The sequence below is a fragment of the Mesorhizobium sp. WSM4840 genome (genome assembly GCF_055811755.1).
The window spans coordinates 75,968-190,146 of the sequence record NZ_JBVVQD010000005.1; the positions used below are offsets into that span (position 1 = coordinate 75,968).

The following is a 114,179-nucleotide window of genomic DNA, read 5'->3' on the forward strand; positions in this document are numbered from 1 at the left end:
CCGCCCCCCCCCTCCCCCCTCCCCCTCCCGCCCCTTCTGGGGCTTGTTTTCGCGGGGTTTCCCCCCCCCCCCCCCATACCCCCCCCCCCCATTACCCCCCCCCCCCCCCCCCCGCCCCCCCCCGGGGGGGGGCCCGCGGCGTATGTATATCAGCCCTTCCAATACCATCCGGCGGCATGCCAGGATGCGACGCGGGTGTTGGAATTTGGCTCGAAACCCTCCAGTCCTTCCTTGCGGCCGAACACGTTGGTGGAGGCAAACAGAGGCAGGAACGGCAGATCCTGACGGACGATTTCCTGCACACGCAGATAAATGGCGCGACGCTGTTCCCGATCGAAGGTGCGGGCGCCCTTCTCGAGCAGCGCATCGACCTCCGGGTTGGAGTATTGGCCTGTGTTCGAGCCCTTTCCGCCCTTCGCGACGATCGCCTTGGTGTGCAGGCGGTTGAAAACGTCGGGGTCGCCCGCGATGACATTGGTTACACCGGAGATGGCTGACTCGAACTGCGATTTGAGCCAGAAATCGCCCCACATGACGGCGGCCGGCAGGTTCGAGATGGTCATCTCCACCCCGATCTCGGCGAATGTCTGCTGCAGGAACTGCTGCGTCTGCTCGCGCAGGTGGTTGCCGGAGGTGGTGGAGTTGGCGAACGACAGACGCACCCCGTCCTTCACCCGTATTCCATCGGCTCCGGGTACCCAGCCGGCCTCGTCGAGGATCTGGCCCGCGCGCTCGAGGTTGAACTCCTGGGCCGGCAGGTTCGGATTGTAGTAGTAGGAACTCTGCGGCATGAACGTCTCGGTGGGGGTGTGGACCCCGTAATAAATTGCTTCGAGGATCGCTTTCCTATCGATTGCGGCGTAGAGCGCCTGGCGGACCGCCGGGTCCTTGAATTGCGGCTTCTCAAGATTGAGATAGATCGACTCGACCGATGCCCCAGGCTCCAGCTTGACCACACGATCCGATAGTTTGCTGGCTTCCGCGTAGTGGTCGGCGGTTATGAATGCCTGGTCGACAAGATCGATGTCGCCGCTCTTGAACTGGGTGTAGAGCACCGTCATGTCGGGGATGTATTTGAAGACGAGCCGCTCCAAATAGGGGCCCTCCCCGACATAATCCGCGTTCGCGACGAGTTCGATATGATCACCAGCAACGCGCTGCGCCCACTTGAATGCGCCAGTGCCGACAGGCGCCTGATTGAAGGCGGCGGCGTTGGGGTCGGCCTCTTTTTCGAGGATGTGCTTGGGAACCATGAAGGTTTCGGCGAGAAACGACAGGTAGGGGGCGAAAGCCTCTTCCATCCGCCAGGTGAGCTCGGTCGGCGTGACCACCTTGATATCGCGCACCAGCGAATGGCCGGCCGTGCGCCAGGCGCGGAATTGCGGATTGGTGATGAGCTCAAGAGTGAATTTCACATCCTCAGCCGTGAAGGGCTTGCCGTCGTGCCAGCGGACGTCGTCACGCAGGCGGATGCGCCACTTAAGACCGTCCTCTGAAATGTCGCCGTTTTTCTGGCTTGGCACTTCGACCGCAAGATTGGGCTGAAGAACGCCTTTGGGATCCATGCGGAAGAGCGCATCGAAAAGCGAGAAATGCACAGCGTCGTCGACCTCGATATGCGGCATCAAAGGGTTGAACACGGTGGGTTCCTGCGAAAGTCCGACGACGACGCGACCGGTTGGGCTCGCTGGCGGGGTCTGGGCGAAGGCGGGCTTGCCCAACAGATTGGGCGCAATGAGGCCTGCTGCCCCGCCTATCGCCATCAATCGCAGTGCATCGCGCCGCGAGTAGTTTGATTTGGTGTCTGAGCGTTCAGTCATTGGAATTCCCCTTGTTCTGGCGGTATCCGCCGTGGCTCTTACCCATTTGCTGCAACCGGACGGGTAGATCCCGGCTGCTCTCCAGGAATCGCCGCCACCAGCTCACGCGTGTAGGCTGATTGCGGGTCGAGGAAGATTTGCGAGGGCGGTCCGCGTTCCACGATCCGCCCTTTCTGCATCACCGCGATTTCGTCGCAGATCTGGCTGGCGACGCGCAGATCGTGGGTGATGAAGATCATCGAAACGCCGGTCTCCCGCTGGATCTGGTCCAGCAACTGTAGGATCTGGGCCTGGATCGACACGTCGAGCGCCGACACAGCTTCGTCGGCGATCAGCAGCTTCGGTTTGAACATCAGCGCCCGAGCGATGCCTATGCGCTGGCGCTGCCCACCGGAAAATTCATGCGGAAAGCGACCAAAGGTGCCGGCATCGAGTCCGACATGAGCCAGGAGCGCCTTCGCCTCATCACGCGCCTGGGCATAGGGCGTTCCGTGCGCGACTGGGCCAACGGTCAGGATGTGGCCGATCGTCGATCGCGGGTTGAGCGAGGCGAAGGGATCCTGGAAGATCATCTGAACCCGCGGCCGCAGCGGGCGGAATTCGGCTTCGGAAAGCTTGGCGATATCGCGGCCCTCGAACAGAATCCCGCCGCCGTCGCTGTCCAGCAGCTTGATCAAAAGCCGACCAAGCGACGATTTGCCGGAACCGCTTTCGCCCACAACGCCCAGCGTGCGCCCGGGCGCCAGATCGAACGAGACCTCGTTGACCGCGGGCACGACGCGCTGCGAGCCGAACAGGGAACTGCCGCTGCGGTAGGTCTTCACCAGGCCTTCGACCTTCAGGATCGGCGCTTTGTTGGCCGTCTCCAGAGGAACGCGGTCCTCGCCGGTCAGGCGCGGGACGGCCGCGATAAGGCGCCGGGTGTAGGGATGGCCCGGCGACTTCAGCACCTGTTGGGCGCTACCCTGTTCGACGATGTGGCCCTTCTCCATCACGACGACACTGTCTGCGATCTCGGCCACCACCCCGAAGTCGTGGGTGATGAACATGACGCTCATTCCCTTGCGGCGCTGAATGTCGCGGATCAGCTCCAGAATCTGTGCCTGTGTGGTCACGTCGAGCGCGGTCGTCGGTTCATCCGCGATCAGGATCGTGGGTTCAAGCGCCAGCGCCATGGCGATCATCACCCGCTGCCGCTGCCCGCCAGAAAGCCGGAACGGATACTGATGATACATGAGTTCGGGGTCGGGCAGCCCCACCTCGGTCAGCAACTCGACAGCGCGGCCGCGACGGGATTTCGGAGTGCCGACGCCATGCGCCGCCATGACTTCGTCGATCTGCGCGCCCACCGTCATCAGCGGGTTGAGTGCCGAGAGCGGATCCTGGAAAATCATCGAGACAACCCGGCCGCGTAAGCTGCGCAGCTTGTCGGGGGACAGGCCTATGATGTTCATCCCATCCAGCTGGATGGCGCCCGAGGAGACGCGGATCACCTTGGGCAGAAGCCCCATGATCGCATTGGCTGTGACAGACTTTCCCGATCCGGATTCGCCGATGATGCACAGGATCTGGCCGCGCTTCAGATCAAAGGAGATGTTCTCGACGGCATGGGTCCGTTCCATGCCTTGCGGCAAATTCACCGTGAGGTCGCGTATCGAAAGCGCCACATCGTGGGGGGCTACGGCCTGAATGCTTGCGATCATCGAGATCACCTCCCCTTTCAACCGAGCGGGTCCACGCTGTTGCGGACCGCATCATCGCCCTTTGAGCAGAAGCGCCTCACCGTAGCGGCCGTCGTCTGGCCATCTCGGCGCTTCGCGCCCTGAGGCTGCGAGAAACGGATTCTGCTCATCCTGGCGGCTCCCTTGATGAAATCCGGTCCGTGTACCGGACACTGTTCCCTTTTCTTGGAGAACTCTCCGAAGGCGTATGCATGCCTATCGGAAGTCCTCTGGAGCTTGCCTGCCATAAGGAAGGGTTGCTCCGTTCTTTCAGCCAGTTTGACTGTTTTGTTTCCGCATAGTCGTCGAAACTTGGCCCTCGGGCGGCAGGAACTTCTGAAAAGAACGTCCAGTTCGGCATTTCACTCTGCAGCTGTTCGGCGTCCGCGACATGATCAGGCAACCATATCCTTCATGCGGTAATAGGTACGACGGGCAGGAACCAGGGCTTCCGGCGTGCATCGGCACCGTGTGCCAGGATGCGGTCGAGCGGATCGGTGTCCGTGCGGCCCATCGCAATGTCGGCCAAGGCACTGCCGATCAGGGTCGGCAACTGTGCGTCGCGCCCTGAATAGCCATGCCTTGGATGACGCGACTGCATGAAGTGTACTCCTGCCTGCCCCGGCGACAGCGAGCTTTTCGCCGAACAATTGCCTGTCCTAGGGGCCGCTGGCCGCACGATATTCCGTCCAGGTACAAACTTCGCGGCCTGCCTCTGCAGGCGGCAGGGTTAGGATGCTTCAAATTACCGGAGTCCCCATCCATGCCCGCGCCGCTCATGCACATCGATTCCAGCCCTTCCCTGCCTTGCGAGGCGGACGTCGTCGTCATCGGCGGCGGCGTAGTAGGCGTATTCACGGCATATTATCTCGCACGCCGCGGCGTCAGCGTTGCCCTGCTGGAGAAGGGGCGCGTTGCCGCCGAACAGTCCAGCCGCAACTGGGGCTGGTGCCGGCAGCAGAACCGTGACGCGCGCGAGTTGCCGATGGCAACCAGGAGCCTCGATCTCTGGGAAAAAGTGGCGCAGGAGACTGGCGAAGACACCGGCTTTCGCCGCTGCGGCCTGCTCTATCTCTCGCAGGACGAAAACGAGTTGGCAGGCTGGGCAAAGTGGCGCGATTTCGCAAGGACGGTTGGCGTGACGACGCATGTGCTGAGCGCGGAAGAAGCCACCGAACGGGGCAAGGCGACCGGCCGCAAATGGAAAGGCGGCGTGTTCTCGCCAACTGACGGAACGGCGGATCCATCAAAGGCGGTGCCGGTTGCCGCGCGCGGCATCATGGCGGCCGGCGGCACCGTACATCAGAATTGCGCGGCGCGCGGGCTGGAGTTGAGCGCCGGCCGGGTCAGCGGCGTCGTTACAGAAGCGGGAACCATCCGGACAACGACCGTGGTCATGGCCGGAGGCGCGTGGGCTTCTTCCTTCTGCAACCAGCTTGGTATTCGTTTCCCTCAAGCTGCCGTGCGTCAGCCGTAGCGCCGGGCGCAGAAGGCCTGCCGGATGCCCTGCATACCGCGCGCGTCTCGCTGACGCGGCGCGGCAACGGTGGATACGCGCTGGCGATCAGCGGGCGGGCGCGAGTCGATCCAACGCCACAGCAGCTCAGGTTCAGCCGCGAGTTCGTGCCCATGTTCGCCCGCCGCTGGCGCAGTCTGGCCCCGGGAGCGTTCGAGGGCTGGCGTCAAGGTCATGAAAGCCTGAGGAAATGGGTACTTGACGACGTGACACCAATGGAACGGAATCGGATTCTCGACCCCAAACCTGACATGAGGCAGATTCGGCTGACATATCAAAGAGCCTGCGAATTGCTGCCCGAACTCAAGCGCACCGCGATTTCTCATGCTTGGGCGGGCTATGTCGACAGCACGCCCGATGGCATCCCGGCAGTCGGTGAAATCGATGGGATTCCGGGCTTCATCCTGGCGGCAGGATTCAGCGGCCACGGCTTCGGGATTGGCCCCGGCGCCGGGCATATGATCGCCGACATCATCACCGGCAGCGAGCCGATCGTCGATCCGCGTCCTTATAGGCCGGAGCGTCTGAAGACCGCTGCGTGGGGCAAGGTCGCTGAATTCTGAGAAGACCGATTTGCCAACGTCCAACCGGTCGCACATGAGATTGAGGCCGCGAGGCGGCCAGCACTGAAAACAATGGGGAAGTGACGATGCGCGAATATGAGATTGCCGCCATTCCGGCCGACGGGATCGGCCCAGAGGTCATTGCCGCCGGTCTCCAGGCGCTTGAGACACTTGAAGAGCGCTGCGGCGACTTCAAGCTGCGCGTCCAGCACTTCGACTGGGGCTCAGACTACTACAAGGCCCATGGTCGGATGATGCCCGAGGACGGTGTGACGCAACTGAAGCGTTTCGACGCTATCTTCTTTGGCGCGGTCGGTGCTCCCGATGTGCCCGACGACATCACGCTCTGGGGCCTCCGGCTGCCGATTTGCCAAGGCTTTGATCAATACGCGAACGTGCGGCCGACAAGGATATTGCCCGGTATTGTTTCGCCGCTGGCGGGCGTTGGCCCTGGCGATCTAGATTGGGTGATCGTGCGGGAGAATTCCGAGGGCGAGTATTCGGGCCACGGCGGCCGCGCCCATCGCGGCCTTCCCGAGGAAGTCGGAACCGAGGTCGCGATCTTCACGCGCGTCGGCGTCACCCGCATCATGCGCTATGCATTCCGGCTGGCACAGTCACGGCCGCGAAAGCTCCTGACAGTTGTTACGAAATCCAACGCGCAGCGTCACGGCATGGTAATGTGGGACGAAATCGCCGCCGAGGTGGCACGGGAATTCCCTGATGTCACGTGGGACAAGATGCTGGTTGATGCTATGACGACGCGTATGACGCTGAAACCACGGAGCCTCGATACGATCGTCGCCACCAATCTTCACGCCGACATATTGTCGGACCTTGCAGGCGCGCTCGCGGGCAGTCTCGGCGTTGCACCGACCGCCAATATTGATCCCGAGCGGCGCTATCCCTCGATGTTCGAGCCTATCCACGGCTCGGCGTTCGACATTGCCGGCAAAGGTATCGCCAACCCTGTCGCCACCTTCTGGACCGCCGCCCAGATGCTCGACCATCTGGGCGAAAGCGAAGCGGCCGACCGGCTGATGCGCGCTGTGGAATCGGTGACAAGGGAAGGCGTGGTGACGCCGGACGTTGGTGGCACCGCGACCACGCAGGAAGTAACGGACGCCGTTTGCCGGACGATCCGCGGTTTGAACGTGTGACAGGTTCCTGATGAAGCTCGACAAGATCGACATCAAAATTCTCTCCGAGCTGCAAAAGAACGGGCGCATATCCAACGTCGAGCTTGCCGAGCTGGTGTATCTGTCACCGAGCCCCTGCCTGATGCGGGTCAAGAAGCTTCAGGCGGAAGGCTTCATCACCGGTTATTCCGCCCAGATCGACGTCTCCAAGCTCGGGCAGACGTTGACGGTCTTCACCGAGATCACGCTCAGGAACCATCGGCAGAACGACTTCGCGCGGTTTCTTGCCACCGTCGAGAAGATCGATTCCGTCATCGAATGCCATCTTGTTTCAGGCGGCTACGACTACCTGGTGAAGTTTGTCACAGCGGGAATCACCGAATACCAGACGGTCATGGAGCGCCTTGTCGAAATGGACATCGGCATCGACAAATATTTCAGCTTCGTCGTGCTGAAATCCCCTATCGTGAAATCTCACCTGCCGCTCGACGCCATATTCGGCAGATGAGGAAGAGGCTGCCCCGCGCATGCGGCGGCAGTCTGGACGATCATCTTTTCATTGCTGCCCGCACGTCCTTGTCTTCGAGGGTTTGGTCCAGCGTCATCCGCGTGCGTTCGAGGATTCCATCGATATCGTCCTCCGTGCAGCACAGCGGCGGCGCATAGCCCAGGATGCCGCTGTTGAAGGCGCGGATGATGAGGCCGTTCGCCCATGCGCGGTCGAAAATACGGCGACCCGGATCGGCTGCCGCCGGCAGCGGCGTCTTGCGCTCCTTGTCAGTGACCAACTCGACCGCGGCCAGCATGCCGCGACCGCGAATATCGCCAACCAGCGGGTGGTCGGCGAGCGAGCGAAGGCCTTCCATCAAGCGCTTCCCGGCCTTCCGCCCGTTCTCGAGCAAACCCTCTTCGTAGAGACGCAGGCATTCCAGCCCCACCGCCGCGCTCACAGGATGGGCTGAATAGGTGTAGCCATGGCCGACAGGCGCTTTGCCGGCTCCGTCCGCGATCGTATTGTAGACATGGTCCGACATGAAGACTGCGCCCATCGGCACGTAGCCCGAGGTCAGTCCCTTCGCCGTGGTTATGAAATCCGGCACCACATCGTCCTCTTCACAGGCGAAGAGCGGACCGGTGCGGCCAAAGGCAGTGATGACTTCGTCGGCAACGAACAGAATGTCGTGTTCCTTGCACACGGCGTGCAGGGCCTTCAGCCAGCCTGTCGGTGGAACGAGGACACCGCCCGAACCCTGAATGGGTTCGGCGTAGAAGGCCGCAACGCGGTCCGCGCCGAGTTCCGCGATCTTGGCGCGCAGGGCCGCGACCGATGCGTCGATAATCGTCTGCGGATCGGAGCCGACCGGATTGCGATAGGCGTAGTGCGATGGAATCTTGTGCTGCCAGTCGTAAGGCACGCCGAAGCCCGCATGGAAAGCGGGGATCGCGGTCAGACCGGACCCCGCCGTCGAGGATCCGTGGTAGCCATACTCGACCGAGATGAACTGGTCCTTTTGCGGCGTACCCTTGGCATGGTAGTAGTAGCGGATGAAGCGGATCGTGCTGTCGACTGCGTCGGAACCGCCCAGCGTGAAATAGACATGGTTCAGATCGCCGGGCGCCAGTTCGGCAAGTCTGGCAGCAAGACGAATGGCAGGCTCGGACCCCAGCCGGAAATATCCTGTCGCATAGGGAAGCTCTCTTAGCTGCTTGGCGGCTGCCTCAACGACGCTTTCCTGCCCGTATCCGATGTTTACACACCATAGACCAGCGAATCCGTCCAGCAGCGTTTTCCCGCTTGCATCGGTCACCCTTGCGCCCTTGGCGGATTTGAGCACCCGCACACCGGCTTCCTCGTGGCTCCGATAGCATGAAAACGGGTGAACCAGATGCGCGCGATCGAGTTCGATCAGTGAGTTTGCCAACATTTCTTCCTCCGATTTAACCGAGTGCCTGACTGACCAACGCATATGTGCGGTGATGCGCGGGCTTGCTTTCTTTGTGCGTGGCCATGGAGCGTCGCATCGTGATCCCACCGCCGACGTGCGCGAGCCCGCGCCCGGTGAGCCATTCAGCAAGATCCGTTGAAACGTCGGTATCGACACGGACGAACTGGCCCTGATGATGGGCGAGCAGAAAGTCGATCAGGGCTTTGGCCTCGGTACCGTTTCTCGCCACCACCGGCCCAATGACCAGCCCCCGGCCGAATGGCCGGATGGCGGAAAAGGCCTGAGTATCGCCTTCATCGCGAATGACGGCGAACTTCGCGCGCTCGCGAAGCAGCTTCATCAGCGCCGAACGGTCATGGCCACTTGCCTCGCGATCCAGCACCCCGAGGCGGGCAAGATCGCCGCTCTCTGCCCCGGATACACGGGCCGGCGCGGAAACAGGCAATGCCTCGCCCTGATGCTGTACGATCTCGCCAGTCGTGACGAAGCCCAGCTTCTCATAGAGCGGCAGGCCTTCCCGTGTCGCCGCCAGGCAACAGCTGCGCTCACCCGCCTTGGCAAGCGCCTCTTCCATCATCTTTCGGCCGAGCCCGCGGCCGCGCATGGCCGCATCGACGATCACCATGTTGATGGCGGCGGCATCGTCGCCGTAGGGGGTCATCATGATGGTCGCCACCACGCGTTCTTCTTCCAGAGCGACGATCCCCCGGCTGACCGACTGGACCAGCTCCCAATCCTCGCGGCGATGCGGCCATCTAACTTGGCGAGACAACTCGACAGCACCTTCCAGGTGCCCCGGTGTCATCTCTTCAAGGATGATCTGTTGTGTGGTCATGATGAATTTCCGGCCTTCGTCTTCAGGTGCTAACGGTAGACCACCAAAGACAGCAGTTCCTCCCGACCGGCAGCCATGCGCGACGCGTTTTCACTATCCTTCGCCGCTCGCGCCGCATCTTCTGCCGAAGCATGGCCGACAGGCCGCGCTGCTCCCAAAGCTCGAAAGGACACGTGGCGCAACTCTCTGCCAAACCGGCGATGCAATACGAAACGATCTGCTTCAGGTCGCAGCGAATGCGGCCGTTAGTCTTCCAGATCTCCGACTATGGTGATCGTGGTACAGGCACGCTGTGCCGAGAAAACTAGGAGGATGGTCGCCATGTCGACGTTCAGACCGAAATATATCACCTTCGACTGCTACGGCACGCTCACCAATTTCGATATGGCCGGTGCGGCGCGGCGCGTCTACGGCGAGCGCCTCTCCCCAGAGGCAATGGCCAGCTTCGTGGAGGCTTTTAGAGGCTATCGCCTTGACGAGGTGCTGGGGCCATGGAAACCCTTCCTCGAGGTGGTGCAGAATTCCATCGAACGCAGCTGCAAGCGCATCGGTATCCAGTTCAAACCCGAAGATGCCCAACGCATCTATGACGAAGTGCCAACCTGGGGTCCGCACCCCGACGTCCCGGCTGGCCTGTCCAGAGTGGCCAAGGAAATCCCACTGGTGATCCTGTCCAACTCCATGAACAGCCTGATCATGTCGAATGTGGAAAAGCTCGGCGCGCCCTTTCACACCGTCATCACCGCCGAAGAGGTTGGCGCCTATAAGCCGCTGATGAAGGGCTTTGAATACATGCTCGACAAGCTCGGCTGCGGCCCTGAGGACATTACTCATGTGTCGTCCTCATTCCGCTACGATCTCATGACCGCCTATGATCTCGGTATCAAGAGCAAGGTCTGGGTGAATCGCGGCCACGAGCCCGCGAACCCCTTCTACGAATACACCGAGATCAAGGATATCGGAGGACTGGCCGCCGCCGTCGGACTGGAGCCCGTTCGGGAAGTTGCTTGAGGCTGGCGGGCCTCCGGCCATCGCGGCATCCGAAGTATCGAATGAGAAAGGGGCGGTTCGGCCGCCCCTTTCTCATTGCTTGTCTCGCTCTTGAGATTCGAAAAGGCCTCTAATTCAACCCGCCGACGTGAAGCGTCTTGACCTCCAGATATTCCTCAATCCCCAGCTGCGATCCTTCGCGCCCCAGCCCCGACTGCTTCACACCGCCGAACGGAGCGACCTCTGTCGAGATCAGGCCGGTGTTGAGCCCGACCATACCGAACTCCAGCGCCTCGGCCACACGCCACGATCGTTTGAGGTTTTCCGTGTAGAAATAGGCGGCAAGGCCGAAGGGTGTTCCATTGGCGATCGCGATGGCTTCCTCCTCGGTTTCAAAACGGAACAACGGCGCAACGGGCCCGAACGTCTCTTCCGACGCCAGCAGCATTTCGGTCGTGGCGTCGCCGAGCAGAATAGGCCGGGCGTATTGCTTGCCTTCCGGCACTGCTTCGCTCCGGGCAATTATCCGGGCGCCTTTCTCCAAAGCATCGGCGACATGCCGCTCGATCTTCTCGATGGCGGCCCCATTGATCATCGGCCCGATGACGACGCCCTCCTCTGTACCGGCGCCAACCTTCATCTCTGCAACTCGGCTGGCGAGCTTGGCAGCAAACGCCTCATAGATGCCGGCCTGCACGAGAATGCGGTTGGCACAGACGCAAGTTTGGCCGCCATTGCGAAATTTGGAGTTTACCGCCCCTTCGAGGGCGAGATCGAGATCTGCGTCATCGAAGACGATGAAAGGCGCGTTCCCGCCGAGCTCGAGGCTGAGCCTTTTGATGCCGTCGGCGGCGCCCTTCATCAGAAGCGCGCCGACGCGGGTTGAACCTGTGAAGGAGATCTTGCGCACCGTTTCGTTGGCCATCAGCTCTTTGCCGATCTCCGCCGGCATGCCGGTTACGATGTTGATAACGCCTGCCGGGATGCCCGCCCGCTCCGCCAGGACGCCGAGCGCGAGCGCCGAAAAGGGTGTGAACTCCGACGGCTTGATCACCACCGTGCAGCCGGCGGCAAGTGCGGGCGCCACCTTGCGCGTGATCATCGCATTCGGAAAATTCCACGGGGTGATGACGGCGCAGACGCCGACTGCTTCCTTGAGAACCAGAATGCGGCGATCGGCAGTGGGTGACGGAATGGTCGAGCCACCGATCCGGCGCGCCTCCTCCGCAAACCATTTCACGAACGACGCGCCGTAGCGGATCTCCGCGAGCGCCTCGGCAAGCGGCTTACCCTGTTCCAGAGTCAGCAGAAGCGCCAAATCCTGTTCATGCCGGCGAATGAGGTCGTGCCAGCGTTCCAGCAGTCCCCCGCGCTCGGCATGAGTCTTCTTCTTCCAACTCCTGAACGCCTCGGCCGCAGCGCCGATCGCGGCCCTGGTCTCGTCGCCCCCCATGTCGGGAACGGTGCCGAGAACATTCAGGCTGGCAGGGTTGGTGACCTCGGCGACGGCCTTTGTGTCCGCGTCCCGCCACACACCGCCAATCAACGCCTGCTGGCGGAACAGGTCGGTATCGTTAAAGGTGCCAATCTTCGTGATCGCATTCATGGTCTTTTTCCTCTGCCCTTTCAGCTCAATGCCGCAAGCACGGCTCGCGTGATTGTTTCAGTCCGGTCCTTGCCTGCGATCGTGCCTATGCCCTGCGCGGTTACGGACTCGATCGCCGACATCACTTCGGCCGCAGCATGCCGCTCGCCCAGATGCTCCAGCATCATCGCACCGGACCAGACCGCGGCGATCGGATTGGCGACGCCGAGATGCGCGATATCGGGTGCCGAACCATGGACAGGCTCGAACATGGAAGGTGCGCTGCGATCGGGATTGATATTGGCAGAGGCGGCATAACCCAGCCCGCCCTGGATGGCCGCTCCGATATCGGTGAGGATGTCGCCAAACAGGTTCGAGGCGACGATTACGTCGAGGCTGTCAGGCGCCAGCACCATGCGGGCAGCCATGGCGTCGATGTGGTAGTGCGAGACCTCCACATCGGGATAGTCCTTCGCTATCTCGCGCGTCACCTCATCCCAGAAAACCATGGAATGTTTCTGCGCGTTGGATTTGGTCACAGATGCGAGCTTCTTGCGGCGCGCCCGCGCCTGTTCGAAACCGAAACGCATGATCCGTTCGACACCCGCACGCGTGAAGATTGCTGTCTCAATCGCGACCTCATTGGCTGTGCCGGAATGAACGCGCCCGCCGGCACCGGAATATTCGCCTTCCGTATTCTCGCGTACGCACAGGATGTCGAAACCATCGGATCGGAGGGGCCCCTGAACGCCCGGCAACAGCCTGTGCGGTCGTATGTTGGCGTACTGCGTGAACCCTTTCCGGATCGGCAGGAGCAGTCCGTGAAGCGATACTGAGTCGGGCACTTCGGCGGGCCACCCCACAGCACCGAGATAGATCGCATCGAATTTCCGCAGTATCTCGATGCCGTCTGGCGGCATCATTGCGCCGGTTTCCAGGTAATAGGCGCACGACCATGGGAAGCTTGTGCCATCAAGGGCGAAACCGCCCCGTTTTGCCGCCGCCTGCAGCACCTGCCATGCCGCCCCAGTCACGTCTTTGCCGATGCCGTCGCCGGGGATGAGCGCTATTTTATAGGTCGTCATTTGATGGAGGTCCTCATCCGGCACTAGCGTTTCATCGGAACAATAATGGACCGCGCGCCGCATTTTCCGTCGAGGATGAGCCGCCCGACGGCGTTGAATCGCGTCAGGCGGAACTTGGAAAGTCGATTGTTCTGGAACCGCCGCGCGCGCTATTCGGCCGGACCTTGGGCATTGAACTCAGTCATAAACGCAGACGTAGATCTTGCGCACGGTCTCGATCGTACGCCAGACGCCGACGAAACCGGGCTTCATCACGAAACTGTCGCCGGCGCGGTAGGTCTTCGTCTCGCCCGCCTTCTCCTCGATTTCGATCACACCCGAAATGATGTGGCAGAACTCGTAGGTAGTGCCCTTGATCGAATGCGTCTCGCCGGGGGTCGCCTCCCAGACGCCGGTCAGAACCTTCTCACCTTTCGAGGCATCCTGCGCCCAGGTCTTGAAGGATGGAGTGCCAGAAATGAGCCGCTCCGGCAGCGGCAATGCCTCCTTCGGCGTGAAGGCGGGATTTGTGTCAATCGTGGTCAGCAGTGACATGTGAGGTTTCCTGGTTAGTAGCCGAGCGTTCGATCGACGAGGCCGATCAGTTCGTTGCCGGCGCGGTGGCGCCGGATGTTGTCCACGGCGGATTGCGCCGCCGTATGCGATTGTGTCACCGAGGCAATGTGCGGCGTTATCATCACCTTCGAATGCGACCACAGCGGATGGTCTTCCGGGAGCGGTTCTGGATCAGTGACATCAAGCATCGCCGCAGTTAGGTGACCGGTGTCGAGCGCGTCGATCAGCGCGGCCTGGTCGAGTTGCGGACCCCTGCCGACATGCAGCAGCTGCGCCCCGGCTGGTAGCAAGGAGAAGAGCCCGCCATTGAGAATGCCGCTCGTTTCCTGTGTCAGCGGTAGCAGACAGACGAGAATGTCCGTCTGCTTTAGAAAGTGGGGCAACTGATCGGCGCCGTGAAAACAGGCAACGCCCTCTATCCGCTTTTCGCGGCGGCTCCATCCGGCTAGCGGAAACTGGAACGGCTTCAGGCGCTCGATTGCCGCCTGCGCCAGCATGCCAAGACCAAGAAAACCGACCCGGCGTTCGGCCGCCTGCCGAGCGGCAATCGGTTGCCAGAGGCACCTTTTCTGCTGCTCGAGATAGGCGGGCATCTCCCGGTGGAGCGCCAACACGCCAAGCGCGACGTATTCCTGCATCATGCGTATGATGCCATCCTCGACCATGCGCACAAGCTTCACATGGCTTGGCACCACGTCCTGATTGAACTGGTCGACGCCCGCTCCGATGGAAAATAGCACTTCCAGATTGCGGTAGCGCGAGATCTCGTCCGGCACTGTCCAGGTGATGAGATAGCGCACATTCTCCGGCTCCATCTCCTCGCCGGAATGGAAGAATTCCAGATCCGGGAGTTCGCGCGCGAAGATCTCGCGGAACACCGCAGCACGCGCCGCATCGGAATTGAAAAGAAATGCCATGGAACCCGCCCTCTAGTTCATGCTGCAAGGCGCGCGCCGAGATCCTCGATCATGCTCTGGCAGGCAGCAAGTTCACCGATCTCGATGTATTCATTGGGACGATGCGCGCGGGAAATTTCGCCGGGGCCGCAAATGATCGCATCGATACCGGCCTGCTGATAAAGCCCGGCCTCCGTGCCGTAACTAACCGCTGTGAGCGGCTCCTGCCCCGTCAGCTCGGTCAGAACCGCCGCTAGCTCACTACCCTTCGCGGGCGCAAGGGCGGGATAGGAACTCAACTCGTGCCAAATTACCTCGAAGCCGCTGTCGCGCAGGGCAAAAAGCTCGGCCTTGACCGGCTCAAGCAGGGAGGCTGGAGAAACGCCCGGCACGGCACGTACCTCGATATCGGCAGTGCAGTGGCCAGCGATGATGTTGACCGCCTGTCCACCGGCGATGACGCCCACCTGCAAGGAAGAATATGGGGGCTCGAAATCTTGATCGAGCGGTCCGTCGGCGAGGGATTGGCCATAGGCCACGGCGTGCGTGATGACGCCGGCCATGGCGTGCACGGCATTGAGTCCGAGATCGGGGCGTGACGAATGGCCGGATCGCCCGATCACTTCGAGCCGCGCCGCCGCCTTCCCCTTGTGCGCACGCACAGGTTGCATCCGGCTCGGCTCGCCGACAATCGCGCCAAGCGGCCTCTCGCATAGCATCGGCAACGCAACCAGAAGATGCGGCACACCACGGCACCCCGCCTCTTCATCGTAGGAGAATGCGAGATGAACTGGCTGCCGCAGTTTCATCGCCGCAAGCCCCGGCAGCGCGGCCAATGCGCAGGCGAGAAAGCCCTTCATGTCGGTGGCGCCGCGGCCGTAAAGCCTGCTGCCCTCGCGACGCAGGACGAACGGATCCGAGCTCCATTCCGGCTCGCCGGCCGGCACAACATCCATATGTCCGGAGATGATGTAGCCCCGACCCTCGCGCGGGCCGACCGTGACGAACAGGTTGGACCGGTCGCCCTCGGGACCGGGCAGAACCGTCACCTCGGCTCCGGCTGCCTGACAGTAGTCGCGGATCCAATCGACGATCGCGCCGTTTGGCGTGCCCATAACAGAGGGAAATGCAATCAGGGTCGCGAGGATTTCTTCCACATTCATGGCGGTCCGCTCTGCTTGCACATTGTCACCGGGTGCGACCAGCCTATCCGTAGGCAGCAGTGTTCCCTGCCGAATCGCGTCGTGCTTTGGCTGAAGATTGCGAAAAAACGCCTCGAATCAGCGAAACCTGCTGGCTTTCCCCTGTAAAGCTGCGGCAAATGAGGCCTGTCGCAAACATGGCTAAAGGCGCCAGGATCAAGACGCATGCCTTGGGCATTCGTTGAAGGAGCGGATCGACTAACATGCAGAGATCAGTGCGCCTGAAATCCTTTGAACTGGTCGCGCGGGACATCAATGATGTCGACGTTGATCTGCTGCATGCACTATCGATTTCTGTCCGCTGGCCGCATCGCCCCAAGGACTGGAACCTACTGCGCCGCGCCGGCCACGGCATCGTCGCCGTTGACGGAATTGGGCGCGTCTTCGGAAGCGCGATGTGGTTTCCCCACGGGGACGATTTTGCCACCATTGGTCTGGTGATCACGACGCCCCGCGCACAGGCGCAGGGAGGTGGCCGATGGCTCATGGAACAGGTACTTGAGCAGTGCGGGGATCGCAATCTGGCCCTGAATGCAACCCATCCCGCCTATCCTCTGTATATTTCACTCGGCTTCACGAGCGAGGCGATCGTCTACATGCGCCAGGGCGAGGCCCCACAAAAACTCCCGCCGATGCCAGTTCTGGATGGTGAACTCAGTGAGCTGCCCAGCGACAGACTTCGCGAGATCACCGAGCTGGACGCGCGTGCGTTTGGGACAAATCGTGCGGGGCTACTTGCGTTGCTCGCAGAGGATGCCTCGATAGCCACTCTGAGCCGCGGTGGCGAGGTCGTTGGCTATTCCATGTGTCGCGAGTTCGGGCGCGGCCATGTGATTGGCCCCATTGTGGCTCGAAGCGACCAGGACGCGGTCCATCTCACCGCCGTCCATCTGAAGAAGCTGGCAGGTCGATTCGCGCGCGTCGATACGCGCGAGAGGGATGGCGTGTTTGCCGAGTTCCTTCAGCAGAGCGGCCTCGGCATTGCCGAGACCGTGACGACAATGTCCAAAGGCCGCCGGTTCCTGAACCGGGAAAGCAACGGACCTTGGGTTTACGGATTGGCCAGCCACGCCTGGAGCTGAATGCAAGCACGCTATCGCCGTCAAGCAGCAGATGTGCAGGTTCAAGGCTCTCACAACGACTCCAGCGCCCTGGACATACGTTCGAGCCCTCTGCGCAACAGCGGACGAGGGCAACCGACATTGAGGCGAATGTAGCCTTCGCCACCGGGTCCATAGACGCGCCCATCGTACAAATTGACTCCGGCTCGGTCGACGAAAAACCGCTGAACGCCTCCCACCTTCCGATCGAGCCCGCGCGCATCCAGCCACACCAGGAAGGAAGCGTCCGGCCGCATCGGTGTGATGCCCGGCAGGCGATCCTCGGCGAATTTGAGGACGAAATCGACATTACCGCCGATGTAGCGCGTCAGCTGATCCAGCCACGGCGCGCCGGTGCTGTAGGCGATCTCTAGCGCCAGCCGTCCAAAGAAGTTGGCGTTGACCATGAACGATGCCTGCATGCTGGCCAGAAGCGCCTCGCGCCGCTGCTTGTTGGCCACCGACACGGTTGCGGAGGGCACGCCGGCCAGATTGAAGGTCTTCGTTGGAGCCGTGCAGATGAATGACTTTTCCGCGGCATCCTCCGAGAGGGACGAGAAGACAATGTGCGGGCGATCCGATAATCTGATATCGCAATGGATGTCGTCAGATATGACGAGGATGCCGTAGCGCTCGCAGACATCGTTCAGCGCCGTCAATTCCCCGTGCGTCCACGCCTTTCCAGCTGGATTGTGCGGATTACACAACAGGAAGGCCTTGGCCCCGGCTGCCAGTTTCGCGAAGTTCTCCAGGTCGAGCTCGTATCGGTTATTCTGCAACCTTAGCCTGTTGACCAGCAGCTTCCTTCCGTTGCCCTGAATTACTTCGAAATAAGGCGAGTAGATGGGAGACTGCACAATCACCCCGTCCCCGGGCTTCGTGAAGGTCCGAAGCATCGCGGCCACCGACGGCATGATCGCTGGCGCCGGCAGCAGGGATTCCAGTGCCGGCGACCAGTCGTGCCGACGCGCGAACCATGATTGCACAATCTCGTAGTGACGGGGGTCGCGGCGGGTATAGCCATAGATACCATGGTCCGCGGCTTCTCGCAGGCGCGCGATGACGGTTTCAGGCGCGCGAAAATCCATGTCCGCGGTCCATAGCGAAAGCAGATCTTCGCCCTCGACCCGAGGCGAGAATTCGTCCCACTGATTGGCCCATTTGACTGACCCAAATTGGTGGCGATCATAGATCCTGTCGAAGTCGATCATTCCAACATTTCTTTCCGCAACCGTAGATTGCGATGCATCTGCACAGCCATTGCTTGATTTCCGGGTGTGGTTTTTGCCGCTCGCCGCTGCTCGAACTTTCGGAGCGCTATCTGAGGATTTTGCGCAGGAAACTGTCGAGCACGGTCTGTCGCATATTCCGCTTCCTAGCTCTCGTGGCCGCGCGCCAACGCGCGCTCCATCGACTGCGAGTAGCGGGACATTCCAAAGCAGAAGATCCAGTAGACCAGCCCGGCGAAGAGATAGCCGGTCGAGGAGATCGTCGGCCCAGCCCAGTTCGGGTCGACTCGCGCCGTTTCGACGGCCCTCAGGAAGTCCGCAATGCCGACGATCGCTACCAGCGTCGTGTCCTTGAACAGCCCGATAAAGGTAGAGACTATGCCTGGGATAACGATCGTGAGCGCCTGCGGCAGGATGATCAGACGCATCATGGTGAAATAGCTGACGCCGAGCGCCTTTGCCGCCTCATATTGCCCCTTGGGGATCGCCTGAAGGCCTGCGCGCACCACCTCGGCCATGTAGGCGGACGAGAACAGCGCTATCGCAATCAGCGGACGCAGCAACCGATCGGGCGTCAGATAGTCGGGCACGAAGAGCGGCATCATGAAATTCGCCATGAACAGCACCGTGATGAACGGCACACCCCTCACGACCTCGATGAAGGTGACACATACTGCTCTGACGAGGGGAAGCTGCGATCGCCGGCCAAGCGCGAGAAGCACGCCGAGCGGCAGCGAGAAGACGATGCCCACGATCGACATGAGCAGCGTGATGAGCAGACCTCCCCACAAGACGGTATCGATGACCGGCAGATCGAGCGACGCGACGCCCCTCAACAGCACGAAGGCGACGAACGGATAGACAATAAAGAACAGCAACCCAGCCAGGTTGCGCCGCGGCGCTTGTTTCCACATCAGCCAGACGATCAGCACGGCGCCGATTGCGAGCGTCAGGTCCACCCGCCAGCGCTCGGACACGGGATACGCCCCGTAACGGAGATAGTCGAATTTCTCGACGATGAACGGCCAACAGGCGCCGTCAGGGTTGGCGCGGCATTCTTCCTGTCCGTCGGCCCAGACTGCGTCCAAGACTGCAAAACTCACGAACTGCTGCAAAAGCCATGCCGCGAGAACCGTGAAGCAGATCGTCAGCGCGCCGGAGAACGGTGTCGGGAACAGGTTCTTTCTGATCCAGGTCGCCGGGCTCGGCCGGATTCCACAAGGCGGTGCCATCGGGGGCAGAAGCGAGCTGTTAACGAGCGGCGGATGCAGGGACTGGTCGCTCATGCATCACCTCTCGACGATCGCGAAACGTTGATTGAACGCGTTCATGGAAATCGACGTGACGAGGGAAATCGCGAGATAGACCGACAGCGTGATCGCCATCACCTGGACGGCGGCGCCGGTTTGGTTGAGCACCGTTCCCGCAAAAATCTGAACGAGGTCGGGGTAGCCGATAAACACGGCGAGTGAGGAATTCTTCGTGAGGTTCAGGTAGTGGCTAGTCAGGGGCGGTATGATGATGCGCAGTGCCTGCGGAACAATGACCAGGCGAAGCGTTTTGCCCGGCGCAAGCCCGAGCGCATGGGCGGCTTCGGTCTGGCCTTTCGGAACAGCCTGGATGCCGCTGCGGACAATTTCCGCGATAAAGGAAGCGGTGTAGACGGAGAGACCGATCAGAAGGGCGGCGAACTCCGGATAAAGCTGGTGCCCACCCCGGAAATTGAACCCTTTCAACTCCGGCACCACGAACGACACCGGCGAGCCGACCAAAAGGAACACGGTCAGAGGCAGTCCATTCAGGGCAGCGAGGCTGACCCACAGCACGGGCAGCTGTTTTCCGGTGCGGTTCTGTGCGCGCCTGGCGTAAGACCAATAAGCGACGCAGAAGATGGTAGCCGCCAGGAATGCAAGTCCCACGGTACCTGCTCCTGCGTAGAGCTGGACTTCCGGAATGATGAGACCGCGATTGTTCAGATAGACGCCGCCGGGGAGTTCGATCGACGCCCTCGGCGCAGGCAGCGCTTTCAGGACTGCATTGTACCAGAACAAAAGCTGCAGCAATAACGGGATGTTGCGTATGATCTCGACGTACGAAGCCGCGACCTTTGAAACGATCCAGTTCGGTGACAGGCGGGCAATGCCGACGACAAAGCCCAAGACTGTGGCCAACACGATTCCAAGCAAACTCACATAGAGCGTGTTGACCACACCCACCCAGAACGCTTGGCCGTAGGTGGAGAGCGTGTCGTAGGGGATCAGCGTCTGATTGATGTCGAAGCCGGCGGCCTCGTTCCAGAAGCCGAAAGACAGCGGAATCCCGCGTGCCCTCATGTTCGACGCAGTCTGGACGGCAACGCCCACGGCCAAAGCCAGCAGGCTGGCAGCCAGCAAAAGCTGATAGATGATGCCGCGGACCTTGGCGTCGTGCAGGGACAGGCTCCTGCGCGAGGGCGCGGCGAGCAGCACATCGGACATGACCCTGTTCCTGTGTTGGTGAAGAAAGACGCCGGCGCAATCGCCGGCGGCTCGTGACCGACCCAGCCTAGCGGATCGGCGGGGCGTACTGGAGACCGCCCTCACTCCAAAGAGCGTTCAGGCCGCGCTCCATCTTGAGCGGCGAGGCCTTCCCGATATTGCGATCGAACACTTCGCCATAGTTGCCGACCTGCTTGATAACGTCCACGGACCAGGTATCGCCAAGCCCGAGATCCTTTCCGAGGCTGCCCTCTGCTCCGAGCAGCCGACGAATGTTCGGGTTGTCCGACGACTTCATTTCATCGACATTCTCAGAGGTTATTCCCAACTCTTCGGCGGCTACCATGACAAGGAGCGTCCATTTGGCCACATTGAGCCAGTGATCATCGCCCTGCCGCACGGCAGGCCCAAGCGGCTCCTTGGAGATAAGTTCGGGAAGCACGACGCTGTCGTCAGCCTTCGCCATACGCTGGCGCGACGCATTCAAGGTGGACGTGTCAGCGGAGAGGACGTCGCAGCGACCTTCGTCGTAGGCCTTTACGACGGCTTCTTCATCAGCAAACCCGACGGTCGAGTATGACATCGAATGCGACCGGAAGTAATCGGCGAGATTCAACTCGGTCGTCGTGCCCTGAGTGACGCAGATGGACGCGCCATCCAGATTCTTGGCCGAACCGATGTTCTCTGCTTTGCGGACCATGAAGCCCTGGCCATCGTAGAAATACGTGCCCGCAAAAAGTATTCCGAGAGATGTGTCGCGGGATGACGTCCAGGTCGCGTTATGTGCGAGTATATCGATCTCGCCCGACTGTAGGGCGGTGAAGCGGTCCTTCGGCGTAAGCGGAATGAACCTTACCTTCTGCGCATCCCCCAGAACCGCTGCGGCAACAGCGCGGCAATAGTCGACCACGAATCCGGTCCATTTGCCCTCATTGTCCGGAAGGCTGAATCCGGCTGTCGCTGAGTTGGTTCCGCAGGTCAGAACTCCGTTCTTCTTGACATTTTCGACCGTCGCGGCGGACGCGTTGGATGCGACGAGCCCTATAGCTGCTCCGACCAGTCCTTTGAGAATTGCCTGCATCTTGGTTCCCCTTATTCTCTTGTGGAGCACCAAGGTTGCGCAAGCGTCATTATTGGTCAAATTCATTCTCGTCATGATGAATATGAGCCCCACTCATACACATGGCTACGCTCGTAAGGGTTTCAGCCGTTAATCCCTGTCTGAAGACACATCTTCTCATACCAGCGCACTTCATTGGAGCAACGCGACGTGTGTCTCCTGTTTATTTCCTCTGTTCTCTCTCAGAAACAATTTCTCTCTTCTTTATCTGCGACTCAGAGTAGATATTTGAGAGAACTTCTTTGAGCCAGATCGTCCCTGGGTCTGTGGCCATCTGCGGATGAAGGAGCAACCACGCGCTCACATTTGGGATCGGCAGGGGCGGCGAAAGGAGCGTCACTTCACTCGCTTTATCAAGGATTTGGAGGATTCCGTCACCACAATGAGCAACAAGTTCGGTGCCTCGCAAAACCCACGGAAGTGCCAGATAATTCGATATCGTCGCGACCACGTTCCGCCGCAAACCAAGCTCCTTGAGGGCGGCATCGGCAAGCCCGCTGGAAACACCATCGGCGGAAACCTGCAAGTGAGACGCTGACAGATATGTCTCCATTGACATCGCCGAACTTGCGATTTGGCTGCCGCTCCAAACTGCGCAGAAGAGACGATCCTGGCCCAGTTCGATCTTCAACAGGCTTGGGTCATCCTTGATCACTGCTCCAGTCAATGCACAGTCGATCTGTCGAAGATGAACCGAGGACGGAATATCGAGCCCGTTCGCTGGAATAATGTTCAACGTGGCACCGGGCGCCTGCCTGGAAAACTCCCTGAGAAGACGTGGTATGATTATCATCGCATGGTAGTCAGTGAGTCCGACACGAAAGTTCCGCCGAGTGGTTGCGGGATCGAAAGTTTGATGGCGATCAATCGAGGCTCGAATCGTTGCTAATCCGGCTGAGATGTCTGGCAGAAGCTCAACCGCCCGCGGGGTTGGCCTCATAACTCCTCCATCGCGCGTGAACAGCTTGTCGCCGAAAAGGTGCCGCAGCCTGGATAAGGAATGACTGATCGCAGATTGCGTTCTTCCCAATTCGCATGCCGTACGCGTAACGCTTCTTTCGCGCATCATTACGTCGAATACGCGCAGCAAATTCAGGTCGAGGTCATCGAAGCTCATGAGATTGCCATGAATGGTTTGTCATGAATCAGCACCGAAAGATGACCCGTCTCAAGGAGCCGATAAGGCCTTGGTTTTTCATCATGAGGCGAGAACGTCCACGAGTCACGCGCGCCTCGTTTTGCAGAGAATAGGGACGGCCTGCAACAGGCAGCGGAACCGACCGGCATGCAGCCGGTTGAATCGGCATGAAGGCTCGTCTTCCGACAACCAGCAATGCAAGGCTACATCATGAGCGTTCTGCAGAGTACCAAGAAAGCCGTCGAGCAGGTTACCGGTTTCGCAGCACCGGGCAGGCAAGAAGTAACCGATCTTGTAAGGCGGCGAAAAGCAAATGAGTTTTGGTTCAAGGATGATGGCCTGGTACCCAATCATCCGTTTTGGCCGCTTGTCGCCTATCGCGGCGCCGTGAGGCTGCCCGAAGAATTTGATCCCACAGCCGTCTTGGAGGAGCTTTTCGAGGTCAATGGATGGGGGGACAGCTGGCGGAATGGCATCTACGACTACGTTCACTACCATTCGCGAATACATGAGGTGCTCGGGGTTGCGGCCGGTACGGCCAAAGTCCGGTTTGGAGGCAAAAAGGGCCGAACCCTGTCCCTGAAGGCCGGCGACGTCGCGGTTCTTCCGGCCGGCACCGGGCACCAATGCCTTTCGGCATCCGACGATTTTCTAGTTGTCGGCGCCTACCCTCCATTTGGGACCTATGACGAATGCACGACTGCCCAGGAGCATGATCGCGCGCTCGCGACGACCAAGAAGGTAAGTCGTCCACGCAAGGATCCCGTCTATGGGAGCAGAGGCCCGCTTCTGCAAAGTTGGAAGAAGACCTGAAGCAGGCGCAGATCGATCGAAGACCCACAAGCACAGAACGCACGAGCTGGGGCGTCTCGCGCTCCTGGTCGCATTGTTTGGAAAACCCATCGATCAAGACGGGCACTTGGTGCTCGGCGATTACGGCCAGGTTGTTGCCGAGCGCCGCCGGCCGGTGACAGCCAGGTGCACGCCGTCGCACCAGGCGCCGCGTCGGCCCACGCCGACGCGCTGGCCACGAGCCCCGTAAGCAGAACGGGACGCACGATCGTCCGCCGCGCCTGTTCTTCGAGCGCCTCCATGTCATGCGAGGTCATGGTTCTTCAGCGGCAGCGTGCGAATGCGCTTTCCGGTGGCGGCGAAGATCGCATTGAGGACAGCCGGCGCAGCGACCGCGATAGTCGGCTCGCCGACGCCGCCCCAGAAGCCGCCGGATGGCATTATGATCGTCTCCACCTCCGGCATGTCGGCCATGCGCACGACCTCGTAGCTGTCGAAGTTCTCCTGCTCCATGCGGCCGCCATTGACGGTGCATTCGCCGTAGATGCAGGCGGAAAGGCCGTAGACGAAAGAGCCCTCGACCTGCCTCTCCACCTGTGCGGGGTTGACGACATGACCCGGATCGGTGGCCGCCACGATGCGGTGGATCCTGAGCTGCCCGTCGATGGTCGAAACCTCCGCTGCCGCCGCGACATAACTGCCGAAGCCCATGATCTGCGCCAGGCCGCGGTGAACGCCGGCCGCCGGCGGGGTGTCCCAGCCGATCCGTTCGGCAACCGCCTCCAGCACGGCGAGATGCTTCGGATGTTTGGCCATCAGCTTGCGGCGGAAGGCGAGCGGGTCGACGCCGGCCGCATGGGCGAGTTCGTCCATGAAACACTCGACGTAGAGCGCATTCTGGTTGAGGTTGACGCCGCGCCAGAAGCCTGGCGGGATCGGTGGGTTGCGCATGGCATGGTCGACAAGCAGATTGTCCACCGTATATCCCAGCGTGCCTTCCGTGCCGCTGAGGACCAGCCCCTGGAAGACGACCGGGTCCATGCCGTTCTGCATGGCTTCCGGCCGCACCGCGGCAAGGATCGACTGGCCGGAGATGCGCATGTGCAGAGCGGTCAGGTTGCCATCGGCGTCGAGCGCGCCCGTCAGCCGGCATCGGGTGGTCGGGTGATAGGCGCCGTGCAGCATATCCTCTTCGCGCGACCACATGAGCTTTACCGGCGTCCCCGGCACCTGCTTGGCAATGCTGACCGCCTGGCGCACATAGTCCTGGAAGTTGCCGCGCCGGCCGAAGCCGCCGCCGAGATGGATCTTGTGCACCTCGCATTGCTGCACCGGCAGGCCGGCGGCCTCGGCCGCTGCAGCAAGGCTCGCCTCGCCATTCTGGGTCGGCACCCATACCTCGCAGCGCTCCGGCGTGTGGAGTGCCGTCGCGTTCATCGGCTCCATGGTCGCGTGGTTCTGGTAGGGGAAAGCATAGGTCGCGGTGACCGTCTGGTCGGTGGCGGACAGGGCAGCACCGGCGTCACCTTGCCTGGCGCCGACGAAGGCGTCATTTGCGCCGAGCCCCTCTTCGAGCATCGCCGCGATCGAGGCGCTGGTGACCTGCCTGTTGGGACCTTCGTCCCAGACGATCGGCAAGGCATCGAGAGCGGTCTTCGCCCGCCACCATGTGTCGGCGACAATCGCAACGGCGGTCTCGTCGACCTGAACGACAGTGCGCACGCCCGGCATGCCCGCCACCGCCGCCGCGTCAAAGCTCTCCACCTTGCCGCCGAAATACGGGCAGGCCCGGATCGCCGCGTTGAGCATGTTCGGCAGTTTGAGATCGGCGCCGTAGACCTGGCTGCCGTTGAGCTTGTCGGCCGTGTCGAGCCGCGGCAGCGGCTTGCCGGCTATGGTCCAATCCTTCGGGTCCTTGAGCGTGACATTGGTGGGCGGCGTCATTCGCGCGGCGGCGGCAGCCAACTGGCCATAAAAGGTGGCGCGATCTGATGCTGCATGCGTGACCATGCCCATCCTTGCCGTGCATTCGCTGGCCGGCACGCCCCATTCGGCGGCCGCGGCGGCGATCAGCATCTCGCGCGCAACGGCGCCACCAATGCGCACATACTCGTGTGACTCGCGGATGCCGCGGCTGCCGCCGGTCGAGAAATTACCCCACACGCGGTCGCGCGCCAGGTTCTGGGCCGGCGACGGATATTCGGTCGTGACCTTGGACCAGTCGCAGTTCAGCTCCTCGGCGACGAGTTGCGCCAGGCCGGTCAGCGTCCCCTGCCCCATCTCGGAGCGGGCGATGCGGATGACCACCGTATCGTCGGGCCTGATCACCACCCAGGCATTGATCTCCGGCGCCGCCTTGCTGCCCTCGGCGCGTGCCGGCTTGATGAACGGCACGTTGAATCCGAGGGACAAGCCGCCGGCCGTGGCGGCCACGCCGATGATGAAGCTGCGGCGGGAGAGGGAAATTGTGGCGTTCATGACTGTTCTCCTCAACCGCGTTGCGTGGCTTCGCCGGCTTTGGCGGCCAGCTTGATCGCGGCGCGCACCCGGTTGTAGGTGCCGCAGCGGCAGATGTTGGTGATCTCGGCGTTGATGTCCTCGTCCACGGGGTTGGGGTTCTGCATGAGCAGACCCGCCGCAGCCATGATCATGCCGGCCTGGCAGTAGCCGCATTGCGGCACGTCGAGCGCCAGCCAGGCCTGCTGGACCGGATGCGAGCTGTCCGGCGAAAGCCCCTCGATAGTGGTGATTTGCTGGTCCGGCTCGACCGCGCTCACCGGCAGCACGCAGGAGCGCGTGGCGACGCCGTCTATATGGACGGTGCAGGCGCCGCAGGCGGCAACGCCGCAACCGTATTTCGTCCCGGTAAGCCCGATCTGCTCGCGGATCACCCACAGCAGCGGCGTATCCGGATCGACCTCGATGTCACGTGGCGTGCCGTTGATGATCAATCTGGCCATTGTGCAATCCTTTCGATCAAAGGCTGGCGAGGACCTCCGTCCGGATGCCGCACGGCATGGCCTGGCGGCAAAGACTGGAAGTCCGGGCTAGCGACGAGGCCAAGTTAGGCGGAAGCTGTCGCAGAACCTTGTCCCGACGACCGGCAGTTCATCGCAAGCTGTCGCAGGCGCTGCGCTCTGATACATTTCGTTACACTTCTCACGCTTTGTTGATGCCGCGCGAGATTGCCGCCGTGGCGCAGAAGGTGATCATCCGTGTAGACGCAAACTAGATATCGTCGATACTGGCCGACTATTCAGCGGCGGCTTTGGAGCATTGTATGGAAGCGGCGCAGCACATCGCGGTCGTCGACGACCACAGGGACATCCGCGACCTGGTCGGGAAATACCTCACCCAGCAAGGTTATCGCGTCAGCGTCGCCGACAGCACGGCCGCGCTCAAGCGGCTGCTCGACCGCAGCCTGCCCGATCTTATCGTCCTCGACGTCATGATGCCTGGCGAGGACGGCATTGCCGCCTGCCGGCACGTGCGCGGAACGGTCGACGTTCCGATCATCTTCCTTACCGCCATGGCCGAGGAGGTCGACCGGATCGTCGGCCTCGAGATCGGGGCCGACGACTACCTGACCAAACCGTTCAATCCGAGGGAACTGCTGGCGCGGATCAAGGCTGTGCTCAGGCGCGTCCACAGCCTGCCGCCGCAGCGCGGTCGGCTCAAGTCGAACGCGCTGCGCTTCGACCGCTGGACCCTGAATGTCGGCCGCCGCGAGCTGGTCGGGCTCGACGGCGTGGCGGTCGCGCTCAGCACGGCCGAATTCCGCCTTCTCACCGCCTTTATCGAGCATGTCGGGATCGTGCTCAGCCGGGATCAGTTGCTCGACCTCACCGCCGGGCGCTCGGCCGACGGTTTCGACCGGGCCGTCGACAACCAGGTGAGCCGGCTGCGCAAGAAGATCGAGGCGGACCCGAAGAATCCGATGCTGATCAAGACGCACTGGGGCGGCGGCTACTGCTTCACCGCCGAGGTGGCCCAGGCATGATGCTGTTGTGGAGACGCAGCCTGGCGGCCCGCTTCCTCATGCTGGTGCTGCTTGCGCTCGCCCTGTCGCAGGCGATCACCTTCCTGATCTCGTGGGACGAACGCGGACAAGCCCTGCACGCGGCGGCCAAGGGCGAGTTCGTCAGCCGCACGTCCTCCCTTGCCATTTTGCTGGACACGACGCCGCCCTCGCTTCGACCCGACATCCTCAACGTCAGCGGCACGGCCTATACGCGCTTCTGGACCTCGCACGACGGGCCGAGCAATCCCCTCGCCTGGCAACAGGAGGCGCTGACGCAGCTCGCCAAGCCGCTGCCCGGGATTGCCGCCAAATATGCCGCCTACATGAACGGGCAGGCTTCGAACGCAGTCGCTGCCGCCGACCCTTCGGTGCCGCCGCGCATGCTGGACCTGTCCGGCAGTGGCAGCCCGTTCACCCGACCTGCCAAGTTCCTTTATATGGACGGCGCCCCAAACGGCATGGGGCTTTCCGTCCGCCTCGACGACAGCACCTGGCTGAACGCGGCCTACGCCAAGGTGATTCCGAGTGCCTTCTGGACAACGCAATCGGCGATATCGCTGTCGCTCACCGCGCTCATCCTGTCCGCCATAGCGATTTTCGGGGCGCAGGCAATCGCGCGTCCGCTGCGACGGCTCGCCAATGCCGCTGAACTGTTCGGCCGCGGCGAGGCCGTGCCGCGGCTGCCGGAATCCGGGCCGGACGACATCCGCCAGACCGCCGAGGCGTTCAACCGCATGCAGGAGCGCCTGCAGCGCTTCGTCGAGGACCGCACGCGTATGCTGGCGGCGATCAGCCACGACCTGCGCACGCCGCTGACTTCGCTGCGGCTGCGCGCCGAGTTCGTCCAGGATCACGATCTCCAGGAAAAGATGCTGAAGACCATCGAGGAAATCCAGACGATGACGGAAGCAGCGCTCGCTTTTGCGCGCGAGGACGCCGCGGTGGAGGAGACGCGAACCGTCGACCTTTCGGCGCTGGTCGGCAGCCTCTGCGACGACCTCGAGGAGCTGGGCCAAAACGTCACTGTCAGCGACGGGCCCAAGGTGCTGTACCGCTGCCGGCCGGACTCGCTACGCCGGGCGATCCGCAACCTCGTCGAAAATGCCGTCCGCTATGGCGAGCAGGCCAAGGTGAGCCTGGTCAGGAGTGCCGACAGCCTGGACATTGTGGTCGAGGACGCCGGGCCCGGCATTCCGCCAGGCGAAATGGAACAGGTGTTCGCGCCCTTCTTTCGCCTGGAGCAGTCGCGCAACCGGGAGACCGGCGGCGTCGGGCTCGGCCTGTCAATTGCCCGCGCCATCGCCCGCCACCACGGCGGCGACATCGTGCTGGAAAACCGGAGCAACGGCCTTCGCGCGATCATCAGGCTGCCGCTTATCGACATGGCCAAGCAGCTTGCCCCGGCGCCTGTGCCTGAGACGAGCCCTCTGACCGGACTGCGATCCTTGCCGGCTTGACCGAAACCCATCTCGCGATCGCGCCAGGCGCTCGCATTTGCGTTAATGCATGTCGCGCAAAAGCATGCCCCCGGGCCTGACCCGGGCCTGACCCGAGGGTGTGCAGCGGTTTTGCGATTTACGACATGCATAAAACAACAACCTAAAGCGCGTCGCATGAGGCCGGTCAAACGCGACGCGCTTTAGGTGATGGCGTCTGAACGGTCGTCCTCGGCGGCGATCCGCTTCTCGACGATGGCTCGCAAAGCGTCGTTAATAGGGTCCTGCCAGCCCGGTCCGTCGCCCTGGAAGTAATCCAGGACAGCTCGATCAATCCTGATTGAAACAAGCTCTCTGACATTTGGAGCAGCTGCGGTTTCGCGAACCGGTGCGGCCGGCTTCTTGGCAGGCTTGAAGGCGGCTTCGGCGGCAGCCATTGGATTTGTCGGTCGGCGCGGAGGATTTGCCATTGATGGTCCCGACTCGAGATAACGAAAGGAAGAGACATGCAACGCAATACGCATCTGAATGCCTCGGCCCACTGCCTGGAACAGTGAATCGAATGTCGACGCGAGAGGCAATGGTCTCGCCTCCCCGGGAGCAGGAAATGCGCGCCCTTGCATTATTTGCCGGCGTGTTGGTGGCTACGCCCTCGATGGCGACGGTGCAACTGGGCCCCTGTCCATTATTGGGACACAGATTCACGGTAGCGTTTCGCCGATACCTGATCGGCAAGGTTCGACCTCTCTCTGTCTTTCCGCCGCACAGCCTGAACCGGAAGTTCTAACCCAAAGGCGACCTTCGCCAGCCCATTTTGCTGCCCGATAGCCGACATTCGCGGCACAGCGCTGATGACCCGAAGCCGCCTTCCATCAATGCGGATTTTTCAAAATCTCCCGTTCGGGTTGGCCGAGGCCTCAGGCAGGATTTGAAGTGTCGCGGCCAAATGGGCGCCATTCAGACATTCCGGTACCATCATTGTTCACGGGGCCTAGTATCCTACAGCGTCTGCGAACTCTGCCACAGCCAGATTGCGAGCGAGCCTGAACGCCCGCGGACCTGTGCTTGCACAGGTCCTCTTAGAGCACCAGATTTGAACAACTCGCAGTCGCGGCCGGCGACTTGCACCATTTTGTCGCTCACTGCGACTTCGGCATTTTGCTCGGCCGCGATCTCCATCAAGCGACTGGCGACGTTAACCGTATCACCAGTAGTCGCGATGTGCTGACGGCCTTTGCCACCGAGTCTCGACGCAACGATTGTTCCGTAATGCGCTCCGATCTTGAAGCCGAGCCTCGATGCAGTTGATGCGGGCAACGAGACGAGCCAGTTGTTGGTACGGCTGGAGAGCGCTGCGCAGCAGCGGGCAGCATTGAAGGCATCATCTGTCGCTGCTTCCGGTAGACCGAACAAGATCATGGCTCCGTCACCCATGAAATTCGTGACAACGCCACCACAGCTTGTCACCTCTTCGTCCACCAACGCATGGAACGTGTTCAAAAGTTCGCGTGTGGCGTTCGGCCCCAATGTTTCGCTCAGTCCGGTGAAACCGGACAGGTCAATGAATATGATGGCGGCGTCCCTCCGGACAGGTTCCAGGAGAAAGTCGCCATGCTTCGCGAGCCACCCCGCAAGGCCCGGGGCCTGAACTCGTTGAAGCAATTCGCTCTGCGTGGCGAAATACTGGGCCTGGTTCCTGCCCAACCAAAGCTGCGCGGCCCCGAACAAAATAGCTGGCGGAATGGCGGCGGCCATCGGCAACGCCGCGCTCAGCCAGATATGGTGTGAGAATGCGGTCATATTGAGCACGAACCAGATCACAACCACGCCGACGATCGCCGCAAGGCCGATGGCGTTGCGACGCCATGCCAACAGCCCCACAAGAACCACTGGCAGCACCACTGCAAAGCCGGCATCTGCAAGGCGAACGTACTGATCTCGCACTATGCCGTCGCCGGTCATCAGATGGGCAATGGCCGTCGACATGACCTCGACGCCTGGGAGCACGGGATCAAACGGTGTCGGGAAAACATCGCCGGTGCCGGTTGCAGTGGCACCGATCACAACAATTCGATCCCGAATAATGCCGCCATCGACTTGGCCCCCCAGAACCGTCGTGGCGCTGATCGTGCGGATCGTGCCGCGGGGGCCATAGAATGTCAGAGGGAGTATGTGACCAATGTCCGTCCGAATCCGCTGTCCACCCAGAGATAGATAGTCGGGCGCAATTCCCGGATCCTCTCCCACCGCCATGGCGGCAACGCGCAGGGAGAAAGACGCTTCCGTCCGATCTCCGGCCCGAAACAGCAACGGGACGAACCGAGGCGTTCCCGTCCAGTCGGTAACCACGTTCACGACGCCGACAGCGGCGATATCCGAGAACGCTTCCAGGGGCCACAGAAACCGCTTGGCATTCGGCACTCGGGCGAGAGGGCCATCGCCCTCGACTGCAATCGATTGTTTACCTCCCGAGTAGACCGCTGCAGCAGCGATTACGCTTGAAGTCCCACGAAGCGAACGCGCGAGCGCCTCATCATCATCTTTTTTCCCGGGATCGACCAGCAGCAGGTCGACCGCAATGGCTTTCGGCCCAAAGTGAGCTATCGTATCGACAATCCGGGCAAGCGTGGCGCGGCTGAGGGGATAGCGGCCGTCGTTTCGGACTGTTTCGTCGTCTATTGCGACAATGGTAATCAGCTCCGGCGGCTTTGCCGTTCCCCGAACAAGCGTTCGAAGATCCGTCATCGTTGCTTCGACGCGATCGAGGGACCACATGTTGCCGCGCCAGTGCGCAAAGCCAAGGCCGGCCCCCCAAAGACCCGCCAGAACGAGCGCAATCAGCGTCTGAAGCGCTCGCCCGCTCATTTAGCTTACTGACCGAAACGGGCCATCAAAGCCGAAACACGTGCGGTGGGCCAGCGCTTGACCGTCAGTGTGCCTGTTCCGGCTTCCACATCGACGCCTTCGCCCGGCCCGAGGACTACGCCAGCATTGGACGCCGGCCTTTGCACGGCGACGCGACCTTTGACGACGAAAACAGACGTCTTGCCACGGGCAACGTCGACTGCCCATTTTGTGCCTCGCACCGCGGCGATCGCCTGCGGGGTGACGACAGCGAAGCCACCCCGGACCCTGCCGGCTGGAGCATCGAGCAACAGCGCCTTGCGCCGTAATGTGACCGCATCGGCACTACCATTTCGATCACGGTCCACCAGTGCAAAACGAGCGCCATCTTCCGCAATGATGGTAAGGCCTTCCCGGCATCTCAGAATTTGTCGGGACGTACCTGCTACCAGTCGGAACGTACAGCCGGCGTTATTCGACTGCGCTGAAGCGGTATCCACCCAGAAGACACAGGCAAGCATGCATGCAATCAGGCTCCGGAGATATCGGCCACTTGCGCTCATGAACGTCTCCTTGCTTTTGCGAAAATCTGCGGCAAGAAAATCTTTGCATTGTCTTCTGCGGTCAGCTTGGCAGTATACTCATGCGTACGAACCGGCATTTGCAGCCGCGTTGCCCCTAAAGATAGCACGGTGCCGACCAGCGATCTTAACACGATAGCTTGCTCCAACACCAAATAAGGCGACATCAAGCCGTTTGAAGCGGCCGCGATGCGAATGTCGCGAACGTCACGCGGCGACGCTGCTGTTCGGCTCATCTGCCAGAACGAGCAGGTCGCGCCACTACCGGTCATTCGCAGCGCGCCTATTAGCTGACCTTCAGCCACTGGCCGGAGACGACCCGTACAAGACGGCAGTAGGTCAGTAGTGCGTGCCTCGAAGCGGACATTCCATATCGGCATATTACCTGATGATGCTCCTTCCTCATCCGCCGCATCGCCCGCCAGTCGCGAGTAACGGGACGGACTCTTGAAAGAGGTCGATACGGGTGAAAGATCACCTCACTTGGTTTGAGGCGGCTCATCATAGCAGATGTTGTAGAGGATTCGGCAACGCAGCTTCGTCATGTCCGGATAGTCATAGACACAGATCATCGACTTGAAAAACAGGTCGGTTTCCCTGAATCCGTGCATCGCCTCTTCGTGCTGCATTGCTTGGTCGACGTTCGACTGAGGTATCATGGAGGCGAAAAGCTCGGCTTCCGGAAAGTCTTCAATCCTCTCGAACTTCTTGATCGAGTCGAGTTCGTTCATGACATGGAACATCTCGAAGGGCTTGTTCCCTTTGAAGATAACGTCGATCAAGCGTTCCGCCACCTCGTCGTAGGCGTCTTCTCCGCGACGTCGCAGATCGGCAATCATCTTCTCTCTGGTTCCGTCGAACCTGCGCCGGGCGATGTTTCTGCAGAGCTTGAGTTCATTTGCGATGGTCACGGAGAACTCGTCGCCTTGGCTCTTGTCCAGATAAGAGGCTTGCTCAAGGTCGTCGATCGCCTTGTCGAAACGGAGCTGCCACCTGTAAAGCTTGGCTCGATTGATAAGTGGAGAAGGGTTCGGGTTTACCTCAAACGATCGCGTGTAGAGATCAAGGCGCATCAGCCGGGCACACCATGCCGGGAATGGCCAACATGGACATGTCGGGCATGGATGAAGCGCACAAGGCCAACATGGCGGCAATGATGAAGATGCATCCTGCCATGATGCAAGGCATGATGGCCAAAGACCCTGATGTCGCCTTCGCTTGCGGGATGATTGCGCATCACCAGGGCGCGATCGACGTGGCCGAAGTCGAGCTGAAATACGGCGACAACGACGAAGCCCAAGAAGATGGCTCAGACGATCATCGCCGCCCAGACCAAGGAAATCGGCGAGTTCAAGCAGTGGCTTGAGACGAACGCGAAGTGATCGTTAGGAGGCGCCGTAGCGCGCTCCTAGGATCGAAGAAAGGACACCCCCATGCATCACCTTAGCCCCGAAATGAAAAGCTGCATCGACGAATGCCTGCGCTGCTATTCCGTGTGCCTTTCGACCGCGATGGGCCACTGCCTGGAACTGGGCGGTCAACACACCGAAAAACAACACTTCACGTTGATGATGGCGTGCGCCGAGATCTGCTGGACATCGGCGCATTTCATGCTCATCGGTTCCGAGCACCACAAGCATACCTGCGGCGAATGCGCGGAGATCTGCAACGAATGCGCGGATGACTGCGAGCGTCTCGGTGACATGCAGGAATGCGTAGAGGCCTGCCGTCGCTGTGCAGAGAGCTGCCGGAAAATGGCGGCGTAGATCTCATCAGAGGGCGCCCGGTTCAGACCGCGCGCCCTCGCTACTGCGAATGTCATCTGAAGAACACGAACTTGACCAAGGCGGCGATTGCCAGCGCGACAAGGACGAGGAGGATGAAGCCTGCCAGGCCCATTCCCTACATTCCGCCCGACATCATCTGATCCATCATTTTTCGCCCTTATTCCGCGGCCAATTTCACCCGAAAGTCTGCTCTTGGCTCCTCGACCGCACTCCGGATCGGCAACCGCCAGCCCTTGACGATGCCGTAGACGGCGGGAATCACGACGAGCGTCAGGATCGTCGAAGAAATCATGCCGCCGATCATGGGGACGGCTATCCGTTGCATAACCTCCGATCCGGTTCCCGTGCTCCACAGGATTGGCAGGAGGCCCGCCATGATGGCGACGACGGTCATCATTTTCGGCCGCACGCGCTCGACGGCGCCGAACATGATCGCCTCGTTCAGGTCCATCTTGGTCAAACTCCGCTTCCCGGCCACACATCTGGCCTTCGCCTCGCTCCACGCGTTGTCCAGATAGATCAGCATAATGACCCCGGTTTCGGCGGCCACGCCGGCCAGCGCAATGAAGCCCACCGCGACCGCGACCGACATGTTGAAGCCCAGCCACCACATCATCCAAATGCCGCCGACGATTGCGAATGGCAGCGACAGCATGACGATCAGCGTCTCGGTCAGCGCCCGGAAGTTGAGGTAGAGCAGCAGGAAGATCAGCGCGAGCGTTAGTGGCACGACGATCTTCAGCCGTGCATGGGCACGTTCGAGATATTCGAACTGCCCGCTCCAGGCGACCAAATAACCTGGCGGCAGTTTTACTTCTGCGGCGACGGCCTGTTGCGCCTCGCCGACGTAGCCGCCGAGATCACGGCCGGCGATGTCGACGAAGATGTAGACTGCAAGTTGTCCGTTCTCGGTGCGGATCGAGGTCGCGCCGCGCGTGAGTTCGACCTTGGCAACTTCCCCGAGGGGCACGAAGCCGCCGCCAGGCAGCGCGATCTGCACGTCGCGGGCGATTGCGCCGGGATCGCTTCTCAGCGCGCGCGGATAGCGGATGGCGACACCATAGCGTTCGCAGCCCTCGACCGTGGACGTGATGACCTTTGCGCCGAGCGCCATGGAGATCACATCCTGCACGTCGCCGACCGACAGCCCATAGCGGCCGAGGGCGGTCCGGTCGGGAACGATATCGAGATAGTAACCTCCGATCACCCGCTCGGCGTAGGCGCTGGACGTGCCGGGCACGGCCCTCAGTACCGCCTCGATCTGGCGCGCGACATTTTCCATTTGAGCGAGATCGGTGCCGTAGACCTTGACCCCAACGGGCGTGCGTATGCCCGTCGACAGCATGTCGATGCGGGCGCGGATCGGCATGGTCCAGGCATTTGAAACACCTGGAAACTGCAGCGCGGCGTCCATCTCGGTTTTCAGACCTTCCGATGTGACTCCGGGCCGCCATTCTGATTTCGGTTTCAGGTTGATTATCGTTTCGAACATCTCGGTCGGCGCGGGGTCGGTCGCGGTCTGTGCCCGGCCCGCCTTGCCGAAGACAGACTCTACCTCAGGGAATGACTTGATGATCCGATCCTGCATCTGCATCAGTTCGGCGGCTTTCGTGACGGACAGGCCCGGCAGTGTCGTCGGCATGTACATTAACGTTCCTTCGTCGAGACTCGGCATGAACTCGCTGCCGAGCTGGCGCGCCGGCCAGACGGTCACAGCAAGGGCGGCAATCGCGAGCAGGATCGTGAACGTCTTTGCCCTCAGTACGCCGGCGATGATCGGCCGGTAGAGCCCGATAAGCAGCCTGTTGAGCGGATTTCTGTGCTCTGGCACGATCCGGCCGCGCACGAGCATCACCATCAGGGCCGGCACCAGCGTCACCGAGAGCAGCGCGGCCGCCGCCATGGCGAACGTCTTGGTGAAGGCGAGCGGACCGAACAGACGGCCTTCCTGGCTTTCCAGCGTGAAGATCGGCAGAAACGAGACGGTGATGATGAGCAGGCTGAAGAACAGCGCTGGCCCTACCTCGCCTGCAGCCTTGATCAACACCTCGATGCGGGGCTTGCCCGGAGGCGCGCGTTCCAGGTGCTTGTGGGCGTTCTCGATCATGACGATCGCCGCGTCGATCATCGCGCCGATGGCGATCGCGATGCCGCCCAGGCTCATGATGTTGGAGCCGAGACCAAGCAGCTTCATAGCGGCAAAGGCCATCAGGATGCCGACGGGCAGCATGATGATGGCGACCAATGCACTTCTCACATGAAGCAGAAAGACGATGGTGACGAGGGCGACCACAATGCTCTCCTCCACCAGCGTCGACTTCAAAGTCTCGATCGCGGCGTCGATGAGTTCCGACCGATCGTAGACCGGCATTATCTCGGCCCCGCCTGGAAGGCTCTTTTCGATCTCGGCCAGGCTCTCCTTGGCGTTCTCGATGACGGTCAGCGCATTCGCGCCGACCCGCTGCAGCACGATGCCGCTCGCAACCTCGCCCTCCCCATTCAGTTCGGCGATGCCGCGGCGTTCGTCAGGCACGATCTCGACCTTGGCGACGTCACCCAATCGCAGCGGTACGCCGCTGACCGACTTCAACACGATGCTTTCGAGGTCGGACACACTCTTCAGGTAGCCACGTCCACGCACCATGAACTCGAACTCGGAGATCTCGACCGTGCGGCCGCCCGTGTCCATATTGCTGGTGCGGACCGCTTCGCCGATCTCCGAAAGCGTCACACCCTGGGCCCGCATTCGCGCCGGATCGACCACGATCGAGTATTGCTTGACGAAGCCGCCGACGCTCGCGACCTCGGACACGCCTTCCGCCTTCGAGACTGCGAAGCGCACGACCCAGTCCCTGTAGGGAGCGGAGTTCCGCGAGCGACAATTCCTTGGCAACGACGGCGTATTGGTAAACCCAGCCGACGCCCGTCGCGTCCGGTCCGAGCGCCGGGGAGACGCCATCGGGCAGACGGCTGGCGGCCGCGTTCAGATATTCGAGCACTCGGCTCCGCGCCCAATAGGGATCGGTGCCGTCTTCGAAGATCACGTAGACGAAGGACACACCGAAGAAGGAGAAGCCCCTGACCACCTTGGATCTTGGAACGGTGAGCATTGAGGTTGTCAGCGGATAGGTGACTTGATCTTCGACCACCTGCGGGGCTTGGCCCGGATGATCGGTGAAGATGATTACCTGGACGTCGGAGAGATCCGGTATGGCGTCGAGCGGCAAGGTCCGGACCGCATAAATCCCTGCGGCAGCTGCGAGCGCCGTGGCAAAGAAGACAAGAACAAGATTGCGCGCCGACCAGGCGATGAGATTCGCGATCACGGCTGCGCCTCCGCAGGCGTCAGAGCGCTGAGGGCTGCTTTCAAATTGCTTTCGGCATCGATCAGGAAGTTCGCCGAGACGACGATGCGTTCGCCCTCGACGATGCCCTCCATGATTTCGGTCATGCGTTCGCCGCGCAGGCCGATCTTCACGTCGCGCGGCTCAAAGCGGCCTTCACCCTTGTCGACGATCACGATCTGGCGCGCGCCCGTGTCGATGACGGCACCGTCAGGGACCGTCACGACCGGCTCGGTCGCGCCGGTGGCGACCTCGACCTCGGCATACATGTTCGCCATTAGCAGCCGATCGGGATTGGGCAGCTCGATGCGCAGCCGCGCGGTGCGCGTCTGGCCCTGGATTTCGGGATAGATCAGGCTAACCGTGCCCTCGAACGCCTTGCCCGGCAGGCTGCGAATGCGCACAGCTGCCTTGTCCCCGACCCGAACCGAGCTCAACTCGTATTCCGGCACGTCCGCCACTACCCAAACGACGGAGACATCGGCGATCCGGAACAGCGTTTCTCCTGCGTTGGCCATCATCCCGTCGACGGCCATCCGTTCGAGGACGACGCCGCTTCGGGGGGCCGTCAGCGTGACCGATATCGGCACTTTCTTCGTCTTCTCGATTTCCTCGATCGCCTCGACCGGGACGGCGAGATTTTCGAGGCGTTGGAAACTTCCGGTGGCGGCTTTGCGTCCGCCACCGCTTTTCAGGTCAGCAGCGTAGAGCGCCCCGGCTGCGGCGATTTCTTTGGCATAAAAGCGCACGAGCGGCTGACCCTGCTCGACTACATCTCCTGTGGTGATGGCCGCCACCTCCTCGAGGAACGCCTCGGTGCGGATCGACACGACGCTGACGCGGCGTTCGTCCAGCGTGACTGTGCCGGGAACACGGACCGGGCGCACAATCGCGCCTTTGGTGGCAAGCGCTGTCTTCACGCCTGTGCGTTGCAGCTTCCCTGCCGACACCTTGACGGTCGACCCGTCATCCGCCTCGCCGTCGAAGACAGGGATGTAGTCCATCCCCATGGAGTCTTTCTTGGGTGTCTGCGAGGTGTCTGGCAGTCCCATAGGATTTCGGTAGTAAAGGATCTTCCGCTCGCTCGGCGCCACCGCTTCGCCGCCTGCTTTCATCTTGGGTCGAACCTCGAAGCTAACGTCTTCGCTCGCCAGGACCGCGACGAAATCCCGGCCATCTTCGGTGCGGTTTGGCGTCGACGAATAGGCGGGATCTCCGTCGGGATGGCGGTAGTAGATGACGGGACCAGAGGGAGTCGGATCGGCAGTCGCCGGCTTCGGTCCCGCGTCGAGCGGGCGCCCGATGGTCGTCTCAATCATTTGCACGACGTCCGAGACGGACAGATCTTGTTGTCCGGCCGAGTATCCGCCGGCGCCCGCCCCGGCCGCCAATACGGCGAGGGTCAGGAATGAGCCGAGCTTATTCATTGACGGCCTTGAATTCCAGGCGGCGCTCGACCGTTTCGCTCTCGCCCTGGACCTTCGCAGCGATCGAGAAGCGCCAGCCTCCCGCCATGATGAGGTTGGTCTTGAAGCGATAAATGCCGGACTCCTCGGATGGCAGCACCTCGACGGGCGCCGCCATCGCCTCCATTCCATCCGGAGCCATGTCCATTCTGGTGGCGAATACGACAGCGTTGTTCACCGGAGCGCCTGTCCTCTTGTCGAGGAGCCTGACGGCGACGACTGCACCGTTCCCTTCCTTGATCTCGTTCTCGACGAGTTGGAATTCGTAGTCCTCGGGCGCGGCCTTGGCCGCTTGGGAAGCCGCGATGACGGATGCGAACGCAAGCGTCGCAGCGCGTGGGGAAAAATTCGATTTCATGTTTTCAAGATTCCGAATGTCATTGAGCTGTTGCGCACGGCATTGGCATGGCAGACACCATGCGACTCCGCCCGCGCAGCATTCGGCCGCACGGATTCCGGCGCTGGAAGCGCCTGTGACAGTCAGGCTTTGGGTGGTCTGGGCGGGGGTTTCCCGATAAGCGACGAAAGGACCGCTTCCCTGCCGTCGAGGAACTCCTCTCCGCTCGGGGCTTGGACGAGGAACGTCGGCGTTTCGGGAACCGGAACGCTGCCGAGGCCCGACACGCACAGGACCGCGAGCGGGCAATCCTTGCCGCAGTCCGGCACCATTGGCTTGCCGTCCGGGCAGCAGGGCATGTCGCCCTGCATGATGGATAAAGTCGACCCGGCAACAGCAGCGCTCGAAGACGAAGCTCCCAAAGGTGCAAAGGCCAGCCCAAACACGGCCAGCAACAAGAGCACCCTTCCGAAACCGAACGAATTCGTCATCGTTTACACTTTGGCATAGGCAGCCACCGCGCGATAGTGTCTCGGGTGTTTATGACCTTCTTGTGAAATCGCGCAAAAGCCATCGCCGCCAACGCTTCCACTCATGCTTTGATCACTTCGAGCCGATGCAAAGAAGAAGCGATTTCGTTCTTCACGATGCCTAATCGCCGCGGCAAAGACTTCATACGACCGCCTCAAGCGCTGCGCACGTCGAGGAATATCCGGCCTTTCTGGATGCCTCCGCCCACTCCGAAACGGAGATTCGATTCGAATATCGACGCGAGAGATGATAGTCTGGTTTTGGATCCTCGGGAGGAGGAGATGCGCGCCATTCCATTTTTTGCCGGCGTGTTGGTGGCTACGCCCTCGATGGCGGCGGAGCAACTGATCTTTTACACTGCCAATTTTCCAGATGCCACCTCGGTCCAGCTTAGCATCCTGAACAATAGCGTCTCGCGAGATGGGGACTATGACTTCGACGTCGCTATTGGCTTAGTCGAAACAGACGCGAACGGCGCCATCAGGTACGAAGATACCGGCAAGCATCGTGCACGCGTTCGCTGCAATTATCCGGCGTATGTGAGCGTGGGCGCGCGAAGATATCCTATAGAGATGCCTCTAAGCCGTTCCGCACCTGACGATTGGAAAGAGAATCTCTGGATAACATTCTGCGCGGCCCCCTCGTCATGATATCCGTGACGTGAGGTCACCGGATCATCCGATCTCCAACCAATCATAGCGGCTTATGCCCTTGATGCTGCCGATTAGGTTCTGACCTGACCGTCGCCGCAACAGGCCGCACACCTCGCGGCGCATCGTTCGGCCGTGAAGCGTTCCGGTCGGGATCCTGTGGTTGGTAACTTTGTATCTTTGACGCCTGCATCGGCAGCAGATGGACGTCGACGGTTTCAGATCGGCCCGGGACGGTTGCAGCCCTCAGCGTTTGCCACTCAGGCGTCCTCAAATGCCGCGGCAGTTTGCAGGCGAGTTCGTCCGAGATGACGATGCGGGCATCCGTCAGCTTACACATGGCCTGAAGCCGTGCGGCCAGATTCACTGAATCGCCAATTACTGTGTACTCACTATGCAGTTCTCCGGGTATGACGCCTCCGATCACGTGGCCGAAGTGAACGCCAATCCCGAAAGTTAGGGGATCCCCGCCGTCGCGCATCCTTTTCTCGCTCCATAGCTCGAGAAAGTTGGACAACTCGACCGCGCATTCGAAGGCCCGGAGCGCGGCGGTCGGGAGTGGCATAGGAAACCCGAACACAGCCATGACGCCATCGCCGATGAATTTATCCACGATCCCGTCACATCCCGATACGGCTTGCGTCACCCGCCGCCTATATTCGGTGAGGAGGATGGCAATCTCCTCAAGCGGCATCGTCTCGGCGAGTCCGGTGAAGCCTCGGATATCGACGAACAGTATTGCCGCCTCCTGACGGCGAAGGCCGAGATGTGCACCCCCCGTCGCCAGGCGCTCGGCCGTCTCGGGAGCAAAGAAGCGGGCCAAGTTCGCCCGCTCGCTCGAACTTGCGACCGCTTCTTGCACCAGCCGCTGGATGTCGAGTACCAAAACGATCTGGATCGCCGCGACGACGGTGAAAGCCGCAAGGCGAACTACCGCCGCCTGAACTTCCTCCCAAGAGACGCGGAAAATGGCCTCAAAACCGTCCTCCCAAACCGGCAACAAGGCGACGGCCAAGGAACCGAGAATGACAAGGATTGCAAAGGCGGCAACCGGCCCTGCGCGCATGCGCATGCTTGCGTGTGAAAGAAGCACGAACGCGATCACGAGGCTTGGCGTTGCCAGTGCATCGACCAAAGAGGAGGTGGGGTCAAGAAGATGCTCGGCGGTCAGATAGATGACAAGGGACGCGTCTACCGCGACATAGACCCAATTCAGCCACGGGCGGAACAACCTCGTTATCACCAGGCCCACAGCTACAAAGGTAATCGCGGCGTAGGCGCTCAGCAGGGTAACGTGAATCTCGTGATTAACGATGTCCGGTTCGAGCGCGACAGAGAGCGCGAACACGAACAAGGCCACGAAACGCCAGAGCGCGGTGCGTAGTTCGTTGCGCTGTTCGACCTCCGAAATAAGGCCGCCGATCTCGGTTCGAGCGCGATTGCTAGATGTCATCGGTATTCAGCTCGACTTCTCAATAGGTGAACCCATCGGCGCGGACCGCGTCCTTGGCTTCGGGGCCACAAACATTGGCCTCCAAATGGGCAGCAGGGATCATCGACCGTCCCAACAGACGATCGTGCCGCAGTTTGATTTCGCGGGATTTATCGGAGCATGTCCCGTCTGAAGCGCTTCATCTCGCGGCCAAGCTGCGAACTGATGATACGGCCCAGCACGTTCCGAATGCTTTCCGAAAGGCGAAAAGCACTTGTCCTCGGCTCCGACAGTGCGTCACCCGACGGCCAAAATGGATCTTAGCAGCCACGGGCGGCGCGGGCCGACGTTTCCGACGGCCCGCTACCGCACCTCGCCTACTTGATTTCCGTGACCGTAATGCGCCCTTTCACACGGTCCGCGACGAACTCTATCGCTTGACCTTCCTTGACTTTGTCGAGCATCGCATCATCGGCGACCACGAAAACCATTGTCATCGCCGGCATGCCGAGGTTCGTGAGTTCTTCGTGCTTGATCGTGATCTTCTTCTGTTTCGTGTCGACCTTGGTGACCTCGCCCTTGGTATATTCGGCAGCCAGGGTCGCGGTAGCAAATGCGAGCGCGATGGTCGCGGCGGCGGTGATTTTCACAAACGATTTCATTTCAGATATCCTTCTGTTTGCTCAGAGTTGACGAGAAATCAGGGAGCGACGACCTTGATGTCGCCCTTCATGCCTGACTCGTAGTGTCCGGGAATAAGGCAAGCGAACGCGAAATCGCCAGCGTTGGCGAACGTCCAGATGATCTCGCCAGACGCGCCCGGGGCAAGTCGGATTGAGTTCGGATCGGCATGTTCCATCTCTGGGAACTTCTCCATTACCGCCTTGTGTTCCATGACCGCGGCGTACTGATCCATGACGAACTCATGATCTCCTTCGCCCTTATTCACGAACTTTAGGCGGATCGTCTCGCCCTTCTTGACTTTCAACAGGGCTGGTTCAAAAACCATTGCCCCGTCGTCCTTTTCCGTCATGGTTATGTTAACCGTCCGTTTTGCTTGTGCTTTCTTGCCGGGCGTTCCGATTTCCATTGACGCGGCCTCACCGTGGCCGCCACTGTGATTTCCCCCGGCTAAAGCCGCGCCGGGAACGACTGCCATCATCATGGCCGCGATCATCATTCGTTTCATGCTGGTCTTTCTCTGTTTGTTGGGGTTTGAGACGGTGGGCATTTCATCCCTGTTTTCCGTGGCTGCCGTGCGCTGCCGGAGCCATCGTTTTTGCGTCACCTGACTTTGCGGCGGCGGGAACGTCACCCGTCCACTCATAAGCAACGGTTCCTTCCGGATGCTGGTACCAGCCGGGATCGGCGTAATCGTTCGCGGACAGGCCCTCGCGGACCTTCACGACCGAGAACATGCCGCCCATCTCGATCGCGCCGAACTGTCCCCATCCCGTCATCATCGGGATGGTGTTGTCGGGAAGCGGCATCTCCATCTCGCCCATATCGGCCATGCCGCGGTCACCCATGGCCATGTATTCCGGCTGGACCCGGCGGATCTTGTCGGTGACTTTCGAGTTGTCGACGCCGATGAACGTGGGCACGTCGTGGCCCATGGCGTTCATTGTGTGGTGCGACTTGTGGCAATGGATCGCCCAGTCGCCCTCGTATTTGGCTTCGAACTCATATGCCCGCATGGCGCCGACGGGGATGTCGATCGACACCTCCGGCCACCGCGCCTCCGGCCGGACCCAGCCGCCATCGGTGCAGGTCGCCTCGAAGTCGTAGCCATGCATGTGGATCGGATGGTTGGTCATCGTCAGGTTGCCCACCCGAACCCTGACGCGGTCGTTCTTTGCCACCGGAAGATGACTGATCCCCGGAAAGACGCGGCTGTTCCAGCCCCAGAGATTGAAATCCGTCATCTCCATGATGCGCGGGACGTATGACCCCGGTTCGATGTCGAAGGCGTTCAGCAGGAACACGAAATCGCGGTCCACGCGCATGAATTTCGGGTCTTTGGGATGAATGACGAAGAAGCCCATCATGCCCATGGCCATCTGGACCATTTCGTCGGCGTGCGGGTGGTACATGAAGGTCCCGCTCTTCACGAGGTCGAACTCGTAGACGAAGGTTTTGCCAGACGGGATTCCAGGCTGGGTCAGTCCTGTCACGCCATCCATGCCGTTTGGCAGGATCATGCCGTGCCAATGGATGGTGGTGTGCTCGGGGAGCTTGTTGGTCACGAAGATGCGGACCCGGTCGCCCTCGACCGCCTCGATCGTCGGACCGGGGGATTGACCGTTGTAGCCCCACAGATAGGCGGTCATTCCGGGCGCCAGCTCCCGCTCGACGGGTTCGGCGACGAGGTGGAACTCCTTCACCCCGTTATTCATGCGGTGCGGCAGCGTCCAGCCGTTGAGCGTCACCACCGGCTGGTAGTCCGGCCCGCTCGTCGGAAAGATCGGCGGCTGCATGTCCGGGGATTCCATGATCGGAGCCTCCGGCAAGCCCATCGCCGAAGTCTTGGTCCATGCCGTAGCGCCGGCGAGCAGGGCTCCCGCGCCTAGTAACTGACGTCTTGAAAGCATCTATTGTTCTCCTTGGGTTCAGTGGCCTTCGGCGCCGGCCTCGGCTACGGCCGGGGCGTCGCCGCCACCGGCGCCCGATGCGCCTCCACCGTAGACGGCGGTTCCGAGATTGACGTCGGCGAGCCAGAAATTGCGCTTGGCGTTGAGGGAAAGCATGATCGAACTGATTTTCGCGCGGGTGTCTGCCAGAAGCTCGAACGTGTTGGTGATCATGCCGCTATAGGTGAGGACGGACTCTTCCTCGATTTTAGTTCGAAGAGGCACGACACTGTTGCGATAGTGCCGGGCAATGTCATAGGTCGAACGATATCCGTCATAGGCCGACCGCGCCTCGGAGCGGACGTTCACCGCTTTTTCCGCCAGCCGATTGGCAGCCTGCATGTAGGCGAGCTCAGCCTTGCGCATGCGCGCCTTGCCCGTATCGAAGATAGGGATGACGAACTCCAGCTCGAGGATGGGGGAGGTGCTCGTCTCGGTTCCGCCTTCTTCCGCCTCCTCGCGTTCCACTTCCACCCCAGTAAGAAGTTCCAGGTCGGTGACGTAGCGCGTCGCCTCGGTCAGACCGTAGGATTTCGCCAGCGCCTCCAGCTCGAGTTTCGCGATCTCAAGGTCGATGCGATTTCTTAGCGCCTCCGCCTCGATCGCGCGTTTGGCCTTGGCGCCTTTCGGTAAGGCTGGAAGCATGTTGGGGACTGAGTAATCGACGTCCGGTCCCCATAGACCCATCAGCCGGGTGAGCTCTTCCTTGGCAGTCCGGGCAGCGAGCCGCGCCTCCGCCGCCTGACCGGTGATCTCGGCATAGAAGACGTGTTCGCGGGCTTGGCCGGTCTTTGTGAAGGCGCCTGTCTCGCCAAGTTTCTGAGCGAGTTCCGAAGCAGCGTCGGCGGTGGCTTGCGCCTTGTTCAGATAGGAAACGCTTTCCCAGGCCGATACAGCGTTGACCCAGGCCCGCCGCGTATCGGCGGCCAGTCGTAGCGTTTCCTCGGCGGCGCGGAGTTGAGCCTGACGGAATCGCGCATCCGCGACCGCGACACGCCGCTTGTGGGTCGCCAGCGCAAGGATGTTGCTGATCACCGCGCCTTCAATCGTCCGCACCGGATCGACGCCGATCATGCCGACCGAGATCGTCGGATTGACGAGCATCGTTTCCTGCCACATGTCGGCCGCCGACAGGCCGATCTCCGCATAGGCGGCCTGGAGGCCCTTGTTGTTGAGCAAGGCGACCTGCACCGCGGTGTCCGGGCCGATCGTCTTCTTCTGGACGAGGCGCTTCACGCGCTCTGAAACCGTCCGCGCTTCCTCGCTGGATTGCACCCATACGGTTTTCTTGCCGGTCACGGATTCGGCACGCGCTGCGACTGTCGTGAAGCCGGCCATCGGGGCTGAGATGCCATCAAGGGCTGCGCTAGTCGTGCATCCGGCAGCGATCAGCGGAATGGTTACCACCGCAGCTATGGTCAGGGGCCGGCGCTTCATGATCCGGCTCCCGGGTTCGCGGGAGAGCGTTCTTGATTGAGGCGCCGCCAATTCTGCGGATCCACCGGCTCCCGGTTGCGATAGTCGACGACGACCGGGTGGTAGTGCACATCACGGACGCCCATTGCGGGATCGGCCGGATTGAAGGCGGGAAGGATGTCCGGCGGCGTGGTTGCCGCACATCCGGTAACTAACAGCGATGCGAGCATCGCGGAGCTTGCGATTTTCATTGTAGACCTGAAGCCATGACGTATGCGTTTGGCCGCGCGGGAACGGATTCCCGACGCTGCGCGCGAACGCCCCGAGAGGGCGCGTCAGTTCAGATGTTTGGGGGGCCTTATGAGCGCTGTGTATTCGCCGAGCGGCAAAGTGACGGCAACGACGGGCGCAAAGCAGCGGGAGACAACATGCTCCAAGTCAGGGCAATCGACCGGCACCGCATTTGCCGGCGCGCAATGGACTTCACAGCTCTTGTCGGCGGATTGCTTGGCGCCGTGATGATGCTCAGACGTACCCGCGTCGTCCGCCGTGGCGCCGTGATCGCCCATATCGTGTGCGGGTGTCTCGGCCTGGAGATCCGCCCCGGCGTGAAAGCCCGTGGCATTGGCTGTGGCGAACAGACCAGGCTGAAGAGCCGACATGACCAGGAACACGACCGCCAGCAGTGCTCGGAGCGGTATGTTTCCTAGGATCGTGAATCGACCAAGAGTCCTCATCAACCCTTCCGACAATTGTTCGGCTGATTTGTCAAGGTCGCCGCGGCCGCTTTGTTGCAGTGCAACCAAAAGTGAACGCAACTCCCTGCTGCGATGTCCACGATTTCGGTTTTACATCAGGCCCAGCACTGCTCCGGCGACGACCAGATAACGCGAAATCTTCGCGACGGCGACGATTGCGACAAAGCTCCATAGCGGCTCGCGCAAAGCCCCGGCGACCACGGTCAGCGGGTCACCGACGATCGGCATCCAGCTTAACAGGAGCGACCATCTTCCATAACGGCGATACCAGCTCATGGCGCGGTTGAGCGTCTCGGGACGCAGCGGAAACCAGGGCCTGTCCCGGAAGCGTTCGAGCCCTCGACCAAGACCCCAGTTCACCGCCGAGCCCAGGACGTTGCCTATGCTGGCGACAACAACCAGCATTGCGGGCGAGAAGGAATGTGTGGCGAGGAGCCCTGCAAGGGCGGCCTCCGACTGCGCCGGAAGGATGGTGGCTGCGGCGAAGGCAGCAAGAAACAGGCCGCCGTATACGGCAAACACATCCATCTATGTTTTCGCTTTGCGGAAAGGTTTCAGGGTTGCACATCGATCACGACCATCAGTCCGCCACCGCCCTTCTCTTCGACATTGTTGTTGGTCGTATGATGCCCGATATGGCAGTGGATCAGCCATTTTCCGGGCCGGCGTGCCTGCCAGACGACATCGTAGCGTTGCCCGGGTCCGACGTTGACCGTATCGGCAAGGAATCGTGCCGACTCAGGGATAGTCTCGCCGTCGCGGGCGACAACTTCGAATGGACCGCCATGGATGTGCATGGGGTGGATAAACCCATTATTGGTGCCGATGAAGCGCACTTTCAGGGTTTCGCCGACCTTCATCCTGATCGTGTCCGTTGACGGATAGGCGCGGCCGTTGATGGTGAAATAATTCGGCTGCCCGCCGTCCATCGGCATCGACGGAAAAGTCAGGCCCTCCCGCATCAGCCATTCCTGAAGCTGAATAACATAGTCGTGGTCGGCCGCAATCTCCTCCTGGGGATTGGCGGGATCGATGATGAGTGCGCCGTAGAGTCCGAGCGCCTGCTGGCGATCGACATGGTCATGCGAGTGATAGAAGTAGGTCCCCGATTGGCCCGCCGTGAATTCGTATCGGTAGCTGCCGCCGGGCGGGATCGGCTCCTGCGTGATCTCGGCCGGGCCGTCCATTTCGTTCGGCAGGATCAACCCGTGCCAGTGCAGGGTCGTGCTCTCCGGCAGACGGTTCGTGACGTTGATCCGCACCCGGTCGCCTTGCCGGATATGCAGCCGCGGGCCGGGCACCTGACCGTTGATCGCATAGGCGTCGACTTTCACGTCCGGCAGGATCGCCCAGCGGATGACCGAGGTTTCCAGGTCGAACACCTTTACCCCGTTCTCCATTCTGGCTTCCAGTTCCCGGTCGCCGCGAACTTCCAAGCCATGGCTGGCCGTGATCAGGCGAGGATGCACGGCGGCCATGTCCAGCATCGCTGCAGCCGGCGTGTCGCGGTCCATGATCATGCCGGGCGGCATGATGGCGCCGCCTACGTCTCGCGCGCTGAGGGTGAGGTTCACCCAGTTGGCCGGAGCGATCATGCCGAGCGCCAGCGCAAGTACGGACACGCCGCCGAAGGCCGCGAGTTGCGGCACAGTTGCATCCGGTTCCATGCCGTGACCGCCATGCGTACCACGCGACCCGCCTCCGCCATCGCCGTGGGAGGAGCTATGGCCGGATCCATGATGGCCGGCCCCGCGATTGCCGCCTGGGTTGCCATGTCTGGGGTTGGCATGTCTGGGGTTGGCATGTTCGTCGAGGCGCGCGTAAGCGTGGTGCCCCGCCATTCCGGCTTCCGCGCCGCCATATGCGTGCTCGCGCCCGCCTTCCCTCGCCTTGTCGAATTCCGGTTCGCGTTCGGTCATCAGCCCGTGCTTCAGGCCACGGGCCACCATCCATACGTTGGCAGGATATGCGGTGATGAAGCCAACGATCACGCCGAACGACATGACGCCCCAGAACAGAAGCTCGGTCGGCTCCATGGCCCGCATGTCGCTGCCCATCATCAGAAAGCTCATGACCGGCGCCATGCCCGCCATCATGAAATTCATGCTGATGAATTCCGGCATGAAGCTCTTGCGGACATTCTCCCAATAGGTGCCGCCCATCATCGATTTCATGAACAGCGACTGGAAGATGAACAGGCCGAAGGCGAACCCGGCAACATACTCCACGATGAGATCGATCCACATCGGCAGCCCGAGAGCGGCGGTGATTGCCGCCGCGAGGATGATGCCGGTGGCGTCTCCGGCGACGCAGTGGATCGTCGAGCCGACGCCTTGCTTCCAGAGCGGCTTAGTGAACGCCTCGTGTTCGCCTGGCCGCGGCTCCTTGTCGGCCAGCACGTAAATCAGCAGCCCCAGCGGTCCCATATAGAGCGTGACCAGGATGAAGCCCCATTTCATCACCACGGGTTCGGGATTGTTGCGGAACTGATCCCACGACACGTAGGCCGTGCTCAGGCCAGCAAGAACGAACCAGAATGCGAGGAAGTAGTCGACGGGCTGTACGAACACTGCAGAACTCCTGTCGGTTTTCTCTCCACTGACCTAGTCTGGCATTGCCTCTCCGGATCATCTGCGGCGGCTTCAGCTATCGCCTCGAAACCATGGGCATAAGCTTTCCAGTTGCTGGAAGGTCAAGAGTTGCCGCCCAGCCAAATCGCCGATCCTTGCTTCCAAGAAAATGACAGAGAATGAGTTCCAAGGGCTGCTCCTTGACTCTTTGCTTTTTTCCCGGCACTTTTGATCAATAGGTCAGACCAATTTACCGATCCGGGATCAGCCAGATGATTCCGGTGAGGTGGAACTGGGTAACAATGCCGATCCAGGCCGTTGAACCGCGTCGACTTTACCGACAGATCGCCGACCAGCTCAGGCAGCTGATCGACGCGGGCGAATTCGCAGTCGGCGATCGCCTGCCGACCGAGCGCGAACTGGCCGATCAGCTGGGCATCTCCCGCCCGACCGTCCGTGAAGCGCTGATCGCGCTCGAGGTCGAGGGGCGCATACGCATTCGCGTCGGTTCCGGCATCTACGTCACCGAACCGCCGCGGGCCGACGTTTTGACGGCAGAGATGGATGAAGGCCCGTTCGAGCTGTTGCGGGCACGCGAGTTCATTGAAGGGGCGATCGCCGCCGAAGCCGCCCTCCATATTCGACCGATCGATATCGAACATATGGACGACGTGCTGCGCCGCATGGAGGACATACCTCACCCGACCAAGATGACGATCGCACTCGACCGCGAGTTCCATACGATGGTGGCGGGCATTCTCGGAAACGCCGTCCTGGTGCGCTGCATCGGCGAGCTTTTCGACCAGCGCATGAACCCATATTTCGAACGCCTGTCGAGCTATTTCGAGAACAGGGATTCCTGGCGGGTCGCCGCGGAGGAGCATCGCGCGGTGCGCGACGCGATCGCGGCGCGCGACCCTGAACGGGCTAAAGCCGCCATGCAGGAACATCTGCGTCAGTCGCAATTGAGATTCTCACGCAATTTCGGTGAGAAATCCGCAGCCAAGGAGGTCGCGGAATAGAGCATCGGACCCAAAAGTGGGAACGGTTTTGGGAAAAACCGATGCTCAAACTAAAAGGTCTAGCAGCCGACCGGGAGGAGATCCGGTCGGAGCAGTCAAATCCAACCTCAGGGAGGAACACAATGCTGAGAAAATACGGAATTCTACTCGGTGCGATCGCAGCAATCGCTATGCCTTTGGCTTCGGCCTCGGCGCAGACAGCTCTGAAATGGGCCCACGTGTATGAGACGTCGGAGCCCTTCCATACCGAGTCCGTGTGGGCAGCGGAGGAGATTAAGAAGCGCACCCAGGGCCGCTACACCGTCGACGTCTATCCGGCCTCGCAGCTCGGTAAGGAAGCGGATATAAACCAGGGCCTGACGCTCGGCACGGTCGATATCATCATTTCCGGGTCGAGCTTTGCGGCGCGCGAATATCCGCCGATCGGCGTCACCTATTTCCCGTATACCTTCCGCGACGCCGACCATTTGTTGAAATACACCAAAAGCGACGTCTACAAGGCGTTGACCAAGGGCTACGAGGAAAAGTCAGGCCATCACATAACGGCCACCACCTATTATGGCACGCGGCAGACCACCTCAAACCGGCCGATCGCCAAATGTGCCGATATGCAAGGTCTGAAGATGCGCGTCCCTGACGTTCCCGCCTATCTCGCCATGCCGCGCGCGTGCGGCGCCAACACCGCGCCGATCGCCTTCGCCGAGGTCTATCTGGCCCTGCAGAACGGCACCGTCGAGGCTCAGGAGAACCCGCTGACCACCATCGAGGCGAAGAAATTCTACGAGGTGCAGAAGCACATCGTGCTCACCGGACACATCGTCGATCACCTCAACACGATCGTATCACAGTCGCGCTGGGCCTCGCTTTCCGACGAGGACAAGCAGATCTTCACCGAGGTGATGCAGGAGGCAGCCGCCCGTGCCACGGCAAAGATCGTCGCGCGCGAAAAGGAATTGGTGCAGGTGTTCAAGGATCGCGGCATCACCGTGACCGACGTCGACCGTGCCGATTTTGAAAGGAATGTTCTTGAGAAGGTCACGTTCGAGGAGTTCGGCTACAACAAGGCCGATTGGGAAGCGATCCGCGCGATTAAGTAGAGTATCGGGAAAATCAGGTGCTCAGACAAGGGGATAGAGCGGCAACCGGATTCGCCGCTTTAACCTGCCCGTCCGTCCGGTTCCATGTTGCGCCGGACGGCCTTTCCAATCCTTGACGACCTACCAGCTTCGGGAGCCCGCGCCAATGGCCGAGGAACACCATACCGAGATCACCGTCGAAGAGATCGCCCACGCTTTCGAGGAGGTGCCGATACACATTGATCTGTCGCACCACGGCATCGAGGACTGGATAACGCTCGCCGTGTTCTGGGGGATGGTCGTCTGTGTCTTCCTGCAGTTCTTCACCCGTTATGCGCTGAACAACAGCCTTGCCTGGACCGAGGAGATCGCCATCAACGCGCTCGTCGTCGTCGTCTTTCTCGGCGCCGCTATGTGCGTGCGCATCTCGCGCCACATCCATGTCGATGTGCTCTACCATTACCTGCCGGAGCGCGTCGGCCGCTGGCTCGCGCTTAGCGTCGACGTCATCCGTGTCGTCTTCTTCGCCTACGGGACCTGGCTGATGTGGCGCTATGTCTCGATCGTCGCGCACGAGCGGATGGTCACCATCAACCTGCCGCGCCGCTGGTTCTTCTACGCCGTCCTGGCGGGCTTCGCGCTGATGTTCGCGCGCTCGATCCAGGTCTTCATTGGCAACTACAGGCGTGGCTATTCGGTGCTCGAGCGCCCCGGTGCGTTCGAAACGGTGGGGGACTGAGCGATGCTGCTATTGGTCGGAGGCTTTCTGGTCCTGATGCTGATTGGCGTGCCGGTCGCCGTGTCGATGGCGGCAGCCTCGGTGCTCTACCTCGTCATCTATGGTGTCGCGCCCGACATCATCGCAGCCCAGCGCATGATTGCCGGGGTGGAGAGCTTTCCGCTGCTCGCCGTGCCCTTCTTCATCCTCGCCGGCAACCTCATGAACATCGCCGGCGTCACTGGCCGCATCTATGCCTTCGCCCTTGCGCTGGTCGGCTGGATGAAGGGCGGCCTGGCGCAGGTCAACATCATCGGATCGGTGATCTTCTCCGGCATGTCGGGCACCGCGCTCGCCGACGCCGCCGGCATCGGCACCATCGAGATCAAGGCGATGAAGGACCACGGCTATCCGATCGACGCCGCGGTCGGGGTCACCGCTGCCTCGGCGACGCTCGGGCCGATTTTCCCGCCGTCGCTGCCCTTCGTCATTTACGGCATGATGGCGAATGTCTCGATCGGCGCGCTGTTCATGGCCGGCATCCTGCCGGGCGTGGTCATGACCGTGCTGATGATGGTGACGGTCGCCATCTTCGCCTATCGGCGCGGCTGGGGTTCCGACACGCCGTTCGAGCTTCGGCGGCTCGCCGAAGCGGCGGGCGAGGTGCTGGTGGTGGCGGCCTTCCCGCTCGCCTGTTATCTGCTGGTGCAGCTTGGCCTGTCCATCAATGTCGCGGTCGGCATCGCGCTGCTGTTGCTGATTGCGGTCGACTGGTATTTCGACTTCTCCGCGGTCATGGCACTGATGACGCCGATCATCCTGATTGGCGGGATGACGATGGGCTGGTTCACGCCGACCGAGGCGGCGATGGCCGCCGTGATCTGGTCGCTTTTCCTCGGGCTGGTGCGCTACCGCACGATGACGCTGCGCACACTCGCAAAGGCGAGCTTCGACACCATCGAGACGACGGCCTCCGTACTCTTCATCGTCACCGCCGCCTCGATATTCGCCTGGCTGCTCACCGTCAGCCAGGCGGCACAGCTGTTCTCGACCTTCATCTTCGCCCTCACCGACAACATGTGGGTCTTCCTCATCCTGGTGAACGTCCTGATGCTGGTGGTCGGCTGCTTCCTCGATACGATTGCGGCGATCACCATTCTTGTGCCCATCCTGTTGCCGGTGGCCGCCGTGTACGGCATCAACCCGGTGCATTTCGGTCTGATCATGACGCTTAACCTGATGATTGGTCTCCTCCATCCGCCGCTCGGCATGGTGCTGTTCGTCCTGTCGCGGGTCGCCAAGCTGTCGGTCGAGCGTACGACCATGGCGATCCTGCCCTGGCTCGTGCCATTGATCGTCGCGCTGATCCTGATCACCTTCGTCCCCGCCATCACGCTGTGGCTTCCGACACAAATGGGACTGATCCGATGATCGATAACGCAGTCGCCGCGACGCTGTTCGGCCCCGAGGATCTGCGCGTCGTCGAGCATCCGCTCGGTCCCCTCGCGCTGGGAATGGTGCGCGTGCGTTTCGGCGCAGGCGGCATCTGCGGTTCCGACCTGCACTATTTCCGCCATGCGCGGACAGGCGATTTTGTCGTTACGTCGCCGCTCGTGCTCGGCCACGAGGTCGCCGGAGAGATCGTCGAAATCAACGCGGACGCGCCAGGACTTGCCGTCGGTGATCGCGTGGCGGTCAACCCATCGCGCTGGTGCGGACAATGCGCGCGATGCGCGGAGGGCCGCGCCAATCTCTGCGAAAACATCTATTTCATGGGCTCGGCGTCGAAAACGCCGCATATGCAAGGCGGTTTTGCCAGCCTATTCGATGCCACGCCCGCGCAATGCGTCAAAGTCCCGCCTGATGTCGCCTACCAGGCGGCGGCACTCGCCGAACCGCTCGCCGTCAGCCTGCATGCTGTGGCACGGGCCGGCGACATCGCCGGCCGCAACGTCATCCTGTTCGGCGCCGGCCCAATCGGGCTTCTGACCATGCTCGCCGCCAGGCTCAAGGGATGTGGCGAGCTCACCGTCGCCGACATAGCCGAGGCGCCGCTCGCCTTCGCCAGCGAACTTGGAGCAAACAGGACGATCGACCTGTCCGGCGGTGGCGACGAACTCAAGGCGCTCGCGGCCGACAAGGCGATCGACGTCGCGTTCGAGATTTCAGGCACCGCTGCGGGTCTCGCGGCGGCGATCGCCAGCGTCCGGCGCGGCGGCACGGTCGTTCAGGTCGGCAATCTTCCGGGTGGTCAGATCCCGGTGGCGGCCAATGCGGTGATGGCCAAGGAAATCAATCTGAACGGCACGTTTCGTTTCGGCGCGGAATTCAACCAGGCGGTCGATCTCATCGTCGGCGGGGATATAGACGTCCTGAGACTGGTGACCGCCGAACGCCCCCTCTCCTCGGCCCGCGATGCGTTTCGCCTGGCCGCCGACCGCTCGCAGAGCGTCAAGGTGGTGCTGACCGCCGACTGAGGGTTTGCCCAGCGCCTGCCACCAGCTGTTATCAACCGTTCCCAGGCTCAGCGCGCCGGCCCGGTTTCCTTCCTGTCCGCCTGCTTGCGCGCCCGCGCAAACTGCAGCCCGGCGACGCCGGTGGCCGCAGCAAGCGCCAGGCCGATCGGAATGAGGCTCGAGGGCTGGTCGGCCTTTCTGAGCACGGCCACCACGTCATATCCGACATCCAGCCCAATGCGTTTGGCGTAGGATCCGAAATCGACATTGCTGATCATCAGCGCGTCGCCCGCTTGCGTGATGGTAAGGCCGATGCCGCGCAGCCGCTCCAGCGGTTCGCCCGGCTCGCCGAGCGGCACGTTGACCGTTTTGCGTACATCTTCGCCCATAAGGTCGACACCCTCGACGACGAAATTGATGCGGCCATCGGCCGGCGTGCTCGCCACCGCCGGCAGGAACTCGCTCGCCGGCAATTCCTCGTAAGGTGGCGACACCTGATTGAGCCACCAGTCCGGCCGAAACAGCGTGAAGCAGATGACAAGCAGGGCCGCACTTTCCCAGAGACGGCTTTTCGTCACGAACCAGTTCATGGTCGCCGCCGAAAACAGCAGGATGGCGATCAACGACACCGTTGCCACCCAGATCGTCTGCGGCCAGGTGTCGACTCCGATCAACAGGATCGACGGATTGAAGATGAAGACGAAGGGCAGGATCGCCGTACGCAGCGAATAAAGCGCGCCCTGGAAGCCGGTGGCGATCGGATCTTCCTTGGAAATCGCCGCCGCCGCAAAGGCCGCCAGCCCGACGGGCGGGGTGATGTCGGCCATGATGCCGAAGTAGAAGACGAACAGGTGGACCGCGATCAGCGGGATTGGCAGTCCGGCCTGCGCCCCGAGATCGACCACGACCGGCGCCATCAGCGTCGCCACGAGGATGTAGTTTGCGGTGGTCGGAATACCCATGCCGAGCACAAGGCTGATCGCGGCGATGAGGATCAGCATCAGGATGACGTTGCCGCCGGAGATGAACTCGACGAGTTCCGTCATCATCAGGCCGAGACCGGTCAGCGTGATCGTGCCGACGACGATGCCGGCAGTGGCCGTGGCGATACCGATGCCGATCATGTTGCGGGCGCCGAGCGCCAGCCCGTCGATCAGGTCATCCCAGGCAGCCCATATTGAGGCGGCGAGGTTTTCGTTACGGAATACCGCCATCAGCGGCTTGCGGGTGGCGACGATACCGAGGATCGACAGGGTCGCCCAGAACGCCGAGAGGCCTGGCGACAATTGCTCGACCATCAGGCACCACAGAAGCACCGCGATCGGGATGAGGAAATCGAGCCCGGTCCGCGTGACGTCCCAGGCGCGCGGCAGTTCCAGGATTGGCGCGTTCGGATCGTCAAGTGCGAGGTCCGGATAGCGCGAGGAATACCAGACCGAGGCGACGTAGAGAGCGACGCCGGCGATCGCGAGCACCGGCGGCGCGGTTCCACCGAAGAGAGCCTGGATAGCAACGATGCCGTAATAAACGATACAGACGGCAAGAACGCTGCCCGACAGTCCCAGCCCCATCCGCAGCATCCGTTCCCTTGCCGGCGTCGGACGCTGCGGGATCGTCTTCAGGCCCATCTTTATCGCTTCGAGATGAACCATGTAGAGCAGCGCGATATAGGAGAAAACCGCCGGCAGCAGCGCGTGCTTGACGATCTCCGAATAGGGAATGCCGACATATTCGACCATCAGGAACGCAGCCGCGCCCATGACCGGCGGCATGATCTGGCCGTTGATCGAGGCTGAAGCCTCGATGGCGCCCGCCTTGACGCCGGAAAGGCCGGTGCGCTTCATCAGCGGGATGGTGAAGATGCCGCCTGAAACCACGTTGGAGACAGACGAGCCTGACACGACGCCGTTGAGAGCCGATGAGACCACCGCGACTTTCGCCGGGCCGCCGCGCAGATGGCCGAGCAGCGCGATGGAGATTTGCATCATCCAGTTGCCGGCGCCTGCCTTTTCCAGAAGCGTACCGAATAGGACGAAGAGAAAGACGAAGCTCGTCGACACACCAAGTGCAATCCCGAAGACGCCTTCGGTGGTCAGCCATTGATGGTTGAGAAACTTGTTGAGCGATGCGCCGCGATGCTGAATCACGTCCGGCATGTACTGGCCGGCAAAGGTGTAGAAGATGAAGACACATGCCACGACCACCATCGGAAGGCCGAGCGCGCGGCGCGTCGCCTCGAGAAGCAACAGGATGCCAACGGTGCCGGTAACGAGATCGAGCGTGGTCGGCTGGCCCGGCCGTCCGGAAAGCTGGACGTAAAAGAGAAAGAGGTAGGCGCCGGCAAACCCGCCGACCACGGCCAGCACCCAGTCGAGTAGCGGCACACGATCGCGGGGAGAGGATCTCAGCGCCGGATAGGCGAGGAACGTCAAAAACAGCGCGAAGCCGAGATGGATGGCGCGCGCTTCCGTATCATTGAGGATGCCGAAGCCGAACACGAACGGCAAAGGCGAAGCGTACCAGAGCTGGAAAAGCGACCAGGCAACTGCAACCCAGAGCAGGATTCGAGCGACTGTTCCGCTCGGACGCCGGCCACCCGTATCGGCCTCCGCGACGAGCTGTTCGAGCTCTTCGAGATCGACGCCGGCCGGTTGTTCTTTCACTTCGCTCAATGACGCCTCCTGTTGCGGATGGCCCCGGCGGGTCCGCTGAACCCGCCGGACAGTCGTCAGGTCACGAAGCCTACTTCAGCCAGCCCTTCTCCTTGAAGTATTTTTCAGCGCCCGGATGCAGCGGCGCGGAATTCCCTTCCGACACCATCTTGGCCGGGTCGAGCTTAGCGAAGGCCGGATGCAGCGACTTGAACTCGTCGAAATTCTCGAACACCGCCTTGGTCAATTGATAGACGCTCTCATCGGGAACCTTGGCCGAAGTCACCAGCGTGGCGAGCACGCCGAAAGTCCCGGTATCGTCGGGATTGTTTGCGTAAAGGCCGCCTGGGATGATCGCCTTGGCGTAGTAAGGATTCTCGGCGACGAGCTTGTCCACGACTTCTCCAGTCAACGGCACCAGCTTGGCGGCGCAGGTGGTCGTCGGATCCTGGATGTTCGCCGAGGGATGGCCGACGCCGTAGAAGAACCCGTCGATCTTGCCGTCGCAGAGCGCCGGGCCGTGCTCGTCAGCCTTCAACTCCGATGCGAGCGAAAAGTCGGCCAACGTCCAGCCCATCGCACCGAGCAGACGTTCCATGGAAGCGCGTGTCCCGGAACCGGGATTGCCGACGTTGAAACGTTTGCCCTTGAAGTCCTCGAATTTCGTCACGCCGGCATTCGGATGCGCCAGGACCGTGAACGGCTCCGGATGGATCGAGAAAACCGCGCGCAGGTCGGTATGGGCGCCACCATCCTTGAATGATTCCAGCCCCTTGTAGGCGTTGTACTGGACGTCGGACTGCGCCATGCCGAAGTCGAGTTCGCCTTCCTTGATCGTGTTCACGTTGAACGCCGATCCGCCGGTCGATTCGACCGAGCAGCGGATGCCGTGTGTCTTACGATCCTTGTTGAGCAGGCGGCAGATAGCACCGCCGGCGGCATAATAGACGCCGGTGACGCCACCGGTCCCGATGGTAACGAAATTCTGCTGCGCCATTGCGCTGGCCGAAAACAGCAGCGCGGCCGACAAGGCGGCGATCTGCGCTCCATGGCGTGCAGTCCAGGCATGTTTCATCTGGTTCTCCCTTGGTACTTTGCGTGCCGTCGCGGCCGTCCGGTGTTTTAGTGTCAAGGCACGTCGATGCATGCTACGATTGTTGCGCTTTATCAATCAAGGGAAATGGTTGTTACAATGAATACGCGGGAGATGGGTTTCGACGCGCTTCTGGTGCGCATATTGACCGAACTCCCCGAATTGAGCTCAGAGCTGCGCAAGGCGGCGCGATTCCTGGTCGATCATCCCGACGAGGTGGCGCTGGTTTCCATGCGGGTTCTGGCCGCGCGATCAGAGGTGACACCGACGACCTTCGTGCGATTGGCGCGGCGGCTGGGCTTCGGGGATTGGGCGGCGCTGCGCAAGCCGTTCGAGGACCGGCTGCGCTCAGGCAAGGCGCCTTTCGCGGCAAGGGCCGATGCGCTTGTCAAGCGCGGGTCCGAGGCGATTTTCGCGGAATCGCTAAGGACGACGGTTGCCAATCTGGCGGCGGCCGAAGCGGTCAACGGCAGCGAAGAAATAGCAAGGGCTTGCGCGATACTGGAGAAGGCACAGCGCATACGCGTCGCCGGGTTCCGAAGCTGCCGCGCGCCCGCCCACGCGCTCGTCTATCTCTGCCGGATGTTTCGGCGCGACGTCACGCTGCTCGGCGGCGACGGCGGTGCGATTGAGGCGGAACTCGCAGCGCTTGGAAAGAGGGAAGCGGTCGTCGCGATCGGCTTTTCGCCCTATTCGCGTGAACTCGGGCCGGTGATGGAGGCTGCGCAACGACACGGCGTTCCGATTGTCGCGATTGTCGACAGCGTGGCCGCTCCGATCGCGCGGCATGCCGACGTTACATTGCGATTCTCTACCGACAGCCCGTCCTTCTTCCCGTCGGTAGCCGCGGCTATGGCCATCGTTGAAGCGCTGGCTGCAACGATGCTGGCGCGCAGCGGGCCGGCCGCCGCGGCTCGTGTCAGGGAGACGGAACTGGAGTTACAGGCGTTCGGTGCCTATCTGCCGGAATGAAGAGCGCTGGCGCTATGCCACTGCAGCGTCTATCGCGTCGCCGAGCCGTTCAACAACCGCATCGATTGCTGCGGCGTCTATGATGAAGGGCGGCGCAAGCAGCACGTGATCGCCGCGGACGCCGTCGATCGTGCCTCCCGCGGGATAGACCAGCAGTCCGCGCATCATCGCCTCGCGCTTTACGCGCGCATTTAGTTTGCGGTCCGGATCGAACGGCTCTTTCGACGAACGGTCTTCGACCAGCTCAAGTCCCATGAAAAGGCCACGCCCGCGAATGTCGCCGATATGGGCATGGTTGCCGAACCGTTCGCCCAGTCGCCGCGAAAGATGTGCGCCCATCGCCCGAACATTGGCGAGCAGATCGTCGCGAGCGATCACCTCCTGGACGGCAAGCGCTGCTGCGCAGGCCATCGGATGGCATATGTAGGTGTGGCCGTGCTGGAAAAAGCCGGAGCCTTGGGCGAACGCGTCGAAGATGCGGCGCGAAAGCAACACCGCACCAATAGGCTGGTAGCCTCCGCCGAGGCCTTTGGCGATTGTCATCAGGTCGGGCGCGACACCGTCCTGCTCGCAGGCGTGCAGCGTGCCGGTGCGGCCCATGCCGCACATCACCTCGTCGAGGATGAGGAGCACACCGTAGCGGTCACAGATTTCCCGGATGCGCCCGAAATAGCCAGGAACGGCAGGCACCGCTCCTGCTGTCGCGCCGACGACAGGTTCCGCGACGAAGGCCATGACGGTGTCCGGACCGAGTTCGAGAATTTTATCCTCGAGCGCCTGGGCGGCGCGCAGCCCGTAGGTCTCCTCGCTCTCACCGGATTGCTGATAGCGGTAGGCATAGCATGGGTCGATATGATGCGTGTCGATCAGCAACGGGCGGAATTGGGCGCGGCGCCACTCATTACCCCCGGCAGCGAGAGCGCCGAGCGTGTTGCCGTGATAGCTCTGTCGGCGGGCGATGACGTTTCGCCGCTCGGGCTTGCCAGTTTCGACGAAAAACTGCCGTGCCATCTTGAGCGCCGCCTCCACCGCTTCGGAGCCGCCGGACACAAAATATGCGTGGCTAATACCTTGCGGCGCGCCAGCGACGAGCTGGTCGGCCAATGTCTCGGCCGGCTCGTTGGTGAAGAAGCTGGTGTGGGCATAGGCGAGCTTGTCGGCCTGTGCGTGGAGCGCGGCCGTAACGTCGGGATGGCCGTGACCGAGGCAGGAAACCGCCGCGCCGCCTGACGCGTCGATATAGGCGCGGCCATCGCGGTCGAAGAGTTCGATACCGTTGCCGCCAGCCGCGACGGGCAGGGTCGCATGGATCTGACGATGCAGGATGTGTGTCATGCTTTCCTCGATTGACGACGGCGCGATTTGGAGCAAACCATCATGCAACACATGTTACATAGTGCGCAATACTGAAACGATTGGACTGCACCTATGACCATCGACAGGGACGTGACCGGCCCCGGACTTATCGCACCAACTGCGATCGCCGTTGCGCCGAATGGTGGACGGCGTGGCAAGCAAGACCACCCTGCCCTGCCGATCGGCCCCCAGGAACTGGCCCGGACCGCCGCCGCCTGCCTCGAGGCGGGCGCCGCTATGATCCACACGCATGTCCGCGATCGCGACGGCGGCCATTTGCTCGACGCGCACGCTTATCGCGAGACGACGAAAGCGATACGCGATGCGGTGGGCGAGCGGCTGATCATCCAGATCACCAGCGAAGCGGTCGGCCGATACCAGCCGGCCGAGCAGATGGCGATTGTTCGCGCTACCCGCCCTGAGGCGGTTTCGCTGGCGCTGCGCGAACTGGTGCCGGACGCTGCCCATGAGACCGCTTTCGCGGAGTTCCTGTGGTGGCTGAAGAGCGAGCGGATCGCCCCTCAGATGATCCTCTACGCGCCCGAAGAGGCGTCGGCCCTAGCCGCCATGCAGCAGCGCGGGCTGGTGCCTTTCGACGACATCCCGGTGCTCTATGTGCTCGGCCGCTACACGCCGGGACAGGTTTCGCGACCGGCCGACCTGCTTCCCTTCCTTGCGCATGACCGTCCGCGCTTCGCGCACTGGATGGTCTGCGCCTTCGGTCGGGAAGAAACCGCTTGCGTTACGGCCGGTGCGCTGCTGGGCGGCCATGCCCGCGTCGGGTTCGAGAACAATTTTACTCTGGCCGACGGCACAACCGCCAAGGACAATGCCGCGCTCGTAACGGCGACCAAAGGTGCCCTGACTGCTTGCGGCCTCAGGACCGCCCAGGCCAACGACCTGCGCGGCGCTTGGTCGATCCAGCACTAGCCCTCGCCCGTACACCTTGACGCAGGTTTCCTTTTCTCATCAAGCGCGGCGGCAAGATCCCGAGATGTAAGCGATCCGTAAGCGGGCTTCCGTCAATGCCCGACCCCGAGCTTGGGCCACCTCCGCCGTTCTCGGAACGGCCGAGCAGCGGGCTCGTCGGTTCGTCACGTTTGTCAAAAATCTCTTTGCTACGCTGCAACCGAAGGCTTTGACCGACATTAAAGTTGCAGCGGGCCTGGGGAGGCATTTATGCAGACATACCTCGTCGAACAAATGGAGGGCGATGATGTGATCGCGGCGCGTATCATCAACGCGCCGAGCCCCTTCAGAGCCGCCGCCATGTCGACAGATCGACATGTTACTCTCCGAACGTGGGAAAAGGATTGGATTCGCGTAACCGACGAGAACCGGGGACATATCTTTGCATACTGCTTTGTCTCCGCCGAAGACTCAGACACCAGCGGGCCCACAAAAGCACCGAATAAACCAAGAAAAGGCCAAAAAGCTGATCAGAGAGCCGGGTAAGCGCAAACCACTGATCTTTTTGCCCCCTCGCTGCGTGATATCGCCCAGAGCCGCGAACGCGACGAATTAAGCCAATAGCGGCGGCGCTGGCGGTACGCCAGGCGCGATCGGCTGCGCCGCGATATGACAGCCAACGGAAGCAAGCGCGGCCGTTTGGCGAAGATCGCGGCTTCATCAGAATGATCGATGAAAAGATTTCGGCTGGCGGCGATGGTGCGGTCGAGCAGATCCGCCGCGCTCAGGAGAATTCAATGTTGTCTACCAAGGATAGAGCCGAAACCTGCAAGGATCAGATCCGCGCTTTCCTGGCGTCGAATTTCTACATAGCCGACGCGGATGCTCTGGAGAGCCACACGTCCCTTCTCGACCAAGGCATCGTCGACTCGGCAGGGGTACTCGAGGTTATCGGCTTCATCGAGGAGAGCTTCGGCATCACCGTCGAAGACAGCGAACTCCTGCCGGAGAACCTCGATTCCATCCAAGGAATTGCGCAATATATTCTCCGCAAGCAAAACTGATTGCCGACATCTTGCCTAAAGCGCGTCGCGTTTGACCGGGCCTCACGCGACACGCTTTAGGTTGTTGTTTTATGCATGTCGTTATCGCAAAACCGCTGCACACTTTTGCGCGACATGCATTAGCGTTGTTCTACGCCGCCGACAGCGCAACAGAGCCTGCCGCAGTCTCGGCATGCTCACGCTTGCGGCGTGGTATGTCCCATAACCACCCTGCCCTCGCCGGCTTCGTTCGTGATCGCGCGGATAGTTTCGTACGCCTTGGAACGCCCCAGCAGACTGATGACCTGCCGGTCCTGGCCGAGCCCTACCTCAAAGAGCAGGATGCCTCCGCGCCGCAAGTAACGTGGCGCGTCCTTGATCACCCGCATATGGATGCTCAGGCCGTAGGGACCGGCCGCAAACGCTTCCCGCGGCTCGAGTTCGGTCAGATGCGCGCGGTCGCCCTCGAGCCGCTTTTCCGAAATGTAAGGCGGGTTGCAGATGATCACGTCCATCGTGCCATCTAGCTTCAAGCCCGAGAAAGCGCTGAACAAATCGCCCTGAAGCACCGACACGCGATCCGCCATGACGTGATGGGCGACGTTGCGGCGCGCGACTTCGACGCATCCATCGGTGAGATCGCTCGCCCAGACAAGCGCGGTGGGGGCGTAATGCGCGATGGCGCAGGCCAGATTGCCGGCCCCGCAGCACATGTCGATAACGCGCGGCGCCGGCAGGTTCATTTGACTCAGAACATCAAGTGCGGTCGTGCCGAGCAACTCCGTCTCCGGCCGGGGAACGAGCGCACCGGGCGCGATGAGCAACTCCAGCCCCATGAAGATGGTGCGGCCTTTGCTGTAGGCTTCGGCGACACTGATCTCTTCGCTCACGACAGACCCCCTTCCTGACTTGCCGGTCCCGGTGTCCGACAATTGCGTACCAATTAAGTGTATCTCAAATTCATTAAAATTCTCGATGGGCAATCGAAAAACACTCGTCGCCATAGGCTTGAAGACATGATGCAACGGAAGGAGTGATCACAAGCCTCTCATCTGTCGCATGACTGGGAATATTGCCTCATGATTGGCGATATCAGCTTTTCCCGCCTCGCTATCCCAGCCTTGCAAAGCCAATCCCGGAATTCTCGGTCCTGCGTCACGATTTTGCTACATTTTAATCAAAAGGCACATATACGTAAGCAAATCGTGATGTTTCGGTAGCTAACGGAAGCAGCCGCTTCCCGCAAAGGCGAGAGGGTTAGCGATCATCGACAGGACCAACAAGTTCGCGCCGCAATTTCGCACGAAAGATCGCAGACCATGAAGCCAACGCAAGGGCGCTCGCTCGATCTACGTTCCGCCGTGTTCGGCTCGATGCGCGGGCTGATCGGCGGCACACCGGAACCGGGAAGTCGCATCTGGCCATCGCCATAAGGGGGTCAAAATTGGACGCCGACCGGGGGGCAGTTTTGCAAGCCGTTTGACACATGCGACGAAGTCAGCGGCTCTCGTTCACAGGGTCAAAAAAAAGAGGAGCCTTACCTGTTATTTAGGATTATATTAACAATCTGACGCATGCGGTGTTGGGGCACCGCGGCGTTGACTGGATGAATCGACGAGTGATTGGCCACGACTTTAAGGCCTATGACCGTTCCATCCGTCTAGGTTTGGTTGGGGTAGTTCAATGTATCGAATCGTTATCGCCGACGATCACGGCTTGTATCGTCGTGGCTTGCGATTGGCACTGACCGCAGGCATTCCAGGTGTGGAAATATTTGAGGCGTCGTGTTTCGATGCCGTACTCAGTCTGTTGGCGGAACAGGCGTCCGTTGATCTTGCGATGCTGGACTTGAACATGCCGGGATTGTTCAATCAGGAAGTGCTCAGCGGCATTCTGTCGGCTTATCCGGATACGCGATTTGCGATTGTTTCCGGGAACGATTCACGCTCGGAGATACTCACGGCTCTCTCGATCGGACTTCACGGCTATATCGTAAAGTCGCAAAGAGACGAGGAGGTCGTTATGGCCGTCAACGAAATCCTCTCGGGCCGCATCTACGTGCCTGCACTTCTGTCGCGCCCGGGTGCCGCGCAAGCAACTCACGTACCTACTCCATCCGAGCATATCCCACCCCGACGTACCACCAGTGGCAATCTTGGCAGGCTAACCTCGAGGCAAAAGGAGGTCCTCAAGCTGATGGCGGAAGGGTACTCGAATAAGGAAATTGCGCGCGATCTGGAAATCGCCGAAGCGACGACGAAAATTCATGCCGCTGCGGTTCTGCGTGAGCTTGGGGTACGGAATCGCACAGAGGCTGCCGTTATGCTGAAGACCTGGCTAACGAGGGATGTCAATTAGAGCGCCGCATCCTGGACGCGCAAGGGACGCTCTAAAGCTTTGAACCTGCGCGTTATGCCTTCTAATGCATGTCGCGCAAAAGTGTGCAACGGTTTTGCGATAACGACATGCATAAACAACAACCTAAAGCGCGTCGCGTGAGGCCGGTCAAATGCGATGCGCTTTAGAAACGAGCCCGATTTTTGCGTCAAAGCGTTAAGGGCCGATTTCCTTGCGCGACAGCCGCAGCGAATATCGCAGCCCGTGATCCGACATTTCCAACTTAGGCGAGTAACCGACAAGCGGCGCCCCATCCACTCCGATTATCATGGAACCGAATCCATGACGGACAACTTTTGAAGTCCGCCGCCGCCCCGATTCCAACCACTCGAACACGATGTCACTGCGTGCATCTTCAGACGCGAATGTCCAATTTACCTCGATCCGGCCTTTTGAATCGCCAAGCGCTCCATGTTTCAGGGAATTGGTCGCAAGCTCGTGAACAATCATCGCAAAGCTCTCGGCGGCGCCGCCTGACATCGCAACGGAGGGACCGCTGACTGATATGTCGCGTGTCCCCATGTACGGTTGCAACTCCTGAACAACGAGATCGTGGAGCATTCCCGACGCGCTACTGTTGCCTGAAAGGAGCAGATGCGTTGCCTCAAGCGAACGAATCCGGTCGATGAGCGTCTCCTTGTACCTGGCGACATTGTTCTCCGGAACATTGACCATTTTCACGAGCGCCGTGATCACAGGAAATAGGTTGCTGAACCTGTGGCGTTGTTCGAGCATAATGCGCTCCCGCTTCTTTGCCGCGGCGCGCAGCAGCGTGGTTTGTCGTCGCTCAGTCAGGTCGGCGGCCACGCCGAGCCGCTGTAGACGATCATCGTATTTCTCTTCCCTTCCGCGCAGGGCAACCCAGCGGATATGTCCGTCCGGTCGTCGGACGCGAATCTCGACGTCGTAGTTCGTGACTGATGCGAGCTTTCTCGATGCTACCAGCTTTGGCCAGTCCGCCGGATGGACGACGGCTGACAGTTCCTCCAAACGGCGGCTAGCGGCCGTGGGCAGGCCGAGAATGTCCCAGAACGTGCCCGAGCCGGTGACGATCCCGTCTTTAAGGTCGATCCGCCACGTGGCCAAACGTCCGGCAGACAAAGCGAGATCCAGCCATTCCTTCTGAGCCCGAAGCGCTTCGTGTACGGCTCGTCGTTCCGAGATATCGTCGACCACTACGAAGATGCTCTCTGAGAGAACCCCGGCGGGCACAGACGAAGACAGGGTTAGCCGCGCCCAGAATGCCGAACCGTTTTTTCTTAACAGACGAACCTCCGAAGCGAACGAAGCAGAGTCGTTACCCAGGCCCGCCAGCAACTGCTCCAAGGCATCACGGTCGTCCGGATGAACGAGTGTCTCGAGCCGCAATTGGGCAAGCTCCTCCTCCTCGTAGCCAGTCATCTCACTGAGGCGCCTGTTGGATTGCAGCAGCTCACCTTTCTCGTTGGTGTTTGCGAATCCCATGGCGGCGCGTTCGAAAGCCCAACGGTAGCGGCTTTCAGTTGCTTCGACGGCGGCGAGTCTGGCTTCTGCTACTTCCAGCAGCTCACGCAAGTCCTGCCGCAGCCGATGAAACGTCACGGCAATCACGCCGCCCGAAACCACAAGCAAAATGGCGCGCGCCCAATCTTCGCTGGATATCTGACCATGCAGGGTGCTTCGTGCCCATAGGCCGGCAGCCACCATCAGGATTGTCGCCGCAAGCGCAGGCCCACGGTCTTCAAGGTAGGAAATGATAATAATAGCTGGTATGAACTCCAGAAAACTCGATCCCTCCCCAATATATGCTGACGCTTTTGTTTCAAATATCAGTGTAGCAGCCAGCACCAATACGGAGGCAATGTGAGTTAGCAGTCTGACTGATGGGTTCGAATCCGACCTGCGCGACTGCGAGTTCATGGGCATAGACTACAACCTTTTGACTAGGCCGTCGAGACTAGAGCAAAAAACGTACAACCTAGTACGACTGCCGGATTGCCATACCACTATCACAGCGCGCATTTTATCTCGTGGGGGGAGCATGACTTGGTCATAACTCCTCAGAATATATCGAATTTCAAGGTAGTAGGGCCCGTTTTTTCACGAGCCCCACGCAAGAAGACTGTTCGTAAATCACGAACGATTTACTACGGGCTGACGAACCTTTGGGGAGGTTAAAAATGGCTATGATCGAGAGACACAGTGATGCGGTTGCGGGAAAACGGAACGTTACAATAGGAGCCAAGTATAACCCTGGCGCCCAGATGATGCGGCCGTCATATGCTTATCATTCGATTGGTGCATCTGACCGACCGGACGCAGGGGCCGACGAACCGCGGAGACGCAGCCTGGAATCCGTCACGGGGATGCTTGATCGCATCGGCTGTGGCTATCTCGTACTGAACCGCGAAAGAAAAGTCATCGAATGGAATGCCGCCGCTCAAACCACGCTGGAGCGCCAGGGGGAGCCGGCTGATACAGCCAGCGAGCTTTCGGTAGCCCTAAAACGGCTGATCGCGAATGTTCCGGCCCATTTCCTGCCGGGCTCCCTGTCTTGGGTGGTGATCCGCAGCAGAGGCGACAGGCCGGTGGTACTGAAAGAGAACGGCCTTATCGCTCCTGACGGAACGAGCATTGTGGCATTGCTGGACCGTGAGAACAGGTCGGGGCCAAATCCTCAGACACTGCAAAGGATGTTTGGCTTGACGAGCGCGGAAACGCACCTTGCGCTGCGCTTGGCTCAGGGCGATGCGCCGTTGGAGATAGCCCGCAGTTGGCGCCTCAGCCGCACCACGATCCGCTCCCAGCTTGCCTCGCTGTTCGCCAAGACCGAAACGAGACGTCAGGCGGAACTGGTGGCTCTTCTCGGGCGCATTTCGGTCTTGCCATAAGGGCCGGCTTGGATCCAGGCGCCCGGGCATCGGCCCTGCAGATTGCGCGTCGCGTTGCACGGTTCGGGGCACCGGCTTGCTCAGCTAAGCCTGGCTCCGACAAGCCGAGGCCAACCTCAGCAGTCGCGACGTCTATCGCCTCGGCGCGTATACGCTGTCCATCTTTTCGCCGCCCATCGGCAGCGCCATGTCGTCATCCAGCAGCCGGGTGATCCGGGCAAAGCCCGTAAAAGCCTTTCTTGCTTCCTCGGCAGACATCTGGCCCGCAAGAGCCGCAGCGCAGCAGTTCAGCGCGCATTGATACACCGGGCCGCGCCGCCCTTTCGGCCAATGGCGCAAAAACGTCATCGCTTCGTTGACACTGTCGATTTCTTCGACAGGTTTCCCCTGCCCGCACGAAATTCGCACCGGCGTAAAGAACTGCAGGCGATTCATCGTTTCCTCCCGGTCGATCGCGATGCGTTCGATCGAACCTAATTAAATTCACGGCCAGCCAATTGGTTCCCGGCAAAAACGCCCACCCTTGCTAAATAGCAACGGGTCGGCTGAGTGAATCGCCAGTCATCGCCCGACTTCCTGCCTTGGCGGGAACGTTCGGGGGGGTGATGCATTTCGACTTTAGCGATGATCTTTGAGGGAAATGCCAGACTATGAGAATAGCCCATGTGGCGCCGCTCCATGAATCCGTACCGCCTCGGCTCTATGGAGGTACGGAGCGCATTGTCTCCTATCTGACCGAAGAATTGGTCGAGCTTGGCCATGACGTAACCTTGTTCGCCAGTGGCGATACAAAAACGTCGGCAAAATTGGTGCCGTGTCGCCAGCGTGCGCTGCGTCTTGACCCACGCCCACTGAAATCCGAGACAGCCGCCCACCTTTCGATGCTTTCCGAGGTGAGGAAACGATCTCAAGAATTTGATATCATTCATTTTCACCTCAGCCATTTCCTGCATTTTTCATTTTTCGAGCACATGCCCGAGCGGACGGTGACGACGCCGCATGGCAGGCTCGACTATGTCGATCTGGCGCCGGCCTATGACCGTTTTCCGCGCTTTCCGATGATCTCCGTTTCCCGTAGCCAAAGAACGGGGCTCGCCAACGCCAACTGGCTGACGACGATCCACCACGGGCTGCCTATCGAACTCTACAAACCGGTTTTCGAGACGAGCCCAGGGGAGCCCTACCTCGCCTTCCTTGGCCGGATGTCGCGCGATAAGCGTCCGGATCGTGCCATCGAGATCGCGCTGCGCTCGGGGCTGAAACTGAAGCTTGCGGCAAAGATCGGCGACGACGACCGGGCCTATTTCCGAGAGATGATCGAGCCGCTGGTCGACGGTGACCGTGTCGACTATGTCGGCGAGATCGAGGAGGACAAGAAGGCGGAATTCCTCGGCAAGGCGGCCGGCCTCGTATTCCCGATCGACTGGCCCGAGCCGTTCGGTCTTGCCGTCATAGAAGCGATGGCCTGCGGCACGCCGGTGATCGCCTGGAATTCCGGCGCCATGCCGGAAATCGTCGATCAAGGCATAACCGGTTTTATCGTGAATTCCATGGAGGGCGCGGTCGCATCGGTGCCGGGCATACTGCGGCTCGACAGGCGGAAGGTTCGAGCTGTCTTCGAGAGGCGGTTTTCCGCCAAAAGAATGACCCGCGACTACGTTTCCGCCTACGCGCGCCTGATTGGTGCGTCGGCCGAAGCAAGAGCGGTCGTGAGCGGCATTACCTCGGGGGGCGAAACGAGAGAGATATGTAGCGAATGGCCCAACTCGACGAGCGCAAGCTTGATCCCGCCGTAGCACTTGCGTCCCTGGACGCCACCGCACCTCGAGAGCCGCATCGGCTGTTCGCCCTCAAGCAAGGCGATTGCTTCGCCGTGGCCGACGCCTACGGCGATATCCGCGGCGCCGGCGATGGTTTCTTCCGTGACGACACGCGAGTGCTTTCCGAATTCCGGCTGACCGTCGGCGGCCGGCAGACATCGCTGCTCGGTGCGTCGCTCAGCCAGGACAATGTGCTCTTCACCTCCAACCTGACCAATCTGCCGATGCAGAGCGTCCGCTGCCGGGACATTCCGCAGGGCGCGATCCATATCGAACGCGTCAGGCTGCTTTGGCAGGACCGGCTGTTTGAACGCATCACCCTTTCCAATTACAGTCAGGAACACTCCACCATCCGCGTTTCGCTGCATTTTGCAGCCGACTTCCGCGACATGTTCGAAGTGCGCGGCTCGACAAGGCTGAAGCGCGGTATGGCCCATGCTGCCGAGACCGATGCGACCTCCGTCCTGCTTCGCTACGACGGGTTGGACGGGCTGGCGCGGATGTCGGCGATATCGTTCTCGCAGGCGCCGGACCATCTGACGGCCGACCGTGCGGATTTCCTGATTGCCGTGACGAGGCGCAGCAGCAAGGCGCTGTATGTCGAGGTCGGTCCCGAGGTCGCGGAAACGCCGAACCGCGATCGCTTCCGCGCCGCCGCGGCCCGGGCTCGCTTCGGCATGCGGATTAAGCGCCGCCATGGTGCCACGGTGCACAGTTCCGGGCGCGTCTTCAACGATTGGGTCGCGCGCGCTCGCGCGGATGTGGCGCTGCTGACCACCGAGCTTACGACCGGACCCTACCCCTATGCGGGCATCCCCTGGTTTTCGACGGCATTCGGCCGCGACGGCGTGATCTCCGCGTTGCAGATGCTGTGGCTCAACCCGGGCTTGGCGCGAGGCGTGCTGGCCTTCCTTGCCCAGCACCAGGCGACAGAGACATCGCCGTTCAGCGATTCGCAGCCGGGTAAGATCATGCACGAGACCCGCAAAGGCGAAATGGCGGCGCTGCGGGAGCTCCCCTTCGGCCGCTACTATGGCGGTGTCGACACGACGCCGCTCTACATCCATCTCGCCTGCGCCTATGCGGACCGTACCGGTGACATGGCGTTCGTCGACAGCCTGTGGCCGTCGCTCTGCGCCGCGGCTGAATGGACCGAGGAGGCAAGCCGGCCGACCGGCTTCGTCACCTATCAGCGTGCTGCCGAGTCCGGCCTCACCAACCAGGGATGGAAGGACAGTATCGATTCGGTCTTCCATGCAGATGGCCGAATCCCCAAGGGACCGATCGCCCTGGTGGAGGTGCAAGGCTATGTCTTTGCCGCGTTCCGGGGGCTGGCGGCGCTCGCCCGTCGCCGCGGCGAGGGACGACAGGGCCGATCATTGGGACAGCCAAGCCGAGGCAATGCGCGCCGCTGTGGAACGCCATTTCTGGCTGGACGATCTCGGCTTCTATGCCTTGGCGATTGATGGCGCCAGCGAGCCCTGCAAGGTGCGGACGTCTAATGTCGGGCATCTTCTCTATGTCGGGCTCCCCGAGCCGACGCGGGCGCAGATGGTCGCCGACCAGCTGCTTTCGGCGTCCTTCCATTCGGGCTGGGGGCTGAGGACGGTCGCCGACGATGCTGTGTTCTTCAACCCGATGTCATACCACAACGGATCGATCTGGCCGCATGACACCGCCATGTGCGGCGCCGGTCTGGCACGCTTTGGCGAGCGTGAAAGCGTGGTCCGGCTGATGAGCAGTACCTTCGAATCGGCGGTCCATTTCAACATGCGGTTGCCCGAACTGTTCTGCGGTTTTACCCGCGCGCCGGGCGAAGCGCCGATCGCCTACCCCGTCGCCTGCTTGCCGCAGGCGTGGTCGGCCGGGTCTGCCTTCATGCTGATGCAGGCCTGCCTCGGCTTGGAGATCCACGGCTGGGAGGGCGAAATCCACGTGACCCGGCCCAGGCTGCCGATTGGTATCGACATGCTCACGCTGAGGCATCTGGGCGTTGGCGCAAGGGCGGTGGATCTGACATTTCAGCGCGTCGGCGACAGGGTCGTCGCCTTTCTCGCCGACCGACATGAGGGGTTAGTGCCGCTCATCGTGCGGACCTAGTTTGGCTTTACGCATCGAATTGACCGCCGCGCTTAAACTACCGGAACCGATGGCCCCATCCGTGCGTTGCAAAATCATGCCGGCGCACAGCGGCCTGTCACCAGTGGCCGGCTTTGAAAAAAGAAAAACGGCCACCAACCGGAGGAAAATCGTTGTTCCAATGTCAGACTATGGCATAGAGGTACTCTGGATTCTGATCCTTGCAAGCCTCGGCCTTTCCGCTGTTGCCGTGTTGTTCTCGGTATTCCAACGGCGCCACAGCCACACACCAGCGGTCGCATACGCCGCAGGCGAGGACGTGGCTTCGGAAGCGGCTCGCAAAGTGCTGCGGGAGTTTGAAAAGAACGGCCACTCGGCCGATGCCGCACTGATCACATGGTCGCCCGACACCTTGCGCAAGATCCTGGCGGACGATCTGCCGGAGACGCAGGTGATCGTGGTATCCAACCGCGAGCCCTATATCCACAACATCAAGGATGATAGCGTCGAGCTATTGGTCCCGGCCAGCGGGCTGGTTTCGGCGCTCGAGCCGATCACCCGCGCCTGTGCCGGCACCTGGATCGCCTATGGCGGCGGAACAGCGGACCGCCTCACGGTCGACAAGAACGACCGGATTGAGGTGCCGCCTGGCAATCCGTCCTACGCGCTGCGCAGGGTCTGGCTGACGGAGGAAGAATACCAGGGCTATTATCTGGGCTTCGCCAATGAAGGTCTGTGGCCGCTTTGCCATATCGCCTTCACCCGCCCGATTTTCCGTGCGTCGGATTGGGAGGCCTATGAGGCCGTCAACCGGAAGTTCGCCGATACTGTGGTTGCCGAAGCGCGCAACGAGCGGCCGATCGTGCTGGTCCAGGACTATCACTTCGCGCTCTTGCCGCGCATGATCCGAGAGCGCCTGCCCGAGGCGATCGTCATCACTTTCTGGCATATCCCATGGCCCAACTCGGAAGTGTACAGCATCTGTCCATGGCGTGAACGGATCCTGGAGGGCTTGCTCGGCAGCTCCATCATCGGCTTCCATACCCAGTTCCATGCCAACAATTTCGCCGAAAGCGTCGATCGCTTTCTGGAAAGCCGTATAGAGCGGGCCGATGCGGCGATCTCCTACGGCGGACAGACGACGCTGGTGCACGCCTATCCCATCTCCATAGAATGGCCGGCCGAACTTTTGGCGAAACTGCCTGATGTCGACGAATGCCGCGCCCGCCTGCGCGAGAGGTTCGGACTGAAAGAGGATGTCAAACTGTGCGTCGGCGTCGAGCGTCTCGACTACACGAAGGGCATTCTCGACCGTTTCCGGGCGCTGGAAGAATTGTTCACGAGACATCCCGAATGGGTCGGGAAACTGGTTCTCCTACAGATCGCAGCACCCAGCCGCGGCACACTCCCGGCTTACAGGCAACTCCACGATGAATGCCGCCGCTACGTCGAAGAGCTCAACCAGCGCTACGGCAGCGAGGATTACAGTCCTGTCCTAATGGTAGACAAACATCACCCGCAGGAACAGGTCTACGAATTCTATCGCGCCGCCGACATATGCATGGTCACCAGCCTGCATGACGGCATGAACTTGGTGGCCAAGGAATTCGTCGCGGCGCGCGACGACGAACAGGGCGTGTTGTTGCTCAGCACCTTTGCCGGCGCTTCGCGCGAACTTCTGGAGGCATTGATCGTCAATCCCTACGATACCGCCATGACGAGCGAAGCGCTGCTGCAGGCGCTGACCATGACGCCGGAGGAACAGCGCGAGCGTATGCGGCCCATGCGCGAGATGGTCCGCGACAACAACGTCTATCGATGGGCCGGCAGCATGCTTCTGGACGCGGCCCGCCTTCGCAAGCGCGGCGACCTCGACCGGGTGACGGGCAACGGCGAGCGGCCATCGAACAACAATGTGATTCCCATGTTCGAGCGGCCAAGAAAGGCAGTGTCGTGACGAGCATTCGCTGCCGCTGCGTCATGTACCAGTTCTCCTGAATACTGCGCCAGTTCGACGTTCTGAGTTAAGTTAACGGTTCGTATATCGACTGCAAGCGCCAGACGTGCTTGAGAAACCCCATAAGGAAGGCGCCAAGGTGACCTCGATCGGATTAACGCGCCCTGCCCATCGCCTCGGCCCACTGGAGAAGCTCATCAGCCGATCTTCCCGTCCACGATGTGAATGCGGCGATCCATGCGCGCAGCCATGTCGAGATCATGCGTAACCGCTACGACGGTCTTGCCGCGCTCGCGCACAAGATTCTCCAGGATTGCGAAGACCTGCTCGGAGCTCTTGCTGTCGAGGCTCCCCGTCGGCTCATCGGCGAGGATAAGCGGCGGGTCATTGGCGAGCGAGCGCGCCACCGCGACGCGCTGACGCTGGCCGCCCGAGAGCTGGTCGGGCCGCTTCTCGAGATGTTCGCCGAGCCCCAGGGATGAAAGCAGCTCCCCGGCCCGTTCGCGCATCTGAGGCCGCGCCAGGCGGCCCAATTTGCGCATTGGGATTTCGACATTTTCGCGCGCCGTGAACTCCGGCAGCAGAAAATGAAACTGGAACACGAAGCCCAGCATCGAAAGCCTGGTCCGCGCGCGCTCCCTTTCATTCATCGGCTCGGTGTCGCGGCCGCCTATTCTCAACCTCCCGGCAGTCGGCCGGTCCAGCAGCCCGAGCAGATAGAGCAATGAGGATTTGCCGGACCCGGAGGGACCGGTGACGGCGACGAATTCTCTCTCGTTGATCGCGAGCGTGATGTCCTTGACCAGCGTGACGGGAACGGTCTCGGGCAGCACGCGCGTCAGTTTCTCGGTCTCGATGAGTGCGCTCATGACGCGCCTCTGATGATCTCGACGGGGTTCAGGCGCGCCGCGCGGCGCGCCGGCAGGTAGCCGGCCACTGCCGCCGAGCCTAGCGCGAAAGCCGACGCAATGACGTAGTGCATCAAGCTCCAGGCGATCGGCAGCCGGGTCATCTCCTGGCCGGTCGCGGCGATCTCGAAACGCACAAGCGACAGTGCATAGGTCATGGAAACGCCGAACAGCCCGCCGAGCACGGACCCGGCCGCGCCGATCGCCACGCCTTCCAGCAGAAAGAGCCGGCGCATGTCGGACTCCGGAAAGCCAAGCGACTTCATGATGGCGATGTCGCGCGCCTTCTCGTGCGTGATGGTCGAGATGATGTTGTAGATGCCGAAGCCAGCGACCAGCATGATCGCGCCGACGACGGTGTACATGATGACGTTGCGCACGACGAGCGCTTCGAGGATCGATTCATTCGCCTCCTGCCACGCTACGGCCTTGTAGCCCAGTTCGGCCTCGGCACGCTGCGCCACCGCCGGAGCGCGGTTGGGATCGTCGAGCTTGATGCGGATCTCGTTGATTGCGTTTGGACGCGCGGAGAGGATCTGCGCGTTCTTCAGCAGTACATAGGCCTCACCTTCGTCGCGCGCGGTGGTGCCGGTGTGGAACAGGCCAGCGATCTTGAAGTTGCGCGTCAGCCCCTCGGAGGAGACCGCCGTTATCGAGTCGCCGAACCCGGCGCCGAGCCGGCTCGCCATCGTGTCGCCGATGAGCACGTTGTTGCCGCCCGCGGCAAGTGCCGAAAAGCTGCCTTCGACGAAGTCTCCGACGATCGGCGACACGCCGGACTCGCGCTCCGGTTCGATCCCAATGATCGCCGCGCCCACTTCGCGGCTGGAATAGCGGATCACCCCCTGCGTTTTGAGGCTTGCCGCGAACCGGCCGGGAATCCAGCTCTCGAGCCAGGAGGTCGCGGCGGTCGGATTGATGATGCCGCGGCGATCGTCGCGCGGCCTGAGCCCGGAGATCGCGACTGTCGCGAAGGCATTTTCGGCTGGCTGACGGCGGGCGGTGCGCTGCTCGTCGGTGATGTCGACATGCGGCATCGTATCGACGAGCTGCCTGACGAAATCGTCCTGCCCGCCCTGCATCAGCGCCGCCATGGCGATGGAGAATCCGACACCGACCGCAACGCCGATCACGGCAACCAGCGTCTGGCGACCGCGGCCGGCAATATGCGTGATGGCGATGTCGAAGATGAGAGGCATCGTTGCTTTATCTCTCCTGGGCGGCGGTGATGCTTACGCGCCCCCCGTCGGCCAGGTCGGCGGGGTAGGGCGAGATGACGCGAGCCTTCTCGTCGACACCTGACAGAACCTCGATGCCATTGGTGCCGCGAATGCCGGTTCGGATTTCACGGCGCCGGGCCTTGTCGCCTTCGACTATGAACAGCTTGTTCCCATCCATCGCAGCGGGCGGGATCAACAGCGCATTTTTCGAAACGCGGATGACGATGTTCACGTCGGTCGACATGCCTATACCAAGCGGCGTATCGTCCGGCAGGCGGAAACGGACGCGATAGGTCTTCGTCACCGGATCGCCCTTGGGCGTGATGCTGTCGACCACCGCTTCCAGGTTCTGCCTAAGGAACGCATCCGATTTAAGCAGCGCGCGCTGGCCGACCTCGACCCGGGGGATATCCTCCTCGTTGACCTCGGCGACCACCAGGAGCGGCTTCGGCTCGCCGACCCAGAATAACACCGTGCCGAGCTCGGCGACCTCACCCACCTCGCCGTCCTGCCTGAGCACGACACCGGCGCTCGGCGCTCGTAAGACGTAGGTGTCGAGTCGCGCTTTCTGTCCGGCAACCAGCGCCTCGATCTGGCCGAGCTCGCTCTGCGCACGATCGAGCGCCTGCTGGCTCGCAGCACGCCTTTCGGCAAGCACCGTCAGCCGCCGGAGCTCTTCCTGGGCAAGCGCTTGACGCGCTTCGAGCTCGCCAAGCACGGCCCGGGCCTCGCTGTCGTCGAGCTTGGCGAGCACGTCGCCTTGTGCAACCCTCGACCCCTCGCAATTACATTGCTCAACGATCCTCTCGCGGACCACGGGAGTCACCTTGGCCCAGGTTCGCGGCTCGACGGAGCCGCTCGCGTAAACGATTTCCGCCGCGTCGCCGCGTTGTGGCGTCACGACCGAAACCTTGGCCGGTTGCCACAGATACCAAGCCCCGAAAGCAGCCGCAGTCGCGACAAGAACAATGCCGACAGTCGAGCGTATCCGTCGCAAGAAACTCTCCCTCCATGATCGAATCCGAACGTCGAGCAGTGGACAGATATAGCACCAGACCGACCGTCGGTCTATAAAAGTTGCATTAAGAACCGGTTCGTGCTCCTCTTGCTCCACCTGCACTTTGTGAGGATCGATTTTGCCCCGAGTGATAAAGCCGCCGGAGATACGATCCGCCGAGCTCCTCGACTGCGCCCAGCGGCTTTTCTTCGAGCATGGCTACGACAACACGACTGTGAACGACATCATCCGCGAGGCCGGCCTGTCGAAGGGCGCGTTCTACCACTATTTCGCATCAAAAGAGGCCCTGCTGGAGGCGCTCGCCACACGTCTCGCCCGCGACAGCTTCACCGAGTTGCAGCCCGTGCTCAACGATCCGTCACTCGATGGGCTTGGCCGGCTCAATGCGCTCTTTGCCGGCTCGCGGCGGCTGAACGTCGAGCTTGCCCCGCAATTGCGCAAGACATTTTTCGTCCTGTTCCGGCCCGAGAATCTTGCCCTCTTCCATCGGGTCGACCAGGCGGCCAGGGAATTGGCCATGCCGATAATCACCGATCTGCTCAGGAAAGGAAGCGAGGAAGGCATCTTTGACGTGCCCGACCCGGAAGCTTTTGCCGAAATGTTTATGCAGCTGCGGCTGATCTTTCGGGATGTGATGCACCGCGCCTTACTGAAAGCCGAGCAGGGAAATATCGACGAAGCGGCGCGGCTGCTCGACGACCGGCTGCGGCTCTATGGCATCGCAATCGACCGGCTTTTAAAGCTGCCCGATGGAACGATAGAAGCAGCGCAACCCGGGTTTGCCCGGGCTTTCCTCGAAGCAGGCCCGTGAGCCGCCGAGCCCGCCATGCCGCGAAGCAGCAATTCACCGCGCCTTTGGTAGATCGGACCCACGCGGCAGGGCGCAAAAATAAACGTTCATCGCCTCAGCGCATGCACGTTATCAGTATTTTCGCCGCCCATCGGCAGTGCCATGTCGTCGTCGAGCAGGCGCGTGATGCGGGCGAAGCCGGCAAAAGCCTTCCTTGCTTCCTCTGCCGACATCCGGCCCGCCAAAGCAGCGGAGCAGCAATTCACTGCGCACTGGTAGACTGGCCCACGTCGGCCTGTCGGCCATTTACGCAAGAACCCCATCGCTTCCGCTACGCTATAAATTTCTTCGGCAGGGCTTTCCTGCCCGCGCGAAATCCGCACAGGCGTAAAGAATTGCAGGCGATCCATCGTTTCCTCCCGGTCGATCGCTATGTGCTTGATCGAACCTTTAAACTTACGGCTGGCCATTTGGTTTCCGGCAAACAGAGCCCGAGGCTAAAAAAGGGGCCCGGCTAAAACGAAGTCTTTCACATCACTCGGCCGAAATCGAATCACCAAACGTGACAACCATGTGGCGAACCGTTGACCGCCGATAAGCGCGAATTTCATCGAATGCCTATAAGGCCTAAGCCGGCAAATCAATCGGTTGCCGGTTCCCTCGCGTCGAGGCTCTTTACAGGGAAAATGGCGCGTTCCGCCGGAGCCGGAGCGGCGAAGGCATGACATAATTTCCCCCTTCTCCCCTTGCTTGTGGCCCTATTCACCGACCATCTCGGCCAGCCTGCGCACTGTATTCCAGTTGCGCGAGGTGCCGACCCCGAGCCGTTTATGGCTTGCCGCTGCAAGCAACCGCGAACTTGGCGTCTCGCGGGAAAATGCGATCCAGATGTCGCCGCCGACCGCCTGCATCCGCTCATCCTTGCCGACATAGGCCTCCAGCGCCGCGACGGCCTCAGCGGGAACGGGCTTGCGCATCACACGCACCGCTACCTGATCCGCGGCGGCAGCCGATTCGGCGGGAAACGGATTGCCGGCCGCAAGCCTCAACCAGTCATCCGCGCGGCGCACGATGATGTCGACATGGCGGCCGCAGGTCTTTTGGAACGCCGTCTCCAATCGGCGCTCCAGCGCGGCAATTTCTGTCTCTTTCGTCTCGAAGACCAGATTGCCGGTCGCCACCAGCGTGCGCGGGTTGTTCAGCCCCAGGCCTTCCGTCATGGCCCTGAGATCGGACATGACGACACGCCCCCCCTCGCCCAGGACGATGCTGTAAAGCAGAGCGACGTAGGTTTGCATGGTAACCTATCGGCTTAGACCAAGCGGCTCTGCTCCACCGCCGCTTCGATGAAGCTGGCAAACAGCGGGTGCGGGTCGAGCGGCCGGCTTTTCAGTTCGGGATGATACTGCACGCCGATGAACCAGGGATGGTCGGGGTATTCGACCGTTTCCGGCAGCACGCCGTCCGGCGACATGCCGGCAAAGACCAGGCCGCAATCCTCGAGCCGCTCCTTGTAGTCGACATTGACCTCATAGCGGTGGCGGTGGCGCTCGGAAATCTGCGTGTCACCGTAGATGTCGGCGATTTTCGAGCCCTTGGCGAGGTCCGCCTGATAGGCACCGAGCCGCATCGTGCCGCCGAGGTCGCCGGTTTCCCTGCGCTTCTCCAGCATGTTGCCTTTCAGCCATTCGGTCATCAGGCCGACGACCGGTTCCTCGGTCGGGCCGAACTCGGTCGACGAGGCATTCTCGACGCCGGCCAGCGAACGCGCGGCCTCGATGCAGGCCATCTGCATGCCGAAGCAGATGCCGAAATACGGCACTTTTCGCTCGCGGGCGAACTTCGCTGCCAGGATCTTGCCTTCCGCTCCGCGCTCGCCAAAACCGCCGGGGACCAGAATGCCGTGGACCTTTTCCAGCCACGGCGCCGGATCTTCCTTCTCGAATATCTCGCTCTCGATCCAGTCGAGCTTGACCTTGACGTGGTTGGCGAGGCCGCCATGCGACAGCGCCTCGATCAGCGATTTGTACGCGTCCTTGAGGCCGGTATACTTGCCGACGACGGCGATGGTCACCTCGCCTTCCGGATTGTGAATGCGGTTGGACACCGCTTGCCAGGGCTCCATGCGCGGCTTCGGCGCCGGATCGATGCCGAAGGCGGCCAGCACTTCCGAATCCAGCCCTTCATTGTGATAGGCCATCGGCACGTCGTAGATGTGCGGCACGTCGAGCGCCTGGATGACCGCGCTCTCGCGGACATTGCAGAACAGCGACAGTTTGCGGCGCTCTTCCCTGGGGATGGGGCGGTCGGCGCGGACCAGCAGAATATCGGGTGCGATGCCGATGCCGCGCAATTCCTTGACCGAATGCTGGGTCGGCTTGGTCTTCAATTCGCCCGCCGTTGGAATGTAGGGCATAAGCGTCAGGTGCACGTAGACGGCGTTGTTGCGCGGCAGGTCGTTGCCGAGCTGGCGGATCGCCTCCAGGAACGGCATCGCCTCGATGTCGCCGACGGTGCCGCCGATCTCGCACAGGACGAAGTCATAGTCGTCGTTGCCGTTGAGAATGAAATTCTTGATCTCGTCGGTGACGTGCGGAATCACTTGCACGGTGGCGCCAAGATAGTCGCCGCGCCGCTCCCGCTCGATGATGTTCTTGTAGATGCGGCCTGTGGTGATATTGTCCTGCTGGTTGGCCGAGCGGCCGGTGAACCGCTCATAGTGGCCAAGGTCGAGATCGGTCTCGGCGCCGTCGTCGGTCACGAAGACCTCGCCATGCTGGTATGGCGACATCGTGCCGGGATCGACGTTGAGATAGGGATCGAGCTTTTTGATGCGTGCGCGATAGCCTCGCGCCTGCAAGAGAGCCCCTAGGGCCGCTGCAGCGATGCCTTTTCCAAGTGAGGAAACCACGCCGCCTGTGATGAATACATATCGCGCCATGGGAGTCATCGCTTAACGCGGCCGAATTGATTCCGCCAGAGAAAAAACCACCGCGAAGGCTTTTTCCCAAGAAGGCGCTCTGGTGGTGCGTGAACCAAAACAAAAGGGCCGGCGAGACCCGGCCCTTTTGGGATGACCCGTTAAGGCGTCAGATGATGACGACCTTGGTGCCTACTTTCACCCGGCGGTAGAGGTCCATCACGTGCTCGTTGATCATGCGGAAGCAGCCGTTGGAGGCGCTCGTTCCGATCGACTGCGGCGCGATGGTGCCGTGAATGCGCAGATGTGTGTCCTTCTTGCCCTCGTAGAGATAGATGGCGCGCGCGCCGAGCGGATTTTCGCCGCCGCCGGGCATGCCGTCCTTGTACCGGCCGTAATTCTTCGGCTCGCGCTTCTGCATCTCGAGCGTCGGGATCCAGCGCGGCCACTCCTGCTTGTCGCCGACGGCGACCGTGCCCTTGAACTGCAGGCCGTCGCGACCGACCGCAATCGCATAACGGCGGGCGGTCCATGAAGATTCGACGAGGTAGAGGCGACGCGCGCTGGTATCGATGACGATGGTACCGGGGCTGTAGCCGGTGAACTCGACCTCTTGCGGAACGAACTCCGGCTTCACCTTGAACTGCTTCTTGGCTTCCTTCCTGGCGAGTGCGGCATCGAGAGCGCGGGTCTCGGGGAGCAGCGACATCGACGAGGACGTGCCGCCGAACAGGCCTGCGAACAGCCCGACGCTCTGCGGCTTCTGTCCAACCGGCTCGCTGCGCAATTCCCCGTTGTTGCCGGTCAATGCGACATTCATGGCCTCGGCGGAAACTGGCTCGGCCGACTGGATCGGTGCGATGGGTTGAACCGGTTCGATGAACTTGATGGTCGTCTTCTTAGCCAGCCGGGCAGCGGACGTATCCTTCTTGGCAAGCCCCTTCTTGGCAAGAAACGCTTGCCGTTCCGCGTCGGCCTTGGCTTTGGCCGCCTCGCGCATCGCCAGCTTCGTGGCCTCGAGCGCCTTGGCTCGAGCGGCCTCCTTGTCGGCCGCGATCTTGGCTTCGATCTTGCTGATTTGGGCAAGATCGTCCGCGGTCGGGTTTTTCTTCTTCTTGAGCAGCCTAAGCTGCGCCGTATCGCTTTTGGCAGCGACGTTGACAACGTCAGTTGTTACTGCGGCTTTAGGAGCCGAATTACCCGCCGGCATGGCCGCGTAAGCGGGCGCACCAAGGCTGAGCACGGCACAAAGGCCGGCTAAAATGAAGCTGCGAAGCTGCATGGCGAAGATCCGATCGTTCAATGCTTGTTGCCCACGGCGTCGCCCGGCGTCCCCCAAGGACCCCGAAAGTGCCGCGCGCAATCTATAGTCGATTAATCGGAGACGCCTCAAGCGCCCTGTCGTGCCGTGCCCGGTCGAATCCTCGCGATCGTGCGGCATTTGCCGCGACTGTGTTCAAACAACAACAGATCGCGGCGCCGAACGTCTGCTGATTACTGGTTTGGAACCTGCGGCGTTACTGGCAGGGTGACGCCGTTTGTGGCCGGCGGCGTGGTCGAACCCGCCGCAGGCGGCGCAGCCGGCGCCGGGGCTGCGGCATCACTTCCGGAAGGCGGCGTTGGCGCCGTATTGCCGGTAGGCGGCGTTGGCGCCGTATTGCCGGAAGGTGGTGTCGGCGCCGTGGTGCCAGGCAACTGGTTGAGCACGCCGCCCGCACCGTTAGTCGCAGGCACACGATCGAGAATGTCGATCGGCTTTTCGCCGTAACGGGCGACGATCGACAATGTCAGCGAGGTGGCGAAGAAAGCCGCCGCCAGGATCGCCGTCGCCCGCGTCAGCGCGTTGGCCGCGCCGCGCGCGGTCATGAAGCCCGATCCGCCGCCGATGCCGAGGCCGCCGCCTTCGGAGCGCTGCAGCAGCACCACGCCGACAAGAGCGAGCACGACCATGAGGTGGACGACGATCAGTACGGTTTCCATAGTTTACCCTGGCAAAGCCTTGCGCGGCCGCGGATACGGCCGGTGATTTGGAGGCGGCTCAATACAATGCTTTGACGGCATTTCCAAGCCCGTGGCCGGAATATGGGAAGCGATGCGCCCTTTGCAACGATTTCCGCTGCGGCACAGCCTATCCGAAGCGTCCGACAGCCTTTCGATGCTACGAGATATTTCGATAGGCTTCGGCGATGCCGAGAAAGTCCGCCGCCTTCAGACTGGCGCCGCCGACCAGCGCGCCATCGACATTTTTCACGCCGAGCAGTTCGACCGCGTTCGACGGCTTGACCGAGCCGCCATAGAGGATGCGCATCTTCGCCGCCGCGCTGCCAAGCTTTTCCGACAGTTTTTCGCGAATATGCACATGCGCCTCAGCAACGTCGGCGGCGGTCGGCGTCAGTCCCGTGCCGATCGCCCATACCGGCTCGTAGGCGATGACGGTATTCGACGCCGTGGCGTCGGGCGGCACCGAGCCGGCGACCTGGCGCGACAGCACGTCGAGCGTCGCGCCTGCCTCGCGTTCGGCTCTCGTCTCACCGATGCAGATGATGGCTACCAGTCCGGCTCGCCACGCGGCGGACGCCTTGGCCTGTACAATGGCGTCGTCCTCATTGTGATCGGCGCGGCGTTCGGAATGGCCGACGATGACGTGGCTGGCGCCCGCGTCTTTCAGCATCTCGGCCGAAATACAGCCGGTATGGGCGCCGCTCTCCTTGGTGTGGCAATCCTCGCCCCCGGCCCGGACCGGCGTGCGCGACAAAATCTCTGCGGCATGCGCCAGCAGCGTCGCCGGAACGCAGACCAGCGCTTCGGTTTCCGCGTCGAGCCCGCTCATAAAGCCGTTGCCGATCATCCTGAGTTCGTTGAGCGAGGCGCTGGTGCCGTTCATTTTCCAGTTGCCTGCGACCAGCGGGCGGATTCCTGGCGTCATGGGATTTGTTCCTCCGGGCGATATTCGGCTGCGTCCTCACTACCAAACTCAGCCCACAAAGCAATCGACAGTGGGCCGGAAGGACGCTATTGCGCTTGTTTCAGACTCGGCGCATGCGAAAATGCGCAAAAATCGGAAGTGACCATGCTTAGTATCTTGAGAAGCGCGGCGGGGACCTGGGTCGCGAAGGCACTGCTGATATTGTTGGTGTTGAGCTTCGCCGTCTGGGGCATTTCCGGGCAGCTGGTCGGTGGTTTTGCAGGCCACGATGCAGTTGTCACGGCCGGAGGCACCAAAGTGTCGATCAACGAGTATCGCCTCGCCTATGATCGCCAGATCAGCGTGATGTCGCAGCAATTCGGCCAGCGCATCAGCCGCGAGCAGGCGACGGCGCTCGGCCTCGACAACCAGGTGCTGGCGCAACTCGTGTCGGGCGCCGTTCTCGATGAGCAGGCCCGCAAGATCGGACTAGGGCTGTCCAAGGACCGGCTGGCCCAACTCACGCATGAAGACCCGGCCTTCAAGGGTCCCGGCGGCACCTTCGACAGAAGGACTTTCGAATACATACTGCAACAGGTCGGCATGCGGCCGGAAGACTATCTGAGGAATCGCGCCCAGGTGGCTGTGCGCCAGCAGATCGTCGAGGCGGTTTCGGACGGCCTCAAGGCTCCGGATACTTTCTTGAAGGCAGTCGCGCTTTATCGTGGCGAAGACCGCACCATTGACTATCTGACCTTGCCGAAATCGCTGGTCGAGCCGATTGAAGCGCCATCCGACACTGCGCTTTCAGCTTATTTCGAGGAAAACAAAAAGACCTATGCGGCGCCCGAATACCGCAAATTCTCCTATGTCAGGCTCGAGCCGCAAGACATCATGGATCTGAGCGCCGTGACCGACCAACAGGTCAGCGACGACTACAACAAGAACAAGGGGCGCTACACCACGCCGGAAACGCGCACCATCGAACAGCTCGTGTTCAAAACGCCTGATGCCGCGAAGGCCGCGCTCGATTCACTCAAGACCGGCGCGACCTTCGACAAGATCGTCGCCGCCGAGGGCAAGACGCAAGCCGACACGCTGCTCGGCACGCTGTCCAAGGACAAGATCGCCGACAAGGCGGTGGCGGATGCGGCGTTTGCGCTCAATGTCAACGAAGTCAGTCCGGTCGTTCAGGGCGCCTTCGGTCCGGTGCTGCTGCGCGTCACCGACATCAAGCCCGAAGTGGTGAAGCCGCTGGCCGAAGTGTCCGCCGATATCCGCAGGGATCTGGCGCTGGGCGAGGCAAGCCGCATTCTGTTGGACGTGCATGACAATTACGAAGATATCCGCGCTTCGGGCAGCACGCTCAAGGAAGCGGCTGAAAAACTGAAGCTGAAGGTCGTCACCATCGACACGATCGATCGCACCGGCCTGAGGCCGGACGGCACCATCGTCAAGGACCTGCCGGAATCGCCGGAACTCATTAAGGCGGTGTTCGACGCCGAACCCGGCACCGAGAATCCCGACCTCACCACCGCCGACAACGGCTTCGTGTTCTACGAGGTGGAGTCGATCACGCCGGCCCGCGACCGCACGCTGGATGAAGTCCGCCAGAAGGTGGTGGCCGACTGGACGGCGGCGGAAACGACCAAGCGGCTCACCGCAAAAGCGGGCGAACTCGAAAAGCGTCTCGATGCCGGCGCTACGCTCGATGTGATCGCGAGCGAGCTCAAGCTCGAGAAGCAGACCAAGCGCGGCGTCAAGCGCGAGGCGGACGACGTCGATTTCGGCAAGGAAGGGGCGGCTGCGATGTTCAGCGAAGGCCAAGGCGGGACCGGATTGATCCCCTCGCCCACCGGCGACGGACAGATCCTGTTCAAGATCGCCGAAGTCTTCGAGCCTGCCGGAGCCGACGCCAGCTCGGTGCCGGATGAGGCGCAGAAATCGTTCACCGCCGGCATGTCCGATGACCTGCTCGACCAGCTGGTGGCGCAGCTGCAGACGCAATATGACATTCGCATCGACCAGACCGCCGTTGCCCAAGCCCTGACCAGATGAGCGCGCTCAAGACCCATATCGCCAAGGTCGCCGCAGGCAATTCTCTTTCCTTCGAGGAAGCGCGCGAGGCCTTCGACATCATCATGTCGGGCGACGCTACGCCCGGCCAGATCGGCGGCTTCCTGATGGCGCTGCGCGTGCGCGGCGAGACGGTGAGCGAGATTTCCGGCGCCGTCGCCACCATGCGCGCCAAGATGCTGCGCGTCGACGCGCCCGCTGGCGCGATCGACATCGTCGGCACCGGCGGCGACAATTCGCACAGCGTCAACATCTCGACCGCATCCGCCTTCGTCATCGCCGCCTGCGGCGTGCCGGTGGCCAAGCACGGCAATCGCGGACTGTCCTCGCAGACCGGCGCCGCCGACGTGCTGACCGCGCTCGGCGTCAAGATCGATATCCCGCCGGAAACGATCGGCCACTGCATCCACGATGCAGGCGTCGGCTTCATGTTCGCGCCGGCGCATCATCCGGCGATGAAGCATGTCGGTCCGATCCGCGTCGAGCTCGGCACCCGCACCATCTTCAACCTGCTTGGCCCGCTCTCTAATCCGGCCAGTGTGAGCCGGCAGATGGTCGGCGTCTTCTTGCCGGAATGGATCATGCCGGTGGCCGAGACGCTGAAGGCACTGGGCGCCGACCACGCCTGGGTCGCCCATGGCGACGGTTATGACGAGATCACCACCACCGGTGAAACCCAAGTGGCCGAACTGGTCGGCGGCGAGATCCGAACCTTTACGCTGACACCGGAAGCGGTTGGGCTGAAGCGGCACACCAAGGACGAGTTGCGCGGCGGCGATGCCGCCTACAACGCCCAGGCGCTGCGCGACATGCTGGGCGGCGCTGCCGGCGCCTTTCGTGATACGGTGCTGATGAACGCCGGCGCGGGGCTGGTGGTGGCGGGCAAGGCGACGACGCTTGCCGACGGCATGGCGACGGCGGCGCAAGCCATCGACAGTGGCCGGGCGCTGAAAGTGCTCGATCGGCTGGTCGAGATTTCGAACGGATAGAGCCGTGTCTGATATCCTGCGCAAGATCGAAGCCTACAAGCGCGACGAGATCGCCGCGGCGAAGGCGCGCGTGCCGCTTGCCGAGGTCAAGGCGCGGGCGAAGGACACCGACGCAGCGCGCGGCTTTCTCTCGGCTCTTGAAGCCAGGCGCAAATCCGGCAGCTTCGCGCTGATCGCCGAGATCAAGAAGGCCAGCCCGTCCAAGGGCCTGATCCGTGCCGATTTCGATCCGCCGGCACTGGCCAGGGCCTATGCGAAAGGTGGCGCCGCCTGCCTTTCGGTGCTGACCGACGCGCCGTCCTTCCAGGGTGCGCCTGAATTCCTCACCGATGCGCGCAACGCCGTGACATTGCCCGCTTTGCGCAAGGATTTTCTGTTCGAGCCTTATCAGGTATTCGAAGCCCGTGCGTGGGGCGCTGACGCCATCCTGATCATCATGGCGAGCGTCGATGACGCCGTGGCCAGGGAACTCGAAACGACGGCGTTCGAACTCGGCATGGACGCGCTGGTCGAAGTGCATGACGAGGCTGAGACGGAACGCGCGCTGAAACTGTCATCGCGGCTGATCGGCATCAACAACCGCAATCTCCGGACGTTCGAAACCAGCATCGAGACCTCGGAGCGGCTCGCGACGATGATGCCGGCAGACCGCCTGCTGGTCAGCGAGAGCGGTATTTTCTCGCACGAAGACTGCCGCAGGCTGCAACGGAGCGACATCGGTACGTTCCTCGTCGGCGAGAGCCTGATGCGGCAACAGGACGTGGCCACTGCGACGCGCCTGCTTTTGACGGGCAATGCGCCCGCCATTGCATCGGCCCGAAAATCGGAATCGATTTTCGGAGAGCACGATGCATAGATTCAAAGTGTTAGAGCGTGCTTTGCGCGTCCAGACGGACGCACGTCGCGCTAAGGTGACCTGACGATGACGGCCGCCCTCACCCATCTTGGCGCGAAAGGCGAAGCCAATATGGTCGATGTCGGCGACAAGGCGGAGACGACGCGCACGGCAATCGCCGAAGGTCTTGTCTCGATGCGGCCCGAAACGCTGAAGATGATTCTCGACGGCGATGCCAAGAAGGGCGACGTGCTGGGCACGGCGCGCATCGCCGGCATCATGGCGGCCAAGAGGACGCATGAGCTGATCCCGCTCTGCCATCCGCTGCTGTTGACCAAGGTATCCATTGACATCGAACCGGACGCGACGCTGCCAGGCCTGAAGGTCACGGCGCTGGCCCGCGTCACCGGTAAGACCGGCGTCGAGATGGAAGCGCTGACCGCCGTCTCGGTCGCCTGCCTGACCATCTATGACATGGCCAAGGCGGTCGACCGCGCCATGGTGATCTCGGGCATCAGGCTGGCGGAAAAGACCGGCGGCAAATCCGGCGACTACAAGGCGGATGCCAAGGGGGCAGGCTAATAATGGCACTGCTTCCGGTCGCCGAGGCGCTCGAGCGCCTGCTTGAGGATGCTGCGCCCTTGCAGGCTGAAAGCGTCGCCCTGATGGACGCCGCCGACCGCGTGCTGGCGGAGCCGCTCCTGGCGCTCCGCACCCAGCCGCCGTTCAACGCGTCCGCCATGGACGGCTATGCCGTGCGGGCCGAGGATGTCGCATCCGTGCCCGCAAGACTTTCGGTGATCGGCATGGCGCCGGCCGGACGCGGCTTTGCCGGAACAGTCGGCCCGGCGCAGGCCGTGCGCATCTTCACCGGCGCGCCGCTTCCTGCAGGCGCGGACACCATCGTCATCCAGGAGAATGTCCGCGACCTCGGCGGCGGCAGCATCGAAGTGACCGCGTCGACGGTTGAAGGCCGCAACATCCGCCGCCTCGGGCTCGATTTCTCGAAGGGCGACGTCCTGCTGGAGAAAGGCCGCCCGCTTGATCCGGCGGCATTGTCGCTGGCGGCGTCGGCCAACCACCCGCAGGTCAGCGTGGTGAAACGGCCGTTGGTCGCCATCATCGCCACCGGCGACGAATTGCTGCCGCCGGGCAGCGACCTTGGCCCCGACCAGATCATCTCGTCCAATGCCTATGGCGTCGCCGCCGCGGCCCGCTCGGTCGGCGCCAGCGCGCTCGATCTCGGCATCGCCCCCGACCGCAAGGAGGCGATCGCCACGCTGGTGAAACAAGCGGTCGACGCAGGCGCCGACGTCATCGTCACGCTGGGCGGCGCCTCGGTCGGCGACCATGACCTGGTCCATGACGTGCTGACCGGTGAAGGCATGACGCTCGATTTCTGGAAAATCGCCATGCGGCCCGGCAAGCCGCTGATGTTCGGGCGGCTGGGTGACATCCGCTGCATCGGCCTGCCTGGCAATCCGGTGGCGAGCCTGGTCTGCACGCAGCTCTTTCTGACGCCGCTGCTTGCGCGGCTCGGCGGCCGCGCCTTCCGGCAGGACATGCGTCAGGCGCGGCTCGGCGCCGCCATGCCGGCCAACGATCTCAGGCAGGACTATGTACGCGCCGTGGTTAGCGAAGAAGCCGGCACGCTGCTGGCGACCCCGTTCGGCATCCAGGATTCCTCGATGCTCAAAATGCTGGCCGACGCCAACGGGCTGATCGTGCGCGAGCCGTTCGCTCCCCCAGCCGCGACGGGCGCCGCGTGCAGCGTGCTGATGCTACGCTGAACAAAACGTCAACACATTCATTAAATTTTAAACGGTTGCGGAACACAACTGGAACAGATAGTGTTTGTTCTGGGTTTGTTTTTCTGATTCTGTTGGGGGTCGCGATGCTGACACGCAAACAACATGAACTGCTGATGTTCATCCACGAGCGGCTGAAGGAAAGCGGCATTCCGCCCTCGTTCGACGAGATGAAGGAAGCGCTCGACCTCGCCTCGAAGTCGGGGATCCATCGGCTGATCACTGCACTGGAGGAGCGCGGTTTCATTCGCCGCCTGCCCAACCGCGCCCGCGCGCTGGAGGTGCTGCGCCTGCCCGATTCGATCGCGCCCGGCCTCAATGCGGCGCGCAAATTCTCGCCAAGCGTCATTCAGGGCAGCCTTGGGCAGGGCAGCCTCGGACGACAGATCAAGCCGGCGCCTTCGCGCATGCCCGCAGCCGGCAATGACGACGACGTCGTTGCCACCATCTCCATACCGGTGATGGGCCGCATCGCTGCCGGTGTGCCGATCGACGCCATCCAGCACCAGACGCATTCGATTTCGGTACCACCGGACATGATCACCGGCGGCACGCACTACGCGCTGGAGGTCAAGGGTGACTCGATGATCGAGGCCGGCATTTTCGACGGCGACACGGTCATCATCCGCAACGCCGACACCGCCCAGCCTGGCGAGATCATCGTCGCCTTGGTCGACGACGAGGAAGCGACGCTGAAGCGGTTCCGCCGCAAAGGTGCCTCGATCGCACTGGAAGCCGCCAATCCGGCCTATGAGACGCGCATCTTCGGGCCGGACAGGGTCAAGGTGCAAGGCAAGCTCGTCGGACTGATCCGGCGTTACTGAACGGCAGGCTTTTTGGGTTTCTCGGCCCTGCGGTATGGCGGCAGGCCCCTCGCCTCGCGCGAAAATCTCCGCTGCTCATGCCAAGGCCTATAGGGCTGTCTGACGGCAAAACGGATTTCTGCGCGCGTCGTCGCAGATAGCGGATCGAAAAAGACGGCGGCACTGCCCATGCGAGCGAGCTGCCGTTTGGTGACGACGAGAACCAGCGGATTGCGGCAGGGATTATAATAGGCTGTGGCATCATCGATGACGATCAAATCCGCAAAGGCACAGGCTGGCCGTGCGGTTTTGCGGTCGTCGGCGAGCGCGATGATCGCGCCGGACTGGTGCCGGGCGAGGCACAGGCCGGCAGTGCAGTAGAAGGGCGCTCCCGGCGGCAGGTCGGCCGGGTCGACGATGTCGAACCGCACGTCTCCTTTTTCGAATGTCTCCGGCTCGACAATGGTCGCTGAAACCAGCGCATGTTTCCAGTTGTCGGTGGTGAATTCGTTCGAGTGCACCCGGTTGACGGCAAGTTCGCCGCCGCCGATCGGCAGCGCCACCAGATGCGCATCTTCCGAAATCAGCACGTCGGGGGTGCGCGTCTCGGAAATCGTCAGCAGGCCGGCGAGCGCAAAGGGAAGTGCCGCAAGCCGCAACCATGTCGTTGCCATCGTGGCGATGACCAGGGCGGCCGTCACCAGCAGAACCGACTGCAACGAGATCAGCCCGACGGCATCGACCGGCGACCGCTCGGAGATCCATCCCGATATTGCAATCATGGCCGTCAGCCCCTTGCCCATCATGTATAGGAAAGGGCCGTCGAAGCCGAACGGCATTGCCAAGGCGCTGACGACGGCCAGGAACATCACGACCGTGACGATCGGCATGACGGCCAGATTGGCGAACAGGCTGAGCGGCGAGACGCGCTGGAAGTGCCAGATGGCGAAGAGTGCGGTGGCGCTGCCGGCAATGATGGAGGTCATTGCGATGGTACCTGTCCCAGCGGCAAGTTTTCGCGTGACGAAAGCGATCGTTGACCGTCGCTGTGGCGGCGCGGTGGCCTTGTCGGCACGATAGTCGGACCAGCCGGCATAGGCGCCCACGAGAGCAGCGGTCGCGGCGAAGGACATCTGGAAGCTTGGGCCGACCACCTCGTGCGGCGACACGACGATGACGGCGATGGCCGAAATCGCCAGATTGCGCATGGTGAGTGCCGCCCGGTCGAACAGCACGGCGACAAGCATTACCGCCAGCATGATAAAGCTGCGTTCAGCCGCGACCACGATACCGGAAAAAATCAGATAGGCAGCGATGGAAACGAGTGCGGCAGCAGCCGCATATTTTTTGACCGGCCGGCGCGACGAAAAATCGGGAACCAGCGCAAAGGCGCCGCGCAGCAATCCCATGATGGTGCCGGCGACAAGCGCCATGTGCAGGCCGGAAATCGAGATGATGTGGTAGATGCCGGTGCGCCGCATCGATTCGTTTATCTCTTCGGGAATGCCGGCACGCACGCCGACGATCAGCGCGGCGGCAATCTCCCCCTCGGCGCCACCGATGCTGTCCCTGATATGGTCGGCGATGGTTTCACGCGCCTTTTCGATCGAGGAAGAAATGCGCGCGGCGAACGGTGCATCTTCGGAAACGACGATCTTCGGATTGCCGAGGAAAAAGCCACTGGCACCGATACCGGCGAAATAGCTGTCGAAGGAGAAGTCATAACTGTCCGGCCTAACCGGGCCAGTCGGAGGCAGAAGCCTCACATAGCCGGTTGCCACCGAGCCTGCGGTCATCTCAGCGGGAATTTTGCGTGCCGAAACCCTGACACGTTCCGGCGCATAACGCAGTGTCGGCCGGGCGGTCGACATCACGTCGATGGTCAGCCTGATCCGGCCGTTCGCCATCTGATCGAGCCTAACGACACGGCCGGTGAGCTGGGTCTGGATTTCCGAGCCGAGCATCTGCGTTCCCACGCGCCAGGTTTCAACCTTGGCGGCGAGTAGCCCGAGTGCGCACAGCAACGCTGCCATGAAGCACAGATGCGTTTTGCGCCATGAGCGTGTCACTGCCGCACACAATGCCGTGAGGACCACGACGGCAATAGGCTGCGGAAAGTCCGGTTCGACGGCAAGCGAAAAATAGACGATCACCCCGCATGCCAGAAAAACCGGCACCAGCAGAAAGGCGACGCCGCGGTCTAGTTCCAGGCCGGCTGCCGAGGCCACGCTGTTGCGGATACCGGATGGTGAAAGATGGCTAAGCTGTCGGCGGAAACGAATGACAGGCCCGGGTGTTGGAGCCGGTGTTGGCGCGGCGCGGTCCGGCGAAAGGGGCTGAATGCCCGGGTGCGACGCAGGCAGCGAAACGGGTAGCGGCTCGGCGTGGGGAACGTCGGCAAACAGCGATCGTTCGCTGACGCTTGTGGTCGTGCCCTCGCTCTTGTCCGCGCCGCGGCCTGGTCCAGCCATCGGGTCTGCCCCTTGCGCCCTTGACCTCCTATGCTACATGAACGCGCGACGCGCGAAAGTCCGCGCAATCACATCCGCTTCCTGCGCTTGCCTGAGAGTTCCATGTCCGACAAGGTCGTCACCCGTTTCGCCCCCTCGCCCACCGGCTTCCTGCATATTGGCGGCGCGCGCACGGCGCTGTTCAACTGGCTGTATGCGAAACACACCGGCGGCACGATGCTGCTGCGCATCGAGGACACCGATCGTGAGCGTTCGACCGATGCGGCAACCGCCGCCATCCTCGACGGACTCTCCTGGCTCGGCCTCACCTGGGACGGCGAGCCGGTATCGCAGTTCGAGCGCGCGCCGCGCCACCGCGTGGTCGCCGAGGAACTGGTGCGCATGGGCAAGGCCTATTACTGCTACGCTACGCCGGCTGAACTGGAAGCGATGCGTGAGAGCGCGCGGGCCAAGGGCTTGCCTCCCCGCTATGACGGCCGCTGGCGCGACCGCGACCCGTCCGAGGCGCCAGCCGGCGCCAAGGGCGCGATCCGAATCAAGGCGCCGGCCGACGGCGAGACGGTGGTGCATGATCTCGTGCAGGGCGAAGTCCGCTTCTCCAACAAGGATCTCGACGATTTCATCATCCTGCGCTCGGACGGCAATCCGACCTATATGCATGCCGTCGTCGTCGACGACCACGACATGGGCATCACCCACATCATCCGCGGCGACGATCATCTGACCAATGCCGCCCGCCAGATGGTGATCTATCGAGCCATGGGCTGGGACGTGCCGTCGATGTCGCATATCCCACTGATCCATGGCGCCGACGGCGCCAAGCTGTCGAAGCGGCACGGCGCCCTCGGCGTCGAAGCCTATCGTGCCATGGGGTACCTGCCTGAGGCACTGCTCAACTACCTGGCGCGGCTCGGCTGGAGCCACGGCGACGACGAGGTCATGTCGATCGCCGACATGATTGCCTGGTTCGACATCGGCGACGTCAACAAGGGGGCCGCCCGCTTCGACTTCGCCAAGCTCGAGGCGCTGAACGGCGTGCATATGCGCCGCATGAACGACGCCGAATTGCTCGATATCTTCATCAACACCTTGCCCTATCTCGAAGGCGGCCCGGCGATCGCAGCGCGCCTCGACGACACGCGCAAGGCACAGATGCTCGCCGCGCTGCCAGGCCTAAAGGAGCGCGCCAAGACGCTGGTCGAACTGGCCGACGGTGCCGCCTTCCTGTTTGCCGAGCGGCCGCTGCCGATCGACGAGAAGGCGGCTGCATTGCTCGGCGGTGAAGCGCGCGAGATCCTGCGGGGCGCCCACGCGGCGCTGAAGGCGATTTCAGGCGACTGGACGGCCGAAGCGGCGGAAGCCGCGATCAGGGAATATGCGGTGGCCGGCGGCCATAAGCTCGGCGCTGTGGCCCAACCTTTGCGCGCCGCGCTCACCGGCAAAAGCACCTCGCCCGGCGTGTTCGACGTGCTTGCCGTGCTTGGCCGTGAGGAAAGCCTGGCGCGCGTCGCGGATCAAATCGATTAGCAAAACTGGCCCAAGAAGATTGGCATTGAAAGGTGGGTTTCGCAGTGCAACATTAGGTCTTGGCCCAATTTGGCACGCAAATCCAATTGCGGGCGCAAACGCGCGAACTCCGATGCTTTCGACGTGTTGCGTTGCAGATATTTCGCCTTTGCCGGCATGAGAAAACCAAAAGGAGTTTGCAATGTCCGAAGCTGCGACAAAGATGGAATTTGGCGGCAAAACCCACGCGTCGACTGCTAAACTTGAATTCGGCGGCAAAACTCACGAGCTCAAGGTGCGAAGCGGCTCGGTCGGACCTGATGTCATCGACATCGGCTCGCTTTACAGCACCACCGGGGCGTTCACCTACGATCCCGGCTTCACGTCGACGGCAAGCTGCGAGTCGGAAATCACCTTTATCGATGGCGATGCCGGCATCCTTTTGCATCGCGGTTATCCGATCGACCAGCTGGCCGAGCACGGCGACTTCCTCGAAGTCTGCTATCTCTTGCTCTATGGTGAATTGCCGACCAAGGCGCAGAAGGACGATTTCGACTACCGGGTGACGCGCCACACCATGGTGCACGAGCAGATGTCGCGCTTCTTCACCGGCTTTCGCCGCGACGCGCATCCGATGGCGGTGATGTGCGGCGTGGTCGGCGCTCTGTCAGCCTTCTATCACGATTCCACCGACATCTCGGACCCGTATCAGCGCATGGTCGCGTCGATGCGGCTGATCGCCAAAATGCCGACGATCGCGGCAATGGCCTATAAATACCACATCGGTCAGCCCTTCATTTACCCGAAGAACGAGCTGAATTTCGCGGCCAACTTCCTGCATATGTGCTTTGCCGTGCCGTGCGAGGAATACAAGATCAACCCGGTGCTGGCGCGTGCGATGGAGCGCATCTTCATTCTGCATGCCGATCACGAGCAGAACGCCTCGACCTCGACCGTCCGCCTCGCCGGCTCGTCAGGCGCCAACCCGTTTGCCTGCATCGCCGCCGGCATTGCCTGCCTATGGGGACCGGCCCATGGCGGCGCCAACGAGGCGGCCTTGAACATGCTGGGCGAGATCGGCCATGTCGACCACATCCCGGAATTCATCGCCCGCGCCAAGGACAAGAACGATCCGTTCCGGTTGATGGGCTTTGGCCACCGCGTCTACAAGAACTACGACCCGCGCGCCAAGATCATGCAGAAGACCGCACATGAGGTTTTGGGTGAACTGGGCATCAAGGACGACCCGCTGCTCGACATCGCCATGGAACTGGAAAAGATCGCGCTGACCGACTCCTATTTCATCGAGAAGAAGCTTTATCCGAACGTCGATTTCTATTCCGGCATCACGCTGAAGGCGCTGGGCTTCCCCACCACCATGTTCACCGTGCTGTTCGCGGTCGCTCGTACCGTCGGCTGGATCGCGCAGTGGAAAGAGATGATCGAGGATCCGCACCAGAAGATCGGTCGCCCGCGCCAGCTCTATACAGGTGCGCCGGAACGCGACTACGTGCCGATTGCAAAGCGATGAAGAGAAGAAGTGAGTAGTGAGTAGTGAGTAGTAAATAAGAATTCTAGACGCTGAGCGGTTCTTTGCAATCTACTCACTACTCACTACTCACTACTCACTACTCACTACCCCTACTCGCTCCCTTGATGCACCTCATCACGACCCCCGCAGCGATATCGCCGGAAGGTCCGTCGACAGCCATGCGTCTGGCCACCTCGGCAAAACCGTCCTTCTGCCATGCGCGATAGGGGGTGTCGGAAAAAAGCGCCTCCAACTGCCGCGCAACATAGTGCGGCCGCACATATTCGTTGTAGCTTTCCGGCACGATCGGGCGATCGGCGATGAGATTGGGCAAGGCGGCGCTCCATACGGTGATCAGGCGCTGGGCCATCCGCATGACCGGATCGAGCCGGTAGCAGGAGATCATCGGCACACCCGACAGCGCCAATTCCAGCGACACCGTTCCCGATGAGATCAGCGCTGCATCGGCCCTGCCGAAGGCCTGCCATTTGCGTTCGGGATCAAGGATGATTTCCGGCTTCTCGTCCCAGCTTGCCACCGAAGCCCTGACCAGGTCGGCGACATGCGGCACCGTCGGCAACAGCAGGCGCAAGCGGTGTCCGCGTGCGCGCAGGATCGAGATCGTCTTACCGAACGGGCCGACTAGCCGTAGCACCTCGCCGCGACGCGAGCCGGGCAGCACAAGCAGTGTCTTCACACGATCGTCGGACAGGTCGCGCGGCAGGCTTTGCGCCTTGGCAGCGCCGATCACGCCCGGATCGTGCGTAAGGCGATGGCCGACATAGGTGCCGGGCGGACCACCGAGGCGGGCGAGCTCCTTCACCTCGAAGGGCAAGATGCAGAGGATATGATCGACATACGGTTTCATCGCCACCGCCCTGCCGGGTCGCCAGGCCCAGACGCTCGGGCAGACATAGTGGACGATCGGGATTGCCGGATCGGCGGCACGAACCTTCTTAGCCACGCGCAGCGAAAAATCCGGGCTGTCGATGGTGATGAGACAGTCGGGCTTTTCACCGGCGACCGCATTGCCCGTCTGGCTGATCCGCCGCATCAGGCGCGGCAGGTCGCGCAGGATGGCGCTCAGGCCCATCAGCGCGATCTCGCCGCCGTCGAAGAGCGGCGTGAGGCCGAGCGCCTGCAGATGCCGGCCGCCGATGCCGACGAGCCGGACCTCGCGGCCGGTCGCGCGTTTGAGCGCCTCTATAATGTCGGCGCCAAGCAGATCGCCGGATTCTTCGCCGGCGACGATCGCGATCTTCAGCGGTTTCTCAGTCGCCATGCACCGGCTCCGCAGCAGGCAGGCCGATCACGAACAGGCCGAGCGCATTGGCACGGGCGACGACGGTGGGGCCTTCCAGAACCAGCGAGCGACCGGCCTCGACGGCAATGCCGGCAAGTCCGGCGGCATGCGCCGCCTCGACCGTCTGCGGGCCGATGGAGGGCAGGTCGGCGCGCAACTCCTGGCCGGGCTTGGCGCATTTGACCAGAACGCCGCGCGTTCTGCCGGCCAGCCTGCCATGGCCGCGCAACTGCTTTGTTCGATCGAGCAATCCGTCAGTGCCCTCGACGCCTTCCAGCGCGATGGCGCGGCCGCCGATCGCAACAGCCGCTTGGCCGATATCCAGCGCGCCGATGGCCTTTGCCGCCGTATGCGCCGCTTCGATGTCGCGCCAGTCGGATTTCCGCGGCGCAGCCTTGGTCAGCGTCCCTTCGGCCGCGATCAGTTCCGGCACGATCTCATGGGCGCCGACAACCTTGATGCCGCTGCGCTCGACCCTTCGCACGAACAGTTTCAGCACGGTGTCGTCGCCTTGGGTTACACCGACAAGAAGGCTGGGCACCCAGGCGAGCAGGCCGAGATTGAGGCGCATGGCGCTCAGCCTGGGGCGGCGTGTGATATGGCCCGCTGTCACCAAATGGGTAACATGATGGTTCTTGAGCGTCGGCAGCAGTGAGCCGACATCCTCCAGCCTCAACGTCGCCTGCTCGTAGGCGTCGAAGTCGGATATGCGGTCGACCTCGCCCGCCACTATTACCACGAAGGGAGACTTGTCTTGCCCAGCAAGCGCCTTGGCGACTTCGACCGGCAAACTGCCGCCGCCGGCAATGATGCCGACCTTGGCGTCTGGCGCGAGATCAAGGCCCGTCCGAGTGGCCTCAATCTTCGTCATCTGCATCGTCGCCGTCGCCAGCCTTGAGCGACGGGACGGCATAGTGCCGCTTGCCGCGACTGGCGATGAAATCGATGATTTTCATGGCGGTCGGTGACGAGGCGAATTCCGCCTTGGCGAATTCGATGTTTTCGCCGACGGTTCGGGAGCGATCGAAGATCGTCCTGTAGGCCTTGCGCAGCGTGTGGATCTCGGAGCGCGGCAGGCCGGCGCGCTTCAGGCCGATGATGTTGAGACCGCGAAGGCTGGCGCGATTGCCGACGGCGATGGCGTAGGGAATGACATCGCCGACGAATGCCGAGCAACCGCCGAGAAAGGCGTTGTCGCCGACGCGGACAAACTGATGAACGGCGCTGAGACCACCGATATAAACGTTGTCGCCGATCTCGCAATGGCCGCCCAACGTCGCCTGATTGGCGAAGGTGGCGTTCTTGCCGACAATGCAATCATGGGCGATGTGGGCGTAGGCAAGGAAGTTGCCGTTGTCACCGATCGTCGTCTCGCCGCGGCTGGAATCGGTGCCGAGGTGCATGGTCACGCCTTCGCGGATCGTGCAGTTCTCACCGACGACCAGCGTGGTGCGGCCGCCCTTGTGCTTGGTATTCTGCGGCGGCGCGCCCAGTGTCGCCATCGGATAGACCTTGGTCGACGCACCGATGGTGGTCGCGCCCATCACCGAGATGTGGCTGACCAGTTCGACGCGGTCGCCGAGCACCGCGTCGGCGCTGATGTGGCAGAATGGCCCGATGCGGACGCCTTCGCCGATTTTTGCGCCTGCCTCGATGAACGACGATGGATGGATGACTGTCTGGATTTTCATAAGCATTCGATCGTCAGTCGCTCGCGACCATCATCGCCGAGATCTCGGCTTCCGCGGCCTTGACGCCGTCGACGAGAGCCTCGCAGGCGAATTTGAGAAGGTTGCCGCGTTTCTTGATTTTCTTCACATGGATCTTCAACTGGTCGCCGGGAACGACCGGTTTACGGAATTTGGCATTGTCGATGGTCAGGAAATAGACCAGCGACGGTTTTTCGGTGCCCAGGCTGCGGATGCAGATGGCGCCGGCCGTCTGCGCCATCGCCTCGACGATCAGCACGCCGGGCATGACCGGCTGATCCGGGAAATGACCCTGGAAATGCGGCTCGTTTATGGTCACGTTCTTGATGCCGATAGCCGACTCGTCGCCATCGATGTCGATGATGCGATCGATCATCAGGAACGGATAACGATGCGGCAGGAGCTTCATCAGCCCCAATATGTCGACCGCCTCGAGCGTCGTCGCCGCCACCATCTCAGCTCTTCCCCCCGTCGCCGGATTTCCGCGCCCTGGCCAGTCTTCGCAGAGCCGCGATCTCCCGCATCGCCTCCGCCATCGGCTGCGCCGGGTACCCTCCCCAAATCTCGCCCGCGGGGACGTTGCTCATGAACCCGCTTCTTGCAGCAAGCTTGGCCCCAGACCCAATGGTCAGGTGATCCGCAAGACCGACACCGCCACCCATGGTGACATTGTCGCCCACCGTTACGGAACCGGAAATACCCGAAAGGCCGGCGATTATGCAATTGCGGCCTATGCGGACGTTATGAGCGATCTGCACCAGATTGTCGATCTTGGTGCCTTGACCGATGATCGTGTCTGACATGGCGCCACGATCGACCGTTGTGTTCGAGCCGATCTCGACGTCGTCCTGGATAACGACCCGGCCGATTTGCGGGACGCGCTCCGGGCCCTTGGCCCCGGCCACGAAGCCAAAACCGTCCTGGCCGATGCGGGCGCCGCCATGGATGATGACACGATTGCCGATCAGCGCGTACTGGATGCTGGCGCCTGGACCGACATAGCCGTCGCGGCCGAACTGGCAGGAGGGACCGATAACGGCATGAGGAGCAATGACGGTTCCGCTGCCGATAGAAGCGCGGGGGCCGATGATCGCGCCGGCCTCGACGATCGCGCCGGCCTCGACATGCGCCGATGGATCGATATGGGCATGCGGCGAAATACCGGTTTCGCCGGTCATCGGCGCCGGTGTCGCAGCCGCCGGGAAAAGAAGGCGTCCGACCATCGCGAAAGCCTGTTGCGGGCGCGGATGGACCAGAACCGCGATACCCGCCGGCGCTTTGCCGGCAAATTCGGCGGGACAGAGAACCGCCGCTGCCCGCAGCGATTGCATCAGCGCGAAGTTGCGTCTGCCATCGACGAAGACAAGAGCGTGCTCGCCGCCTTCGCTTGCCGGCGCCAAGGCTTCGATCGATATTTCCGAGAGGCCGGACTCGACAAGCACCGAGCCGGTCAGATTCGCGACTTCGCCAGCCGTATACCGGCGTGATGGCGCGAAGAACACCGGATCGGTCATTCCAGAAGCTATATCCAGCTAGCGCATGACCCCGAAAATCGGAATCGATTTTCGGAGGATCATGCGCAAAATCAAAGTTCTACAGCGTCCTTTGCGCGTCCAAGAGGACGCGCGGCGCTGTAGTGTCGGATCACTCTATTCCGGACCCCTACGGCCCGGAAGCATCGTCTCCCGCCAATCAGAAGCGGGTCGATATGCCGAAGTTGAATTCCTGCACGTCGTCGGTGTCCTCCTTGAGGACCGGTATCGCATAGTCGATGCGGATCGGGCCAAAGGGCGACGCCCACATCATGCCGAGACCGACCGAGGCGCGCCACTCCATGTCGGTTGTCGATGGATCGACACCCGCCACATCATTGCCATAAAGTGTCGCCGCATCAGCAAAGACCGCGCCGCGCAGGCCGAAGCTCTCCGGAATGACCGGCATCGGAAACTGGGCTTCCGCCGAGGCGTTGAAATAGGTGGTACCGCCGAGATGGTCGTCAAAGCCCTGGTCGTCGACAGGACCGATGCCGCCATAGGCGAAGCCGCGGATAATGCGGTCGCTGCTCTGGAAATGATCGAAGATGCGAAGGTCTTCGTCGCTGCCGTAGCCCTGGATATGGCCAGCCCCGCCCGAAATCAAACCAACCAGATCAAGCTGCTCTGACAACGTCTGGTAGACGCTGCCACGCGCCGTCACCTTGACGAATTTGGCGTCGCCGCCGAGGCCGGCGAATTCCGTGGTGACATTGGCGAAGATGCCTTCATGCGGGTTCTTCATGTCGTCGATGGTGTTGTAGACCAGACCGAGGCTGACCGACGACTTGAGCCACGGGCTTTCCTCAATGCCGTTTAGGATAGCCGTAGAGACGTCGCAGCCAGCCAGTGGATCGCAACCATCGTCGAGCTTGTACTTCTCCTGCGAGATATTATACGCCAGCTGCGTCGAGATGTCGTCAGTGATCGGCAGGCCAAAGCGCACTGTCGCACCTAGGGTCTCGCTCTTATAGTCGTCGTATTCCCTGGTCCGGTTGAAGATGTCGAAACCGGCGGCAATGCGCCGCCCGAGGAAATAGGGCTCGGTGAAGGAGAAGCTGTAGTCGCGCGAATTCTTGCCGCCGCCCGCCGATAGCTTGATGAACTGGCCGCGTCCGAGGAAGTTGCGTTCGGTGATCGCTCCTTCGATGGATGGGCCTGACGTGTCGCCGCCGGTCTAATAGCCGGCGCCGACCGAGAACTCGCCGGTCGATTTCTCGACCACGTCGACCACCAGCACCACCTGGTCCGGCTCAGAGCCGGGCACGGTGGAAACCTCGACTTTCTCAAAATAATCGAGCGCTTCCAGCCGTTTCTTCGCGCGCTGAATGAGAACCTGGTTGAAGGCATCGCCCTCACTCACGTCGAATTCGCGGCGAATGACATAGTCGCGTGTCCGGTCGTTGCCGCGAATCTCGATGCGTTCGACATAGGCCTTCGTGCCCTGGTCGATCGTATAGACCACCGAAATGGTGCGGTTCTCGAAATTGCGGTCGCCGCGCGGCGTCACCTGGGCGAAGGGATAGCCGGAACCGGCGACCCTCTCGGTCAATGCGATGATGGTGTCTTCGACATCCTCGGCGTTGTAGACCTCGCCCTTGCGGGTCTCGACCACCGACTGCAGCGATGCAGCGTCGACCTCGGGAATCGTGCTCTCGACGCTGACGTCGCCGAAGGTGTAGCGATCGCCCTCCTGCACGGTGATGGTCACCGTATATTTGTTGGTGGTCTCGTCGAGTTCGCCGACCGCGGAAATCACCTGGAAGTCGGCATAGCCGTGGTTGTAATAGAAACGGCGCAGCAGCTCTTCGTCGGCGCGCAGCTTGTCTTCGTCATAGACATCGTCGCGCAGCACGAACGAAAGGATGGACGAGCGCTTGGTGGAGATGACGTCGGACAGGCGACGGCTCGAATAGGCGCTGTTGCCGACGAAATTGATCGCGGCAATCTGCGTGCGGCCGCCTTCGTTGATATTGAAGACCACGTTCACGCGGTTGTCGCCGAGATCCATGATCTGGGTGGTCACGGCGGCGTCGTCACGGCCGATACGCCTGTAGGCGGCCTTGACCGCCTCGATGTCGGCATCGAGCGCCTGCTGCGAGAACGTTCCACGCGGCTTCAACTGGACCGCGGCCGCAAGGGCGTTGTCCTTGAGCTTCTTGTTGCCCTGGAACAGCACCTGGTTCACGACCTGATATTCGGAAACCTTGATGACCAGCGACGAACCGACCTGGTTGATCTGGACGTCCGAGAACAACCCGGTGCCGAACAGCGCCTTGACCGCATCGTCGATATCGGAGCTGGAAAAGGGCTTACCGGGCTTGATCGTGACGTAGTTGCGGATCGTGTCGGCATCGACCCGCTGATTGCCGCTGACTTCAACTCTTGAAACAACAGCGGCCTCGGCCGCCGATGTGGCAACGAACTGCACTGCGAGCGCACCTGGTACGACCAGGGCGGCGGACAGGGCCACCGCGGACGCGGCGCTCAGAAACTTGGATGCTGCCTTCATCGGGCTTTTGTACCTTTTCTCGAAGTCCCCACGGCGAGAAAACCGGACGTGCGGTAATTTCCCCCACCGTATTAACCGGATTTTCCCTACACGCAAGGCTCCTGGTTAATTTGTATTTACTTAACCCTGTGGCGTGGCTTTCGCGTCACGCATATCCCCATGCATGGTAAACGGCGTCTCAACATTGGCTGTGTCGAAGCCAAATTTCTTCATGATTTCAGCATCCAAACAGGTCGTTCCAGAAAACGAACCCCATGAAGCCCAAGACGAGAAGCAGGCCGGCCCTGTAACCCATCTCCATCATACGTTCCGACACCGGTCGCCGAATGACGGCCTCCACGCCGTAGAACAGGAGATGGCCGCCGTCGAGGGGAGGAATCGGCAAAAGGTTGAGAATACCGATCCCGACCGACAACAGCGCAACAAGTTGCACAAGCCAGTCGAAGCCCAGTTTTGCCGCCTGCCCCGACATCTTTGCGATTTTGATTGGGCCGCCCAGCTGGCATTTATCCTCGCGACCGACGACGAAACGCTGCAGGAACTGGCCGGTACCCTGGATGATGTGGCCGGTTTCCTCGACCGCGGCAGCCAGTGCGCCAGCCGGGCTGTAGGTGATCAGGCGGGGCTGGCCGAACTCCTGGTTGTTGACGACGCCGATCACGGCCACCTTGACCTTGTTGCCCAGCGCGTCTTCCTGTTCCATCAATCGCGGCGTCGCCGTAACGGTGATCTCCTTGCCGCCGCGCAGCATGACGAAGGTGATGGCGTCGCCGCCGCGGCCCGAGACCCGGCGCTGGACGTCGGCGAAGGTCTGGACCTTGCTGCCGTCGACGCTGACGAATCGGTCCCCGGGCAGGATGCCGGCCTGCGCCGCTGGGCTGTCGGCGGTGACTTCAGCCACCATCGGCTCCATCACGGGGCGGCCATAGGCGGTAAACAGCACCGCGAAGACGGCGATCGTCAGCAGGAAATTGAACAGCGGGCCGGCAACCACAGTCGCCGCGCGCTTCCAGACCGGCTGCGTGTGAAACGCAACCTTGCGCTCGGCATCGGTCAGCAATTCGATCTCCTCCGAGCTGGGCTGGCTCGAGGTGGCGTTCATGTCGCCGACGAATTTGACGTAGCCGCCGAGTGGAATGGCGCAGAGTTTCCAGCGCGTGCCATGGCTGTCATTAAAGCCGAAGAGTTCCGGGCCGAAGCCAATCGAAAAGACCTTTACGCCGATGCCGCACCAGCGGCCGACGAGATAATGCCCCATCTCGTGGACGAACACGACTACGGTCAGCACGAACAGGAACGGCACCAGCGTGCCAAGGACAAAGCCTTCCGTGCTGAAAACCGCGTGAAGAATCTCGTTCAACTCATGTCCTCAAAATTCGTCCGCAGCACGGTCGTACCGCGACTGTGGCATCAATCCAGGCGAATCCATGGCGCATCCTGCGCAGGTCAAGATACCAGGCCAGGAAACAATGCCGATCAAGCTGGAAACAGCCCCTGTGCCGGATGGTCGGCGGTCGCCGAAATCCAGCCGATGACGTACAGGGCGAATGCCGCCGCGACAAGCCCGTCGACCCGGTCCATGACGCCGCCATGGCCCGGTATCAGCGTGCCCGAATCCTTGCGGTTGTGACGGCGCTTCACCCATGATTCGAAAAGGTCGCCAGCCTGGGAGACCAGCGAAAGCACGAGTGCAACGACGCCGAGCACTGCAAGATTGCCGGCTCCGGCCGCAGCGGCCAAAAGCAGCCCGGCAACCACGCCGCCGACAGCGCCGCCGAGCGCCCCGCTCTGGGTCTTGCCGGGCGAGATCGATGGCGCCAGCTTCGGACCGCCGACAGCGCGGCCGACGAAATAGGCTGATATGTCGGTCGCCCAAACCACCGCGAACAGGAACAGAATGGCGACGAGGCCGGGATGGTCGCCGTCGCGCAAAAGGGCAAGTGACAGGCCGGAAATGCCGGCATAGGCAAGGCCGGACGCGTCCCACTGTCTCGTTTGATGCATCGAAGTCTGGCCCATCGAAGTCTGGCGCATCGAACCCACGACCGCGGTGACAACGACCATCACTGCCACAAGTAGCAGCAGCCATGACGCCGGCAGGCCGGCGACCAAACCGCCGACGAAAACCAGAAGCAGCGCCTCCGGCAGAAAACCAAGACCCGTGGTGGCGACCGGGCGGCACATTTGCGTCCACTCGTAGAAGATCAGGATCGTCATGGCGGCGCAAAGCAACCGGAAGGGCAGTCCGCCAAGCCAGGTCAGACCGAGTGTGACGACCGCAAGCACGACGGCAGAAATGACGCGAAGCTGGAGGTTGCTCATCCCTTGGCCGTCACGGCGACGTCTTGAGCGCCAAGCCCGCCGAAACGGCGCTCGCGATTGGCAAAGTCGCGCAATGCGTCGGCCAGATGCTCGCGGCTGAAATCGGGCCAGTAGCAAGGCAGGAAGACAAGCTCGCTATAGGCCGCTTGCCACAGAAGGAAATTCGACAGCCTGAGCTCGCCGCTGGTGCGGATGACCAGTTCCGGATCTGGAATACCCTGGGTGTCGAGAGAGCCGGCAAAGGATTCGGCCGTGATCGCCTCGCTGTCGAGCTCGCCGCGCGCCACCGCCGAGGCAAGCTTGCGCGCCGTGCGCACGATCTCGTCGCGTCCGCCATAGTTGAAAGCGATGACCAAGGTCAGCGCGTCGTTGCGGGCGGTGAGCGTTTCGGCCTCTTCAAGCAGGGTCCTGATATCAGGTTGCAGCCCTGCCCGGTCGCCGATGATCCTGACCCGCACGCCGTTTTGGTGAAGCTCGGCGAGATCGCGGCGGATGAAGATTTTCAAGAGGCCCATCAGGTCGCTGACTTCGGACTTCGGCCGCGACCAGTTTTCCGACGAGAAGGCGTAGACGGTCAGGAAGGAGATGCCGAGGCCAGGAGCGGCGCGCACCGTGTTGCGCAGCGCCTCGACGCCGGCGCGATGGCCGGCAAGCCGTGGCAGGCCGCGCGCCTTGGCCCAGCGTCCGTTTCCGTCCATGATGATCGCGACATGCGCGGGGCTTGTCATAGTCTCGCTTTCGGGTCGGTCACCTACCCTTAAACCTGCATGATTTCTGCTTCCTTATCGGAAAGCAGATGGTCGATGGTGCCGATCATCTCGTCTGTGAGCTTTTGGACCTGGTCGGACCGCTTGCGATGATCGTCCTCGCTGATATCGCCGTCCTTTTCCGCCTTTTTGAGAAACTCCATGCCGTCCCGGCGCACGTGGCGCACGGCGATGCGCGCATTCTCGGCGTAGCCATGCGAGATCTTAACCAGCTCCTTGCGGCGCTGTTCGTTAAGTTCGGGCAGCGGAATTCTGAGATTGGTGCCGTCGACGATCGGATTGAAGCCGAGATTGGATTCACGGATGGCGCGATCGACCGCACCGACCATCGACTTGTCCCAGACCGAAACCGAAATCATGCGCGGCTCAGGCACCGACACGTTTGCCACCTGGTTGATCGGCATAGTGGTGCCATAGGCCTGCACCTGGATCGCGTCGAGCAGGTTGCTCGAAGCGCGGCCGGTCCGCAGCGAAGCCAGATCGTGCTTGAACGCAGCGATCGCCCCGTCCATGCGCCGTTTGAGATCATCGTATTCGCCACTCATCATCGTCTCCTCGACCCGTTAGCCCGGGTTCACTGTTCAGGGTAACCCCGTATTCAAGCCTCAATCCGAAAACCGGTTCCCGCTTTTCGCCTACGGGAAACCTTCGGTTCGGGATCGGGCTCCCGATCAGTCGTCTGTGACGACCGTGCAACGGCCGCCGCCCCTCAGAATATCACCGAAACCACCCTTCTCGTGGATCGAATAGACGATTATCGGAATGTTGTTTTCCCGCGCAAGTGCAATCGCGGCCGTATCCATGATCGAAAGACCACGTTTTATGACTTCGCCATGGCTGATGCGCTCGAAGCGTGTCGCATTCGGGTCCTTCTTGGGATCGGCAGAATAGACGCCGTCGACCTGAGTGCCCTTGAACAGCGCGTCGGCGCCGATTTCCGCCGCGCGCAGCGCCGCGGCCGAATCGGTGGTGAAGAACGGATTGCCGGTGCCGCCGGCGAAGATGACGACCTTACCCTGGTTCATGTAGGCGGTCGCCTGGCGCTGCGAAAAGCTCTCACAAAGCTCAGGCATGGCGATTGCCGACAGCACCACCGCGTCGACGCCGATCTTGTTCAACGAAGTACGCAGCGCCAGCGAGTTGATGACGGTGGCAAGCATGCCCATGTGGTCACCGGTGACCCGGTCACCTCCCTTGGAAGCAACCGCCACGCCACGAAAGATGTTGCCGCCGCCGATGACGACGCCGACTTCGATGCCCAGGGCGCGGGCCTCGGCGATGTCGGCGGCGATGCGATCGACTACCGACACGTCGATGCCGAAATGCTGCTCGCCCATCAACGCTTCGCCCGACGCTTTCAGCAAGACACGTCGGTAGAGGGGCTTCACCGTCATCTGATCCTCATTATCGTGCGTGCGACGCGCCTCGGGCTGCCGCCGCGTAGGCGCTGCCCCGAAACATTGGGTTCCGATACACGAAGGGCGCCGGGCTGTCACGCGGCGCCCGAACCGGAAAACTCTCTTCCAGTCGTTAGCTTACGCCGGCAAATGCATCTTGCACGAGCAGATCCGGGCACGAGCAGATCCGGCAGATAGCCAGCTGGCTTGCCGCCGACCGCCTGGCCTTCATCGGTAACGCGCAAGAAATCGGCCGGGCATCCTCGCGGACACCCGGCCGTAAAGTCTTTCAGAAAATAGAGTGCGGTTTACTTCTTGACCGCCGCCGCGACTTCCGCCGCGAAATCGGTTTCTTCCTTCTCGATGCCCTCGCCGAGCGCGAAGCGCAGATAGGCAGTGATCTTGGCCGGTGCGCCGATTTCCTTTTCGGCATCCGTCAGCGCCTTCTCGACGGTGATGTCGGGATTGAGCACGAAAGCCTGCTTGAGCAGCACGACCTCTTCGTAAAACTTGCGCAGACGGCCCTCGACCATCTTCTCGATGATCGCCTCCGGCTTGCCGGACTGACGCGCCTGGTCGGCGAAGATCGCCTTCTCGCGCTCGACCGCGGCCGGATCGAGCTGCTCCGTCGTCAGCGCCATTGGGTTGGTGGCGGCGACATGCATAGCGACCTGACGGGCAAAGGCGTTGGCGGCCTGCGCGTTGCCTGTCGTCTCGATGGCGACCAGCACGCCGAGCTTGCCAAGGCCGTCGGCAACCGCATTGTGGACGTAGGTTGCGACAGCGCCGTGCTCTACGGTGAGCTTGGCCGAACGGCGGAAGCCAAGATTCTCACCGATCGTGCCGACAGCATCCTTGATGGTGTCGGCGACCGACTTGTCCGAACCCGGATACGGTGCGGCTGCGACGGCCTCGGTCTTGCCGCCATAGGCGAGCGCGACCTTGGCGACCTTGGCGACGATCTCCTGGAAGGCGGCGTTGCGGGCAACGAAGTCGGTCTCAGAGTTGACCTCGACGACCGCCGCCTCGCGGATACCGGAATCGACGCCGATCAGGCCTTCGGCGGCAGTACGGCCGGCCTTCTTGTCGGCCTTGGAAATGCCCTTCTTGCGCAGCCAGTCGACGGCCTCTTCCATGTTGCCGTTGGTCTCGTTCAACGCCGCCTTGCAGTCCATCATGCCCGCGCCGGTCAAGTCGCGGAGTTCTTTGACCTGTGCAGCCGAAATGCTCATTGTCGCCTCTTTGTTTAAAATGCACCGACGCACCACCGGTCCTCGATGATGCGCCTGGCGCCAGCGCTTAGCGCGCCAAAATATGAGAAAGATGAAGGCCGAAACCGGCCTTCACTGCTACGCTTCCGGTGTCTGGGCAGCCGGTGTTTCGGCGGTCGGCGTCGGCTCGAGTGCCGGCTCGACCGGAGCCTCGGCCAAAGCGCCGACGTCGACGCCGAGCGCGCCCTGCTGGCGAGCGATGCCGTCGATTGCAGCCTTGGCGATCAGATCGCAATAGAGCTGGATGGCGCGGGCCGCGTCGTCATTGCCCGGAATCGGGAAATCGATCTTGTCCGGGTCGCAGTTGGAATCGATGATGGCGACGACCGGGATGCCGAGACGCTTGGCCTCGAGGATGGCGATCGCTTCCTTGTTGGTGTCGATCACGAACATCAGGTCGGGCGTCGAGCCCATGTCTTTGATGCCGCCCAGCGCCTTGTCGAGCTTCTCGCGCTCGCGATCAAGATTGAGGCGCTCCTTCTTGGTGAGCCCCTGGGCCTCGCCGGCCAGCATCTCGTCGAGCTTGCGCAGGCGCTGGATGGAATTCGAAATCGTCTTCCAGTTGGTCATCATGCCGCCGAGCCAGCGGGAGTTGACATAGTACTGGGCCGAGCGCTGCGCGGCGTCGGCGACGATGTCGGACGCCTGGCGCTTGGTGCCGACGAACAGCACGCGGCCACCCTTGGCGACGGTGTCGGAAACCTGCTTCAGCGCCTGGTGCAGCAGCGGCACCGTCTGCGAGAGGTCGATGATGTGGATGTTGTTGCGGGCGCCATAGATATAGGGCGCCATCTTCGGGTTCCAGCGGTGAGTCTGGTGGCCGAAGTGAATGCCAGCTTCCAAAAGCTGGCGCATGCTGAAATCAGGCAGAGCCATTCTTGAGTATCCTTTCCGGTTAGCCTCCACGGACACAGGCATTTCTGGACTTTGTCCTCGAACGCCACCGGAGGTTTCAGCCGGATTTCTCCCGGGCAGACACCAAAGTCCGTGTGTGGAATGAGCGCGCATATAGAGGGGATCCGCGACAAACGCAAGCGCTGCGGTGTCTTGCGGCTCAGCGTGCGGCGATCAGCGCACCGGTGCCGATCATGGCGCCGCCGGCAAACCTGTTCATCAAGCGCATCCGCCTTGGCGTCTTGAACCAGCTCGAAGCCTGCCCGGCAAGCACCGCATAGACGCCCATAGTGATAATGTTGACGCCGATCACGACCGCAACCACGAGCAGCCCCTCAGCGAAGGTCATTGCGTTGAGATCGAGGATCAACGGCATGATGGAGGCGTGGAACAGGATCGCCTTGGGGTTGCCCAATGCGATGGAGATGCCGAGGTAAAACGATCGAGACAGTCTTGCCTGCGTTACCTCCAGTCCATTCGATCGCGCGGAAGCCGATCGCCACATCCTGATGCCAAGAAACATCAGATAGGCAGCACCCGCATATTTCAGGATGAGAAAAACCCATTCGAAGGTCTGTGCCAGTGCCACGAGACCGAGCAGCGCCAAAGTCACCAGCACCGCGTCGCCAGCGGCGATACCGAGGCCAGCCAGGAACGCGCGAACGAACCCGCGCGAGACGCCGTTGGCAATGACCGTGAATACCGCCGGGCCAGGCGTGGCGGCGGCGAATGTAATCGCAACGCAGTAAGCCAGAAATGCCGTCAACGTCATGGTCGTATCTTCCCCTTCGGCACCCGGACACGCCGGAAAACAGCAACGATCTCTTCGCGGCTACATTCGATGGCGCCCAGCCGCACCGCGCGGTCGCGCTCGAAGCCGGTTATGTCATAATGCGGCGCCGATGTCTTCGGCGGTCCCTGATAGGACGAACGCTTGATGCCGAGTTGTGCTGCAAAACGATGCAACTCATCGGTGTCGTCGGCCAGCAGGTGACACCAGCGGTGGCCGACCCATTTCCAGATCGCCGCGTCGACATAAACCGCCATGAGGCTTGCCGCACTCCTTCATCTTGCGCCGACCAGCGGAGCCGCAGTTCACTTGGGGCCAAGATCCAAACGTTAGCGATGATAGAAGGGATTCGGATAGAAAATGAAGCCGCCGCCGGCTTCGAGTTCGGCTACCGTCGTGGTGACAGCCGCCTGCATACGGCTGTGCAGTTCGGCGAGCGCATCGTCGATCGAGCCCGGAAAGGCGTGCAATCCCAACGGTTCCGGCACCCGGATATGCGCGCAGCGCGGCCCGACCGGCTGCGGCACGAAGCGGTTGATCGTGTCGCGCAGCGTGCCCTTGCAATAGTCGTTGCGGATGCGCTTCAGATGCTCGGCGATCTCCTCTTGCGTGATGCGCGAGTTGGCTGAGGCCCACGGTCCGACGCGTTGGAGACGCTGGATCGTGTCCGCCAGAGTGCGGACCTGTTTTTGCCTCTCAGCGTCACCGTTGTTTTCCCGCAGCCAGCGGCGCGACCGGCGCAAAAGCTCGGCGAACTCGTTGGCGCTGGGATCGACCGAAATACCCTCCCCCAGGCGCCGGCTCAATTCGAGCAGCAGTTGCGTCTGACGCGCTGCATACGAAGCCCGTTCGTCGGGCGCCATGCCACAGGCAATCTCATCGCGCGACAGCAGCGTCGCATAGATATGGTGGACGCGCTCCGGCAGCGTATCGGCGGCACGACGTTCGATCTTCAGGGTCTTCTCGACATACGCGCATTCCTGCGCCAGCGCCGGCTCGACATTTTTGGTGAAGGCGAGCTTCCAGACAACCGGCGCGATCCAAATCCTAGAATCCTGATCCGTGACGCGACCGCGCTTGAGCGCTTCGAACCCCATCTCGACCGCCCCTGGAAGAAGCGGACCGACGACATTGGCATGCCAGGCGACGCCGCCTTCGGGATGCAAGAGAACACCATGCCCCTTCAGCGCCCAGGCGATCGAGTGTTCCTTGGCAGCCCCACTGTTGCCGGGAATCTGGGCGATCAGATTGTTGGCCAGCCAGAATTTCTGCATGATCCGGCCGAGGCCGTTGACGACGCCATGCGTGGCCCATGATGCCGCGAGCGGACTGACCTGCGAGACGATCTCCTTGTCGATCATCCAGTCGGTAAAGAATTCCGGATGGTTGGGCGTGATGAACGTCGCCTTGCCGGCGCCGCAACAGGCCTTCAGCCGCTGCCGGTCGTCGTCGGGAAAATCGATATGACGGACATTGGCGACGCCGCGCAATCCGGCCAGGCGGTTGAACGGCAACAGGTCGCGAAACCCGGGAATGCCATGCAGCATGACAACCCGGTTGACTACAGTCATGATCCTGATCAGCGCCGGATTGGGTCTCGGCGCCACGAACACATCGATTCTGCTCAACCCACCCCCCCGATCGACCCATCGGCGTAGAAGTTGAGATGCAATTGCGGCGTGTTCAAGTCATTCGCCGCCGCCTTGTGGGCGTGGCTAACCCGAAGCCTATTTCGGCGGACAGACTTTCGACTGATCGAACAACGACAGATTGACCAGCTTGCCGGTCATCGAGAACTCGCCATAGTCCATGACGAGGTCGCGCGTGATGCCGTTGTCATGCAGCTTGAAGCTGATCCGGTACTCCGGCACCTCCTCGCCTGACTTGTCGGTGCCGTCGAAATAGGCGATGTCGACCGGCCAGTATTTGTCGGTGGCGAGTTTCGCCAGTGCCGGCGCTTCCGGATCAGCCTTGTCGGCATCGGCTTTCTTGCCGACGACAACGGTGGTGGTCATCACCTTATCGGCATCTTCCGAGCCGTCGAACAGGTTGGTTTCGTAGAAATTTTCGCCCTTTTCGGCCTTGTCGATCAGTTCGGCCAGATGCTGGGTCGGAAACTGGGTGGCGGCGAGTTCGAGGCTGCTCTTCTCCGGCTTGTCGATGTCGACCTTGAGGCCCTTCGTCTCCTTCGTCGCGGTGCCCTTGACCTCCTTGTCGAGGTTCTGGTCGACGAAGGATTTTGTCACGAACGAGAACGTCTTGCCTTCGGCGTCCTCGAAAGTGGTCGTCTGCTGGTCGGTCAGCTTTGTTGCATTGTCGTTGGTGGCAATCTGGGTGACGAAGCGGAACTTCACCGTGTAGCCTTCGCAAGGCGAACCGTTGAACTCATAGACCATGCGGCCGGAAATGCCGGTGATGCCGGAGCGATCGGAGGCTTTGTCCAGGCTCAGATCATAAACCGCGCGATGCGCCTGCAGCGCCGGTACGGCAAAAGCCGGCGCCATCGAGAACACCGCCGGCAGCAGGACGGCGTGGAATGCGAGGCGTGTTGCGCGCATGAGGGGCTCCGATCATCGCGCCTGATGGCAGGCCGCAGGGAAAGAGGGTCCAGCTTAAAAAAAGTCGTGGCGGAAGCGAGGCAAAAATAGCAATTTCGGCCCGGCCTGCGCGGCGTCATCAAGCAATAGGGAAATACCATGAGTGAAACAATCGAAAAGCGGCTAAGCGATCTCGGCGTGACGCTTCCGGTCGCCGCCGCGCCCGCCGCCAACTACGTGCCCTATTCCAGGTCGGGCAATCTGCTGTTCACCGCCGGGCAGCTGCCGCTCAGCGAGGGCAAGCTGCAGGCGAGTGGGCTGCTCGGCCGCGATGTCGACACCGCAAGCGGCAAGGAAGCGGCAAAATACTGCGCGATCAACATATTGGCGCAGGCCAAGGCAGCCCTTGGCGATCTCAAGAAAATCCGCCGCCTGGTGAAGATCACCGTCTTCGTCGCCTCGGCGCCAGATTTTGTCGAACAGCACCTGGTTGCCAACGGCGCCTCGGATTTTCTGGTTGCAGTGCTCGGCGATCACGGCAAACATGCCCGCTCCGCCGTCGGCGCCGCCTCCCTGCCGCTTAATGCCGCAGTGGAAATCGAAGCCATCTTCGAAGTCGAATGAGCCTGTCATGACCGATCTTTCCTGGCTGACCGCCCGACCCGTTGCCCATCGCGGCCTCCACGACATGAACAAGACGCGCTGGGAGAACACGCTTTCCGCCTTTGCCGCGGCAGCCGAACGCGGCTATGCGATCGAATGCGATGTGCATCTGTCGTCTGACCGCATCCCGGTCGTCATTCACGACAGCGATCTGAAGCGGCTGACCGGCCAGGACGGCTTCGTCTGGCAGCGAACGGCAGCGGAGATGACTGCGCTCACGGTTGGCGGCACAGCAGACCATCTGCCGACCCTGCAGCAGGCACTCGACCTGGTCGATGGTCGTGTGCCGATGGTCGTCGAGCTGAAAGGGGTCCCCGGTCGGGACGAAGGCTTGGTGGAAAGCGTCGGCAAGATGCTCAAGCAGTACAAGGGCAAGGCGGCGATCATGTCGTTCGACCACTGGCTGATCCGCGATTTCCCGAAACACGCGCCCGGCATTCCGGGCGGGCTGACTGCTTATGGCAATGACGTCAAGCTGATCGAGGCGCATTTCGCGATGCTGGCGCACGACATCGCCTTCGCCTCCTACGCCGCCGGCGACCTGCCGAACCGGTTTGTCAGTTTCGTGCGCGAAAGGCTCAAAATGCCGGTCATCACCTGGACCGTGCTCGACCAACCGGCGGTCGACTTGACCTTTAGATACGCCGACCAAATGACATTCGAAGGATTCGAACCCGATCTTGTACAGGTCGCTTGAAACCGAGCTTGCATGGACCGGCACGGAGCTTAAATAAGCCTCATGGATCAAGGCGATGAAGGCGACGGGCAAAC

The 114,179-nt window shown here is 61.6% G+C and carries 100 protein-coding genes and 5 pseudogenes (1 of these 105 cut by a window edge); 37 read left to right on the top strand and 68 right to left on the bottom strand.

Annotated features, from left to right (window positions below):
* Positions 1-149: 149 nt before the first annotated feature.
* The 3 genes from AC0L3I_RS09410 to AC0L3I_RS09420 all read right to left on the bottom strand — a co-directional run bounded on the left by AC0L3I_RS09410 (position 150) and on the right by AC0L3I_RS09420 (position 4,142).
* Positions 150-1,820, bottom strand: a complete 1,671-nt coding sequence (locus AC0L3I_RS09410; protein ID WP_473526730.1) for a peptide ABC transporter substrate-binding protein — start codon at positions 1,818-1,820, stop codon at positions 150-152.
* A 38-nt stretch (positions 1,821-1,858) separates the two neighbouring features.
* On the bottom strand, positions 1,859-3,523 hold the full coding sequence (locus tag AC0L3I_RS09415; protein WP_473526731.1) for an ABC transporter ATP-binding protein: 1,665 nt from the start codon (positions 3,521-3,523) through the stop codon (positions 1,859-1,861).
* 430 nt (positions 3,524-3,953) lie between these two features.
* Positions 3,954-4,142, bottom strand: coding sequence for a hypothetical protein (locus AC0L3I_RS09420; protein ID WP_473526732.1), 189 nt, complete (start codon positions 4,140-4,142; stop codon positions 3,954-3,956).
* Between the two features lie 162 nt (positions 4,143-4,304).
* On the opposite strand from AC0L3I_RS09420, the pseudogene AC0L3I_RS09425 reads away from it, so the two are divergent.
* The 3 genes and pseudogenes from AC0L3I_RS09425 (at position 4,305) to AC0L3I_RS09435 (ending at position 7,267) form a co-directional block, all read left to right on the top strand.
* Positions 4,305-5,620 (top strand): annotated as a pseudogene (locus AC0L3I_RS09425) (NAD(P)/FAD-dependent oxidoreductase).
* Between the two features lie 86 nt (positions 5,621-5,706).
* Positions 5,707-6,780, top strand: coding sequence for a tartrate dehydrogenase (locus tag AC0L3I_RS09430; protein ID WP_473526733.1), 1,074 nt, complete (start codon positions 5,707-5,709; stop codon positions 6,778-6,780).
* 10 nt (positions 6,781-6,790) lie between these two features.
* Positions 6,791-7,267, top strand: a complete 477-nt coding sequence (locus AC0L3I_RS09435; protein WP_123145906.1) for an Lrp/AsnC family transcriptional regulator — start codon at positions 6,791-6,793, stop codon at positions 7,265-7,267.
* Positions 7,268-7,307: 40 nt separating this feature from the next.
* Here AC0L3I_RS09435 and AC0L3I_RS09440 read toward each other — a convergent pair whose 3' ends face one another.
* Positions 7,308-8,684, bottom strand: coding sequence for an aminotransferase class III-fold pyridoxal phosphate-dependent enzyme (locus AC0L3I_RS09440; RefSeq protein ID WP_473526734.1), 1,377 nt, complete (start codon positions 8,682-8,684; stop codon positions 7,308-7,310).
* A 13-nt stretch (positions 8,685-8,697) separates the two neighbouring features.
* The gene (locus AC0L3I_RS09445; protein ID WP_473526735.1) at positions 8,698-9,540 is read right to left on the bottom strand and encodes a GNAT family N-acetyltransferase; all 843 of its coding nucleotides are present in this window, start codon (positions 9,538-9,540) and stop codon (positions 8,698-8,700) included.
* 321 nt (positions 9,541-9,861) lie between these two features.
* On the opposite strand from AC0L3I_RS09445, the gene AC0L3I_RS09450 reads away from it, so the two are divergent.
* A complete protein-coding gene (locus AC0L3I_RS09450) occupies positions 9,862-10,551 on the top strand; it encodes a haloacid dehalogenase type II (protein ID WP_287174371.1) in 690 nt (229 codons plus the stop codon).
* Positions 10,552-10,660: 109 nt separating this feature from the next.
* Here the strand turns inward: AC0L3I_RS09450 and AC0L3I_RS09455 are convergent, their stop codons facing one another.
* From AC0L3I_RS09455 to argE, 5 genes are all read right to left on the bottom strand, one after another.
* Positions 10,661-12,136 (bottom strand): NAD-dependent succinate-semialdehyde dehydrogenase, encoded by a 1,476-nt coding sequence (locus AC0L3I_RS09455; protein ID WP_473488321.1) that lies wholly within the window; start codon positions 12,134-12,136, stop codon positions 10,661-10,663.
* Between the two features lie 20 nt (positions 12,137-12,156).
* Positions 12,157-13,200 (bottom strand): tartrate dehydrogenase, encoded by a 1,044-nt coding sequence (locus AC0L3I_RS09460; protein ID WP_473488322.1) that lies wholly within the window; start codon positions 13,198-13,200, stop codon positions 12,157-12,159.
* Between the two features lie 177 nt (positions 13,201-13,377).
* Positions 13,378-13,734: a cupin domain-containing protein gene (locus AC0L3I_RS09465; protein ID WP_292178204.1), complete on the bottom strand. Its 357-nt coding sequence runs from the start codon at positions 13,732-13,734 to the stop codon at positions 13,378-13,380.
* Between the two features lie 14 nt (positions 13,735-13,748).
* A complete protein-coding gene (locus AC0L3I_RS09470; RefSeq protein WP_473526736.1) occupies positions 13,749-14,672 on the bottom strand; it encodes a 2-hydroxyacid dehydrogenase in 924 nt (307 codons plus the stop codon).
* 17 nt (positions 14,673-14,689) lie between these two features.
* Entirely contained in the window at positions 14,690-15,814 is a 1,125-nt protein-coding gene (gene argE / locus AC0L3I_RS09475; RefSeq protein WP_473526737.1) for an acetylornithine deacetylase, read from the bottom strand.
* 242 nt (positions 15,815-16,056) lie between these two features.
* On the opposite strand from argE, the gene AC0L3I_RS09480 reads away from it, so the two are divergent.
* Positions 16,057-16,935 (top strand): GNAT family N-acetyltransferase, encoded by an 879-nt coding sequence (locus tag AC0L3I_RS09480; protein ID WP_473526738.1) that lies wholly within the window; start codon positions 16,057-16,059, stop codon positions 16,933-16,935.
* 50 nt (positions 16,936-16,985) lie between these two features.
* Here AC0L3I_RS09480 and AC0L3I_RS09485 read toward each other — a convergent pair whose 3' ends face one another.
* From AC0L3I_RS09485 to AC0L3I_RS09505, 5 genes are all read right to left on the bottom strand, one after another.
* Positions 16,986-18,164, bottom strand: coding sequence for a MalY/PatB family protein (locus AC0L3I_RS09485; RefSeq protein ID WP_473526739.1), 1,179 nt, complete (start codon positions 18,162-18,164; stop codon positions 16,986-16,988).
* Positions 18,165-18,328: 164 nt separating this feature from the next.
* Positions 18,329-19,468, bottom strand: coding sequence for an amino acid ABC transporter permease (locus AC0L3I_RS09490; RefSeq protein ID WP_473526740.1), 1,140 nt, complete (start codon positions 19,466-19,468; stop codon positions 18,329-18,331).
* A 3-nt stretch (positions 19,469-19,471) separates the two neighbouring features.
* On the bottom strand, positions 19,472-20,659 hold the full coding sequence (locus tag AC0L3I_RS09495; protein WP_473488329.1) for an amino acid ABC transporter permease: 1,188 nt from the start codon (positions 20,657-20,659) through the stop codon (positions 19,472-19,474).
* A gap of 67 nt (positions 20,660-20,726) precedes the next feature.
* Positions 20,727-21,740: an amino acid ABC transporter substrate-binding protein gene (locus AC0L3I_RS09500; RefSeq protein ID WP_473488330.1), complete on the bottom strand. Its 1,014-nt coding sequence runs from the start codon at positions 21,738-21,740 to the stop codon at positions 20,727-20,729.
* 202 nt (positions 21,741-21,942) lie between these two features.
* The gene (locus tag AC0L3I_RS09505; RefSeq protein ID WP_473488331.1) at positions 21,943-22,896 is read right to left on the bottom strand and encodes a LysR family transcriptional regulator; all 954 of its coding nucleotides are present in this window, start codon (positions 22,894-22,896) and stop codon (positions 21,943-21,945) included.
* A 231-nt stretch (positions 22,897-23,127) separates the two neighbouring features.
* On the opposite strand from AC0L3I_RS09505, the gene AC0L3I_RS09510 reads away from it, so the two are divergent.
* Positions 23,128-23,730, top strand: coding sequence for a cupin domain-containing protein (locus AC0L3I_RS09510; protein ID WP_473488332.1), 603 nt, complete (start codon positions 23,128-23,130; stop codon positions 23,728-23,730).
* Positions 23,731-24,012: 282 nt separating this feature from the next.
* Here AC0L3I_RS09510 and AC0L3I_RS09515 read toward each other — a convergent pair whose 3' ends face one another.
* Positions 24,013-26,187: a xanthine dehydrogenase family protein molybdopterin-binding subunit gene (locus tag AC0L3I_RS09515; protein ID WP_473526741.1), complete on the bottom strand. Its 2,175-nt coding sequence runs from the start codon at positions 26,185-26,187 to the stop codon at positions 24,013-24,015.
* An 11-nt stretch (positions 26,188-26,198) separates the two neighbouring features.
* Complete coding sequence (locus AC0L3I_RS09520) at positions 26,199-26,669, bottom strand: (2Fe-2S)-binding protein (protein WP_473526742.1); 471 nt, start codon at positions 26,667-26,669, stop codon at positions 26,199-26,201.
* Positions 26,670-26,989: 320 nt separating this feature from the next.
* Between AC0L3I_RS09520 and AC0L3I_RS09525 the strand changes: the two genes are divergently transcribed.
* Together AC0L3I_RS09525 and AC0L3I_RS09530 are read left to right on the top strand one after the other, a co-directional pair.
* Entirely contained in the window at positions 26,990-27,709 is a 720-nt protein-coding gene (locus AC0L3I_RS09525; RefSeq protein WP_473526743.1) for a response regulator, read from the top strand.
* Entirely contained in the window at positions 27,706-29,187 is a 1,482-nt protein-coding gene (locus AC0L3I_RS09530; protein ID WP_473526744.1) for an ATP-binding protein, read from the top strand. Before AC0L3I_RS09525 ends, AC0L3I_RS09530 begins: the two co-directional genes overlap by 4 nt.
* Before the next feature lie 182 nt (positions 29,188-29,369).
* On the opposite strand, the gene AC0L3I_RS09535 is transcribed toward AC0L3I_RS09530, so the two are convergent.
* From AC0L3I_RS09535 to AC0L3I_RS09555, 5 genes are all read right to left on the bottom strand, one after another.
* Positions 29,370-29,636: a BrnA antitoxin family protein gene (locus AC0L3I_RS09535; protein ID WP_473488380.1), complete on the bottom strand. Its 267-nt coding sequence runs from the start codon at positions 29,634-29,636 to the stop codon at positions 29,370-29,372.
* Between the two features lie 529 nt (positions 29,637-30,165).
* Positions 30,166-32,031 carry a CHASE2 domain-containing protein gene (locus AC0L3I_RS09540; RefSeq protein ID WP_473526745.1) on the bottom strand — a complete coding sequence of 622 codons (1,866 nt, stop codon included), beginning with the start codon at positions 32,029-32,031 and terminating at the stop codon, positions 30,166-30,168.
* Positions 32,032-32,036: 5 nt separating this feature from the next.
* Positions 32,037-32,573, bottom strand: coding sequence for a FecR domain-containing protein (locus tag AC0L3I_RS09545; protein ID WP_473526746.1), 537 nt, complete (start codon positions 32,571-32,573; stop codon positions 32,037-32,039).
* Positions 32,570-32,863 carry a hypothetical protein gene (locus AC0L3I_RS09550; protein ID WP_473526747.1) on the bottom strand — a complete coding sequence of 98 codons (294 nt, stop codon included), beginning with the start codon at positions 32,861-32,863 and terminating at the stop codon, positions 32,570-32,572. The genes AC0L3I_RS09545 and AC0L3I_RS09550 overlap by 4 nt, the downstream gene beginning before the upstream one ends.
* A 207-nt stretch (positions 32,864-33,070) precedes the next feature.
* The gene (locus tag AC0L3I_RS09555; protein WP_473526748.1) at positions 33,071-33,664 is read right to left on the bottom strand and encodes a hypothetical protein; all 594 of its coding nucleotides are present in this window, start codon (positions 33,662-33,664) and stop codon (positions 33,071-33,073) included.
* Between the two features lie 32 nt (positions 33,665-33,696).
* On the opposite strand from AC0L3I_RS09555, the gene AC0L3I_RS09560 reads away from it, so the two are divergent.
* Positions 33,697-33,957 (top strand): DUF305 domain-containing protein, encoded by a 261-nt coding sequence (locus tag AC0L3I_RS09560; protein WP_473526749.1) that lies wholly within the window; start codon positions 33,697-33,699, stop codon positions 33,955-33,957.
* A 67-nt stretch (positions 33,958-34,024) separates the two neighbouring features.
* Positions 34,025-34,357 carry a four-helix bundle copper-binding protein gene (locus tag AC0L3I_RS09565; protein ID WP_473526750.1) on the top strand — a complete coding sequence of 111 codons (333 nt, stop codon included), beginning with the start codon at positions 34,025-34,027 and terminating at the stop codon, positions 34,355-34,357.
* A gap of 178 nt (positions 34,358-34,535) precedes the next feature.
* Here AC0L3I_RS09565 and AC0L3I_RS09570 read toward each other — a convergent pair.
* The 4 genes and pseudogenes from AC0L3I_RS09570 to AC0L3I_RS09585 all read right to left on the bottom strand — a co-directional run bounded on the left by AC0L3I_RS09570 (position 34,536) and on the right by AC0L3I_RS09585 (position 39,983).
* Positions 34,536-37,704: pseudogene (locus tag AC0L3I_RS09570) on the bottom strand (efflux RND transporter permease subunit).
* Positions 37,701-39,149, bottom strand: coding sequence for an efflux RND transporter periplasmic adaptor subunit (locus AC0L3I_RS09575; RefSeq protein WP_473488341.1), 1,449 nt, complete (start codon positions 39,147-39,149; stop codon positions 37,701-37,703). The pseudogene AC0L3I_RS09570 and the gene AC0L3I_RS09575 overlap by 4 nt, the downstream one beginning before the upstream one ends.
* Positions 39,142-39,546, bottom strand: a complete 405-nt coding sequence (locus tag AC0L3I_RS09580; protein ID WP_473526751.1) for a FixH family protein — start codon at positions 39,544-39,546, stop codon at positions 39,142-39,144. The genes AC0L3I_RS09575 and AC0L3I_RS09580 overlap by 8 nt, the downstream gene beginning before the upstream one ends.
* A 122-nt stretch (positions 39,547-39,668) precedes the next feature.
* Positions 39,669-39,983 (bottom strand): hypothetical protein, encoded by a 315-nt coding sequence (locus AC0L3I_RS09585; protein WP_258117008.1) that lies wholly within the window; start codon positions 39,981-39,983, stop codon positions 39,669-39,671.
* A 354-nt stretch (positions 39,984-40,337) separates the two neighbouring features.
* On the opposite strand from AC0L3I_RS09585, the gene AC0L3I_RS09590 reads away from it, so the two are divergent.
* On the top strand, positions 40,338-40,706 hold the full coding sequence (locus tag AC0L3I_RS09590) for a hypothetical protein (RefSeq protein ID WP_473526752.1): 369 nt from the start codon (positions 40,338-40,340) through the stop codon (positions 40,704-40,706).
* A gap of 43 nt (positions 40,707-40,749) precedes the next feature.
* Here the strand turns inward: AC0L3I_RS09590 and AC0L3I_RS09595 are convergent, their stop codons facing one another.
* The 9 genes from AC0L3I_RS09595 to AC0L3I_RS09635 all read right to left on the bottom strand — a co-directional run bounded on the left by AC0L3I_RS09595 (position 40,750) and on the right by AC0L3I_RS09635 (position 49,512).
* A complete protein-coding gene (locus tag AC0L3I_RS09595) occupies positions 40,750-42,159 on the bottom strand; it encodes an adenylate/guanylate cyclase domain-containing protein (protein WP_473526753.1) in 1,410 nt (469 codons plus the stop codon).
* 356 nt (positions 42,160-42,515) lie between these two features.
* Positions 42,516-42,800, bottom strand: a complete 285-nt coding sequence (locus AC0L3I_RS09600) for a copper-binding protein (protein ID WP_473488346.1) — start codon at positions 42,798-42,800, stop codon at positions 42,516-42,518.
* A 38-nt stretch (positions 42,801-42,838) separates the two neighbouring features.
* On the bottom strand, positions 42,839-43,327 hold the full coding sequence (locus AC0L3I_RS09605; protein ID WP_473488347.1) for a cupredoxin domain-containing protein: 489 nt from the start codon (positions 43,325-43,327) through the stop codon (positions 42,839-42,841).
* Positions 43,328-43,370: 43 nt separating this feature from the next.
* On the bottom strand, positions 43,371-44,729 hold the full coding sequence (locus AC0L3I_RS09610; protein WP_473526754.1) for a multicopper oxidase family protein: 1,359 nt from the start codon (positions 44,727-44,729) through the stop codon (positions 43,371-43,373).
* An 18-nt stretch (positions 44,730-44,747) separates the two neighbouring features.
* Positions 44,748-46,205 (bottom strand): TolC family protein, encoded by a 1,458-nt coding sequence (locus AC0L3I_RS09615; protein ID WP_473488349.1) that lies wholly within the window; start codon positions 46,203-46,205, stop codon positions 44,748-44,750.
* Complete coding sequence (locus AC0L3I_RS09620; protein ID WP_473488350.1) at positions 46,202-46,435, bottom strand: hypothetical protein; 234 nt, start codon at positions 46,433-46,435, stop codon at positions 46,202-46,204. Before AC0L3I_RS09620 ends, AC0L3I_RS09615 begins: the two co-directional genes overlap by 4 nt.
* An 84-nt stretch (positions 46,436-46,519) precedes the next feature.
* Entirely contained in the window at positions 46,520-47,002 is a 483-nt protein-coding gene (locus tag AC0L3I_RS09625; protein WP_473488351.1) for a hypothetical protein, read from the bottom strand.
* Between the two features lie 30 nt (positions 47,003-47,032).
* The gene (locus AC0L3I_RS09630) at positions 47,033-47,470 is read right to left on the bottom strand and encodes a YqaA family protein (RefSeq protein WP_473488352.1); all 438 of its coding nucleotides are present in this window, start codon (positions 47,468-47,470) and stop codon (positions 47,033-47,035) included.
* Between the two features lie 26 nt (positions 47,471-47,496).
* Positions 47,497-49,512, bottom strand: a complete 2,016-nt coding sequence (locus AC0L3I_RS09635; RefSeq protein ID WP_473488353.1) for a multicopper oxidase domain-containing protein — start codon at positions 49,510-49,512, stop codon at positions 47,497-47,499.
* A gap of 302 nt (positions 49,513-49,814) precedes the next feature.
* On the opposite strand from AC0L3I_RS09635, the gene AC0L3I_RS09640 reads away from it, so the two are divergent.
* From AC0L3I_RS09640 to AC0L3I_RS09660, 5 genes are all read left to right on the top strand, one after another.
* Positions 49,815-50,534, top strand: coding sequence for a FadR/GntR family transcriptional regulator (locus AC0L3I_RS09640; protein ID WP_473488381.1), 720 nt, complete (start codon positions 49,815-49,817; stop codon positions 50,532-50,534).
* 122 nt (positions 50,535-50,656) lie between these two features.
* The gene (locus tag AC0L3I_RS09645; protein ID WP_473526755.1) at positions 50,657-51,631 is read left to right on the top strand and encodes a sialic acid TRAP transporter substrate-binding protein SiaP; all 975 of its coding nucleotides are present in this window, start codon (positions 50,657-50,659) and stop codon (positions 51,629-51,631) included.
* 145 nt (positions 51,632-51,776) lie between these two features.
* Positions 51,777-52,349 (top strand): TRAP transporter small permease, encoded by a 573-nt coding sequence (locus tag AC0L3I_RS09650; protein WP_473488355.1) that lies wholly within the window; start codon positions 51,777-51,779, stop codon positions 52,347-52,349.
* A gap of 3 nt (positions 52,350-52,352) precedes the next feature.
* Complete coding sequence (locus AC0L3I_RS09655) at positions 52,353-53,759, top strand: TRAP transporter large permease (protein WP_473488356.1); 1,407 nt, start codon at positions 52,353-52,355, stop codon at positions 53,757-53,759.
* Positions 53,756-54,805 (top strand): L-idonate 5-dehydrogenase, encoded by a 1,050-nt coding sequence (locus AC0L3I_RS09660; protein ID WP_473526756.1) that lies wholly within the window; start codon positions 53,756-53,758, stop codon positions 54,803-54,805. Before AC0L3I_RS09655 ends, AC0L3I_RS09660 begins: the two co-directional genes overlap by 4 nt.
* A 47-nt stretch (positions 54,806-54,852) precedes the next feature.
* On the opposite strand, the gene AC0L3I_RS09665 is transcribed toward AC0L3I_RS09660, so the two are convergent.
* Together AC0L3I_RS09665 and AC0L3I_RS09670 are read right to left on the bottom strand one after the other, a co-directional pair.
* On the bottom strand, positions 54,853-57,345 hold the full coding sequence (locus tag AC0L3I_RS09665) for a TRAP transporter permease (RefSeq protein WP_473488382.1): 2,493 nt from the start codon (positions 57,343-57,345) through the stop codon (positions 54,853-54,855).
* Positions 57,346-57,526: 181 nt separating this feature from the next.
* On the bottom strand, positions 57,527-58,510 hold the full coding sequence (locus AC0L3I_RS09670; RefSeq protein WP_473526757.1) for a TAXI family TRAP transporter solute-binding subunit: 984 nt from the start codon (positions 58,508-58,510) through the stop codon (positions 57,527-57,529).
* Positions 58,511-58,627: 117 nt separating this feature from the next.
* Here AC0L3I_RS09670 and AC0L3I_RS09675 point away from each other — a divergent pair, with 117 nt between their 5' ends.
* Positions 58,628-59,500 (top strand): MurR/RpiR family transcriptional regulator, encoded by an 873-nt coding sequence (locus AC0L3I_RS09675; protein WP_473526758.1) that lies wholly within the window; start codon positions 58,628-58,630, stop codon positions 59,498-59,500.
* A gap of 12 nt (positions 59,501-59,512) precedes the next feature.
* Here AC0L3I_RS09675 and AC0L3I_RS09680 read toward each other — a convergent pair whose 3' ends face one another.
* Positions 59,513-60,835, bottom strand: a complete 1,323-nt coding sequence (locus AC0L3I_RS09680; RefSeq protein ID WP_473526759.1) for an aspartate aminotransferase family protein — start codon at positions 60,833-60,835, stop codon at positions 59,513-59,515.
* 93 nt (positions 60,836-60,928) lie between these two features.
* Here AC0L3I_RS09680 and AC0L3I_RS09685 point away from each other — a divergent pair, with 93 nt between their 5' ends.
* The 3 genes from AC0L3I_RS09685 to AC0L3I_RS09695 all read left to right on the top strand — a co-directional run bounded on the left by AC0L3I_RS09685 (position 60,929) and on the right by AC0L3I_RS09695 (position 62,829).
* Positions 60,929-61,786: a beta-keto acid cleavage family enzyme gene (locus AC0L3I_RS09685; protein WP_473526760.1), complete on the top strand. Its 858-nt coding sequence runs from the start codon at positions 60,929-60,931 to the stop codon at positions 61,784-61,786.
* Between the two features lie 249 nt (positions 61,787-62,035).
* Positions 62,036-62,311 (top strand): hypothetical protein, encoded by a 276-nt coding sequence (locus AC0L3I_RS09690; protein WP_192360611.1) that lies wholly within the window; start codon positions 62,036-62,038, stop codon positions 62,309-62,311.
* Positions 62,312-62,490: 179 nt separating this feature from the next.
* Positions 62,491-62,829 carry an acyl carrier protein gene (locus tag AC0L3I_RS09695; protein ID WP_473526761.1) on the top strand — a complete coding sequence of 113 codons (339 nt, stop codon included), beginning with the start codon at positions 62,491-62,493 and terminating at the stop codon, positions 62,827-62,829.
* Positions 62,830-63,005: 176 nt separating this feature from the next.
* On the opposite strand, the gene AC0L3I_RS09700 is transcribed toward AC0L3I_RS09695, so the two are convergent.
* Positions 63,006-63,698: a N5-glutamine methyltransferase family protein gene (locus tag AC0L3I_RS09700; RefSeq protein WP_473488363.1), complete on the bottom strand. Its 693-nt coding sequence runs from the start codon at positions 63,696-63,698 to the stop codon at positions 63,006-63,008.
* A gap of 793 nt (positions 63,699-64,491) precedes the next feature.
* Here AC0L3I_RS09700 and AC0L3I_RS09705 point away from each other — a divergent pair.
* Complete coding sequence (locus AC0L3I_RS09705) at positions 64,492-65,166, top strand: LuxR C-terminal-related transcriptional regulator (protein WP_473488364.1); 675 nt, start codon at positions 64,492-64,494, stop codon at positions 65,164-65,166.
* 195 nt (positions 65,167-65,361) lie between these two features.
* Here AC0L3I_RS09705 and AC0L3I_RS09710 read toward each other — a convergent pair whose 3' ends face one another.
* Entirely contained in the window at positions 65,362-67,104 is a 1,743-nt protein-coding gene (locus AC0L3I_RS09710; protein WP_473526762.1) for a PAS domain S-box protein, read from the bottom strand.
* 446 nt (positions 67,105-67,550) lie between these two features.
* On the opposite strand from AC0L3I_RS09710, the gene AC0L3I_RS09715 reads away from it, so the two are divergent.
* On the top strand, positions 67,551-68,075 hold the full coding sequence (locus AC0L3I_RS09715) for a helix-turn-helix transcriptional regulator (RefSeq protein WP_246805124.1): 525 nt from the start codon (positions 67,551-67,553) through the stop codon (positions 68,073-68,075).
* Between the two features lie 132 nt (positions 68,076-68,207).
* Here AC0L3I_RS09715 and AC0L3I_RS09720 read toward each other — a convergent pair whose 3' ends face one another.
* Positions 68,208-68,510 carry a DUF982 domain-containing protein gene (locus AC0L3I_RS09720; protein ID WP_095492896.1) on the bottom strand — a complete coding sequence of 101 codons (303 nt, stop codon included), beginning with the start codon at positions 68,508-68,510 and terminating at the stop codon, positions 68,208-68,210.
* Positions 68,511-68,725: 215 nt separating this feature from the next.
* Here AC0L3I_RS09720 and AC0L3I_RS09725 point away from each other — a divergent pair, with 215 nt between their 5' ends.
* The 3 genes and pseudogenes from AC0L3I_RS09725 to AC0L3I_RS09735 all read left to right on the top strand — a co-directional run bounded on the left by AC0L3I_RS09725 (position 68,726) and on the right by AC0L3I_RS09735 (position 73,931).
* Positions 68,726-69,871: a glycosyltransferase family 4 protein gene (locus AC0L3I_RS09725; RefSeq protein WP_473526763.1), complete on the top strand. Its 1,146-nt coding sequence runs from the start codon at positions 68,726-68,728 to the stop codon at positions 69,869-69,871.
* Positions 69,832-71,995, top strand: a pseudogene (locus AC0L3I_RS09730) (amylo-alpha-1,6-glucosidase). Before AC0L3I_RS09725 ends, AC0L3I_RS09730 begins: the two are co-directional and overlap by 40 nt.
* 160 nt (positions 71,996-72,155) lie before the next feature.
* Positions 72,156-73,931, top strand: a complete 1,776-nt coding sequence (locus AC0L3I_RS09735) for an alpha,alpha-trehalose-phosphate synthase (UDP-forming) (protein WP_473526764.1) — start codon at positions 72,156-72,158, stop codon at positions 73,929-73,931.
* 197 nt (positions 73,932-74,128) lie between these two features.
* Here AC0L3I_RS09735 and AC0L3I_RS09740 read toward each other — a convergent pair whose 3' ends face one another.
* From AC0L3I_RS09740 to AC0L3I_RS09750, 3 genes are read right to left on the bottom strand one after another with little or no spacing between them, the layout of a single operon-like run.
* On the bottom strand, positions 74,129-74,800 hold the full coding sequence (locus AC0L3I_RS09740) for an ABC transporter ATP-binding protein (RefSeq protein ID WP_473488369.1): 672 nt from the start codon (positions 74,798-74,800) through the stop codon (positions 74,129-74,131).
* Positions 74,797-76,038: an ABC transporter permease gene (locus AC0L3I_RS09745; RefSeq protein ID WP_473526765.1), complete on the bottom strand. Its 1,242-nt coding sequence runs from the start codon at positions 76,036-76,038 to the stop codon at positions 74,797-74,799. Before AC0L3I_RS09745 ends, AC0L3I_RS09740 begins: the two co-directional genes overlap by 4 nt.
* A 7-nt stretch (positions 76,039-76,045) precedes the next feature.
* Complete coding sequence (locus AC0L3I_RS09750; RefSeq protein WP_473526766.1) at positions 76,046-77,056, bottom strand: efflux RND transporter periplasmic adaptor subunit; 1,011 nt, start codon at positions 77,054-77,056, stop codon at positions 76,046-76,048.
* 139 nt (positions 77,057-77,195) lie between these two features.
* On the opposite strand from AC0L3I_RS09750, the gene AC0L3I_RS09755 reads away from it, so the two are divergent.
* On the top strand, positions 77,196-77,888 hold the full coding sequence (locus AC0L3I_RS09755) for a TetR/AcrR family transcriptional regulator (RefSeq protein WP_473488372.1): 693 nt from the start codon (positions 77,196-77,198) through the stop codon (positions 77,886-77,888).
* 86 nt (positions 77,889-77,974) lie between these two features.
* Here the strand turns inward: AC0L3I_RS09755 and AC0L3I_RS09760 are convergent, their stop codons facing one another.
* The 6 genes from AC0L3I_RS09760 to tpiA all read right to left on the bottom strand — a co-directional run bounded on the left by AC0L3I_RS09760 (position 77,975) and on the right by tpiA (position 83,713).
* Positions 77,975-78,277 (bottom strand): DUF982 domain-containing protein, encoded by a 303-nt coding sequence (locus tag AC0L3I_RS09760; protein ID WP_473487096.1) that lies wholly within the window; start codon positions 78,275-78,277, stop codon positions 77,975-77,977.
* Between the two features lie 348 nt (positions 78,278-78,625).
* Entirely contained in the window at positions 78,626-79,165 is a 540-nt protein-coding gene (locus tag AC0L3I_RS09765) for a DUF1697 domain-containing protein (RefSeq protein WP_473526767.1), read from the bottom strand.
* Positions 79,166-79,179: 14 nt separating this feature from the next.
* On the bottom strand, positions 79,180-80,817 hold the full coding sequence (locus AC0L3I_RS09770) for a CTP synthase (protein ID WP_473526768.1): 1,638 nt from the start codon (positions 80,815-80,817) through the stop codon (positions 79,180-79,182).
* A 139-nt stretch (positions 80,818-80,956) separates the two neighbouring features.
* Positions 80,957-82,069 (bottom strand): L,D-transpeptidase, encoded by a 1,113-nt coding sequence (locus AC0L3I_RS09775; protein ID WP_473487097.1) that lies wholly within the window; start codon positions 82,067-82,069, stop codon positions 80,957-80,959.
* A gap of 212 nt (positions 82,070-82,281) precedes the next feature.
* Complete coding sequence (gene secG, locus AC0L3I_RS09780) at positions 82,282-82,767, bottom strand: preprotein translocase subunit SecG (protein WP_473486997.1); 486 nt, start codon at positions 82,765-82,767, stop codon at positions 82,282-82,284.
* A 178-nt stretch (positions 82,768-82,945) separates the two neighbouring features.
* Positions 82,946-83,713, bottom strand: a complete 768-nt coding sequence (tpiA, locus tag AC0L3I_RS09785) for a triose-phosphate isomerase (protein WP_473486998.1) — start codon at positions 83,711-83,713, stop codon at positions 82,946-82,948.
* A gap of 144 nt (positions 83,714-83,857) precedes the next feature.
* On the opposite strand from tpiA, the gene AC0L3I_RS09790 reads away from it, so the two are divergent.
* From AC0L3I_RS09790 to lexA, 6 genes are all read left to right on the top strand, one after another.
* A complete protein-coding gene (locus AC0L3I_RS09790) occupies positions 83,858-85,750 on the top strand; it encodes a SurA N-terminal domain-containing protein (RefSeq protein WP_473526769.1) in 1,893 nt (630 codons plus the stop codon).
* Positions 85,747-86,757: an anthranilate phosphoribosyltransferase gene (gene trpD, locus AC0L3I_RS09795; RefSeq protein ID WP_473487000.1), complete on the top strand. Its 1,011-nt coding sequence runs from the start codon at positions 85,747-85,749 to the stop codon at positions 86,755-86,757. Before AC0L3I_RS09790 ends, trpD begins: the two co-directional genes overlap by 4 nt.
* Before the next feature lie 4 nt (positions 86,758-86,761).
* Positions 86,762-87,613, top strand: a complete 852-nt coding sequence (trpC, locus tag AC0L3I_RS09800; RefSeq protein WP_473526770.1) for an indole-3-glycerol phosphate synthase TrpC — start codon at positions 86,762-86,764, stop codon at positions 87,611-87,613.
* A 66-nt stretch (positions 87,614-87,679) separates the two neighbouring features.
* Positions 87,680-88,174: a cyclic pyranopterin monophosphate synthase MoaC gene (gene moaC / locus AC0L3I_RS09805; protein WP_473487002.1), complete on the top strand. Its 495-nt coding sequence runs from the start codon at positions 87,680-87,682 to the stop codon at positions 88,172-88,174.
* 2 nt (positions 88,175-88,176) lie between these two features.
* Positions 88,177-89,382 (top strand): molybdopterin molybdotransferase MoeA, encoded by a 1,206-nt coding sequence (locus AC0L3I_RS09810; protein WP_473487003.1) that lies wholly within the window; start codon positions 88,177-88,179, stop codon positions 89,380-89,382.
* A gap of 104 nt (positions 89,383-89,486) precedes the next feature.
* Positions 89,487-90,224, top strand: coding sequence for a transcriptional repressor LexA (gene lexA / locus AC0L3I_RS09815; protein ID WP_095492879.1), 738 nt, complete (start codon positions 89,487-89,489; stop codon positions 90,222-90,224).
* Here lexA and AC0L3I_RS09820 read toward each other — a convergent pair.
* Complete coding sequence (locus AC0L3I_RS09820; protein WP_473526771.1) at positions 90,218-92,674, bottom strand: ComEC/Rec2 family competence protein; 2,457 nt, start codon at positions 92,672-92,674, stop codon at positions 90,218-90,220. The two genes, lexA and AC0L3I_RS09820, sit on opposite strands and share 7 nt — an antisense overlap.
* A gap of 102 nt (positions 92,675-92,776) precedes the next feature.
* Between AC0L3I_RS09820 and gltX the strand changes: the two genes are divergently transcribed.
* Positions 92,777-94,201, top strand: coding sequence for a glutamate--tRNA ligase (gltX, locus tag AC0L3I_RS09825; RefSeq protein WP_473526772.1), 1,425 nt, complete (start codon positions 92,777-92,779; stop codon positions 94,199-94,201).
* Between the two features lie 181 nt (positions 94,202-94,382).
* Complete coding sequence (gene gltA / locus AC0L3I_RS09830) at positions 94,383-95,711, top strand: citrate synthase (RefSeq protein WP_065009590.1); 1,329 nt, start codon at positions 94,383-94,385, stop codon at positions 95,709-95,711.
* A gap of 97 nt (positions 95,712-95,808) precedes the next feature.
* On the opposite strand, the gene lpxB is transcribed toward gltA, so the two are convergent.
* From lpxB to AC0L3I_RS09915, 17 genes and pseudogenes are all read right to left on the bottom strand, one after another.
* Positions 95,809-96,993, bottom strand: coding sequence for a lipid-A-disaccharide synthase (gene lpxB, locus AC0L3I_RS09835; RefSeq protein WP_473526773.1), 1,185 nt, complete (start codon positions 96,991-96,993; stop codon positions 95,809-95,811).
* Complete coding sequence (locus AC0L3I_RS09840; RefSeq protein ID WP_473487007.1) at positions 96,983-97,885, bottom strand: LpxI family protein; 903 nt, start codon at positions 97,883-97,885, stop codon at positions 96,983-96,985. Before AC0L3I_RS09840 ends, lpxB begins: the two co-directional genes overlap by 11 nt.
* Positions 97,872-98,705, bottom strand: coding sequence for an acyl-ACP--UDP-N-acetylglucosamine O-acyltransferase (lpxA, locus tag AC0L3I_RS09845; protein WP_473526774.1), 834 nt, complete (start codon positions 98,703-98,705; stop codon positions 97,872-97,874). Before lpxA ends, AC0L3I_RS09840 begins: the two co-directional genes overlap by 14 nt.
* Before the next feature lie 13 nt (positions 98,706-98,718).
* A complete protein-coding gene (gene fabZ, locus AC0L3I_RS09850; RefSeq protein WP_123145852.1) occupies positions 98,719-99,177 on the bottom strand; it encodes a 3-hydroxyacyl-ACP dehydratase FabZ in 459 nt (152 codons plus the stop codon).
* A gap of 1 nt (position 99,178) precedes the next feature.
* The gene (gene lpxD, locus AC0L3I_RS09855) at positions 99,179-100,237 is read right to left on the bottom strand and encodes a UDP-3-O-(3-hydroxymyristoyl)glucosamine N-acyltransferase (protein ID WP_473487009.1); all 1,059 of its coding nucleotides are present in this window, start codon (positions 100,235-100,237) and stop codon (positions 99,179-99,181) included.
* A 178-nt stretch (positions 100,238-100,415) separates the two neighbouring features.
* Positions 100,416-102,767 (bottom strand): annotated as a pseudogene (bamA, locus tag AC0L3I_RS09860) (outer membrane protein assembly factor BamA).
* 217 nt (positions 102,768-102,984) lie between these two features.
* Entirely contained in the window at positions 102,985-104,127 is a 1,143-nt protein-coding gene (gene rseP, locus AC0L3I_RS09865; protein WP_473487011.1) for an RIP metalloprotease RseP, read from the bottom strand.
* Between the two features lie 116 nt (positions 104,128-104,243).
* Positions 104,244-105,089 carry a phosphatidate cytidylyltransferase gene (locus AC0L3I_RS09870; RefSeq protein ID WP_473487012.1) on the bottom strand — a complete coding sequence of 282 codons (846 nt, stop codon included), beginning with the start codon at positions 105,087-105,089 and terminating at the stop codon, positions 104,244-104,246.
* Positions 105,086-105,829: pseudogene (locus tag AC0L3I_RS09875) on the bottom strand (isoprenyl transferase); the annotation flags it as partial. The gene AC0L3I_RS09870 and the pseudogene AC0L3I_RS09875, both read right to left, overlap by 4 nt.
* A gap of 17 nt (positions 105,830-105,846) precedes the next feature.
* On the bottom strand, positions 105,847-106,401 hold the full coding sequence (gene frr / locus AC0L3I_RS09880; RefSeq protein ID WP_077384157.1) for a ribosome recycling factor: 555 nt from the start codon (positions 106,399-106,401) through the stop codon (positions 105,847-105,849).
* Positions 106,402-106,527: 126 nt separating this feature from the next.
* A complete protein-coding gene (gene pyrH / locus AC0L3I_RS09885) occupies positions 106,528-107,250 on the bottom strand; it encodes a UMP kinase (protein ID WP_095492866.1) in 723 nt (240 codons plus the stop codon).
* A gap of 311 nt (positions 107,251-107,561) precedes the next feature.
* On the bottom strand, positions 107,562-108,485 hold the full coding sequence (gene tsf, locus AC0L3I_RS09890; protein WP_473487013.1) for a translation elongation factor Ts: 924 nt from the start codon (positions 108,483-108,485) through the stop codon (positions 107,562-107,564).
* A gap of 117 nt (positions 108,486-108,602) precedes the next feature.
* A complete protein-coding gene (rpsB, locus tag AC0L3I_RS09895; protein WP_095492864.1) occupies positions 108,603-109,400 on the bottom strand; it encodes a 30S ribosomal protein S2 in 798 nt (265 codons plus the stop codon).
* Between the two features lie 178 nt (positions 109,401-109,578).
* Entirely contained in the window at positions 109,579-110,190 is a 612-nt protein-coding gene (locus tag AC0L3I_RS09900; protein ID WP_473487014.1) for a LysE family translocator, read from the bottom strand.
* Entirely contained in the window at positions 110,187-110,465 is a 279-nt protein-coding gene (locus tag AC0L3I_RS09905) for a DUF4031 domain-containing protein (RefSeq protein ID WP_095492862.1), read from the bottom strand. The genes AC0L3I_RS09900 and AC0L3I_RS09905 overlap by 4 nt, the downstream gene beginning before the upstream one ends.
* 72 nt (positions 110,466-110,537) lie before the next feature.
* Positions 110,538-111,836, bottom strand: coding sequence for a hypothetical protein (locus tag AC0L3I_RS09910; RefSeq protein ID WP_473526775.1), 1,299 nt, complete (start codon positions 111,834-111,836; stop codon positions 110,538-110,540).
* A gap of 99 nt (positions 111,837-111,935) precedes the next feature.
* Positions 111,936-112,766, bottom strand: coding sequence for a cell envelope integrity EipB family protein (locus AC0L3I_RS09915; RefSeq protein WP_065009579.1), 831 nt, complete (start codon positions 112,764-112,766; stop codon positions 111,936-111,938).
* A gap of 138 nt (positions 112,767-112,904) precedes the next feature.
* On the opposite strand from AC0L3I_RS09915, the gene AC0L3I_RS09920 reads away from it, so the two are divergent.
* The 3 genes in view from AC0L3I_RS09920 to AC0L3I_RS09930 are tightly spaced (at most 42 nt apart) and all read left to right on the top strand, a layout consistent with a single transcriptional unit that may run on beyond the window.
* Positions 112,905-113,369 carry a RidA family protein gene (locus tag AC0L3I_RS09920; protein ID WP_123145841.1) on the top strand — a complete coding sequence of 155 codons (465 nt, stop codon included), beginning with the start codon at positions 112,905-112,907 and terminating at the stop codon, positions 113,367-113,369.
* Positions 113,370-113,376: 7 nt separating this feature from the next.
* Complete coding sequence (locus tag AC0L3I_RS09925; protein ID WP_473487016.1) at positions 113,377-114,105, top strand: glycerophosphodiester phosphodiesterase; 729 nt, start codon at positions 113,377-113,379, stop codon at positions 114,103-114,105.
* A gap of 42 nt (positions 114,106-114,147) precedes the next feature.
* Positions 114,148-114,179: the start of a GNAT family N-acetyltransferase gene (locus AC0L3I_RS09930; RefSeq protein WP_473487017.1), read on the top strand. It continues 1,186 nt past the right edge of the window; 32 of the gene's 1,218 nt are visible here — the first part of the coding sequence; the start codon lies at positions 114,148-114,150; its stop codon lies off the right edge, out of view.

What these genes read in the sequence shown, in the direction of transcription:
- AC0L3I_RS09410 (WP_473526730.1), bottom strand. Translation starts at nt 1,820, where the DNA reads ATGACTGAACGCTCAGACACCAAATCAAACTACTCGCGGCGCGATGCA.
- AC0L3I_RS09415 (WP_473526731.1), bottom strand. Translation starts at nt 3,523, where the DNA reads ATGATCGCAAGCATTCAGGCCGTAGCCCCCCACGATGTGGCGCTTTCG.
- AC0L3I_RS09420 (WP_473526732.1), bottom strand. Translation starts at nt 4,142, where the DNA reads ATGCAGTCGCGTCATCCAAGGCATGGCTATTCAGGGCGCGACGCACAG.
- AC0L3I_RS09430 (WP_473526733.1), top strand. Translation starts at nt 5,707, where the DNA reads ATGCGCGAATATGAGATTGCCGCCATTCCGGCCGACGGGATCGGCCCA.
- AC0L3I_RS09435 (WP_123145906.1), top strand. Translation starts at nt 6,791, where the DNA reads ATGAAGCTCGACAAGATCGACATCAAAATTCTCTCCGAGCTGCAAAAG.
- AC0L3I_RS09440 (WP_473526734.1), bottom strand. Translation starts at nt 8,684, where the DNA reads ATGTTGGCAAACTCACTGATCGAACTCGATCGCGCGCATCTGGTTCAC.
- AC0L3I_RS09445 (WP_473526735.1), bottom strand. Translation starts at nt 9,540, where the DNA reads ATGACCACACAACAGATCATCCTTGAAGAGATGACACCGGGGCACCTG.
- AC0L3I_RS09450 (WP_287174371.1), top strand. Translation starts at nt 9,862, where the DNA reads ATGTCGACGTTCAGACCGAAATATATCACCTTCGACTGCTACGGCACG.
- AC0L3I_RS09455 (WP_473488321.1), bottom strand. Translation starts at nt 12,136, where the DNA reads ATGAATGCGATCACGAAGATTGGCACCTTTAACGATACCGACCTGTTC.
- AC0L3I_RS09460 (WP_473488322.1), bottom strand. Translation starts at nt 13,200, where the DNA reads ATGACGACCTATAAAATAGCGCTCATCCCCGGCGACGGCATCGGCAAA.
- AC0L3I_RS09465 (WP_292178204.1), bottom strand. Translation starts at nt 13,734, where the DNA reads ATGTCACTGCTGACCACGATTGACACAAATCCCGCCTTCACGCCGAAG.
- AC0L3I_RS09470 (WP_473526736.1), bottom strand. Translation starts at nt 14,672, where the DNA reads ATGGCATTTCTTTTCAATTCCGATGCGGCGCGTGCTGCGGTGTTCCGC.
- argE (WP_473526737.1), bottom strand. Translation starts at nt 15,814, where the DNA reads ATGAATGTGGAAGAAATCCTCGCGACCCTGATTGCATTTCCCTCTGTT.
- AC0L3I_RS09480 (WP_473526738.1), top strand. Translation starts at nt 16,057, where the DNA reads ATGCAGAGATCAGTGCGCCTGAAATCCTTTGAACTGGTCGCGCGGGAC.
- AC0L3I_RS09485 (WP_473526739.1), bottom strand. Translation starts at nt 18,164, where the DNA reads ATGATCGACTTCGACAGGATCTATGATCGCCACCAATTTGGGTCAGTC.
- AC0L3I_RS09490 (WP_473526740.1), bottom strand. Translation starts at nt 19,468, where the DNA reads ATGAGCGACCAGTCCCTGCATCCGCCGCTCGTTAACAGCTCGCTTCTG.
- AC0L3I_RS09495 (WP_473488329.1), bottom strand. Translation starts at nt 20,659, where the DNA reads ATGTCCGATGTGCTGCTCGCCGCGCCCTCGCGCAGGAGCCTGTCCCTG.
- AC0L3I_RS09500 (WP_473488330.1), bottom strand. Translation starts at nt 21,740, where the DNA reads ATGCAGGCAATTCTCAAAGGACTGGTCGGAGCAGCTATAGGGCTCGTC.
- AC0L3I_RS09505 (WP_473488331.1), bottom strand. Translation starts at nt 22,896, where the DNA reads ATGAGCTTCGATGACCTCGACCTGAATTTGCTGCGCGTATTCGACGTA.
- AC0L3I_RS09510 (WP_473488332.1), top strand. Translation starts at nt 23,128, where the DNA reads ATGAGCGTTCTGCAGAGTACCAAGAAAGCCGTCGAGCAGGTTACCGGT.
- AC0L3I_RS09515 (WP_473526741.1), bottom strand. Translation starts at nt 26,187, where the DNA reads ATGAACGCCACAATTTCCCTCTCCCGCCGCAGCTTCATCATCGGCGTG.
- AC0L3I_RS09520 (WP_473526742.1), bottom strand. Translation starts at nt 26,669, where the DNA reads ATGGCCAGATTGATCATCAACGGCACGCCACGTGACATCGAGGTCGAT.
- AC0L3I_RS09525 (WP_473526743.1), top strand. Translation starts at nt 26,990, where the DNA reads ATGGAAGCGGCGCAGCACATCGCGGTCGTCGACGACCACAGGGACATC.
- AC0L3I_RS09530 (WP_473526744.1), top strand. Translation starts at nt 27,706, where the DNA reads ATGATGCTGTTGTGGAGACGCAGCCTGGCGGCCCGCTTCCTCATGCTG.
- AC0L3I_RS09535 (WP_473488380.1), bottom strand. Translation starts at nt 29,636, where the DNA reads ATGGCAAATCCTCCGCGCCGACCGACAAATCCAATGGCTGCCGCCGAA.
- AC0L3I_RS09540 (WP_473526745.1), bottom strand. Translation starts at nt 32,031, where the DNA reads ATGAGCGGGCGAGCGCTTCAGACGCTGATTGCGCTCGTTCTGGCGGGT.
- AC0L3I_RS09545 (WP_473526746.1), bottom strand. Translation starts at nt 32,573, where the DNA reads ATGAGCGCAAGTGGCCGATATCTCCGGAGCCTGATTGCATGCATGCTT.
- AC0L3I_RS09550 (WP_473526747.1), bottom strand. Translation starts at nt 32,863, where the DNA reads ATGACCGGTAGTGGCGCGACCTGCTCGTTCTGGCAGATGAGCCGAACA.
- AC0L3I_RS09555 (WP_473526748.1), bottom strand. Translation starts at nt 33,664, where the DNA reads ATGCGCCTTGATCTCTACACGCGATCGTTTGAGGTAAACCCGAACCCT.
- AC0L3I_RS09560 (WP_473526749.1), top strand. Translation starts at nt 33,697, where the DNA reads ATGGACATGTCGGGCATGGATGAAGCGCACAAGGCCAACATGGCGGCA.
- AC0L3I_RS09565 (WP_473526750.1), top strand. Translation starts at nt 34,025, where the DNA reads ATGCATCACCTTAGCCCCGAAATGAAAAGCTGCATCGACGAATGCCTG.
- AC0L3I_RS09575 (WP_473488341.1), bottom strand. Translation starts at nt 39,149, where the DNA reads ATGAATAAGCTCGGCTCATTCCTGACCCTCGCCGTATTGGCGGCCGGG.
- AC0L3I_RS09580 (WP_473526751.1), bottom strand. Translation starts at nt 39,546, where the DNA reads ATGAAATCGAATTTTTCCCCACGCGCTGCGACGCTTGCGTTCGCATCC.
- AC0L3I_RS09590 (WP_473526752.1), top strand. Translation starts at nt 40,338, where the DNA reads ATGCGCGCCATTCCATTTTTTGCCGGCGTGTTGGTGGCTACGCCCTCG.
- AC0L3I_RS09595 (WP_473526753.1), bottom strand. Translation starts at nt 42,159, where the DNA reads ATGACATCTAGCAATCGCGCTCGAACCGAGATCGGCGGCCTTATTTCG.
- AC0L3I_RS09600 (WP_473488346.1), bottom strand. Translation starts at nt 42,800, where the DNA reads ATGAAATCGTTTGTGAAAATCACCGCCGCCGCGACCATCGCGCTCGCA.
- AC0L3I_RS09605 (WP_473488347.1), bottom strand. Translation starts at nt 43,327, where the DNA reads ATGAAACGAATGATGATCGCGGCCATGATGATGGCAGTCGTTCCCGGC.
- AC0L3I_RS09610 (WP_473526754.1), bottom strand. Translation starts at nt 44,729, where the DNA reads ATGCTTTCAAGACGTCAGTTACTAGGCGCGGGAGCCCTGCTCGCCGGC.
- AC0L3I_RS09615 (WP_473488349.1), bottom strand. Translation starts at nt 46,205, where the DNA reads ATGAAGCGCCGGCCCCTGACCATAGCTGCGGTGGTAACCATTCCGCTG.
- AC0L3I_RS09620 (WP_473488350.1), bottom strand. Translation starts at nt 46,435, where the DNA reads ATGAAAATCGCAAGCTCCGCGATGCTCGCATCGCTGTTAGTTACCGGA.
- AC0L3I_RS09630 (WP_473488352.1), bottom strand. Translation starts at nt 47,470, where the DNA reads ATGGATGTGTTTGCCGTATACGGCGGCCTGTTTCTTGCTGCCTTCGCC.
- AC0L3I_RS09640 (WP_473488381.1), top strand. Translation starts at nt 49,815, where the DNA reads ATGCCGATCCAGGCCGTTGAACCGCGTCGACTTTACCGACAGATCGCC.
- AC0L3I_RS09645 (WP_473526755.1), top strand. Translation starts at nt 50,657, where the DNA reads ATGCTGAGAAAATACGGAATTCTACTCGGTGCGATCGCAGCAATCGCT.
- AC0L3I_RS09650 (WP_473488355.1), top strand. Translation starts at nt 51,777, where the DNA reads ATGGCCGAGGAACACCATACCGAGATCACCGTCGAAGAGATCGCCCAC.
- AC0L3I_RS09655 (WP_473488356.1), top strand. Translation starts at nt 52,353, where the DNA reads ATGCTGCTATTGGTCGGAGGCTTTCTGGTCCTGATGCTGATTGGCGTG.
- AC0L3I_RS09660 (WP_473526756.1), top strand. Translation starts at nt 53,756, where the DNA reads ATGATCGATAACGCAGTCGCCGCGACGCTGTTCGGCCCCGAGGATCTG.
- AC0L3I_RS09670 (WP_473526757.1), bottom strand. Translation starts at nt 58,510, where the DNA reads ATGAAACATGCCTGGACTGCACGCCATGGAGCGCAGATCGCCGCCTTG.
- AC0L3I_RS09675 (WP_473526758.1), top strand. Translation starts at nt 58,628, where the DNA reads ATGAATACGCGGGAGATGGGTTTCGACGCGCTTCTGGTGCGCATATTG.
- AC0L3I_RS09680 (WP_473526759.1), bottom strand. Translation starts at nt 60,835, where the DNA reads ATGACACACATCCTGCATCGTCAGATCCATGCGACCCTGCCCGTCGCG.
- AC0L3I_RS09685 (WP_473526760.1), top strand. Translation starts at nt 60,929, where the DNA reads ATGACCATCGACAGGGACGTGACCGGCCCCGGACTTATCGCACCAACT.
- AC0L3I_RS09690 (WP_192360611.1), top strand. Translation starts at nt 62,036, where the DNA reads ATGCAGACATACCTCGTCGAACAAATGGAGGGCGATGATGTGATCGCG.
- AC0L3I_RS09695 (WP_473526761.1), top strand. Translation starts at nt 62,491, where the DNA reads ATGATCGATGAAAAGATTTCGGCTGGCGGCGATGGTGCGGTCGAGCAG.
- AC0L3I_RS09705 (WP_473488364.1), top strand. Translation starts at nt 64,492, where the DNA reads ATGTATCGAATCGTTATCGCCGACGATCACGGCTTGTATCGTCGTGGC.
- AC0L3I_RS09710 (WP_473526762.1), bottom strand. Translation starts at nt 67,104, where the DNA reads ATGAACTCGCAGTCGCGCAGGTCGGATTCGAACCCATCAGTCAGACTG.
- AC0L3I_RS09715 (WP_246805124.1), top strand. Translation starts at nt 67,551, where the DNA reads ATGCTTGATCGCATCGGCTGTGGCTATCTCGTACTGAACCGCGAAAGA.
- AC0L3I_RS09720 (WP_095492896.1), bottom strand. Translation starts at nt 68,510, where the DNA reads ATGAATCGCCTGCAGTTCTTTACGCCGGTGCGAATTTCGTGCGGGCAG.
- AC0L3I_RS09725 (WP_473526763.1), top strand. Translation starts at nt 68,726, where the DNA reads ATGAGAATAGCCCATGTGGCGCCGCTCCATGAATCCGTACCGCCTCGG.
- AC0L3I_RS09735 (WP_473526764.1), top strand. Translation starts at nt 72,156, where the DNA reads ATGTCAGACTATGGCATAGAGGTACTCTGGATTCTGATCCTTGCAAGC.
- AC0L3I_RS09740 (WP_473488369.1), bottom strand. Translation starts at nt 74,800, where the DNA reads ATGAGCGCACTCATCGAGACCGAGAAACTGACGCGCGTGCTGCCCGAG.
- AC0L3I_RS09745 (WP_473526765.1), bottom strand. Translation starts at nt 76,038, where the DNA reads ATGCCTCTCATCTTCGACATCGCCATCACGCATATTGCCGGCCGCGGT.
- AC0L3I_RS09760 (WP_473487096.1), bottom strand. Translation starts at nt 78,277, where the DNA reads ATGGATCGCCTGCAATTCTTTACGCCTGTGCGGATTTCGCGCGGGCAG.
- AC0L3I_RS09765 (WP_473526767.1), bottom strand. Translation starts at nt 79,165, where the DNA reads ATGCAAACCTACGTCGCTCTGCTTTACAGCATCGTCCTGGGCGAGGGG.
- AC0L3I_RS09770 (WP_473526768.1), bottom strand. Translation starts at nt 80,817, where the DNA reads ATGACTCCCATGGCGCGATATGTATTCATCACAGGCGGCGTGGTTTCC.
- AC0L3I_RS09775 (WP_473487097.1), bottom strand. Translation starts at nt 82,069, where the DNA reads ATGCAGCTTCGCAGCTTCATTTTAGCCGGCCTTTGTGCCGTGCTCAGC.
- secG (WP_473486997.1), bottom strand. Translation starts at nt 82,767, where the DNA reads ATGGAAACCGTACTGATCGTCGTCCACCTCATGGTCGTGCTCGCTCTT.
- tpiA (WP_473486998.1), bottom strand. Translation starts at nt 83,713, where the DNA reads ATGACGCCAGGAATCCGCCCGCTGGTCGCAGGCAACTGGAAAATGAAC.
- AC0L3I_RS09790 (WP_473526769.1), top strand. Translation starts at nt 83,858, where the DNA reads ATGCTTAGTATCTTGAGAAGCGCGGCGGGGACCTGGGTCGCGAAGGCA.
- trpD (WP_473487000.1), top strand. Translation starts at nt 85,747, where the DNA reads ATGAGCGCGCTCAAGACCCATATCGCCAAGGTCGCCGCAGGCAATTCT.
- moaC (WP_473487002.1), top strand. Translation starts at nt 87,680, where the DNA reads ATGACGGCCGCCCTCACCCATCTTGGCGCGAAAGGCGAAGCCAATATG.
- AC0L3I_RS09810 (WP_473487003.1), top strand. Translation starts at nt 88,177, where the DNA reads ATGGCACTGCTTCCGGTCGCCGAGGCGCTCGAGCGCCTGCTTGAGGAT.
- lexA (WP_095492879.1), top strand. Translation starts at nt 89,487, where the DNA reads ATGCTGACACGCAAACAACATGAACTGCTGATGTTCATCCACGAGCGG.
- AC0L3I_RS09820 (WP_473526771.1), bottom strand. Translation starts at nt 92,674, where the DNA reads ATGGCTGGACCAGGCCGCGGCGCGGACAAGAGCGAGGGCACGACCACA.
- gltX (WP_473526772.1), top strand. Translation starts at nt 92,777, where the DNA reads ATGTCCGACAAGGTCGTCACCCGTTTCGCCCCCTCGCCCACCGGCTTC.
- gltA (WP_065009590.1), top strand. Translation starts at nt 94,383, where the DNA reads ATGTCCGAAGCTGCGACAAAGATGGAATTTGGCGGCAAAACCCACGCG.
- lpxB (WP_473526773.1), bottom strand. Translation starts at nt 96,993, where the DNA reads ATGGCGACTGAGAAACCGCTGAAGATCGCGATCGTCGCCGGCGAAGAA.
- AC0L3I_RS09840 (WP_473487007.1), bottom strand. Translation starts at nt 97,885, where the DNA reads ATGACGAAGATTGAGGCCACTCGGACGGGCCTTGATCTCGCGCCAGAC.
- lpxA (WP_473526774.1), bottom strand. Translation starts at nt 98,705, where the DNA reads ATGAAAATCCAGACAGTCATCCATCCATCGTCGTTCATCGAGGCAGGC.
- fabZ (WP_123145852.1), bottom strand. Translation starts at nt 99,177, where the DNA reads ATGGTGGCGGCGACGACGCTCGAGGCGGTCGACATATTGGGGCTGATG.
- lpxD (WP_473487009.1), bottom strand. Translation starts at nt 100,237, where the DNA reads ATGACCGATCCGGTGTTCTTCGCGCCATCACGCCGGTATACGGCTGGC.
- AC0L3I_RS09870 (WP_473487012.1), bottom strand. Translation starts at nt 105,089, where the DNA reads ATGAGCAACCTCCAGCTTCGCGTCATTTCTGCCGTCGTGCTTGCGGTC.
- frr (WP_077384157.1), bottom strand. Translation starts at nt 106,401, where the DNA reads ATGAGTGGCGAATACGATGATCTCAAACGGCGCATGGACGGGGCGATC.
- pyrH (WP_095492866.1), bottom strand. Translation starts at nt 107,250, where the DNA reads ATGACGGTGAAGCCCCTCTACCGACGTGTCTTGCTGAAAGCGTCGGGC.
- tsf (WP_473487013.1), bottom strand. Translation starts at nt 108,485, where the DNA reads ATGAGCATTTCGGCTGCACAGGTCAAAGAACTCCGCGACTTGACCGGC.
- rpsB (WP_095492864.1), bottom strand. Translation starts at nt 109,400, where the DNA reads ATGGCTCTGCCTGATTTCAGCATGCGCCAGCTTTTGGAAGCTGGCATT.
- AC0L3I_RS09900 (WP_473487014.1), bottom strand. Translation starts at nt 110,190, where the DNA reads ATGACGTTGACGGCATTTCTGGCTTACTGCGTTGCGATTACATTCGCC.
- AC0L3I_RS09905 (WP_095492862.1), bottom strand. Translation starts at nt 110,465, where the DNA reads ATGGCGGTTTATGTCGACGCGGCGATCTGGAAATGGGTCGGCCACCGC.
- AC0L3I_RS09915 (WP_065009579.1), bottom strand. Translation starts at nt 112,766, where the DNA reads ATGCGCGCAACACGCCTCGCATTCCACGCCGTCCTGCTGCCGGCGGTG.
- AC0L3I_RS09920 (WP_123145841.1), top strand. Translation starts at nt 112,905, where the DNA reads ATGAGTGAAACAATCGAAAAGCGGCTAAGCGATCTCGGCGTGACGCTT.
- AC0L3I_RS09925 (WP_473487016.1), top strand. Translation starts at nt 113,377, where the DNA reads ATGACCGATCTTTCCTGGCTGACCGCCCGACCCGTTGCCCATCGCGGC.